This is a genomic window from Microbacterium sp. LWH7-1.2 (assembly GCF_038397755.1).
In the GTDB taxonomy this organism is placed as follows: Bacteria; Actinomycetota; Actinomycetes; order Actinomycetales; family Microbacteriaceae; genus Microbacterium.
The window spans coordinates 2210273-2324673 of sequence record NZ_CP151637.1; the positions used below are offsets into that span (position 1 = coordinate 2210273).

Sequence of the window (114401 nt, forward strand, 5' to 3'; positions counted from 1 at the left end):
ACCTGGACGCGCAGGTGCTGGGCGCCGCGACCTTCAGTTACAACTGGGTGTCGGTCGCAGGCGGCGGCGGGTACTTCGCCGCGGCGACACCCGAGCTGTTCCGCAACTTCTGGTCGCTCGCGGTCGAAGAGCAGTTCTACCTGCTCTGGCCGCTCCTCTTCCCGATGTTCCTGCTGCTGCCGTGGACGTGGGCCCGCACGACGGCCGCCTTCGCCCTCGCGGCCGCATCGGGCGTCTGGATGGGCCTCACCGTCTCGGGCGGCGGCGACGTCACGCGCGCCTACTTCGGCACCGACACCCACGCGTTCGGGCTGCTGCTCGGCGTCGGCCTCGCGTTCCTGCTGACGCCGGTGCTGAGAGCAGGCGGCCCGCGATGGGCGCACTCGAGGGCGGCGCGGAAGCTGACCGGGGCGGCCGGTGTGCTCGCCCTCTCGGGCCTCGTCCTGCTCGCCATAGCGCCGCAGAGCAGCTCGGCCGTCACGTTCCCCGGCGCGCTCCTGGGCGCCAGCGTGCTCAGCGCTGTCGCGATCGTCGCGGGCGTGTGGCCGGGCTCCTGGTTCGGGCCGGCGATCGACGTGCGACCGATGCGCTGGATCGGCGACCGCTCCTACGGCATCTACCTGTGGCACTGGCCGCTGCTCATGCTCGCTGTCGCGGCGTTCGCGCCGGAATCGACCGTCGCCACAGCGCCGATGTGGATCGGCCTGGGCGTGCTCGCGGCGACGGCCGCAGCATCCGCTCTGTCGTTCCGCTTGATCGAGACCCCGGTGCGCCGTCACGGATTCCGCGCCTCCGTGCGCCTGCTCGCCGCACGGCTGCGGGGCGGGCCCCGTGCCCGCCTGCGGGCGCTCGGTGTCGCGCTCAGCGGGGCTCTCGTGCTCGCAGGCGCCGGCGCCGCGATCGCGGTCTCCCCCGACGAGACCAGCGCCGAGGCCGCCGTCGAGGCGGGTCGCGCCGCGCTCGAGAAGGCGCTGCGCGAGGCTCCCGCACCGATCGCCCCGACTCCTTCGGCGACGGATGCTGCATCCCCCGCGCCCGCCGACGTCACCGGCGACCAGATCAGCGCCGTGGGCGACTCCGTCATGCTGGCGTCGGCCGGTGGCCTCGTGGAACGCCTGCCGGGCATCGAGGTCGACGCCGAGGTGTCGCGCTCGATGTGGGCCGGGCCCGAGATCGTCGACGAGCTCGACGCCACGGGCCGCCTGCGCCCCTACGTCGTGGTCGCCCTCGGCACGAACGGCGCGGTCGACCCCTCGACGCTCGAGCACCTCGCCGACACCGTGGGCCCGAAGCGCAACCTCGTGCTGGTGAACGCCTACGCGCCGCGCGACTGGATCCCCGGCGTGAACGCCGAGCTCGCCGCGTTCGCCGAGGACCACCGCAACGTCATCGTCGCCGACTGGTCGGGTGCCATCGCGCCCCACGAGGACCTGCTCGCCGGAGACAAGATCCACCCCGGGGCGGAGGGCGGGCGCATCTTCGCCGACACCGTCGCAGCGGCGGTGGATGAGCTGGCCGAAGAGCGCCGCGAGTACGCCGCCGACCGCGCCGACCGCCTCGCCGAGATCCTCAGCGCCGACCTCACGCCGTAGCGCACGGGCGCCGCACGCCTCGGCGGGCCACATCCGCCACCTCTCCGATCCCCCGCACGCAGCGAGACCCGCCACCCAGTGGGTGGCGGGTCTCGCGGTGCAAGGAGTGCCGGGCTGCTGCGCCCGGCGGGATCCGCGTTACGCGGACTTCTCCTCGGCAGGAGCCTCGACGGCCTCCTCGGCGGCAGCCTCGGCGGCGGCGCCCTCCTCCTGCGACTCGGCGCCGGCCTCGGCGGCCTCGTCGGTGGCGGGGGTCTCCGAGGCGTCGGTCTCCTCGGCGGGAGCCTCCTCGGCGGGAGCAGCCTTCGCGGCAGCAGCCTTCTTGGCCGACGGCTTCTTCGTCACGGGCTCGAGGACGAGCTCGATGACGGCCATGGGCGCGTTGTCGCCCTTGCGGTTGCCGACCTTGGTGATGCGGGTGTAGCCGCCGTCACGGTCCGCGACCAGCGGAGCGATCTCGGTGAACAGGACGTGCACGACTTCCTTGTCACCGATGACCGAGAGCACGCGACGACGCGCGTGCAGGTCGCCGCGCTTCGCGAACGTGATGAGACGCTCGGCGAGCGGACGCAGGCGCTTGGCCTTGGTCTCGGTCGTCTTGATCGACTTGTGGGTGAACAGCGCGGCGGCCAGGTTCGCAAGCAGCAGACGCTCGTGGGCGGGGCCGCCTCCGAGGCGGGGACCCTTGGTGGGCTTGGGCATTCTCAGTTACTCCAGTGTGAAAAGTCGGTCGGGGGGAGGGATGCCGCGATTAGCTCGCATCCGGAACCAATCGGCTCAGACGGTCTCGTCGTCGTAGCCGCCGTAGAAGTGCGCGCCGTCGAACCCGGGGACCGAGTCCTTCAGCGACAGGCCGAGCGAGACGAGCTTGTCGCGCACCTCGTCGACCGACTTCTGACCGAAGTTGCGGATGTTCATGAGCTGCGTCTCCGAGAGGGCGACGAGCTCCGACACGGTGTTGATGCCCTCGCGCTTGAGGCAGTTGTACGAACGCACCGACAGGTCGAGGTCCTCGATCGGCATCGACAGCTCGTTCGAGAGGACGGTCTCGACCGGCGCCGGGCCGATCTCGATGCCCTCGGCCTCGACGTTGAGCTCACGGGCCAGGCCGAAGAGCTCCGTCAGGGTGCGACCGGCCGACGCGACGGCGTCACGCGGGGCGATCGACGACTTGGTCTCGACGTCCAGCACCAGCTTGTCGAAGTCGGTGCGCTCACCGGCACGGGTGGCCTCGACGCGGTACGACACCTTCAGGACCGGCGAGTAGATCGAGTCGATAGGGATCTGACCGGCCTCGGCGTACTCGTTGCGGTTCTGGGTCGCCGACACGTAGCCGCGACCGCGCTCGATCGTGAGCTCGAGCTCGAACTTGGCCGTGTCGTTGAGCGTCGCGATGACGAGCTCGGGGTTGTGCACCTCGACGCCCGCGGGAGCGGAGATGTCAGCGGCGGTGACCTCACCGGCGCCGGTCTTGCGCAGGTACGCGGTGATGGGCTCGTCGCGCTCGCTGGAGACGACCAGCTGCTTGATGTTGAGGATGATCTCGGTGACATCCTCCTTCACACCCGGGATGGTGCTGAACTCGTGGAGGACGCCGTCGATGCGGATCGACGTCACTGCGGCGCCGGGGATCGACGACAGGAGGCTGCGACGCAGCGCGTTGCCGATCGTGTAACCGAAGCCGGGCTCCAGCGGCTCGATGATGAAGCGGCTGCGGAACTCCCCGACCTTCTCCTCGGTCAGAGTGGGACGCTGTGCGATGAGCACTATGTGTTCCTTTCGATCACGTGCCCGCTATATGACACGTGCGGTGGGTGAGGTGTTGAATTTTTCTCGGGGATGCCTCGGGAACGAGGCATCCGTGAAGCGTGCGGTAGCCGGGGCACCCACGAGGGGGTGCCCCGGCTCCGGGATGTCAGACGCGGCGGCGCTTGGGCGGACGGCAGCCGTTGTGGGCCTGCGGCGTCACGTCCTGGATCGAGCCGACCTCGAGGCCGGCGGCCGTCAGCGAGCGGATCGCGGTCTCGCGGCCCGAGCCCGGGCCCTTGACGAAGACGTCGACCTTCTTGACGCCGTGCTCCTGCGCCTGGCGGGCAGCGGACTCCGCGGCCATGCCGGCGGCGTACGGCGTCGACTTGCGCGAGCCCTTGAAGCCCACGCCACCCGACGACGCCCAGCTGATGACGGCGCCCGACGGGTCGGTGATCGAGACGATCGTGTTGTTGAACGTCGACTTGATGTGGGCCTGGCCCAGCGCGATGTTCTTCTTCTCCTTGCGGCGCGGCTTGCGCGCGGCGGACTTGGCCTGTGCCATTGCTCTGCTCTCCTAAACCCTGGGGGCCGCGCCTTAGCGCGCCTTCTTCTTGCCGGCGACGGTGCGCTTCGGACCCTTGCGGGTACGCGCGTTCGTCTTCGTGCGCTGACCGCGCACCGGGAGGCCGCGGCGGTGACGCAGGCCCTCGTACGAGCCGATCTCGACCTTGCGGCGGATGTCGGCGGCGACCTCGCGGCGGAGATCACCCTCGACCTTGTAGTTGCCTTCGATGTGGTCGCGGAGGGCGATGAGCTGGTCGTCGCTGAGGTCCTTGACGCGGATGTTCTCGTCGATCCCCGTCGCCTTGAGGATCTCGTTCGAGCGGGTACGGCCAACGCCGTAGATGTACGTGAGGGCGATCACCACGCGCTTGTCGCGCGGGATGTCAACGCCGGCAAGACGTGCCATGCGGTTCTCCTGAGAGTTGGTGGAGGTGTGGAGCAGTGTCGGTGCCCGGGCCCCCAGCCCGAGGTGTCCCCTCCGGAGAGGTTCTGACGCTGCCTGTAGTCGTATTCAGTTGTGGGATTCCGGATGCCGCGAGCCGCGGCATCCGGCAAGCCTTCTCAGCCCTGGCGCTGCTTGTGACGCGGGTTGCTCTTGCAGATCACCATGACGCGACCGTGGCGACGGATGACCTTGCAGTGGTCGCAGATGGGCTTGACGGAGGGGTTGACCTTCATTATTTCTTCTCTTCGCTGTCTTCACCGGGCACGCCGGAGCGTGGGGTGTTACTTCTCGGCCGGCCTAGCGGTAGCGATAGACGATGCGCCCGCGGGTGAGGTCGTAGGGCGACAGCTCCACGACGACACGGTCCTCGGGAATGATGCGGATGTAGTTCTGCCGCATCTTGCCGGAGATCGTCGCGAGGACCTTGTGGCCGTTGCTGAGCTCAACGCGGAACATCGCGTTGGGCAGCGCCTCGGACACGACGCCCTCGATCTCGATGACACCGTCTTTCTTCGCCATACGCTCGCTAACAGTTGTGCAGACCGGTCGATCTGCGGTGGATGGGATTCGGTGCGATGACACGCCAATACAGGCGCAACGCACCAAAGATCAAGCATACGTGATAGTGGATGCCTCGGCAAATGACTCCGCTCCAGTCACGGCGCGCGCTCAGGAAAGGCGCGCGGCCCCGGTTCCTCGGCGTGCGGATGGGCGAGAAACCACAATCGCATGGGCAAACCGTCCTGCGAGCGGTTTCTCCGACGAATTGCGGTTTCCTCGGGCGGGTCGACGCCGCCGGGGCGCGTCAGGTGCGCAAGAAGCACGTGAAGCGGGGCAGGACGCAAGGAGCGGGGCATGACGGAGGGTTGAGAGCCGGACCGGGGCTGCCGGCCGGCGAGAAACCTCGATCCGTCGCAGAAACCCGCCGCCGAGCGATTTCCGGTCCCGATCCAGGTTTCTCGCACCGCGGGCGCGCGGCGCGCGGCGCTGGACGATCCGCCGTTCACGGGCACGTGAGCCTCCTCCCCCGGATGAGTTGCGCGGGAGCCCTCCACAGATCCCGCACACCTCCGAAGGCGAAGGATGCTGGCGGCACAGCCTGAGGCATGGCATCTCCTCTTCTCGGGCAGGCGCTGGCAGCTGCGCCGGTCGAGCTTCTCCGGGCACGCGACTCAGTGTTCGGCGGGCGCGACGTCAGGGATCGGAGGCGGTATGTGCGAGTCCGCCCGGGCGTCTACACGTTCCGCGACGCCTGGAAAGACCTCGCCCCGTGGGAGAGATATCTCACTCGGGTTCACGCCTACGCCCTGATCTGCCCTCGCGCCGTCTTCGCCTACGAGTCGGCGGCGGTGCTGCTCGGCCTGCCCATCTTCGGCGAGCCCCGTGACATCCACGTGTTCTCCGCCGAGCGCCGCGCCTCTCGGCGGTTCTCCGACGTCTGTGTCCACACGAGCGCCGATGCGCGAGAGACCGTCGAGGTCGGCGGAACCCGGTTGACGTCGGTCGCCGCCACGGCCGTCGATCTCATGCGCATGCTGCCCCCGCTCTACGGGCTCGCGGTCGGCGATGCCGCGGTCTCGCTGGTGCAAGGCGGGACGACCGACGCACTCGAACTCGGAAGGCTCGCGGATTCGCAGCGAACCAGGCGCGGCATCGCGCGACTGAGGCTCCTCCTGCCCGCCATCGACGCGCGCGCCGAGTCGCCCGGAGAGTCGGTGAGCCGGGGCGTGATCTTGTGGGCGGGCTTCGAGACGCCCGAGTTGCAGCGCGTCTTCCGTTCCGAGGGCCGTGAGGACCGCGTGGACTTCGCGTGGCCGAGCGTGCGGGCCATCGGCGAATCCGACGGGTACGGGAAGTACGTCACCGAGACCGCCGAGGAGGCCGTCCGGCGGGTGATCGCTGAGAAGAAGCGCGAAGAGCGACTCCGACGGCAGTGCGCGGCGTTCGACCGCTGGGACATGAAGACGGCCGAGGCCGTCGCCCCGCTGGTCAGGCGCCTCGAAAGGCTCGGAGTGCCGCGCGTCGGCGCGCCCAATCCGATCCTGTTGTCGGTGAAGAACCCGCGCTCGCTCTCGCCGGGATCGAGCATCGCGGGCGACAAACCTCGTTCGCGATGAGAAACCACGCGCCGCGTGGTTTCCCGACGTGAGTCCGGTTTCTCGCGGAGACGAGACCGGGCGCACCGCGTGGCGGGGCGGCGCAGGGCGCGGGCGGCGCGCAGGGCGCGGAAGTGCTGGACGGAACGGATGCCGCGGGGCGCGGCATCCGCTCCCAGAAGGCTTACTCGAAGAGCGTGGCGAGGGAGCCCGCCGGGGGCAACTGCGAGTTCGCGATGACCTGGCCGTTGACCGCGATGGTCGGGGTGCCGATGCCCGAGGACCCGGGCTGGATCGGGGTCGCCTCCGTCTTCTCGGCGACGAAGCCGGCGTACGTGCCGTCGTTGACGCACGAGTCGATGCCGGTGACACCGACGCCGGACGCGATCTCGAGGATCTCGCTGTTCGTGAGGCCGTTCGACTTCTCGGCGGGCTGATTCTCGAACATCGCCTGCAGGAAGGGCAGCGACGCGTCGGGGTCCGCCGCCGCGACGCAGTAGGCGGCATTCGCCGCACGCGTCGAGAACTGGGTGCCGTTCGACTGGCTGTCGAGGATCGAGATCGGGTGGATGCCGAGCGTGATGCTGCCGTCGTTCACCATGCTCTCGATCTCGGCGCCGTAGATCTGCTCGAACTGGTTGCACACGGGGCACATGAAGTCGATGTAGGTGTCGAGGCGGTCGGGACCGTCTCCGACGAGGATGGCGCCGGTCTCCGCGTCGATCCCCGCCGACGTCGGCGTGTTCACCTCGGTCGGCAGCGGCTTGGGCGTCGCCGCGTTGTTCAGGGTGATGACGAGAACGGTGACGAGCACGAGCGCCACTACGACGCCCACGGTCACCCAGATCGCGAACCAGTTGGTCTTGCGTGCCGGCTGTGCCATGTCGAGCCTCCTAGGCGATCTCGCGCGGGGTCACGCCGAAGGGCGCAAGACCCGCGGCACCGCCGTCGGGTGCCGTGAGCACCCAGATTCCGTCTTCGTGAACGGCGACGCTGTGCTCCCAGTGGGAGCCGGCGGTGCCGTCGATCGTGGAGACCGTCCATCCGTCGTCCTCGACGAACGTGGCCTGGTCGCCGATCACGACCATGGGCTCGATGGCGAGCACGAGACCCGGACGCACCTCCGGTCCCGGGTCGGCGACACGGTAGTTGAACACCGACGGCGACTCGTGCATCTTGCGGCCGATGCCGTGACCGACGTACTCGCGAAGGATGCCGTAGGTTCCGGCAGTTCCGTCCGAAGAGCGCGGCGAGTTGGCTTCGATGTACTCCTCGATAGCCGTGCCGACCTCGCCGATGTGCTTCGCGGTCGCGAGCGCGGCGATGCCGGCCCACAGCGACCCCTCGGTCACGTCCGAGAGGTGCTGCCGCGCAGCGACGACCTCGGGGCGGCTGTCGTCCGGCAGGACGAACGTGAACGCTGAGTCCCCGTTCCAGCCCTTGTACTCGGCGCCGGCATCGACCGACAGGATGTCGCCGGGCGCGAGCACCCGGTCGCCGGGGATGCCGTGCACGACCTCCTCGTTGACCGAGGCGCAGATGGTGTGGCGGTACCCGCGCACCATCTGGAAGTTGGACTTCGCGCCCCGGCCGGTGATGAGGGCGGATGCTGCGGCATCCAGCTCCGCCGTCGTCACACCCGGAGCGATCAGGCTGCGAGCCGCGTCGAGCGCCGCGGCCGTGATGAGCCCGGGCTCCACCATCGCACGCAGCTGGGCGGGCGACTTGTAGATCGAACGGCGGAGCGACACGGGATCAGGCGACGGGGACGCGGACGAGCCCGCGAGCCTCGAGCGCGGACACGATCCGCTCGGTGATCTCGTCGAGCGTGCCCACGCCGTCGATGCTCACGACGAGATCGCGCGCCTCGTACACGCCGAGGATCGGCGCGGTCTCGCGCTCGTAGATCGCCAGGCGGTTCGCGATGACCTCTTCGGTGTCATCGGTGCGGCCCTGCTCGGCGGCACGGCCCGCGATGCGCGAGATGCTCTCCTCGCGCGGCACGTCGAGCAGGATCACGGCGTCGAGCTCCTCGTCGCGTCCCTCGAGGAACTCGTCGAGGTGCATGACCTGGGCCACGTTGCGGGGGTAGCCGTCGAGCAGGAACCCTCCCTCGGCGTCCGGCTGCGACAGGCGCTCGCGCACGACGGCACTCGTCAGCTCGTCGGGGACCAGGTCGCCCGCCTCGATGATGGCCTTGACCTGGCTGCCGAGCTCCGATTCGTCCGCGACGGCGGCGCGGAACACGTCGCCCGTCGAGATGGCCGGGACGCCGAACGCCTCGGCGATGCGGATGCCCTGCGTTCCCTTGCCCGAACCCTGGGGGCCGACGATCAGAAGTCGCGTCATCGGAGGAGCCCTTCGTAGTGGCGCTGCTGGAGCTGCGCGTCGATCTGCTTCACCGTCTCGAGACCCACGCCGACGATGATCAGGATCGAGGCGCCGCCGAACGGGAAGTTCTGGTTGGCGCCGACCGTCGCGAGGGCGATGAGCGGCAGGAGCGCGATCAGACCGAGGTAGATCGAGCCCGGGAGGGTGATGCGCGTGAGCACGTAGTCCAGGTACTCCGCCGTCGGACGACCCGCACGGATGCCGGGGATGAACCCGCCGTACTTCTTCATGTTGTCGGCGACCTCGACGGGGTTGAACGTGATCGCGACGTAGAAGTACGTGAAGCCGACGATGAGGAGGAAGTACAGCGCCATGTACAGCGGGTGGTCGCCGCGCACCAGGTAGAGCTGGATCCACGCCACCCAGGCCGGGACATCCTGGCCGGCCTGCGGCTGGTTGAACTGCGCGATGAGCGCCGGGATGTACAACAGCGACGAGGCGAAGATGACGGGCACGACGCCGGCCATATTGACCTTGATCGGGATGTAGGTGTTCGTGCCGCCGTAGGTGCGGCGGCCGACCATGCGCTTGGCGTACTGCACGGGGATGCGGCGCTGCGACTGCTCGACGAAGACGACGAGCGCGACGACGACGATGCCGACCGCGAGCACGAGCAGGAAGACCTCGAAGCCCTTGGACTGCCAGATCGCCCACATCGAGGCGGGGAACGCGGCGGCGATCGAGGTGAAGATCAGCAGCGACATGCCGTTGCCGATGCCCCGCTCGGTGACGAGCTCGGCGAACCACATGATGAGGCCCGTGCCGGCGGTCATCGTGATGATCATGAGCAGCTGCGCCCACCACACGTCGTTCGTGAGGAGGTTCTCGCACTCGGGAACACCGGTGGTCCCGAAGAGCTGGCCGCTGCGCGCAACGGTGACGAGGGTCGTCGACTGCAGGAGCGCGAGCGCGATCGTGAGGTAGCGCGTGTACTGCGTGAGCTTGGCCTGGCCCGCCTGGCCCTCCTTGTAGAGGGTCTCGAAGTGCGGGATGACGACGCGCAGCAGCTGCACGATGATCGTCGCCGTGATGTACGGCATGACGCCGAGGGCGAAGATCGACAGCTGCAGCAGGGCGCCGCCGGAGAAGAGATTCACCAGCGAGAGGAGGCCCTCGGTGCCCGCGGACTGCCGCAGACACGACTGCACGTTCGGGAAGTCGACGAACGGCGCAGGGACGTGCGCGCCGAAGCGGTACAGGGCGATGATCGCCAGGGTGAATGCGATCTTCCGACGAAGGTCGGGAGTGCGGAAGATCCGCGCGATGGCGCTGAACAAGAGGATTCCTCCAGAGGGGGGCGTCGGCACGCAGACGTGCCGACGTCCAGGGTAACCCAGTGGGGGCCGGAGCAAGCTCCGACCCCCACTGTGCGCGTATTACTTGACGGCGCCGCCCGCGGCGACGATCTTCTGCTCGGCGGAAGCCGAGACCTTGTCGACCGACACGTTGAGCTTCACCGAGATGTCGCCGGTGCCGAGCACCTTGACCTTCTCGTTCTTGCGCACTGCACCCTTGGCGACCAGGTCGCCGATGGTGACGTCGCCACCGGCCGGGTACAGCTCCGCGAGCTTGTCCAGGTTCACGACCTGGTACTCCACGCGGAACGGGTTCTTGAAGCCGCGGAGCTTCGGGGTGCGCATGTGCAGCGGCATCTGCCCACCCTCGAAGCCGACCTTGACCTGGTAGCGGGCCTTCGTACCCTTGGTACCGCGACCCGCCGTCTTGCCCTTGGAGCCCTCACCGCGACCCACGCGGGTCTTGGCCTGGTTCGAGCCCGGGACCGGACGCAGGTGGTGCACCTTGAGCACGCCCGGGCGCGAAGCCGGGGCGTCCTTCTTGGCGGCGGCCTTCTTGGCGGGCGCCTTCTCAGCCTTGTCGGCCTTGGCGGCGGCAGCCTTGGCGGGCGCCTTCTTCTCGGCGGCAGCCTTGGGAGCAGCAGCCTTCTTCGGGGCCTTCTCGGCCTCGACGGCGTCGTTCTTCTCAGCCATCAGTCGATCTCCTCAACCTTCACGAGGTGCGCGACGGTCCGGACGTAGCCGCGCGTCTGCGCGTCGTCGGGACGGACGACCGAGTCGCCGATCCGCTTCAGACCGAGCGAACGCAGCGTGTCACGCTGGTTCTGCTTCTCGCTCACCTTGGACTTGACCTGCGTAACCTTCAGGCGCGCAGCCATCAGACACCTGCCTTCGCAGCACGGGCGGCCTCGGCCGCCTCGGCCTCGGCACGGACGAGACGGGCGGGGGCGACCTGGTCGAAGTCGAGACCGCGACGCGCGGCGACCGCGCGGGGCTCCTCGAGCTGCTTCAGGGCCTCCACCGTCGCGTGGACGATGTTGATCGTGTTCGACGAGCCGAGCGACTTCGACAGCACGTCGTGGATGCCGGCGCACTCGAGGACGGCGCGCACCGGGCCACCGGCGATGACACCGGTACCGGCGGCGGCGGGGCGCAGCAGCACCACACCGGCAGCGGCCTCACCCTGCACGGGGTGCGGGATGGTCGAGCCGACGCGCGGCACGCGGAAGAAGTTGCGCTTGGCCTCTTCGACACCCTTCGAGATCGCCAGGGGCACCTCGCGGGCCTTGCCGTAGCCGACGCCGACCACACCGTTGCCGTCGCCGACGACGACGAGCGCGGTGAAGCTGAAGCGACGACCACCCTTGACGACCTTCGACACGCGGTTGATGGTGACGACACGCTCGAGGAACTGGCTCTCGTTGCGATCGCGACCACCGCGGTCACCGCGGGTCTGGTTGCGCTCGCGCCCACCGCGGCGCGGCTCGCGCTCGCGCTCGGCGGGAGCCGTCGCGGCGGCGTCGGCCGGAGCCTCGGCTGCAGCCTGCTCGGTCACGATGTTCTCCTTGTTGTCACTCACAGGTTCAGACCTCCCTCGCGGGCGCCGTCGGCGATCGCCGCGACACGGCCGGCGTAGCGGTTGCCGCCACGGTCGAACACGACGTCCGAGACGCCGGCGGCCTTCGCGCGCTCGGCGAGAAGCTCGCCGACCTTGCGGGCCTTGGCGGTCTTGTCAGCGTCGGACGCACGCAGGTCGGTCTCGAGGGTCGAGGCAGAGGCCACGGTGTGGCCCTTGCTGTCGTCGACGAGCTGCACGAACACGTGACGCGACGAACGCGTGACGACCAGGCGGGGACGCTCGGTGGTGCCGACGACCTTCTTGCGAAGGCGGGCGTGACGACGCGCGCGCGCGTCGGACTTCGACTTCACAGCCATGGTTACTTACCAGCCTTTCCGGCCTTGCGCCGAACGACCTCGCCGGCGTAGCGCACACCCTTGCCCTTGTACGGCTCGGGCTTGCGGATCTTGCGGATGTTGGCCGCGGCCTCGCCGACGGCCTGCTTGTCGATGCCCGAGACCGTGAGCTTGTTGTTGCCCTCGACGGTCAGGGTGATGCCCGCGGGCGCCTCGACGAGGACGGGGTGCGAGAAGCCGAGAGCGAACTCGACCGCCGTGCCCTTCTGCGCGACGCGGTAACCCGTGCCGACGACCTCGAGACCCTTGGTGTAGCCCTGGGTGACACCGATGATGTTGTTGTTGATGAGCGTGCGGGTCAGGCCGTGCAGCGAACGCGAAGCGCGCTCGTCGTCGGGACGGGTCACGACGACCTGGCTGTCCTCGACCTTGACTTCGATGGGACGGGCCACGGTGAGCGTGAGCTCGCCCTTGGGGCCCTTGACGGCGACATCCTGGCCCTCGACCGAAACGGTCACGCCGGCGGGGATGTCGATCGGAAGACGACCGATACGCGACATGTCAGATCACCACACGTAGGCGAGGACTTCCCCACCCACGCCCTTCTGCTCTGCCTGGCGGTCCGTGAGGAGGCCAGAGGAGGTGGACAGGATCGCGACGCCGAGGCCGCCGAGGACGCGAGGGATCTCGGTCGACTTCGCGTACACGCGGAGGCCGGGCTTCGAGACGCGCTTGATGCCGGCGATCGACCGCTCGCGGTTCGGGCCGTACTTCAGCGTCAGGGTGAGGGTCGAGCCGACGCGGGCGTCGCTGACCTCCCACGCGGAGATGTAACCCTCCTGCTTGAGGATCTCGGCGATGTGGGTCTTGAGCTTGGAGCTCGGCAGCGACACGGAGTCGTGGTGCGCCGAATTCGCGTTGCGCAGACGGGTCAGCATGTCTGCGACCGGGTCTGTCATTGTCATTTCTTGATTCCTTTGTTCACGAGGTATCGGCAGGCGTTACACGCCGGACGACCTTCCATGATTGCCATGTTCAGTTGTGGGATCGGATGCTGCGGCCCGGCCTTGTGCGCCGGGCCGCAGCATCCGTTCAGGAATTACGCCTGCGCGTCGTCCGACTTGAACGGGAAGCCCAGGGCGCGCAGGAGCGCGCGGCCCTCGGCGTCCGTCTTCGCCGTCGTCACGATGGTGATGTCGAAGCCGCGGACGCGGTCGATCTTGTCCTGGTTGATCTCGTGGAACACGGACTGCTCCTGGAGACCGAAGGTGTAGTTGCCGTGACCGTCGAACTGGGCGCCCGAGAGGCCGCGGAAGTCGCGGATGCGGGGCAGCGCCAGGTTGACGAGACGGTCGACGAACTCCCACGCGCGGTCGCCGCGGAGGGTGACGTGCGCGCCGATGGCCTGGCCCTCGCGCAGCTTGAACTGCGCGATGGACTTGCGGGCCTTCGTCACGACCGGCTTCTGACCGGTGATCTTGGTGAGGTCGTCGACCGCGCCATCGATCACCTTGCTGTCGCGAGCTGCCTCGCCGACACCGGTGTTCACGACGACCTTGACCAGGCCGGGGATCTGCATGACGTTCTCGTAGCCGAACTCGTCCTGCAGCGCCTTCTTGATCTCGGCGTTGTACTTCTGCTTCAGGCGGGGCTGGACTCGTGCCGAAAGCGAGCCTTCGGCCGCAGGGCCAGCCGCGCTGTCAATAGCGGTGCTCATGTTCAGAGGTCCTTGCCTGACTTCTTCGCGTAGCGCACGCGGACGGTGCGCTTCACGCCGTCCTTGGTCTGCTCCTCGACACGGTGGCCGACGCGGGTCGGCTTCTTGGTCGAGGGGTCGACGACCTGGACGTTGGAGATGTGGATGGGGGCTTCCATCGTCTCGATGCCGCCCGTCTTGGTGCCGCGCTGCGACTGACCGACACGGTTGTGCTTCGTGACGTAGTTCACGCCCTCGACGATGACGCGGTTCTGCTCGGCGAGGATCTCGAGGACCTTGCCCTGCTTGCCGCGGTCGCCGCCCTTGTCCTGCTTCTTGCCCGTGATGACCTGAACCAGGTCACCCTTCTTGATCTTGGCCATGAGGTCAGATCACCTCCGGTGCGAGAGAGACGATCTTCATGAACTTCTTGTCGCGAAGCTCACGACCGACCGGTCCGAAGATGCGGGTGCCGCGGGGCTCCCCGTCGTTCTTCAGGATGACGGCGGCGTTCTCGTCGAACTTGATGTACGAGCCGTCGGGACGACGGGTCGACTTGACGGTGCGGACGACGACGGCCTTGACCACGTCGCCCTTCTTGACGTTGCCGCCCGGGATCGCGTCCTTGACGGTGGCCACGATGATGTCACCCAGGCCCGCGTAACGGCGGTTCGAGCCACCGAGCACGCGGATGGTGAGCAGCTCCTTGGCGCCCGTGTTGTCGGCGACCTTGAGGCGGGACTCGTTCTGAATCACTTGGCCTTCTCCAGGATCTCGACCAGACGCCAGCGCTTGGTGGCGCTGAGCGGGCGGGTCTCGTTGATGAGGACGAGGTCGCCGATGCCGGCGGAGTTCGTCTCGTCGTGCGCCTTCACCTTGGAGGTGCGGCGGATGACCTTGCCGTAGAGCGGGTGCTTCACGCGGTCCTCGACCTCGACGACGATGGTCTTGTCCATCTTGTCGCTGACGACGTAGCCACGGCGGGCCTTGCGGTAACCGCGGGCGTCGGCGTCGCGGACGTCGTGCTCGGACGACTCGTGGCCCTTGGCCTCGACCGCCTCGGCGGTCTGCTTCTTGTCAGCCATCACTCGGCCTCTTCCTTCGCGGCCTCGGAAGCCTCATCCGACTTCTTGGCCTTCGTCTTCTTCGCCTTCGTCGCGGTCTCCAGCGGCGCGGGCGTGGCACGGATGCCGAGCTCGCGCTCACGGATCACGGTGTAGAGCCGCGCGATGTCGCGCTTGACCGCACGGATGCGGCCGTGGCTCTCGAGCTGGCCGGTGGCCGACTGGAAGCGCAGGTTGAACAGCTCTTCCTTGGCCTTGCGCAGCTCCTCGACGAGGCGCTGGTCTTCGAACGTGTCGAGCTCGCTCGGAGCGAGCGTCTTGGTGCCGATCGCCATTACGCGTCGCCCTCCTCGCGCTTGATGATGCGTGCCTTGAGAGGCAGCTTGTGGATGGCACGGGTCAGGGCCTCACGAGCGAGTTCCTCGTTGACGCCGGCGACCTCGAAGAGGACGCGACCCGGCTTGACGTTTGCGACCCACCACTCGGGCGAACCCTTACCGGAACCCATGCGGGTCTCGGCCGGCTTCTTGGTGAGCGGACGGTCGGGGTAGATGTTGATCCACACCTTGCCGCCACGCTTGATGTGACGGGTCATCGCGATACGAGCGGACTCGATCTGACGGTTCGTCACGTAAGCGGGCGTGAGGGCCTGGATGCCGAACTCACCGAACGACACCTTGGTGCCACCGGTGGCCTGGCCCGAGCGGCCGGGGTGGTGCTGCTTGCGGTACTTGACCTTGCGGGGGATGAGCATTACGCCGACGCTCCTTCTGCCACGGGGGCCTCGTTGCGGCGGTCGCCGCCACGCTCGCCGCGGTCGCCACGCGGGCCGCCGCGACGGTCGTCACGACGACGGTCCGACTTCGGCGCGTTGGCCTGCTCGCGAGCGAGCTCCTTGTTGGTGAGGTCGCCCTTGTAGATCCAGACCTTCACGCCGATGCGGCCGAAGGTGGTCTTCGCCTCGTAGAAGCCGTAGTCGATGTTCGCGCGCAGCGTGTGCAGCGGCACACGACCCTCGCGGTAGAACTCCGAGCGGCTCATCTCGGCGCCGCCGAGGCGGCCGGAGACCTGGATGCGGACGCCCTTGGCGCCGGCGCGCTGAGCGCCCTGCAGGCCCTTGCGCATCGCGCGGCGGAACGCCACGCGAGCGGTGAGCTGCTCGGCGATGCCCTGCGCGACGAGCTGGGCGTCGGCCTCGGGGTTCTTGACCTCGAGGATGTTCAGCTGGATCTGCTTGCCGGTGAGCTTCTCGAGGTCGGCGCGGATGCGCTCGGCCTCGGCGCCGCGGCGACCGATCACGATGCCCGGACGGGCGGTGTGGATGTCGACGCGAACGCGGTCACGGGTGCGCTCGATCTCGATGTTGCTCACGCCGGCCCGGTCGAGCTGGGTCTGCAGGAGCTTGCGGATGCGGATGTCCTCGGCGACGTAGTCGGCGTAACGCTGGCCGGGCTTCGTCGAGTCCGAGAACCAACGCGACACGTGGTCGGTCGTGATGCCGAGGCGGAAGCCGTACGGGTGGACCTTCTGTCCCATTACTTGCTCGCCTTCTTGCTCTTGGCAGCCGGCGCCGTCTCCGCGACCTCGGGGGTCGAGAGCACGACGGTGATGTGGCTGGTGCGCTTCTTGATCTGGAAGGCACGACCCTGCGCGCGGGGCTGGAAACGCTTGAGCGTCGTGCCCTCGTCGACGTACGCGTTCTTCACGTACAGGTCCTGCTCGTCCAGGTACTCGCCGTCCTTGTCGGCCTTCACGCGAGCGTTCGCGATCGCGGCGGCGACGAGCTTGTAGATCGGCTCGCTCGCACCCTGCGGTGCGAACTTGAGGATGGCCAGGGCCTCCTCAGCCTGCTTGCCCTTGATGAGCGCAACGACACGACGAGCCTTCTGAGGGGTCACGCGGATGTGTCGCACGCGTGCGATGGACTCCACCATTTCTCTCTCCTCTGCCCCCGCGTCAGCGGCGGCGGCCCTTCTTGTCGTCCTTCACGTGGCCGCGGAAGGTGCGGGTGGGCGCGAACTCGCCCAGCTTGTGGCCGACCATGGTCTCGGACACGAACACGGGGATGTGCTTGCGTCCGTCGTGCACGGCGATGGTGTGACCCAGCATGGCCGGGATGATCATCGAACGGCGCGACCAGGTCTTGATGACGTTCTTGGTGCCGGCTTCGTTCTGGACGACGACCTTGCGAAGCAGGTGCTCGTCGACGAAGGGGCCCTTCTTAAGGCTGCGAGGCATCTTCCTCTACTCCTACTTCCGCTTCTTGCCGGCGTTGCGACGACGGACGATGTACTTGTCGCTTTCCTTGTTCGCGTGACGGGTGCGGCCTTCGGCCTGACCCCACGGCGAAACCGGGTGACGACCACCGGAGGTCTTACCCTCACCACCACCGTGCGGGTGGTCGACCGGGTTCATGGCGACACCGCGGACGGTCGGGCGGATGCCCTTCCAGCGGTTGCGGCCGGCCTTGCCCCAGTTGATGTTCGACTGCTCGGCGTTGCCGACCTCGCCGACGGTCGCGCGGCAGCGCGCATCGACGTTGCGGATCTCGCCCGAGGGCAGACGCAGCTGGGCGTAGGGGCCGTCCTTCGCCACGAGGCGAACCGACGCGCCGGCCGAGCGGGCCAGCTTCGCGCCGCCGCCGGGGCGGAGCTCGATCGCGTGGATCACGGTACCGGTGGGGATGTTCTTCAGCGGCAGGTTGTTGCCCGGCTTGATGTCGGCCGACGGACCCGACTCGACGATGTCGCCCTGCGCCAGCTTGTTCGGCGCGATGATGTAGCGCTTCTCGCCGTCGAAGTAGTGCAGGAGCGCGATGCGCGCGGTGCGGTTGGGGTCGTACTCGATGTGAGCGACCTTGGCGTTGATGCCGTCCTTGTCGTTACGACGGAAGTCGATGACGCGGTACTGACGCTTGTGGCCACCACCGATGTGACGCGTGGTGATGCGGCCCTGGTTGTTGCGGCCACCGGTCTTGCTGAGCGGGCGGAGGAGCGACTTCTCAGGCGTCGATCGGGTGATCTCGGCGAAGTCGGCCACCGACGAGCCGCGGCGACCCGGGGTCGTGGGCTTGTACTTGCGAATAGCCATATCTCTAGTCCTCTATCCCGACCGTCAGCCGACTGCCGTGAAGATGTCGATGGTGCCCGACTTCAGGGTCACGATGGCGCGCTTGGTGTCCTTGCGCTTGCCGGTGCCGAAGCGGGTGCGACGGGCCTTGCCCGTGCGGTTGAGCGTGTTGACCGCCGCGACCTTGACGCCGAAGATCTTCTCGATGGCGAGCTTGATCTCGGTCTTCGAGGCGCGGGGGTCGACGAGGAAGGTGTACTTGCCCTCGTCGATGAGCCCGTAGCTCTTCTCCGAAACGACCGGCTTGAGGATGATGTCGCGCGGGTCCTTGTTGACGGCGGTCATGCCGAGGCCTCCTCGGTGGCGGCGCTCTTGGACGCGACGAAAGCGTCGTAAGCAGCCTTGGTGAAGACGATGTCGTCCGAGACGAGCACGTCGTAGGCGTTGAGCTGGTCAGCCGGCAGCACGTGCGCGAACGCGATGTTGCGGACGCTCAGAACGCTGATGTCGTCCGAGCGGTCGACGACCACGAGCACGTTCTTGGTCGCGCCCAGAGCGGTCAGGACCGCAGCGGCGGCCTTGGTCGACGGGGCACCCTCGATCGCGAACGACTCCACGACGTGGAGGCGCTCACCACGAGCACGGTCGCTGAGCGCGCCCAGGAGGGCGGCCGCGATCATCTTCTTGGGGGTGCGCTGCGAGTAGTCGCGCGGCTTCGGGCCGTGGACGATGCCACCACCGGTCATGTGCGGCGCGCGGATCGAGCCCTGGCGGGCGTTACCCGTGCCCTTCTGCTTGAAGGGCTTGCGGCCGGCGCCCGAGACCTCACCGCGACGCTTGGTCGAGTGGGTGCCCTGGCGGGCCGCCGCGAGCTGCGCGACGACGACCTGGTGGATGAGCGGGATGTTCGTCTTGACGTCGAAGAGCTCGGCAGGCAGCTGGACCGAGCCAGCCTTCTTGCCGTCTGCCTTCACGACGTCTAGCGCGAGAGTCGAGTCAGCCATGAGATCAGGCACCCTTCACTGCGTTGCGGACGTAGACGATGCGGCCGCGAGCACCGGGGACGGCGCCCTTGACGAGCAGCAGACCCTTCTCGGCGTCGATGGCGTGCACCTTGAGGTTGAGGACGGTCACGCGCTCGCCACCCATACGGCCGGCCATGCGCATGCCCTTGAACACGCGGCTCGGGGTCGACGAGGCGCCGATCGAACCGGGCTTGCGGTGGTTGCGGTGCGCACCGTGCGAAGCGGAGACACCCTTGAAGTTGTGGCGCTTCATGACACCCGCGGTGCCCTTGCCCTTGCTGGTGCCGACGACGTCGACCAGCTGGCCGGCCTCGAACGTGCCGTCCACCGTGAGCTCCTGACCGAGTGAGTAGTCAGCGGCGTCCGCGGTGCGGATCTCGGTGAGGTGACGGCGCGGGGTGACACCCGCGGCCTCGAAGTGGGCCGTGAGGGGCTGGTTCACCTTGCGGGGGTCGATCTGCCCGTAGCCGATCTGCACGGCCTTGTAGCCGTCCTTCTCGGGGGTGCGAACCTGGGTGACCACGTTCGGGGCGATCTCGATGACGGTGACGGGAACGAGCTTGCCGTTCTCATCCCAGACCTGGGTCATGCCGAGCTTGGTACCCAGCAGGCCCTTGGAAACCTTGTTGTTGACGTCAGCCATGTCGAACCTCAGAGCTTGATCTCGATGTTGACATCGGCCGGGAGGTCGAGGCGCATGAGCGAGTCGACAGCCTTGGGCGTCGGATCGATGATGTCGATCAGACGCTTGTGGGTGCGCATCTCGAAGTGCTCGCGGCTGTCCTTGTACTTGTGGGGAGAACGGATCACGGCGATCACGTTCTTCTCCGTCGGAAGGGGCACGGGGCCCACGACCGTCGCGCCCGCACGGGTCACGGTGTCGACGATCTTGCGCGCCGACGAGTCGATGACCTCGTGGTCGTACGACTTCAGGCGAATGCGGATCTTCTGTCCCGCCATTGTCTGCTCACTCTCTTTCTCGCGTCATACCCCTGTGGCATTGGACGCACGTGGCGCAAAGCGCCATGGCACTTCTGCACCGCTTACGCAGTGCGTGCTGCACCGCTGTTCTGCTGTCAATCCGGGTGCCGCGCCGAAGCGCCGCGTCCCGGCATCCGTCCTCCCCCGCGCGCGAAGCAAAGCTCCGCCCGAGGTGGATTCGTGATGTGGTGGTTCTGCTGCCCGCGGCCTAGGACCCTGCGCGTTGCGCTGCCTATGCACTGCCCTGGCAGTGATCCGACGCACGCCAAGAGGGGCGTCGGAATGTGGAACCTCACTAGTCTACGTGCAGCCCGGGCGTGTCGCAAACTCGGGCGTGTCGCGGCGCGGGTATGCTCGGGCGTTTCTCAGCAGGGGACGGAAACGGATGCTGCGACCACACGTGGAAGGGGCGGCCGCGCTCCGCGCGACCGCCCCCGATACCTCTTTATGCGGCGTTACTCAGCGCCGGCCTTACGGCGACGGTAGGCCGCGATCGCGACGACCGAGATACCCGCGAAGAGCGCAGCGCCGCCGGCGACAGCGAACATCGGGCTGATGCCGCCACCCGTGGCTGCGAGGGCCCCGGAGTCGGTGGAAGCCGGCGTGCCGGTCGGGTCGTCCCCACCACCGACGGGCGGATTGGCGCAGTCCTCGCTCGCGGCGGGGTACTCGACCTCGGTCTCGTACGACGGGTTGACCTGGAAGCGGACCGTGACGCCGTTGCGGGTCCAGTCGTAGTTGCCGTCCGTCTTGACGTACTCGCCGTTCACGAGCTCCCAGCCCGGCCACATCTTCGGCGTGCCGGTCGAGGCGCCCGGCCACAGGATGGTGCCGCTGAGCGGGTGCGTGCCCGGCACGACGTAGTCCTCGCCCTCCGGGTTCACGAACGTGATGGTGACGGGGTTCTCATCCTCGGTCTCGAAGCCCTCGGGCAGTGTGACCTCGTAGCCGAGGAAGGGCGCGTCGCCGATGCACACCGACTCGATCACACCGGCGATCAGATCGCAGTTCGCGCTGATCTCCTCCGGCGTGAGCTCGCGCTCCTGCGTCTCGGTCGTCGTGACGGTCGGTTCCGCGATCTCGCCGTGGTAGACGGTGGTGTAAACCTCACGGGTCTGAGTCACGCTCGTGTCGCCGCAGTCCCACTCACCGTCGGCCCACTCTCCATAGGTGGTCTTGGTCGTGGTGGGGTTGCAATCCGCCCACTCCTCCTCGGTCAGCGGGCGCGACTCCGACTTCTCGGAGGACTCCGCGTTGGCCGAGTCCAGGACCCACTTCTGCGTGGCGGCGTCCCAGATGTATGGGGTGGTCGTGGTGGTGGTGACGGTGACGACGACATTCTTCACGCAGTCGGTGGTGGACTCCTTGTCCACGGTGACCTTGTCCTTCGGCTGCTCCGGCGTCTTGCCCTTGCAGACGATCCAGTGCGAGACGTTCGCCTGGTTGCCCGCGCTGTTCGGCGGCGACGCGTACGCGACACCCGCCTGCGGGTTCTCGATCACGCTGTTCCAGTCATTGCCCGCCTTGATGACGAGCACCTCCCAGTGGTCGCCCGGCCAGGACGGGCTGTACTCGTTGAGCGTGACGGTCTTGCCGCCGTCGGTGATCCGACCGTGATCGGTGCTCGCCTCGCTCGAGTAGCACGCGATGGCGTCCGGATACTGCTGCTTCCAGTAATCGGTGTGGTTGGTGTCGCTGGTCCACGCCTTGAGCTCGCCCTTCACACCGACCGTGTCAGCCGGCCAGCTGGCGGAGGGCTCCGCAGCCGACGCTCCGGCGGTCACCAGCGGTGCCACTACGAGGGCGACGGCGACCAGCGCCCCAGCCAATGCCTTGAATGTTCGCTTGCGCACTGCAGACACAGTGGTCTCCCCTTTTTCGGCGCACGGCGCCGTCCCAGCGGTGCGCCGAGGCGCACCGTCATCCCAGCGGCGCACCATCGAGGCGCGCCGTACATCCCAGCGACGTGCGGGGGCACGTCGGCACTGCTGCGGCACGGGGGTACCGCGTTCCTTCGATGCGCGGGGGCGCACCACCCACCCGTGGGGGGACGGGTGTCAGACTCCACGCGGTTCGGGCCGAATGGGATCCGGTTCCGCGTCCTTCCCGAAAGATGCGGAACAGGCGGAGAACCGCCGCTCGTGCAGGCTATCGCTACACGCCCGGATGTGCGAAATCGACGCGCGGGACGGATGCTGCGCGCCGCCGCATCCGTCCCGCGCCCGACGCACGAACGAGCCCCTCGTCTTTGGGGTACGAGGGGCTCGTGCGCCCTTTCCGCTCACGCGGCGGGAATCGTGTGGGAGAGAGCGGGGCCTTGGCGCGGCCCCGCTCTCTCTCACGTTCAGAGGGTTGCCTTGGCCTCTCCGCGACGGCGGCGGGCGACGATCAGCATCGTCGTGCCTCCGAGCAGCGCGAGCACGCTGAGAAGGACCAGGAGCGGCGGCACCTGTCCGCCACCGGTCGCCGGCAGCGGCGGCTGCGCCGCGGGGCACACCTCGACCGACTGCGACGCCGAGGCGGGCTCGTCGTCCGACGGGGTGACCGTGGCGGTGTTCGGGTGCTTCGCGCATGCGCCGTCGACGGTCGACAGGTCACGCGAGTACGTGAAGACCATCTCGCCGTCGACCGCGTTGAGCACGACCTCGCCGCCGAACTCGGCCGCGGTGTCCGACACGGCGGCAGTGGCGTCCGTCGTCGCCGGCGTCACCTCCGCGAAGTCCACGTCGGCGGTCGCTTCCGCGGCACCCGAGGTGCCGAGCAGCTCCTCGGCGTCCCACGTGATGTCCACCGTGTTCGTCACGGCCGTCTCGGCGGTCGCGTCGGCCAGGGTGCACTCGTACGGGAACTCGACCGTCGCGCCGGCCGGGATCACGAGGTCGTCGGTCCCGGCGACCTCGCACTCCCCACCCGGCAGAGCGTCCTCGAGGGTGATGGCCACGTCCACGTCGTTCGGGTTGGTGACCGAGATGCTGCCCCATACCGCGAAGTTCGAGTCCACGGCGGCCGTCGGCGTGACCGTCACCGTGTACGTGAATTTCGCCGACGCACCGGCACCCACCGTGGCGGAGGTGTGGTCCACCGTCTTGGTGATCGTCCAGTCGTAGTCGCGGTCGAACGAACCCTCAGCCGTCTTGCTGACGATGAGGTCCTCGTAGTCGCAGACCGTGACGGTCTCGTCCGCCTGCTCGCCCGTCTCCTCGATCCACGCGGTGTTGGTGTAGTCGACGCAGGTGCCCGGTGTGCCGTCCAGCGTCAGCTCGTACTCGAACTCCTGCGGGCCGTCGGCCCAGTTCGCGGTGCCGAGCTCGACCGGGTTCTCCGGGTCGGTCATGTCGTCGAACACCGTGATGGTGTCGTTGACGAGGGTCATGTCCCAGTCGGCCTCGGTGATCGGCGCGGTGTACTCCGCGCTCGAGTCGGGGCTCGACGCCTCGTCGGCGTCCCACGTCACCGTCGCCTTGTTGGACCCCGTGATGAACGGGCCGTCCTTCGAGAAGCTGCAGGTGTACTCGAACGTCTTGGTCGAGTTCGCAGGGATCGTCGCGTCGACGCCATCGGTCACCGTGCACGAGGCACCGTCGAACGACGGCATGTCGGTCACCGTCGCCGTCACGTCCTGGTTGTTCGGGTTCGTGACGTCGATCTCACCCTCCATCGCCCAGTCGGAGTCGGTCGCGGCGCCCGGAGTCACCTCGACGGTGTAGGTGAACGTCGCCTGACCGTTCTCGTCGACCGTCCGGACCGTCTCATCGACGCTCTTCTCGATGTCCCACGCGTATGTGCGCGTCAGGCTCACCACGACGTTCTTCTCGATGGTCAGGTTCTCACCGGTGCAGACCTCGACGGTGGCGCTGTCGGAGAGCTCCGGCTGGGTCCTCGTCGCAGCGATCGATGCCGTGTTGTCGTATTCCTTGCACGCGCCGGCTGCGACATCGTCGCCGAGGTCACGCGAGTACTCGAACACCGTCGGCTTGGTGACGTCGGTGACGGTCTTCGGCCCGTCGAACTCAGCGGCCGTGTCGGACACGGTCACCGAGGCATCCGTCGTCGAGGTGGGCGCGACCCCCGCGAACGTGAAGTCCGCGAACGCCTGCGTCGACCCGGCGGGGATCGCCGACGAGTCCCAGGTCACGGTCGCCGTGTTCGTGCCGGCCGTTCCCGAGGGGAGCGTGCAGCTGTACTCGACCTGCGCGGTGCCGCCGTTCTTCGGCACGGTCGGCAGTTGCAGGGTCGTGATGGTGCACTGTGCCCCGGGGATCGAGTCCGCGACGCCGGTGATCGGCACATCGATCGGGTTGGTGTTGGTGACCGTGATCACGCCCTTGACGGTGTAGCCCGAGTCGATCGGCGCCGAGGGAGTGACCGTGACGGTGTAGTCGAAGGTCGCGTTCTCACCCGGGCGCACCGTGGCGCTCGCGGGGTCGACCGTCTTCTCGATCTGCCAGTCGTAGTCGCGGACGAACGACGGGACCGCGGTCTTGGTGGCCGTCAGCGGCACACACGTCGAGGGCGGTGCGACGGTCAGCGGCTCGATGTAGCCCTTGAGGTTCTTGGACGGGTCGGCGAGCTGTCCCGTGAAGCTGCGCATGTAGGCGGTTGCGGCCGACGGCGCGGGGCAGCCCGGCTTGACGACACCGTTGGTGAGGTCGGTGACATTGATGCCGATCTCGAAGAACTGCCCGGCGGGAAGGACCTCGCCGTACGGGTTGGTGACAGGGGCGTCGTTCACCACGCTGATGAATCCGCTGCCGTCGTACGGGACACACACGCCGGGATAGTCGTCCACCGAGGTGTAGGTGCAGGTCTGGTAGAGGACCGGCGCGCCCCCACCCTGCGTTGTGATGACGAAGAGAACCCCGCCGTTCGTGCGGTTCGGCTGCGGCGTGCCATCCGGCGCCGTCGTCGCCCCTGCGTTGGTCACCTCGATGAGGTAGCCGCCCGTGCCGTTCTCCTGACTCCGCTCCCAGGCGAAGTCGAGGTAGTAGTTGCCGCCGACGGACTGTGCGTAGGAGTACACCCGGGCGAAGTCACCCTTGGGCGGCGTGCTTCCCGACGAGGTCCAGCCCGCCGGGTCGGAGTCGTCCTTGTTCGACGTCTGGTACGTCCCGCCCTGGGTCGCCTCGTCGTGGGCGACGTTCGTCCAGTCGTTGCCGCCACACGTGCCAGGCTCGTAGTCGGCGTCGATCTCGAACGTGCCGTTGAGCGTACAGCTCACCGCGAGGGGCGTGATCACGTCCTCCGCGGGTGCCGCAAGCGCAGCGACGGGAGCCGCCGGCTCCTCAGCCGCCGGCTCTTCCGCGGCCTCGTCGGCGGGAGCCGCGGCCTCTTCGGCGGGAGCCGCGGGCTCTTCGGCTGCGGGCTCTTCCGCTGCCGGCTCCTCAGCCGCGGGTTCTTCCGCGGCTGGCTCTTCCGCAGGCGGCGAGGTCGCGGCATCCGTCGATGTCGTATCGGTCGTCGTCGCCTCTGTGGTGGCGGCGGGGTCTGTGGTCACCTCCTCCGCCGATGCCGGGGACACACCCGAGAACACGAGCGAACTCGCGACGATCGCCGCGAGTCCCCCCACATACCAGCGGTTCTGCAGCGCGATCCTGCGCTCCTGATTCCGCTCCTGACGCATGCGGCTGCGCAGACCCTCAGACTTCGAGGCGCGCACGAAAGTACGACTGAACATTTCCTTCACCCTTGGTCGAAACGACACAGGGTGCCCCAGATGGAGCCCCTCCCAGCACGCAACGGCCAGCGAAGTAGGCGTCCCCAGATGATCCCCAAATGGTTCGGCGTTCTCCCCAAACACGAGCCGAAGCGTGTTCCCGCCGCCAAACGTATTCGCGTCACCGCTGCGCGTCAAGAACCCGAGCGAATACCGCGGGCTCCCGCGCGGATCTCCTGAGGGAACGAAGAAGCGGCCCGGGTCGCCCCGGGCCGCTTCTCGATGGTTCCGCCGCTACTGGTTGCCGACCGCTCCGTCGACGTTCCCGCGGACGTCGTCGACCGTGCCGTGGTGCTCCTCGGGCACGACCTTCTTCGCGAGATCCGAGGCGCCGTCGAGAACCTTGTCGCTGATGTCCTCGGCCTGCTCGGACTTGAGGAACTCGCCGATCTTGTCCTTGTTCTGCTCGTATACGCCCTTGCCCTGGTTGACGAGGTCGTCGAAACCGCCCATGCTCTCTCCTTCGCACGCCGCTCCGGCGGGGCGACACGAGATCCATCTTGGCGGGACGGATGCTGCGGCGGAACCCCTGCGCGCCGTGCAGCGCCTGTCCGCGCGAGGCCTCCCTCGAACGCGGAGAAGCCCCCGGGATCACTCCCGGGGGCTTCTCGCAGCAGTTGCGCCGAAGAGCCTTACTTGATGATCTTCGTGACCGTGCCGGCGCCGACGGTGCGGCCACCCTCACGGATGGCGTAGCCGAGGCCCTCCTCCATGGCGATCGGCTGGATCAGCTCGACCGTCATGTCGGTGGTGTCGCCGGGCATGACCATCTCGGTGCCCTCGGGCAGCGTGATGACGCCGGTGACGTCGGTGGTGCGGAAGTAGAACTGCGGACGGTAGTTCGTGAAGAACGGGTTGTGACGGCCGCCCTCCTCCTTGGACAGGATGTACGCCGTGCCCTCGAAGTTGGTGTGCGGGGTGACCGAACCGGGCTTCACGACGACCTGGCCGCGCTCGACGTCGTCACGCTTGGTGCCGCGCAGGAGCAGACCACAGTTCTCGCCGGCCCAGGCCTCGTCGAGCTGCTTGTGGAACATCTCGATACCGGTGACGATCGTCTTCTGCGTCGGGCGCAGACCCACGATCTCGACCTCGGAGTTGATGGCCAGCGTGCCACGCTCGGCGCGGCCCGTGACGACCGTGCCACGGCCGGTGATGGTGAAGACGTCCTCGATGGGCATGAGGAACGGCTTGTCCTTGTCACGCACCGGGTCGGGGATCGACTCGTCGACCGCCTCCATGAGCTCGAGGATCTTGGCGGTCCACTCGGCGTCGCCCTCGAGAGCCTTGAGGCCCGAGACGCGGACGACCGGAGCGTTGTCACCGTCGAAGTCCTGCGACGAGAGGAGCTCGCGAACCTCGAGCTCGACGAGCTCCAGGATCTCCTCGTCGTCGACCATGTCCGACTTGTTCAGCGCGACGAGCAGGTAGGGCACGCCGACCTGCTTGGCGAGCAGCACGTGCTCACGCGTCTGAGCCATCGGGCCGTCGGTGGCGGCGACCACGAGGATCGCGCCGTCCATCTGAGCGGCACCGGTGATCATGTTCTTGATGTAGTCGGCGTGACCCGGGGCGTCGACGTGGGCGTAGTGACGCTTCGGGGTCTCGTACTCGACGTGCGAGATGTTGATCGTGATACCGCGCTGACGCTCCTCGGGAGCCGAGTCGATCGACGCGAAGTCGCGCTGCACGTTGGTGGCCGACGGGTACGTGTCGGCGAGCACCTTCGAGATTGCGGCGGTGAGCGTGGTCTTGCCGTGGTCGACGTGACCGATCGTTCCGATGTTCACGTGCGGCTTGGTGCGCTCGAACTTGGCCTTAGCCACTGGGTCCTCCTCAGGACGTTCGTGTAGAGGTTCCGGGCGCTGGTGTGCGCCGGTCGTCTACGGGGATATCTCCACCTTAGTAGAGACGGTTCTAGTGATTCTGTGTGAAGTTGTGCCGTCGGGATGCCTCGTCACCGAGGCATCCCGACGGAAAAGGGTTACTCGCCCTTGACCTTCTGGACGATCTCGTCGGCCACGTTGCGAGGAACCTCGGCGTAGCTGTCGAACTCCATCGAGTAGACGGCGCGGCCCGAGGTCTTCGAACGCAGGTCGCCGATGTAGCCGAACATCTCGGACAGCGGGACCAGCGCGCGGACGACCTTGACGCCCTGGGCGTCCTCCATCGACTGGATCTGGCCACGACGCGAGTTCAGGTCGCCGATGACGTCGCCCATGTACTCCTCGGGAGTACGCACCTCGACGGCCATGAGCGGCTCGAGGATGACGGGGTTCGCCTTGCGGACGGCCTCCTTGAAGCCCATGGAGCCGGCGATCTTGAACGCCATCTCGGACGAGTCGACGTCGTGCGACGCACCGTCCATGAGGATGGCCTTCACGCCCACCATGGGGTAGCCGGCGAGCACGCCGACGTTCATGGCGTCCTGGAAGCCCTGGTTGGTCGGCTCGATGTACTCGCGCGGGATGCGGCCACCGGTGACCTTGTTCTCGAACTCGTACGTCTTGTCGGCCGTGACCTCGAGGGGCTCGAGCGCGAACTGGATCTTCGCGAACTGGCCCGAACCACCGGTCTGCTTCTTGTGGGTGTAGTCGTGACGCTCGACGGTCTTCTTGATCGTCTCGCGGTACGCCACCTGCGGCTTGCCGACGTTGGCCTCGACCTTGAACTCGCGCTTCATGCGGTCCACGAGGATGTCGAGGTGCAGCTCGCCCATGCCCTTGATGACCGTCTGGCCGGTCTCGGCGTTCTGCTCGACGCGGAACGTCGGGTCTTCCTCGGCGAGCTTCTGGATCGCGAGACCCAGCTTCTCCTGATCGGCCTTGGTCTTAGGCTCGATGGCGACCTCGATGACCGGCTCCGGGAACGTCATCGACTCGAGGACGACCTGGTTGTTCGAGTCGGCGAGGGTGTCACCGGTCGTGGTGTCCTTCAGGCCGATGACCGCGTAGATGTGACCGGCGGTGACCGAGTCGACCGGCATCTCCTTGTTGGCGTGCATCTGGAAGATCTTCCCGATGCGCTCCTTCTTGCCTTTGGTCGCGTTGACGACCTGGGCGCCCGAGTCGAGGTGACCCGAGTAGACGCGGATGTAGGTCAGGCGACCGAAGAACGGGTGCGTCACGATCTTGAACGCGAGGGCCGCGAACGGCTCGTCACGGTCGGCGTGACGCTCGATGATGATCTCTTCGTCCTTCGGGTCCTTCGCCTCGATGGCGGGGACGTCGAGGGGCGACGGGAGGTAGTCCACGACGGCGTCGAGCATCGGCTGCACGCCGCGGTTCTTGAACGCCGAACCGCAGAGCACGGGGTAGAGCTCCGAGGCGATGGTGAGCTTGCGGATCGCGGCCTTGATCTCGGCGACCGTCAGCTCCTCGCCGCCGAAGTGCTTCTCGAGAAGCTCCTCGTCGGACTCGGCGACCGTCTCGAGAAGGATCTCGCGGTACTCCGCGGCCTTGTCGGCGAGGTCGGCCGGGATCTCCTGGATCTCGTACTTGGCGCCCATGGTCACGTCGCCCTTGGCGTCGCCGGGCCACACCAGCGCGCGCATCTCGACGAGGTCGATGACACCCACGAAGTCGCTCTCCGAGCCGATGGGCAGCTGGAGCACGAGCGGCTTGGCCTTCAGGCGGTTGACGATGGTGTCGACCGTGAAGTAGAAGTCGGCGCCCAGCTTGTCCATCTTGTTGACGAAGCAGATCCGGGGCACGTCGTACTTGTCGGCCTGACGCCACACGGTCTCGGACTGGGGCTCGACGCCCTCCTTGCCGTCGAAGACGGCGACGGCGCCGTCGAGGACGCGGAGGGAGCGCTCGACCTCGACCGTGAAGTCGACGTGGCCGGGCGTGTCGATGATGTTGATCTGGTTCTTGTTCCAGAAGCAGGTGACGGCGGCCGACGTGATCGTGATGCCGCGCTCCTGCTCCTGCTCCATCCAGTCGGTGGTGGCAGCGCCGTCGTGCGTCTCGCCGATCTTGTGGTTGACGCCCGTGTAGAACAGGATGCGCTCGGTCGTCGTCGTCTTGCCGGCATCGATGTGCGCCATGATGCCGATGTTGCGGACCTTGTTGAGGTCGGTGAGCACTTCTTGTGCCACGGGGTGTCCTTAGTTGTTGAAGGTGGTAGCTGGCCCGCCGCTCCCGCTGGTCGCGGGAGCGGCGGGGATGCTGGTTACCAGCGGTAGTGCGCGAAGGCGCGGTTCGACTCGGCCATCTTGTGGGTGTCTTCGCGGCGCTTGACCGCGGCACCGAGGCCGTTCGAGGCGTCCAGGATCTCGTTCTGGAGGCGCTCGGTCATCGTCTTCTCACGACGGCCCTTGGCGTAGCTCACGAGCCAGCGGAGGGCGAGCGTGTTGGCGCGGTGAGGCTTGACCTCGACCGGCACCTGGTAGGTCGAGCCACCGACGCGGCGCGACTTGACCTCGAGGGTCGGGCGCACGTTGTCGAGCGCCTTCTTGAGCGTGGCGACGGCGTCCTGGCCGTTCTTCGCCTCGACGCCCTTGAGGGCGGTGTACACGATCGACTCGGCGAGCGACTTCTTGCCGTCGACGAGGATCTTGTTCACGAGCTGGCTGACGATCGGAGCGCCGTAGACCGGGTCGTTGACGACGGGGCGCTTCGGGGCGGGTCCCTTACGAGGCATCTTTCTCAGCCCTTCTTCGCGCCGTAGCGGCTGCGAGCCTGCTTACGGTTCTTGACTGCCTGGGTGTCGAGCGCACCGCGGACGATCTTGTAGCGGACACCGGGGAGGTCCTTCACACGACCGCCGCGGACGAGCACGAGCGAGTGCTCCTGCAGGTTGTGGCCCTCGCCCGGGATGTACGCGGTGACCTCGGTGCCGTTGCGGAGCTTGACACGGGCGACCTTGCGCATCGCCGAGTTCGGCTTCTTCGGGGTGGTGGTGTACACACGGGTGCAGACACCCGCCTGCTGCGGGTTCGCCTTGAGCGCCGGCGCCTTGGTCTTCGAGACCTTGGGCGAGCGACCCTTGCGAACCAACTGCTGAATGGTTGGCACGTTCTCTCCTTGTTGTGCTGCGCGGTGCCTGTCGGCTCCGCACAGGTGCTGCACGGTGACAGCGTCGTGGTCTCCCCCGCGGCATCCGGATCTTTCGATTCGTGACGCTGCGGGCTCACGCTGACCCACCGACGCGCCAGAATGACTGTCGCGCTTTCGTTGGTGGGTATGCCGTGGGGGTGGCCTGTTCGCAGGCCGTTCCCTGAGATGCGGCGCTCGCACCGGTTCCCGCACCAAGGCACGGTCGACGGCGCGCGTGAGCGCACACCCGATCCATGATACGTGGGTTTCGGGGGTCGGGCAAACGCGGAAGCACGTCGCGGGCCCGACCGACGCACGACACGCCGCAGCACGCCCCAGATCGCCGTCGGGCGTATCCCTCAGCCGGTCGTCAGCAGCGCGACCAGCGCCACCACGGCGACGATGACGAGGACGGATGCTGCGGACACGACCGCGATCGTCTGGCGCCGGCGGCGACGCCTGCGGGCCTGATCGGCGGCCGCCGTGTCGACGTGGTCCTGCGGCGCACGGCGGGCCGGCTCGGCGCGCACCGCGGTGACCGGAGGGACGTCGCGCGCCCGGTAGGCGGCGACTGCCGAGGTGGGTGAAGAGGCGACCCGGCCGAGCGCCGCGGATGTCCGGGCGGCGGGCTCTGGGGTGAGGGGTGCCGGCGACGGAGTGCGCCTCGAGGCTGCGGGGGCGTCCCGCGGCTCGCGTGCCGGCGGATGCGCGGTCCGTCGGGGGCCCGCGGGTGCCGACTCGGTCGCCGCCTGCGTGGCCAGGCCGGAGTCGGACGGGACCGCCGACCCGGCCGAGATCACGGTGTCGTCTGCCGCGTCGGCCTCGGCCGAGGCGCGCCGCGACGGCAGGGTCCGGTCGTCGAGCGGGTCCTCGCGCTCCGGCGTCGACGCCTGACCCCTCCGCAGGGAGAGCGCCGTGCGCTCGTCGTCGGGATCGATCACCCGTCGCTCCGCCGCAGCCGGACCTCGGCGTCGCCCAGCAGGAACCGGTCGCCGGCCTCGACCTCGACGCCCGCAGGAGCCTCGACCTCGGTGCCCATCACGGTGGCGAACAGGACGCCGTTGGTGGAGTCGAGGTCCGTCACGTACCACTTGTCGCCGCGCAGCTCGAGACGTGCATGCGTCTTGGACACCGTGCCGTCCTGGATCGAGACCAGCTGAGCGCTCGGGTGATCCGGGTCGGCGGCGGGGCGGCGGCCCAGGATGACCACCTCCGACGAGAGCGCGACGGGCTCCCCGGTCGGCGGCACGAGCGCCCAGTCCGTCCGCTTGCGACGGGCGATGATCGTCTCTTCGAGGATGTCCTGCTCGTCGGGGATCTCGGGCTTGGTGTGGAACGCCGACACCGACGACCGCGCCGAGCGCGGGGACCCGGCATCGGGCGCGCCGTGGATCGCCGACACCGGGCCGGAGGTCTCGGGAAAGGCTTCGGCCTCGCTCATCGGTGAGCGCGCCGGGGCCCACGGCTCGTGGTCCTCGTCCGACGACGGGGCGGCCGGCACGCGCGTGACCGGCGGTCGGGTGATGCCCTCCTCGCCCGTCGTCGCCGCCTCAGGCGCCGTGAACGGGTCCGCGGCGCTGCGCGAGGGACCGGTGGGCGCGGGCGTCGCTGCCGCGGACGGTATGGACGCGAGCGGGGTCGCGGGCACCGCGGAGATCGGCGCGGGAGCACCGGGCACGGCACCGGTGACCTCGGCGCTCAGGTCGATGCCGTCGAGCGCGAATCCCTGCCACCGGTCCGCGTCGCCGGAACCGTTCCCGCCCACCTCGGCCGGCGTCGCGGAGACGGGGCGACCGGGCAGGGGCGGGGGCGTCCAGCCCGCGGCGGGCGGCGCGACATCCGCCCCGGAAGACACCACGGATGCCGCGGGGGCGGGCGCAGCGGAAGCACCGGGCACGGCAGGCGCTGGCGGCGCGGCAGGCGCGGGCACCGTCGCGTGCAGGGCGGCAGGGCCCGGCGCGGGCGGAGCGTAGGCGGACGGCGCGAACCCTGCGCCCGCACTCGTCGGCGCAGGGACCGCCGGCGGGGCGGGATACGCCGCCGGCGCACCGCTCAGCGCACCCGGTGCGGAGAACGACGGAAGCGGAGGGAGCTCGGCGTCGCCCGCGGTGCGGCGCACGCCGGCGCCGAAGGGGGCGCGGGTGGCGGCATCCGTCTCCCGTCCGACCCAGCGCGCACTCCCCCAGCCGACGATCGACGCCCACACAGGGAACAGCAGGAAGCCGAGGACGGTCATGCCGGCGCCGAAGCCGAAGGCGGCGTTCAACCGGAACAGTGCGATCGCCCAGACGACGAGGAACGCGATGTTGACGAACGGGACGAAGGCGAGGATCACGAGCCACGGCGAGAGCCCGGCGAGGCGGAGCAGCACGATGGTGTTGAGGATCGGCACCCAGGCCTGCCAGGCCTCGACTCCGGACTTGCGGAAGACCGCCGAGAGCGCGAGCGCGGTCCAGATGTAGAGACCGGCGAACAGGAGCAGGCTGATCAGGGTGCCGACGACGGCTGCGGTGGCATCTGTGGCGTTCATGGCATGGGACGCACGGGCTGTGCCCGTCGTCTCCCCCTCTCGGCGAATCGCGTGCGGCCGCCCGGTGGGGGCGGCATCGGACCGAACAACGATCTCAACGATACGGTCGCGAGCGCCCCACGCCAGAACCCTCGTTCGCGTCGCAGGGCGCGCCGCTCCGCGTCCACGGCCTCCCAGTAGCGCTTCGCCTCGTCGGCGGAGAGGTCCGCGTGCGCGAAGACGGCGCGGTCGGCGCCCTGCGCGAGGGCGGCCCCGGCGGGGGTCGCGAAGGCGGTGGCGAGCTCTGAGCGTGTGGAGGTGCGTGATGCGGCACGGCCGCTGTCGAGCGCCGCGTCGACGTACTCGTCCCACCCGCCCGCGATGCGGGTCTCGGGTGTGCCGGTGCGGCGACGGCCGCGGCGGCGTGCGGCCTTCGTGCCGATCACGATGAGGAACGGGCCGAGCGCGAGCACGAGCACCAGGAACGCGACGCCGCCGATCCGCAGCATCGGCCAGAGCCATGCCAGGTCGGCTCCCGCGTCTTCGTCGGCGGGGCGGTCCGCGGCGGTGTCCTCCTGGGCGGGGTCGGGCGGCACGACCTCCTCGACCGACTCGGGGCGCACCTCCGTGACGTTCTCGGGGTCGCGCTGCTCGGTCGTGTCCAGGCTCGGCGACTGCGCGTGCTGTGGCGTCACGTCGATGGCGACCCAGTCGCCGGCTGCCGACTGCACCTCCGTCCACGCGGTGAGGTCCTGTGCGCGGCAGGCGCCCTCGTCGCACGTCGCAAGGTCCGGCTCCGTCGCGCTCAGCCGCGCGCCCAGAACCACCCGGGACGGGAATCCGAGCTCGCGGGCAATGAGGGCCACCGCGACCGCGAACTGCTCGTCGTCGCCGATGGCGGCGACGTAGTTGCCGGAGGCGACGGCCCGGGGGTCCGTCTCGCGTTCGAGCAGGCGCGCGAACATCGTGTCGACGCGGGCGAGCGAGTGGCCCGAGGCGCTGGGCTGGAACGCGTAGTCCGGCAGGGCGGCCGCCCATGCCGGCTCCTGCTCGTCCGCGGCGAGACCGTGGCTGAGGTAGCCGCGCTCGCGGAGCATCGCGACCACGCCTTCGAGGGCGGGGCCGCCTGACCCGACGGCGTGCTCGTCCAGCCACGTGCGGAGGCTGTCGGGCGCGGCGACGCCGCCCGGGCTGCCGGGGGCCTCCAGCTCCGCGAGCACCTGGGCGGCGGGCTCGACGCCGCGTACGACGAATGCGTCGCCCGACGCGAACCCTCCCCCGGCCGTCTGCACCGCCGCCGACGCGGCGGCGTTGTAGTAGAACTTGTCGGCGAGTGATGCGGCACGGTCCCCGTCGAACGCGACCGCCTCGAGGTGGCCGACGGTCGGCATCCAGATCCCGTCCCACGCGTCGATCTCGATGCGCGCCGCGACCGGCGTGCCCTCGCCGGCGTCGAGCGCCGACGGCACGCGGACGAACCGACCGGCGTCGACGGCGCCTTCGCCGCCCGAGCGGAACACCTCTCCGTCGTAGGCGTCGAGGGTCGCGAGCCGCACCCGCTGGGGGAGCGTGTCCACGACGCCGTCGATCACGACGGGCTCGACCGTGAACAGCACGTCGTCGGCGCGGGCGTCGGCGAACAGCGCACGGTACTGCGACAACGGGCTCACCTCGGCCGACAGGTCGATGTCAGGGCCGATGGCCGAGCGCAGCACCTCGCGCTCGGCGCCGCGGGCGGCGAAGGGAACGATCGCCACGGCCAGCACGAGAGCCACCGCCACCATGCCCGCGCCGAGGGCGGTGCGACGGCGGTCGGCCGCGGAAGGGCGGCGCGAGATGCGGACGCCGCTGGATGCCGCGGCCCGCTGCAGCGCGCGGATGCGCTCGTCGTGCGTGCGCCAGGCCAGCCACAGCAAGCACGCCACGAGTCCCGCAACACCGACCGCGGTCTCGACGGGCGCGTAGAGGAACATCGGCCCGAGCTCGAGCGGGGAGCTCACGGTGGTGCGACCGAAGAAGAGCCCGAACGTCACCATGCCGAGCGCCACCGGCACCGCGGCGTAGGCGGCGCGATCCTCCCGCCACGCGAGGAGCAGCACGGCGCAGGTGCCGACGAGGAAGACGACGAGCGCGGGCACGAGGAGGTTGCGGTACGACCCGACCGGCAGCTCGACGGTGACGAGATCCTTCCAGCCGAGCACCAGCCCGCTCGCCAGCTCGCCGAGGCCTCGCACGAGGTCGTCCGGTGAGCCGAGGCGGGAGGGCACCGCGAGGGGCACGCCGACGACGAGGGTCGCGAGGGCCAGCACCCCGGCGACCGCCCACCCGCGCCAGCGCCGCCACCACGCCAGGGCGGCGATCCCGCCACCCACGAGGGTGCCGACGACGACCAGGAGCGCGAAGGTGCCCGAGCGGTAGATGGGCCACGCGGCGACGGCCGCGACGACGGCGATCACGGCCGCGAAAGCCACTCCGACCCACACGCGGGCGACGAGCCGCGGTGCGCGCAGACTCGGAGTCTCGGCCGCGCCCCGGGGCGCAGCATCCATCCGCCCCATCATCGGGATCTGCCCGCTCACGACGCCGCTCCCCGCAGCAGGAGGCCGGAGAGGTCTTCGAGGGTTCCGACGGTGAGCACCGTCATGCCCGACAGCGGCTGCATGCGCGGGTGGGCGCGCTCGTCGCAGATGACGGCGACCACCGCGGTGTCGGACGGGAATGCGAGGGCGGCCTGCTGCAGCCTCGTGAGCGGCACGCGGGAGCCGACCACGACGAACGCGATCGAGAGCCGCTCGCCCGACTCTGCCGCGAGGCGGCACACCTCGCCGACCGGCATCGTGCCCTCGAGCAGATCGACGCCGCTGAAGCCGTCCAGCATGGGGCGCGGCGCCGCGGCGGGGATGTGGCGGATCGCGCGGAGGCGCCCGCGGACGACGCGGGGGATCTCGGATCCGGTCACGATCTGCACGTCCCGCGCGTCGTGGACGGCGCGCAGCCCCAGCGACGCGGCGCACGACACGGCGAGCTCGAACTCGTCGGCGTCTGCGTACTCCGCATCCCAGGCCGCGAGCACCACGGCCATGCGCGAACGCCGGGACTCCTCGTACTGGCGCACCATGAGGCGCCCGGTCTTGGCCGTCGACCGCCAGTGGATCTGGCGACGCGAATCTCCGGGCGCGTACTCGCGGATGGCGTGGAAGGACATGTCGGCGTCGACCAGGCGGCGGGTGGGCGCGCCCTCGAGATCGCGGATGAGCCCCGCGCTCGTCGACGGCAGCGAGACCGTGCGGGGGTGGACGTAGAGGTCGTGCACGTCGGGGAACGAGTGCTCGCGCCGCAGCATCCCGATCGGATCGCTGCGCACCGTGGTCGCGGGGCCGACCGTCACGATGCCGCGCTTGAGGCCGGGGATGTCGAGCGGCTGCTGGGCCGCGTGGCCGGGACGCAGCAGCGGAACGCCGAACTCCACCAGCCCGGCCCCGACCGGGATGTCGATGCGGCCGGGCAGGGCCGTGCGGTGGCCGTCGTTGCGCACGTCGATGCGGCCGGTGACGCCCTCGCCCGCGACGATCCGCTCGTGCGTGAGCGACAGGTCGACGTCGTACGCGCGGGCGCCGAAGAGGAACGGCACGGCGGCGACGAGGAGGACGACGGATGCTGCACCCGCGACCATGAACTCCACCCAGCCGAACACGATCCCGAGCACGAGCCCCACGGTCGCCGCGACGGCCACCAGGGCCCCGGCCGGCCGGATCGCCTCGGCGGCCCACGCGGCCGCGGTGGTGATGCCCGAGCCCGCCGCCCGCCACACACGCGTCCACCACACGGCCACGCGCACGAACGCGCGACCGCTGCGCGACTCGCCGACACTCGTGGCCGTGGCGGTCACGTGCGTGCGGCCGGTCGTGCCGGTGGCCTGGACGGTGCGCGTGATGCGCGGCTCCATCGTGCTGGTGGAACCGCCGCGGCGCTCGGGGCTGCTCATACCGCTTCGCGCCGCGAGGGGGGTGCGACGTCGAGCAGCACCTGCCCGACCACGGTCTCGGGAGTGACGCCGTCGAACTCGGCCTCGGGGTGCAGGATCAGGCGGTGCGACAGCACGGGCACGGCGAGCGTCTTGACGTCGTCGGGGGTCGCGTACGTGCGGCCCTGCGAGGCGGCGCGTGTGCGCGCGGCGCGCGTGAGGGCGAGGGCGCCGCGGATGCTGACGCCCAGACGCACCTCATCGGCCGTGCGCGTGCCGTCGACGAGGCGGGCGATGTAGTCGAGCACGAGCGCGTCGACGTACACGTCGGCGGCGAGATCGGCCATGCCGACGAGCGCCTGGGGCGTGATGATCGGCGTGAGCTCGGCGGTCGCGACGGCCGCCCCGTCCAGGATGCGGACCGTCGCCGCGTGGTCGGGGTAGCCGAGCGAGGTGCGCATCATGAAGCGGTCGAGCTGCGCCTCGGGAAGCCGGTAGGTACCCGCCTGCTCGACCGGGTTCTGCGTCGCGAGCACGAGGAACGGCACCCCGGCTTCGCGCGAGACGCCGTCGATCGTGACGCGCCCCTCCTCCATCACCTCGAGGAGCGCCGACTGCGTCTTCGGGCTCGCGCGGTTGATCTCGTCGGCGAGCACGATGTTCGCGAAGATCGGCCCGGCGTGGAACTCGAAGACGCCCTCCTTCTGGTCGTAGACGCTCAGCCCCGTGATGTCGCTCGGCAGCAGGTCCGGAGTGAACTGGATGCGCGTGTTCGTGCCCTGCACCGACTGCGCCATGGCCCGCGCCAGCGACGTCTTGCCGGTTCCGGGCACGTCCTCGAGGAGCACGTGGCCGTCGCTGAGCATCGCGGTGAGCACGAGCTCGACGACGTGGCGCTTGCCGAGCACGGCGCGCTCGACGTTGTCGGCGATCTGCCCGAACGTCTGCGCGAACCAGTCGGCCTGCTCCTGCGTGATCGTCATGTGGTGTGTCCTTCGTCGTCTGCGGGGATCGTGGGGCGAACGGATGCTGCCGCTCAGGGTGCGGGTGCGGGTGGGGGGTTGCCGTTGTTGGGCTGACACGTGGCCTCGAACGTGGTGCTCACGGGCGACAGGCCCCAGTCCTGCGCGCTCCAGTCGACCGTCACCGCGATGCCCTCCACACGCACCGCGCCGACCGGCACATCCCAGGTGTCCGCGGTGTGCGGGAGCAGACCGTTGTCTTCGTCGTAGTAGCGCAGGCCGGAGTTGCCGAACGTGAACACTGCGGAGGAGCCGTTCGGGGCGTTCGACGACTGGCCGCGGTAGGCGAGCGCGCTGCCGCCGACGCACGAAGTGACCGTCCAGTTCGCCTGCACCTGGTAGGGGGCGCTGCCCGAGCGCGGAGTCACGGTGGACCACGCGGTCGCCGTGCCCCAGAAGTCGTGCACGTACCGCACCTGGATGCCGGGGTCCTGGCCGAACACCGTGCTGCCCGGGCCCCAGCCCTGGAACTCGGCGTGGTTGCGGTTGGGGAGCCGCTCGGTCGAGGTCGGGTTCTCGCGGATCACCCAGTCGGCGCGCTGCGCCTGCACATTCGGCGTGCCGTCGACGGCGAACGTCCAGCCCTGTGGGGCTCTGCCCGACTGATGGGCGCGGACGGTCGCGGTCGCCTCGGTGCGACCGAACGACTCGCCGTCCCACAACGACTCGACGCACATCCGGAACGCGTACTCCTCGCCGTCCTCCAGTCCGGGGAAGGCGGCCGTCTCGCCGCCGTCGATGACCCTGCAGCGATCACCGTCCTGCACGATCCCGTAACGGAGGGTCGATCCGTCGCCGTTGAGCAGAGCCGACCCGCGCGCCGTGACCGTCGCGGTGCCGTCCCCGTTCGACACCGCGCTGAGCGTCAGCTGCGGCGACAGCGGGCTGCCGATGCCGTTGGTCTGCACCGTTGCGGCCGCCCCCGACGCACTGCCTCCGAGTCCGGGGGGCAGTGCGAAGCGCGAGTACGGGGTGATGGTCACGATCGTGCCTGTGTTGCTGCCCACGCGGAACGAGGGCACCTCGAGGCGGGTCTGGTTGCGGCCCACAGGCACGCGCACAGTCTCGCCCGCGGGACTCGCGATCTCGAGGCTGCCGGTCTCGCCGGCCTCGATCCCGTCGATGACCAGCGACACGATGCCGCCCGTCCCGTCACCGGTCACGACGGGAGCCGCGGTCACGCTCGTCGGTGGAAGGGGCGCGTCGTACGCCCACGCGACGGTGCGCACGCCGGCCCGGGACTCGCCTACCGCGTTGACGGCCCACGCGTCGTAGGTCCGCTGCTCACCGTTGGGAGCGGGGATCGGGGGGCACGCGCCGTCCGCAGTGCACCGCGCGACCTCCTGCCCGCCGGCGCGGACGACGAAGCCCGTGAGCCCCGGGTAGGCCAGTCGCGCCTCTCCCGGATCGACCCGAAGAGTCACGGTGCCGTCGGCGTATGCCGTCTGCGTCATACTCGCGGGCGCCTTGGGGTAGCCGAGCAGGTCGAGCAGCACGCGGCCGTCGCGTTCCGCGTTCGTCACGCGGCCCTGGGCGTCGCGCACCGAGAACGTGGCGGTGCACGTCGCGCCCGGGGCATCCGTCGTCCAGCTCGCCGTGATCGACGTCGGCGACGCCACGTGGAAGCTCACCCCGGCGCACGCGCCCGTCGGGCGCGTGGCGACGACCTCGAGCGGCGTGCGGGGCAGCGGATTGACCTCGCCGCCCGGGCCGATCACGGGGATCGTGCACGACGATCCGGCGGCCTGCGAGCACTGCTGCACGACGGAGCCGCCCTGCGGAAGCGTCGAGGGCGCCGCGCCGACGCGGAGGATGAGACGTGCCGGGGTCACCGACGGATGGCTCGTGACGGAGACGAGCACGGCCTCCTCGGAGCCGGGGACCGCGCGGTCCGCGCCCGTCACGGTCACGACGGAGCCCTCCTGGGTGACCTCGAACGCTGTACCGGAGTGCTCGGTGACGTAGACGATGCCGTCCCAGTCGGGGCGCAGCTGCCACGTGGTCATGTTCGCCAGGTCGAAGGTCGCGGTCTCGCCGGGTCCGACGGTGATGGATCCCGGCCGCAGCTCGGGCTGCGGGTCGCGCGGGCGCACCACGATCGGCACCGACAGGTAGGTCCATGCCTCCTGACCTGCCAGCCGCACGGGCACCTGGCAGGCATCGACCCAGGGCGCGCCGGAGCCCGCGTCGTAGCGCACGACGGTGCCCGACTCAACCGTGCAGGATGCCTCGGTGCGCGCGCCCGATGACCGCACGTCATCGCCCAGCTCGACGACCGCGCCGCGCGGGCGCGCGACGAGGCCCGCCATGTCGAAGGTGGTGGACTCGAGCTCGGTGACCTCGGGCGACGCCGCGTTCGCGCGCAGCGTCAGGGCCAGGTCGTCATCGCCCGGCACACGGAGGAAGCCGTAGGACGTGACCTCGCCCGCGGCGCTGTCGCCGGTGACGGCGAACGGGATGAGCTGTGTGGTCTCGGGCAGCGCCCCGCGCAGTCGCGAACCCTGCACCGAGACGCCGTCGGGGTCGCCCCACAGCGACAGCTCGAGGTCGTCCACATCGCCGCCCGACCACGTGACCTTGCCGGCCAGCACGTCGACGCCGCGCGGGAAGTCCTCACGGGTCTCGACCGTGAGGCTGGTGTCGGCGACGACCGGGAAGTCGGGCACGCTCTCGCGCACGACACGGACGACGATGAGGCCCCGGCCGGTGTTGCCCGACGACGATTCGACGTCGTAGAGGAACGACATCGTGCCGGGGTCGTCGCCCGCCGCGATCCGGACCGTCGTGTCGTCCGCCCCGACGATCTGATCGTGCTGCCGCGCGTGCTCGGGGTTGTCGCTGCCGTCGACGAGCGTCGCCGGCACGTCGGGGCGGATGTCGGTGATCCGCAGCTCGCCGAGGGTGGGGTCGACGTCGTTGGAGAGCGGGCTGACCCGGATCGTGTTGCCCTCGCCCGCCTGCACCTGGACGTAGTCGGTGAACGTGACCGGGCTCGGGTTCGCCTGGTTGTCGAGAACCCCGACGCGCACGGTTCCATCCGCCGTCGCACCGAACGCGTCGACCACGCGGTAGCGGAACGACACCTGGCCGCTGTCGCCGGGCACGCTCGTGTACAGGATCGCTCCGCCGTCGGCCGTGATGGTGGCCGCGCCCCGCTCGGGTTGCTCGACGATGCGGTCCAGGGTCACGACATCGCCGTCGGGGTCGGTGCCGAAATCGTCGAACTCGATGAGCGACGACTGCCCGCTGAGCACGCGGCCCTCGAGAGTGTCGGCCGTGGGGGCGCGATTGGCCTCGGCATCGATCACCGTCACGCGCACCGTCGCGGTGTCGGCGAGCGCCGGAGCACCGGTCGTGAACACGGAGTACTCGATCGCGTACTCGCCCGGCTCGCCCGGCGCGAGGTACCGCAGCAGGTCGCCCGACGCGAAGGCCAGCGCGGCCTCCGACGAGGAGCGGACCGACGCCGGGTTCAGCGTCGGGCGGCCGCCGGCCGGCGAGATGTCGTTGTCGAGCACGGGGATGTCGATCTGGGCGCCCGCGCGCACCATCACCGAGTCGTCCACGGCGATCGGGGCGAGTTCGGGCGCGGGCGGCAGCAGGTACACCGTCGCCTCGCCCTCGACGCTCGCGCCGGCGTCCTCGGTGCCGTCGCTCACCACGTACGAGACGGTGCCGAGACGGCCGGCGGCGCCGTCCGCCGTCGTGCCCGACACCCGGAGGTGGTTCTGCCCCACCGCATCGACCGACAGCGTCGCCCCGCCATCCGCCCGCGCGACGACGTCGCTGAGAAGCAGCACGCGGCGCGTCGGGTTCGAGACGGCGTCGAAGATCTCGAGGGTCGCGTCCTGCTGCGGGTGCACGAACGCCACCACCGGCGAGGTCGCCAGCTGGGCCGGCGCGTCGGTCGGCAGCAGCGTGATGCGGGCCGTGCCGGTCGCCTCGCCGACGCCGTCGGTCACCGTGAAGTCGACGCGGAACGTGCCCGGGTTCTCGGCCGCGAAGTCGAAAGAGGTGGAGCGGCTCACGGCCGTCGCGGTGGCGGCCGCGTCGTCGAGCACGCGCACCGATTCCAGCGACAACGTGCCGGCGGTGCCTGTGACGTGGTCCGCGACGTCGACCGTGATGCCGGACGCGATGGTGTCGGTCACGGCGAACGACTGCGCCGCGAGCTGCGGCTGCGGCGACACCTTCACCACGAGCTGCTTCACCGTCGCCTCGCCCTGGGTGTCGGCGACCGTCACCTCGAGCTCGACGAGCTGCTCGCCGCCGCCGCCCGCGTCGTCGTGCTGGTAGACGACGTCGCCGCCGGGGGTCGCCGCGACACTGCCGATGCCGCTCGTGTTCTCGACCGACATGAGGAGGAGGGGGTCGCCCTCGGGATCGACCCAGCCCGGCAGCACCGGCACGGTCACCGTGCCGCCGCGCGCGACCTCGGGCTGCGGCCATTCGACGAGGCACCGCTCGACACCGCACCATTCCGGCGCCGAGTCGGCCGCGGCATCCGCCACCGTGACGGTGACAGTCGTCGACTCGGACGTCAGTCCGTTCGCCACGGTGCCGTCGGTGACCGCGTAGGAGAACGTCGCCGATCCCGCGGCGCCGGGCTGCACGCGGATGGCGAGGCGCTGATCGTCGTCGGTGACCGACACGGTGCCGAACGCGGGGTCGAGGCCGGCGACCGACGCGGGGTCGATCGTGAGCACGTCCTCGTTCGGGTCGTGGTCGTTCATCAGCACGGGCAGCGAGGCGAGTGCGCCGGCCCGCACGCCGAACGCGTCCGGCTCGGCGATCGGCGGCTTCGGGTCGAGCACGACCTGCAGCTGTTCTTCGCTCGGCACCGCGTCGGGGTCGGTGCGGTCGTCGAGGCTCCAGTCCTGGCTCGAGGGGATCAGCGCACCGTCCGGCACCGACCACGCCCACCCGGAACGGGTGTCGTTGAGGATGACCGAGGAGTCGCTCGCGACGAACAGGGGGCGCTGCTGGTCGCCGATCGCCTGGTCGCCGTAGTCGAGCCGCGCGGTGGTGCCGCTCGAGCGCCACAGCAGGCCGCCCGCGTCACCCTGACCGAGCCATGCGGCGTAGGTCTCGCCGTCGTGCGCGATCGGCTGCGCGGGGGTGCCGAGCACCGTGCCGTCACCGCCTACCGGCGTCTGCATCGCCGACCCGTCGACGGGCACCCGCACCAGGCCGGTGTCGTCGGCGAGGTAGAGGTCGGTGCCACTCGCGTCCGGTGCGCCGACGACCGCCGGACCCGTCGTCGGCGCCTGGGCCGCGGCATCCCGCCCTCGCAGCCATACCTCGCCGTCCTCGGTGTCGACCACAGCCCACGTGTCGCCGGCCGCGGTGATGGCCGGCGCCTCGAGCCCGTCGGCATCGAGCGCGTCGCGGCCGCGCACCTCGCCGCCCGGGATGTCGTAGCGCAGCACCGAGTCGTCGGCGGCCGAGTAGGCGAACAGCATTCCGCGGTCGTCGACGGCGATGGCCTCGGCGGTGTACTGCGGGGTGTCGTCGTCGTCAGCACCGAACGGGTCGAGCTGCGACGACGTGCCGCTGGAGAGACGCCCCGCGTACACGGCGCCCGAATCGGTGAGGTACGCGACCCAGTCCCCGGCCGTCACGACCTCCGTGGTGCCTGACGGGGTCTTCTGCGAGGACTTCAGCGCCTCCTCGTCGAGGTCGGCGGGCATCGCGGCGTCGATGCGCGTGAGCGTCGAGTAGCTGTCGCTGAAGAGGTACGCGGCATCCCCCGTCTGCACCACCTGGTCGGGGTTGCTGATGCTGCGGACAGTGTCGAGCTCGCCGACGGACGTGTTCACGCGGGCGTAGCGGCGGCCGTCGCCGGTCTGCAGCGCCCACACCGCAGTGTCGACGTCCGGGGTCTCCTGCGCGTCGAGGCCCGGCCACACGATGCTGACGCCGATGACCGTCGCCGCCACCGCCCCGGCGGCGACGAGGCCGGTGATCGCGCCGCGTCGCATCAGAGCACCCCCGCGGCCATCAGCGCCACGACGACCGCGCCGGCCCCGGCGACGACCCCCGCTCCGATGCCGATGGCCCAGGGCAGCACGGCCCGACCGCGGCGGCGGGCGGGCGCGGAGATGTCGGTGTCCTCGTCACGGGCGAGCTGCGCGACGCCGGTGCCGGCGCGCGCCTTGCGGGTGAGATCGCGCTCCACGTGCGAACGCGCGGGCCCCCGCAGCGCCGAATCCGCGAAATCGACGGGAGCGGATGCGGGAGACCACTCCTCGTCCGGAATCTCGAGCGGCGTCGGCGAGAGACCGAGCCCCGACTGCGCGTCGCGCAGCGCTTCGCCGAAGGCACGGGCGGAGTCGTAGCGGCGACCGGGGTCGCGGCTCATCGCGGTCGCGAGCACGGCCTGCAGCGACGCCGGGACGTCGGCCCGCGGGATCTCGACGTAGGTGGCGCGCGCGATGCGCTTGCGCAGCAGGTCCTTGGTGTTCTGGCCGCGCTCGCGGCGCTCGAACGGGCTGTGGCCGGCCAGCAGCGAGTACACCGTGGCACCGAGGCTCCACACCTCGCTCGTCACCGTGCCGCTCGTCTGCTCGGCGACGACCTCGGGAGCGCTCCACGGGATGGACATGGCCAGCACCTCGCCGCCGCTCTTGCGCTGCAGCGAGGCCGAGATGCCGAAGTCGGCGAGCACCGGGGTGCCGAAGGTGGTGATGAGGATGTTGCTGGGCTTCACGTCGCGGTGGATGAGGCCGGCGCGGTGCGCGGACTCGAGCGCGCTCGCCATGCGCACGCCGATGGCGAGCACCTCCTCGACGGGGATGCGCTCGACTCGGTAGCGCTGCGCCAGAGAGCCGGGGCAGTACTCCATGACGATGTACGGGCGGCCGTCGGCCGAGATGCTCGCCTGGTAGACCGTCACGATCGAGGGGTGTGCCGACAGGTGTGCCAGCACGTCGGCCTCGGCGTTGAACATGCGCCGAAGCTCCGGGTCGCGCACGTCGCTCGGCATGACCTTCACCGCGACGTTGCGACGTGGCATGTCCTGCTCGTAGAGGAAGACGTCGGCGAACCCGCCCGAGCCGAGCGGGCGGATGTAGGCGAGTCCCGGAAGGATCGGGGGCGCCGAGGGAAGCCGCGTGGCCACTTCACCTCCTGCGCCGCGTCGCCGGTGTCGAGCGGCGAATCCAGCAAGCCAGGCCATGCTAACAATACGGCCGGAAACGCCGTGCGACCTGGATGCGGCGTGTGGACAGTTGCGTGCCACCACGCGTGCGGTGCGCCCGCTACACTGACCGCAGCAGCACCGTACCGTCGAGCTGGAGGTCGGCGGCACCGGGGCTCCTTCCGGAAGGGGCCGGTCGGATGGCGTTCGAGATCAGCACGGCCAAGGTGAACATCACGCCGCCGCCGGGGATGAACCCCTACATCGGCGGCTACGGAGTGCAGTCCCATCCGCGCATGGTCACCCGCGATGCACCGCACGACGCGCCGCTGTACGCGCGGTGCGTGATCCTCTGGGACGGCGGCAGCCCCAACGCCATCGTCACCCTCGATGTGCTGGGGATCCCGCGCTCGGTCCACCGCGCGGTCCGGCCGAGGCTGGTGGCGCTGGCGAACTGGGCATCGTCCGACATCGTGCTCACCGCGACGCACACGCACAACGGCCCCGTCATCGGGGAGTCGCTGGACCCGTACATCGCATACGGCCTCACGAACCTCGATCCGATCGAGACGTACACGGAGTGGCTCCAGGACAAGATCGTCGCCGTCGTGACCATGTCACTCGGAGCCGCCAAGACCACCGTCACGCTGGATTACCGCGTGACGGCGGCGACCTTCTCACAGAATCGCGCTGGGCTGCCCTACAACGAGACGGCGGTCCCGATCATCACGGCGCGAGCCGCCAACGGGTCACGCAAGGCCGTGATCTTCAGCTACGGCTGCCACCCCGTAAGCGCGGGCTGGCAGGAGGAGTGGGACGGCGACTGGCCCGGAGGCGCCTGTGCGGCCGTCGAGAGCGCCACCGGAGCGTTCGCCCTCTTCCTGCCGGGCCCGGCGGGCGACCAGGATCCCGTCGGCGCCCGGAGCTGGGCGCTGCGTGACGCGCACTCCGCCCAGCTCGGCTCGGCGGTGGTGACCGCTTCGGCCACGCCGGGGCGTCAGCTGAGCGGCCCGCTGTACACCTCGTTGCGCGATGTGGTCCTGCCGTTGGACATCACTGCCACTCCGGCGAACCTCGCCGTCGTCCGCTCGGTGTTCGTGACGCGTATGAGCAATCCGCAGGGATTCCCCGCGTGGTACCCGCGACATGCCGAATCGATGATCTCGCGCATCGACAGCGGCGACTTCGACACCGCGGTCGTCAATCCCTCGCAGGTCTGGCAGATCGGCGGCAGCCCTGCGCTCCGGATGGCGTTCGTCGGCGGCGAGCTCGTCAGCGGCTACGCCGTCTACTTCCGTGCCCGTTACGGCGGCGCCAACGGCCTCTACATCGGCGGCTACGCGAACGAGGTGACCTGCTACGTGCCCGCCAACAACCTGCTCCCGCCGCTCGCACCGCCGTGGGGCAGCTACGAGGGGGGCTGGGATGCCGACTCCTCCGGCGTGGCGGGGGGCAGCATGACCGTCTACCCGCAGATCGCGCATTTCAGGGCAGGCGCCTCCGGCGTCGAAGCGGCCACCATCTCGGCACTCGTGTCCCAGCTGGCGTGAGCCCGATACCGGAGCGCCCGCTGCGAATACTTCTCAGGGGCTCCCTGTCAGCCACGCCCGGAACAGATCCGCTTGTGGAGCCTCGGGCGCCAGCGCCAACGAGCCGAGCACGACAGGCCGGCCCAGCTGCGCGAGTCGTTCCGCGAGACGCGCCGGGTCCAACCGGGTGCTCGCGGCGAGTGTCAGGAGATACGTCTGCTGCGGGCTCGAGACGTCGCCGCCGGCAGCGCCGACGACATCGACAACGGCCTGCTCCTCAGCCGTGAGCACGAAAGGCCCATCTCCGACATAGGTGACGACGCAGTCGGTGAAGGTCGTGTACCGCGAATTCGCCCAGACCTCCTCGAGGCGGCCGAGCGGCGCGAATTCGGGAACCGGCGTGACGCATTCGAAGCGGAAGCGCGGCGCTGGATCGTCTCCCGCGTTCAGCAGCGAATCGCCCGTCGCGGCCGCGCCGGTAGGCACGGTGAGAAACGAGCCCGGAGCGTGCAGCAGGAGTGCGCTCAGAGAGCCGACGAGAACGACCCCGAGCGCCTCGCGTCGGGTGATCCCGTTCCCTCCCGGTGAATTCATCCTCGACCGCCGGACTGCAGATCCGCGGCCACCAGGTCGGCGTGGGGGGCCTCGGGACACAGCAGGAGCACACCCTCCAGAAGAGATCGCGGCTGTTCCGCGATCCGGTCCGGCGGGATCCGGACGCACGCGGCGAGAACAGCGAGGTATGCGGGCAGCGGATCGGTGTCGCCGTCACCCGCCGCGACGGAGGCGACCGCCTCCTCGTCCGGAGTGAGCTCCACCTCGTCCTCGGCGGTGGCCGCCGTGCAGCTCTCGATCCGGACGTATCCCGGGTCCGACCATGCCTCTTCGAGTCGAGTGAACGTCCGCTCGCCTCCGTCGACGCCCATGCACGAGATCAGGAATCGGCTGCCGTCTCCCTCCGCAGACTCGGAGGGGGCGGCTGACGCCGAAGGCCGCGGGCTCGCCGAGTCCGATCCCGACGGCGCGGGTCCGGCGGGCCCCGCGCATCCGGCCAAAACCGAGAGGAAAGACACGATGATGCCCGCCAGCAGTCCGGTCCGCGCGCGCCCGTTCATCCCAGGACCGCCATTCCGCCCCAACCGGTCCCGACCTGGCGCATGACGCCCCAACCCCCACTGCCGTTGCCGGGGTACAGGAGGAGGTTGCCCGCCGTATCGCGTGCCAGAACGTCGGTCTTTCCGTCGCCGTTCCAGTCACGCGGGCTGAAGACGGCCGTCATGCCGTTCCATCCGCTCCCGACCTGCTTGACCGCCCCCCAGCCGCCGCTTCCGTTGCCCGGGTAGAGCAGGAGCGCGCCGGCCCCGTTGCGCGCGAGCACATCCGACTTGCCGTCGCCGTTCCAGTCACCGGGACTCAGGATGGCGGTCATGACCTGCCACCCCGACCCGACACGGACCGGTCCGCCGATGCCGCCCGCTCCATCTCCAGGGTGAAGGTCAAGGTCGCCGCCCGACGTCCGTGCGAGCAGGTCCGGCTTGCCGTCGCCGTTCCAGTCACCGGGGCTGAGCGCCGCCGTGATCGACGCCCATCCGGTGGCGATGACGATGGGCGCCGCGAAGCCGCCGCTGCCGTCACCCTTGTACAACCGCAGCTCACCGCCAGTGGAGCGCCCGAGCATGTCGGGATAGCCGTCCCCGGACCAGTCTCCCGGCGTCATGATCATGTCGACGTCGGACAGGCCCGTGATCACCCTCGCCCCACTCAGCCACAACCCGGAGCCGTTTCCGCGATACACCCACAGCCCTCCGGACGCGTCGCGAGCAAGGACGTCGTTGAAGCCATCGGCGTTGAAGTCGTGGGGTGCACCCGAGGGCGGCGGCGCCGTTCGGAGCGTGTACGTCTGCGTGGAGACCGCCGACGTGTTGCCGGCCGCATCGACGGCGAAGTACTTCAGGGTCAGATTCGCGGTGAGTGTCAGCGGAGCCGAGTACACCGGGGAGGCGGGCGTGGGGGTACTGCCGTCGCTCGTGAAGTGGATGGTCGCCGGTTCGCTGGCCGTGAGTGAAATCTGCTGACCGGAGGGGAACGCGCCCGCGGCCGGTGACGCGGTCACGGTCGGGGCCGTCGTGTCGGCCACGACGAACTGGAAGGTGCGACTGACGCTGCTCGCATTGCCGACAGCGTCGGACGCTTCCACCGTGAACGTGTGCGCCCCCCCGGCGAGCCCGGTGACGCTCACGGGCGATGTGCACGCCTGGAACGCGACCGCGTCCACGCGGCAGCGGAACGTCGCGGTCGCCCCGCCGGCGTCGAACGCGAACGCAGCAGTGCCGGTGAAAGTACGACCGTCCTCGGACGGCTCGGTGATCCTGGGCGTCGGCGCGGTGAGTTCCACCGTCACGTTCACGCTGGCGGCGCCACTCGTGTTGCCTGCCCGGTCCGTCGCGGTGACCCGGATCGTGTGGGGTCCTTCGGACGCCATGACGAGCGCCTGCCCCGAGGTGCAGACGTCACCCGGGGAGGCAGGCAGGGGATCCACTGCGCAGCGCAGCACCGCGCCGGCTTCCGCCGTGACGGTCAAAGGCACGGTGCGGCCGACGATGGCGTTGTTCGCCGGCGCGATCACGATCGGCTGGGCCGGCGCCACCGTGTCGACGGTGAAGACGCGCTCCACGACGGTGCCCGTGCTGCCGGCGCGCACGCCGAACCGGTGGACTCCGTCGGCCAATGCCCTCGGCGAGGTGACGTCGCCCTTCGCGCAGGCGGCCCAATCCACGTTGTCGAAGGCGCACCGCAGTGCTGCGTCGTTGCTGATGTCGATGCGGAAGGTCGGCGTCGCGTCGTCGGTGAACGCCGGGTCGGCGGATGCTGCACCGCTGGCGGCCGTCGGGCCGGCGGTGATGACGGGAAGGACGTCACCGATCCGGTACGCCGCACCCACCCCCACCTGGGCCGGGTTCTTCACAAGCCCCTCGTCGTCGGCTGCGAGGACGAGGGAGCCACGCGCCGTGATTCCTCCGATGCGGGTGAAGCCGGTCGCCCACTTCGCGATTACTTGTCCGGTCGCCGTGTCCACACGCGAGATCGCATCACCGCCGAGGGCGGTCGCCGACGCGGACCCGGCATACAGCATCCTCGTCGTCTGATCGAAATGGAGGCGCGCCGGTCTGCCGACGGAATACGAGGCGGTCGCTGCGCCGCTGCCGCTACCCGCGGGCGCCGCGAGTTGCGTGAGCGCCGTCGTGTCGGCGACGTAGAGGATCACTCTCCCCGACGAGTCCTTCGGCCCGGCTGCGACCGCCAGCGCCGCCGACGCGGCGGTGAAGCCCACCGTCTCGATCCTCGGCTGCGGGGAAGCCGGGGAGAGGATGCGCACAATGGAACGCGCCCGCGCGAACACGACATAGACGTTCTGATCAGGACCGGTCGACGCTGCGATCGGGCGCACGTCTCGCCCGAACATCGTCAGCCGGTCCGCGTATGCGAAGACGCCGGTCGCCGGGCTCCAGCGCGCACGCACGAGCTTGGCGGACCCCTGGGCGACGTCGGGAATGAGCGCAATCTCGTCACCGCTCGCCGGCGCGCCGTCGGTCGGATCGAGCAATGTGGGGGCACCGGGCAGCGCCGGCCCCTTCCTTCCACTGTCGCCGCCCAAGCAGGTGGTCGGTTCGATCGATCCCGACTCCGTTGCCGACGGCCCGCTGAGACGGCAGAAACCCTTGCGCGCGTCGGAGACCCAGAGCCGGCCGGCGGGGTCGACAAGAATGCCGCCGGTCGCGGTGAGACCTCTATCGGTGACGACACGCGGATCTTCGGCGGATGCGGGGGCGGTGAACCCGAGGACACCCGTGAGCGCCAGACCTGCGAGGGCGATGACCATGAGGGCACGACGGACCATGGGCTGTTGCCGCCCATTCCTCGTCGACGCGCCCGCGAGCGCGGTCGACAATGACCAGTTCCCCACGATGTCCCCAGACAAGTGGCGCCCGCCCCAACGGGACGCCCTTCGACGTGCCCATCGTAGACCTTCGCGCCCCCGCGCGGTGGGTGCGTGGTCAGATCTCGCGCGGATCCTGAGGATCGAACGGTGCGTCGAGCGACTTGGTGAGATCGGCGAGCATCGCCTCGATCTGGGGCTCGACGTACTCGGTCACCGCGGCCTGGATGCGCAGCCGGTGGTGCAGCAGGATCGTGCACACCTCGCGGCCCACCATGTTGGCGTAGTCGTCGGCGAGCCCGACCTCCTGGCGGAGTGCCGCCTTGGCCTCCTCGCTCAGCGGGGGCAGAGCCGGCACGTGCGCGTCGGCCTCCTCGGCGAGCCCCGCGATCGTGAACAGGAAGGGCGCACCCGGCACCGGATCGGGGTCCATGGGCAGCCCCTCGAACTCGGGGTCGAGCCCCTCGCCAGGACGATAGCTGCGCGCGCGGTTGCGGGCGGCCTGCTGGTCGAGCTCGGCCTGCAGCATGGGCAGGTTCAGCGCGGTGTACTCGGCGACGGAGCGGTCGACGATCGTCTTGATCCGGGTCGACAGGCCGTGCTGCACGCCGTGCGGCACATCGGCGCCGAGGCCGGCGGCCGAGAGCACCGGGGACCCGAAGCAGCGGCGGCACGGGGCGGTCCGGCCATGGTGCGTCGCGGGCTCCCATCGGGGCACCCACGCGAGCCAGGCGTCCACCGCCTGGCTGACCTGGGTCTCGAGGGACCGCTCCACGCGTTCCACGCTAGTGCCCGGCATCCGTGCTCGCGCGGATTTCCGGGGAGCCCGGCGCCGCCTGCACCGACGTCACTCGTCGAACTCGTCCTCCCACGGCCACCGCGGGCGGCGGGCGTGGGTGCGCACGAGCGCGATGCCCGACCATGCCGACACGAATGCGGCGGCCGCCACGACGAGCCCGAACCACGTGGTCGCGAGCCGGCCCACCACCGCCGTCGCGACGCCGAGATCGGCGCCGGTGAACACGGCGCCGAACCACACTCCCCCGAGGTACGCGAGGAAGGTGGCGGCGGTCGTCCACGCGGCGCCCCAGTACGACGGATGCTGCGGCCCGGCGCCCGTGATCGGCGCCGCGACCGCCGCAGCCGGGGCGGGGTCTCGCGCGGGAGCGGCAGCATCCGTCCGTCTTCCGGCGCGTGCGATCGCGGCCCACAGGCCGCCGGCGAACGCGAGGGTCGCGCACACGACACCCGCGATCCCGGGGACCTGCCCGAGCCCGCGGGTCGCGATGACGTCCTGCCCCGTCGCCAGGCTGGTCATGCCGAGTCCGAAGATCAGGAGCGCGACGAAGCCCAGCGTCGCGAAGGCCAAGGCGACGGGCGGTCGCACGGGTCCTTGCGACGGCCCATCCGAACCGTCAGCGGCCATGCCGCCAGCCTACGGCGGCCACGGGCGCGAACGGGGGTCACTGCTGGACGAGCTGCGGGCCTGCCTCGAGGGTGCGCTCGTACTCGCGCTGCGCCTCGACGTTGAGCTCGGTGACGCGCTTCGCGCGCGCGGCCGCCCACGCGCCGAACCAGATCGTGAGCTCGCGGCCGATGATGAACGCGGCGATCGCCAGCGGCGCCAGCAGCTCGGCCTCGACGAGCTTCGCGCCCTCGCTGGCGGTGAGGTTCCAGAACGGCGCCTGGAACAGCGCTCCCAGGATGTGTCCGCCGTAGGCGGCGACACCCACGAGGATGCCGAAGATCACCCACGCGCCCCAACGGCCGCGGTTGATGATGGCGCCGAGCAGCCAGAAGCCGATGAAGAACACCACCACAGGCACCCACAGCGACCAGGTCGCGAGAGCCTCGAGGGCGGTCGTCCCGACGTTCTCGCCGGTGACGTCGCCCTTGATCGCGTCGACGCCGAGCCACACCGCCAGGTAGAGCACGGCGAACGCGAGGGCGGCGAGCAGGCCGATCGCTCCGGCGGCGGCGCGGTTGCCCCGCGGACGCGGCGCCTCGGGCGCCTGAACGAAGATCGGCTGCGGGGCGGCCGCGGCGACGACCGCGGGCTCGGCGATGACGGGCTCGCTCGGGGTGACGACCGGTGGCACCACGACGGTGGGCGAGTCGTCAGCGGCGGGGGCCGGGGCCGGGGTCGACGTGTAGTCGAGGGACGCCGCCTCCGGGGAGTCCCACGGGTCGGGCTCGGCGCCGGCCGGCGCCTCGGCGGTGGTCGAGGCGGCGTCGGCGGACGCGTCCGCGCGGGAGGTGTCGGACGTGTCGGCGGCGTCGGCGGAGGTCTCTTCGGGCGGAGTCTCGGTGGCGCCGGCATCACGGCGGGCGGCCTCGGCGTCGGCGAGGCCTTCGTTCGCACGGCCGACCACGTCGTCGACGCCGTGCGGCTCCTCGACGGGCTCGCCATAGGACGACTTGGGGTCACTCATCGCAGGCACTCCTCACGCAGGGCTCATCCCCGCAGAGGCAGAGTAGCCCGCGGTTCCGCGCACACGACGGAGGCGTGCCGGGGAATCCGCGCCCGCCGCACTACCCTGAGCCCATGGCACCACGGGCGTTCCGGCTCGCCGCGGCCGCGGCATCCACCCTCCTCGCACTCGCCGCGCTCACGGCCTGCGCTCCCGACACCCCCTCCGGCGGCGGACTCACCTTCACCCCGACACCGTCGACATCGACGTCTGGCTCCGCGACCCCCACCCCGACGCCGTCGCCGACTGCCCGCGCCGAGATCCCCGACGACTGCCGCGCCATCCTCACCGCCGACGTGCTCGCGCAGCTCGAGGGCGTGCCGCTCAACGACGCCGCCTTCGGCGCCTCCGGACCACTGCCGGACGGCAGCCTGGTGTGCGTGTGGCGCGACCCCGCCGCCGACACGACGGGCCTGGTCACGAAGATCACCTACATGTCGCGGGGGCCCGCGCTCGACATGCTCAACAAGCTCGTGACCGACGAGGGCTACACCTGCTACACCCCCGACGGCGGCACGCGCTGCGAGAAGACGTGGGAGAACGAGACCTACCCGGTCACCGACGGACGCACGCTGTTCTGGCGCGACGACATCCTCATCGACACGCAGTACTCGAACCTCGCGCCCACGGGCTACACCGCTGCCGTCGTGGCGAGCATCTTCGGCTGAGTCAGCCCCAGACCGTGCGGTCGAGCCGCGGGCCGTACTCCTCGGGGTGCCAGTCCGTCTCGACGCTGACGAGCCACAGCCCGTCGCGCAGGGTGTGCTCCTCGCGCACTGCCCCGCGCGTCCGGTCGCACACCGTCGCTCCATCACGGGTCCGGCACGCGAACCCGTCCCCCGCCAATGCGGCCTCGGCGATCGTCGCGGCGTCGGCATCGACCTTCGACAGGGTCGTGACGATGCCGCCCGAGTCGAACCGCCACGTGCAGGTCACGAGCACGTCGGGCGCGGCCGCGTCGGCGAACGCCGTCGCCCCGGTCGCGGGAGCGGCCATCGACTGGTTGAGCAGCGATCCCTCCCGCCACGTCAGCTCGTTCCACAGGTCGTCGGAGTACAGCGTGCGGCAGTCCACCGCGCCGCCCTCCGCCGCGGTCTGCGCGGGCGTCCGCTCGGGCGTCGCCTCGGGGCGCGGCGACGTGGCGCCGCGCAGCGTGTCCCCGACCCACGCGACGGCCACGGGCACCATCGGCAGCGCGAGCCACACGAGCGAGGCGACGACCGCGGCGCACAGCATCCCGGCGGGCACGGCGATCCACGGGTTGCGTCCGCCGATCCGCGCCATGGGGCCCCCACCTCCGTCTCCACGGTAAGCCGGAGGGACGGATGCTGCGCCGCGGCGCGCGCGGGGCGTCCGAGGAAGCCGCGGGGGCCCAGCATCCGCTGCTCGTTCCTCCCGACGCGGCGACAGGGGTCGTGTAGGATACTCCGCCGTCCCACAGAGTGCCACCCTCTCTTCACTTCTGCCTTCATGACCGACGGTATTGGTCACGGCGGATCCCCGAGGACCAGCACATCGCCGGTCCGACGCCGCACGTGAGATGGAGGAGGAGCATGTCGACTTACGACACCGATCCGTATGCGACCCAGAGCACGGGTTCGGGCCAGAGCACGGACTCAGGCGACATGAAGGAGCGCGTCGTCGACGGCGCCGCCGAGGCGCAGGCCGGCGCGCAGTACGTCGCCGGAGTGGCCGGTGAGGAAGCCAAGAGCGTGGCCCACGACGCGAAGGACGCTGCGCGCGGGTTCCTCTACGAGGCCCGGACGGAGCTGTCGGACCAGGCGTCGAGCCAGCAGCGCCGCGCCGCGCAGGCACTGCGGAGCACGAGCGACGAGCTGTCCGGGCTGGCGAACGGCACGGCCACGGGCTCGGGCGGAATGGCCACCGACGCCGTCCGCGCTTTCGGCGATCAGACTCGCCGGGTCGCCGACTGGCTGGAGCAGCGCGAGCCGGCCGACGTCGTCTACGAGGTGCGCTCGTTCGCGCGACGGCACACCGGCGCGTTCCTGGCCCTTGCCGTCGGCGTGGGTCTCCTCGCCGGGCGGGTGACGAAGGCGCTCGTGTCGGACGCCCGCGACAACGACCGGAGCACCGACAGGACGCTCGACTACTCGGGTGGCACGCGGCCGGCCCTGGCCACGTCGTCGCCGACGGTCGGCGGCACGGCCGGCGCGGGTTACGGCGGCACGGCTGCGGGCGCCGCGACCGTGGGAACGACGGGCTACGAGGGCGAGACGCCCATCGGCGACGCGCTCGCGGGCGACCCGCTGACGACCGGCGCCGACACCTCGGTCACCGGCGGAGCAGGAGACGAGTGGTCCGCGACGGGAGAGGTACGACGATGACGGACATGCCCACGCCGTCTCAGCAGAAGGCGGCCGAGACCTCGCTGGGCGAGCTGGTAGGCGAGGTCTCGCGTGACCTGTCAGAGCTCATGCGCAAGGAGCTCGAACTCGCGAAGGCCGAGCTCTCGGAGTCTGCCAAGCGGGCCGGTGCAGGCGCCGGGCTCCTCGGCGGGGCGGGATACGCCGGCCTGATGGCCGTGTTCTTCCTGTCCGTCGCACTCTGGTGGGGTCTGGGCGATCTCATCGACAGCCTGGGCTGGTCGGCCGTCATCGTGGCGGTCCTCTGGGCCATCGTGGCCGCGATCCTCTACGCCGTCGGGCGCAAGCGACTGAAGACCGTGCAAGGGGCGCCGAAGACGGTGGAGACCGTCAAGGAGATCCCCGAGGCGCTCAAGAGAAACCAGGAGAACCGATAATGAGCAACGCAGATCAGATCCGCGCCGACATCGAGGTGACGCGGGACGAACTGGGCCGGGACGTCGACGCACTCGCCGACAAGGTCTCGCCCCCGAAGATCATGGAGCGGCAGAAGACGCGCGTCCGGCAGGTGCTCGGCGACGTCAAGGGCCGCGTGATGGGGGTCGCCGACGACATCGGCGACTCGGCCTCCTCGGCCGGCCACACGGTGGGCGACAAGGTCGGCGCCGCGGGCGAGGCGGTCAAGGACCTGCCGCACAAGGCCAAGCGCCAGGCTCAGGGCACACCGCTCGTGGTGGGCCTCCTCGCCGCCGGCGCGGGCTTCCTCGTCGCGAGCCTGATCCCGACGACCGATGCCGAGAAGCGCTGGAGCACCCAGCTGCGCGACCAGGCTCAGCCGCTCGTCGACAAGGCGGTGGACAAGGCGAAGGATGCTGCGCAGGAAGTCGCGCAGAACCTCAAGGAGCCGGCGAAGGACGCCGTCGAACAGGTCAAGGAGTCGGCCGTCTCGTCGGCGGAGACCGTGAAGGACGAGGCGCAGAGCACCGCCGAGCGGGTCAAGGAGAACGTCGCACCGAGCAGCGGCTCGACGGGAACCACGGGAACCACGGGAACGACCGGCACCACCGGCGGCACCGGGCCGACGACGCAGTACTGAGTCGCAGCATCCGTTCCCGCAACGGCGAAGGGCCCTGGCAGAAGCCAGGGCCCTTCGTGCGTTCAGGGTCTCGAAGACCCCGGACTCAGTTGTAGTCGGTGGTGAAACCGTCCGTGGAGAAGCTGTCGAAGTCGACGTAGCTCAGGTCGGCGTCGGTGTACGCGCCGTCCGAGGCGAAGATGCGGTTGGGGTACCGCTCGCTCTTCGCCTCCTCCGTCGCCTCGACCGTGACGTTGCGGTACTTCGCAAGGCCGGTTCCGGCGGGGATGAGCTTTCCGATGATGACGTTCTCCTTGAGGCCGACGAGCGGGTCGCTCTTGCCCTCCATGGCCGCCTGCGTGAGGACGCGGGTGGTCTCCTGGAACGACGCGGCCGACAGCCACGACTCCGTCGCGAGCGACGCCTTCGTGATACCCATCAGCTCGGGGCGACCCGACGCGGGGCGCTTGCCCTCGCCGACCGCCTCGCGGTTGATCTGCTGGTAGCGCTTGAAGTCCACCAGCTCACCCGGCAGCAGCGTGGTGTCGCCGTGGTCGACCACGGTGACCTTGCGCAGCATCTGACGGACGATGACCTCGATGTGCTTGTCGTGGATCGGCACACCCTGCGAGCGGTACACGCCCTGGACGCCGTTGACGAGGTACTTCTGCACCTCGCGGGCGCCCATGACACGCATGACCTCCTTGGGGTCGAGCGTGCCGACCTGGAGAGGCTGACCGACCGTGACGTGCTGACCGTCCTCGACCAGGAGCGTCGCACGCTTCAGGACCGGGTAGACGTGCGGCTCGTCGCCGTTGTCGGGCGTGAGGATGACCTTCTTCGACTTCTCGGTCTCGTCGATCGTGATGCGGCCGTCGGCCTCCGCGATCGGCGACGCGCCCTTCGGGGTGCGGGCCTCGAACAGCTCCTGCACGCGGGGAAGACCCTGCGTGATGTCGTCGGCCGAGGCCGAACCACCCGTGTGGAACGTACGCATCGTCAGCTGCGTGCCGGGCTCACCGATCGACTGGGCCGCGATGATGCCGACGGCCTCGCCGATGTCGACGATCTTCCCGGTCGCGAGCGAACGGCCGTAGCACTTCGCGCACACGCCGACCGCCGAGTCGCAGGTGAGCACCGAGCGCACCTTGATGGACTCGACACCCGCCTCGACGAGCTTGTCGATGAGCACGTCGCCGACGTCCTCACCGGCCGAGGCGACGACCTCGCCCTTCGGGTCGACCGCGTCGGCCGCGAGCGTGCGGGCGAACACCGAGTTCTCGACGTTCGCGTCGCGCACCAGCGCGCCGTCGGCGCCGGGAGCGGCGATGGTGAACTCGAGGCCCTTGGTGGTGCCGCAGTCCTCTTCGCGGATGATGACATCCTGCGAGACGTCCACCAGGCGACGCGTGAGGTAGCCCGAGTCGGCCGTACGGAGGGCCGTGTCGGCCAGACCCTTGCGGGCACCGTGCGTCGCGATGAAGTACTCCGCCACCGACAGACCCTCGCGGTACGAGGAGATGATCGGGCGCGGGATGATCTCACCCTTCGGGTTGTTCACCAGGCCTCGCATACCCGCGATGTTGCGGATCTGCAGCCAGTTACCACGGGCGCCCGACGAGACCATGCGGTTGATGGTGTTGTCGGCCGGGAAGTGGTCGCGCATCGCCTTCTGGACCTCGTCGGTCGCCTCGGTCCAGATCTTGATGAGCTCCTGACGACGCTCGGCGTCGGTGGTGAGACCCTTCTCGAACTGGCCCTGGACCTTCGCGGCCTGCTTCTCGTAGCCGGCGACGATCTCGGCCTTGTTCGGCGGCGTGAGGATGTCGCTCAGCGCCACCGTGACACCCGAGCGGGTGGCCCAGTAGAAGCCGGCGTCCTTGATGCGGTCGAGCGAAGCCGCGACCTCCACCTTCGGGTACTCCTCGGCGAGCTTGTTGACGATCTGCGACAGCTTGCCCTTGTCGGCCTGCTCGCGCACGAACGGGTAGCCCTTGGGGAGCGTGTCGTTGAAGATCGCCTGGCCGAGCGACGCGTCCACGAGGCCGTGGCGCTCGTAGCCCTCGGGGGCTTCGCCCTCGAGGAACGCGAGACCCGGGATGCGGATGCGGACCTTGGCCTGCAGGTCGAGGGTGCCCTCGTCCTTCGCCAGGATCGCCTCGCCGACCGAGCCGAACACGCGGCCCTCACCGGTCGCACCCTCGATGACCGTGGTCAGGTGGTGCAGACCGATGATCATGTCCTGCGAGGGCAGGGTCACCGGGCGGCCGTCCGAGGGCTTCAGGATGTTGTTCGACGCGAGCATCAGGATGCGGGCCTCGGCCTGGGCCTCGACCGACAGCGGCAGGTGCACGGCCATCTGGTCACCGTCGAAGTCCGCGTTGAAGGCGGCGCAGACGAGCGGGTGCAGCTGGATGGCCTTGCCCTCGACGAGCTGCGGCTCGAAGGCCTGGATGCCGAGGCGGTGCAGCGTAGGCGCACGGTTGAGCAGCACGGGACGCTCGCGGATGATCTCCTCGAGCACGTCCCACACCTCGGGACGCGTGCGCTCGACGGCGCGCTTGGCCGCCTTGATGTTCTGCGAGTGACCGAGGTCGATCAGGCGCTTGATCACGAACGGCTTGAACAGCTCGAGCGCCATCTGCTTGGGCAGACCGCACTGGTGGAGCTTGAGCTGCGGACCCACGATGATGACCGAACGGCCCGAGTAGTCCACGCGCTTGCCGAGCAGGTTCTGGCGGAAGCGACCCTGCTTTCCCTTGAGCATGTCGCTCAGGGACTTGAGGGCGCGGTTGCCGGTACCGGTGACGGGGCGACCGCGGCGGCCGTTGTCGAACAGCGCGTCGACGGCCTCCTGCAGCATGCGCTTCTCGTTGTTGACGATGATCTCGGGGGCACCGAGGTCGATCAGGCGACGGAGGCGGTTGTTGCGGTTGATCACGCGACGGTAAAGGTCGTTGAGGTCGGAGGTCGCGAAGCGGCCACCGTCCAGCTGCACCATCGGGCGCAGCTCCGGCGGGATCACCGGAACGACGTCGAGCACCATCGAGGCCGGGCTCATGCCGGTCTGCAGGAACGAGTTGACGACCTTGAGGCGCTTGATCGCACGGATCTTGCGCTGGCCCTTGCCCTCCGAGATCTGCAGGTGCAGGCTGTCGGCCTCGGCCGCCAGGTCGAACGCCTCGAGGCGGCGCTTGATCGACTCCGCGCCCATGTGGGCCTCGAAGTACTGACCGAAGCGGTCCTGGAGCTCGTGGAAGATCTCGTCCTCCCCCTTGAGCTGCCCGACCTCGAGCGTGCGGAAGTCCTCCCACACCTTCTCGAGACGCGTGATCTGGTCGTCCGTACCCTTGCGGATAGCGGCCATCTCCTTCTCGGCGGCGTCCTTGACCTTCTTCTTCTGGTCGGCCTTGGCACCCTCCTCCTCGAGCGCGGCGAGCTCCTCCTCCAGCTTCTGGAGGCGAGCGGCCACACGCGCGTCGCGGCGGTCGGCGAGCGTCTTCAGCTCGAGGCGGATGTTGTTCTCCTGCGTCGAGAGGTCGCGGTGACGCGCCTCCTCGTCGACGGAGATCACCATGTAGGCCGCGAAGTAGATGACCTTCTCGAGGTCCTTCGGCGCCATGTCGAGCAGGTACCCGAGGCGCGAGGGCACGCCCTTGAAGTACCAGATGTGCGTGACGGGCGCGGCGAGCTCGATGTGGCCCATGCGCTCACGGCGGACAGAGGACTTGGTGACCTCGACGCCGCATCGCTCGCAGACGATGCCCTTGAAGCGGACGCGCTTGTACTTGCCGCACGCGCACTCCCAGTCGCGCGAGGGGCCGAAGATCTGCTCGCCGAACAGACCGTCCTTCTCGGGCTTCAGGGTGCGGTAGTTGATGGTCTCGGGCTTCTTGACCTCGCCGTAAGACCAACGACGGATGTCGTCAGCGGTGGCCAGGCCGATGCGAAGCTGATCGAAAGTGGTTGATTCGAGCACTGGTTCTCCTGTGTCGGAAATTCGTTCGTTACCTGGCGCGCTTAGATCTCGTCGATCGACGAGGACTCGAAGCGGCTGGAGATGTTGATGCCGAGCTCTTCAGCTGCGCGGAAGGCGTCGTCGTCCGTGTCGCGGAGGTTGACCGCCGTGCCGTCGGCCGAGAGGACCTCGACGTTCAGGCAGAGCGACTGCATCTCCTTCATGAGCACCTTGAACGACTCGGGGATGCCGGGCTCCTGGATGTTCTCGCCCTTGACGATCGCCTCGTAGACCTTGACGCGGCCGAGGATGTCGTCGGACTTGATCGTGAGCAGCTCCTGGAGCGCGTACGCGGCGCCGTAGGCCTCGAGGGCCCACACCTCCATCTCACCGAAGCGCTGGCCACCGAACTGCGCCTTACCACCGAGCGGCTGCTGGGTGATCATCGAGTACGGGCCCGTCGAGCGCGCGTGGATCTTGTCGTCCACGAGGTGGTGCAGCTTCAGGATGTACATGTAGCCGACGGAGATCGGAGCCGGGAACGGCTCGCCGGAGCGGCCGTCGAACAACTGCGTCTTGCCGGACGAGTCGATCAGGCGCTCGCCGTCGCGGGTCGGGTTCGTCGAGTCGAGCAGACCCGCGATCTCGGCCTCGAACGCGCCGTCGAACACCGGCGTGGCGACCTTGGTGCCCGCCGGGGCCTCGAACGCCTGCTCGGGCAGCTGAGCGGCCCACTCCGGGGTGCCCTCGACCTTCCAGCCCTGCTTGGCGATCCAGCCGAGGTGGAGCTCGAGGACCTGGCCGAAGTTCATTCGACCGGGGATGCCGAGCGGGTTCAGGATGACCTGGACCGGCGTGCCGTCCGCGAGGAACGGCATGTCCTCCACCGGGAGGATCTTCGCGATGACGCCCTTGTTGCCGTGACGACCGGCGAGCTTGTCGCCCTCGGTGATCTTGCGCTTCTGGGCGATGTAGACCACGACGCGGCGGTTGACGCCCGAGCCGAGCTCGTCGTCGCCGTCCTCGGCGTTGAACTCCTTGACCGCGATGATCGTGCCCTGCTCACCGTGGGGCACCTTCAGCGACGTGTCGCGGACCTCGCGGCTCTTCTCGTTGAAGATCGCGCGGAGCAGGCGCTCCTCGGCCGACAGCTCGGTCTCGCCCTTCGGCGTGACCTTGCCGACGAGGATGTCGCCGGGACGCACCTCGGCGCCGATGCGGATGATGCCGCGCTCGTCGAGGTCCTTGAGGAGGTCCGGGCTGACGTTGGGGAGGTCACGCGTGATCTCCTCCTTGCCCAGCTTCGTGTCGCGGGCGTCGACCTCGTACTCCTCGATGTGGATCGAGGAGAGGGTGTCGTCCTTCACCAGGTCCTGGCTGAGGATGATCGCGTCCTCGAAGTTGTGACCCTCCCACGTCATGAACGCGACGAGGAGGTTCTTGCCGAGGGCGAGCTCGCCGTTCTCGGTGGCGGGACCGTCGGCGATGACCTCGCCGGCCTCGACGCGCTCACCGGCCGAGACGACCACGCGCTGGTTGTACGACGTGCCCTGGTTCGAGCGGTCGAACTTGCGCAGGAAGTAGTCCTGGGTGCCGCCCTCGTCGAGCTGCACGGTCACGACGTCGGCCGAGACCTCGACGACGACACCGGCCTTGTCGGCGGTGACGACGTCACCGGCGTCGATCGCGGCGAAGCCCTCCATACCCGTGCCGACCACCGGCGACTCCGAGCGCAGGAGCGGGACGGCCTGACGCTGCATGTTCGCACCCATGAGGGCGCGGTTGGCGTCGTCGTGCTCGAGGAACGGGATGAGCGAGGTCGCCACCGACACCATCTGGCGCGGCGAGACGTCCATGTAGCCGATCTCCTCCGAGTGGAAGAGGTCCACCTCGCCGCCGTTGCCGCGACGGGCGAGGACGCGGTCCTGCGCGAAGCTGCCGTCGGCCTTGAGCTCGACACCGGCCTGGGCGACGATGTAGTCGCTCTCCTCCGAGGCGGTCAGGTAGTCGATCTGGTCGGTGACCTTGCCCTCGACGACACGACGGTACGGCGTCTCGATGAAGCCGAACGCGTTGATGCGCGCGAACGAGGCGAGCGAGCCGATCAGACCGATGTTCGGGCCTTCCGGCGTCTCGATGGGGCACATGCGGCCGTAGTGCGACGGGTGGACGTCGCGGACCTCGACGCCTGCGCGCTCACGCGACAGACCGCCGGGGCCGAGGGCCGAGAGGCGGCGCTTGTGGGTCAGACCCGCGAGCGGGTTGTTCTGGTCCATGAACTGCGAGAGCTGCGACGTTCCGAAGAACTCCTTGATCGCGGCCACGACGGGGCGGACGTTGATCAGGGTCTGCGGCGTGATCGCCTCGATGTCCTGCGTGGTCATGCGCTCGCGGACGACGCGCTCCATGCGCGACAGACCGGTGCGGACCTGGTTCTGGATGAGCTCACCGACCGCGCGGATGCGGCGGTTGCCGAAGTTGTCGATGTCGTCGACGTCGAGGCGGATCTCGGCCGGCTTGCCGCCGCGCACGCCGTCGAACGTGACGTCGCCGCGGTGGAGGCGGACGAGGTACTTGATCGTCGCGACGATGTCGTCGACCGTCAGCACCGAGTCGGTGAGCGGCTTGTCGACACCGAGCTTGTGGTTGATCTTGTACCGGCCGACCTTGGCGAGGTCGTAGCGCTTCGGGTTGAAGTAGAAGTTGTCCAGCAGCGCGCGCGCGGCCTCGGCAGCGACCTGCTCGCCCGGACGGAGCTTGCGGTAGATGTCGCGGAGCGCGTCCTCCTTGGTGAGGATCGTGTCCTTCGAGAGCGTCTCCTCGATCGAGTCGAAGCCGGCGAACTCGGCGAGGATGTCCTCGCTGGTGAGGCCGAGGGCCTTCAGGAAGACGGTGACCGACTGCTTGCGCTTGCGGTCGATGCGGACACCCACCTGGTCGCGCTTGTCGATCTCGAACTCGAGCCAGGCACCGCGCGACGGGATGACGCGCGCCGACACGATGTCCTTGTCGGACGTCTTGTCGGGCGTCTTGTCGAAGTAGACGCCGGGCGAACGGACGAGCTGCGACACGACGACGCGCTCGGTGCCGTTGATGATGAACGTGCCCTTGTCGGTCTGGAGCGGGAAGTCGCCCATGAAGACCGTCTGGGTCTTGATCTCACCGGTCTGGTGGTTCATGAACTCGGCCTCGACGTAGAGCGGGGCCGCGTACGTCTTCCCGCGCTCCTTGCACTCCTCGATGGAGTACTTCTCGGGCTCGAGGTACGGGTTCGTGAACGAGAGCTGCATCGTCTCGCTCAGGTCCTCGATGGGCGAGATCTCCTCGAAGATCTCCTCGAGGCCGCTGACCTCGGGCACGTCGGTGCGGCCGGCGGCCTTCGCGTCGGCGACGCGAGCCTTCCATGCCTCGTTGCCGACGAGCCAGTCGAACGACTCGGTCTGCAGCGCCAGAAGGTCGGGGACCGTCAGCGTGTCGGAGATCTTGGCGAACGAGAGGCGGGAAGCTCCGCGTCCGTTCTTGGGGGTGGTGGGGTTGGATGCGTTGCTCGCAGCAGCCAAGGGGATTACCTCCGTGGGCCCGTAGGGCTCGTTTCCTTGTCGTCAGGTGGAGTGCTCCTCATCCCCGAAACCCGCGCGGCACTCCTCACGTGAACGTGAGGGGGCGCAGGCACAGCCGACCACCATATGAGGGCAGGGGGAATCCAAGAGCGCAAAGACCCATTATACGTCGCACGACGCGCCGTGTCCAGCCGGATTCTTGAAAAGTTCTGGATGCTGCGGTATAACCCGGTGCGGAACACGACGGCCCTCCCCGGCAGACCGGGGAGGGCCGTCGGCGTGGATCGCCTATTCTTCGAAGCCGCCGTTGGGATTGCAGGCCATCCCAGGGCTCGGGACCACGTCCTTCAGTCCGGCGCTCGCGAACATGCCATAGCTCTGGATGCCCTTGTAGCCGTGCTTCTGGTTGCCCCGCTCCGCAAGAGCATCGTCGTCGAAGCCCGGGGGATTCATCTCGACGGTGTCCTCCGTGTCCTGTCCGGAGAACACGCACGCCGAGTGCGCCTTCCCCGGCGCCGGGATGTCGTCCCCGTTGCCGTTCACTTCTCCTGCCATCGCGGCTCCGCCGCTGCCGAGCACCAGCCCGATCGCCACGACCGCGCACGCCAAGGCCTTCTTCATCGATCTTCCCCTCCTCGAGATGACGCCCGAGGCCCCGGTTCGGACGGACTGCGTCCCCGTCGACGCCGTCACCGCCGCAACATACTCCTGCGCACGCCGACGCGGAAGGGAGGTGTCGGAGCACGTCCGGAACCCGGATGGCGCAGGGCACCCGATACATCGATGCACTGAAACCGTGGCGGAATCGCCCAGATCGCGCCAATATATGCACATGACTGGGGTGGAACACCCCGTGATCCGTACGCCCGACCAGCGGATCCGGGTGTTCGTGAGCTCGACCCTGCGCGAGCTCGCGGAAGAACGCGAAGCAGTGCGGTCGGCGATCGAGCGACTCCGGCTCGCGCCCGTGATGTTCGAACTCGGCGCGCGACCCCACCCGCCCCGCGACCTGTACCGCTCCTACCTCGCCCAATCCGACATCTTCATCGGCATCTACGGCGCCAGCTACGGCTGGGTCGCCCCCGACGAGCACGTCTCCGGCCTCGAAGACGAATACAACCTCGCCCCCGCCGGCATGCCCAAACTCATCTACGTCAAAGACACCGACACCCGCGACGAACGACTCACCGCCCTCATCGCCCGCATCCAAGCCGACGACACCGCCGCCTACCTCCACTTCCACAACGCCCAAGACCTCGAAGACCACGTCGCCGGCGACCTCGCCATGCTCCTCGCCGAACGCTTCGACCAGTCGCGGCGCACCGAGCCGGCGACGGCTGCCGAGATCTCGCTCGCCGCACGCGTGCCCGAGCCGTACACCGAGACGATCGGGCGCGAGGGCGAGCTCGCCGAGATCCGGGCCCTGCTGGCCGGCGGCCTCCACCGGGTCGTCAGCCTCATCGGACCGGGCGGCATCGGCAAGAGCCGGCTCGCGATCGAGGCGGCACACGCCAACACCGACCTGTTCCCCGACGGCGTCTACTTCGTGCCGCTCGAGGGCGTGCTCGAGCCGGGACTGCTCCTGCCCACCATCGCGTACATCCTCGGCGTGCGCGATACCGGCGCGGCCACGCTCGAGGAGCGGATCGCGCAGGCCATCGGCGACCGCCACGTGCTGATCGTCCTCGACAACTTCGAGCAGATCGTCGACGAGGCGCCCGTCCTGGTGCGGCTGTACTCGCTGGCGCCGCGCGCGTGCTTCCTGGTGACGAGCCGCATCGTGCTGCGCATCCGCGGCGAGCGCGTGTTCGAGGTCGAGACCCTCGAGACGCCACCGCCCGAGATGCCCGCCACGCTCGCCCAGGCGCAGGCCTCCTCCGCGTGCGTGCTGTTCGCCGAGCGTGCCGCCTCCGCTCTCCCCGGCTTCCGGCTGACGACCGAGAACGCGGCCGACGTCATCGCGATCTGCCGCCGGCTCGACGGACTGCCGCTCGCCATCGAGCTGGCCGCAGCTAAGATCCGGCTGCTCTCGCCGCGCGACGTCGCGGAGCGGCTCGGGCACAGCCTCCCGCTGCTGTCGACGTCGGTGCGGGATCTTCCGGACCGTCATCGCACCATGCGCGCGACGATCGACTGGAGCGTGGGCCTCCTGGCCGCCGAGCAGCGGGCGATGCTCGAGGACCTCGGCGTCTTCGCCGCCCGGTTCAGCCTCGAGTCCGTCGAGGCGGTGGGCGAGAACCGCTCGTGGGGCACCCAGACGATCGAGACGCTCGCCGCGCTGATCGACGCATCGCTGGTGCAGCGCATCGACTCCGGCGGACGGTCGGTGTTCTCGCTCCTGGCGATCGTGCGCGAGTACGCGCTCGAGACGCTCGAGTCCCGCAGGGCGGCGGACGAGATGCGGATCGCGCATGCCGACTACTACCTCGATCTGGTGCACCGGGTCGCGCCGCGGCTGCGCGGCGCCGAGCAGATCGACGCCGTCGCCGAACTGGGGCTCGAGGTGCCGAACCTGCGCGCCGCGGCCCGCCACCTCGTCTCCATGAACCGACTCGACGACGCCGGCGACTTCGCGTGGACGATGCTCCCCTACTGGTGGATCTGCGGGTACTTCGCCGACGTGCGGCTGTGGATGCTGGAACTGCTCGAGAAGCGGATGCCGCTGACCCCGCGCACGCGCGCGATCGCGACGTTCTTCCCGCTGTGGGCGGAGCTGTGGCAGCGCCCGAACGATCAGGCGGTGGAGCGCCTCGGCGAGGTCGTGCGGCTGTTCACCGAGAGCGGCGACGAGCAGGCCGCCGCGATGGCGCTCGCCGCGAAGGCGTCGACCCGGCTGCAGTCCCCCGACCTCGACGAAGAGGTGTTCCTGGCCGAGATCGGCGAGGCGATCGCGACGCTCCGCGACCTCGGCGACAGCTGGGCGGAGTCCCTCGCCGAGACGGTGCTCGGTCAATTCGGCATGCTGCGTCGCGACATCCCGGCAGCCCTCGAGCACCTGGGCCGGGCGGTCGACATCGCGGACGCCGCCGATGACGCGTTCACCCGCGTCGTCGCGGGCAACAACCGCGCGCGTCTGCGCTTCGTGCTGGGCGAGCGGGACGAGGCAGAGGAGGAGTTCCTCTTGACGCTGCTGCTCTCGATCCAGCTGCACTTCGTCGACGGCGCCACTTACGGACTCGAAGGCATGTGTGCGATCGCCGCCTCTCATGGCGACGCGTGGCGCGCCGGCGCCCTGGCGGCCGTGGCGGCGACGATCCGCGAGACGACGGGCATCTACGACATCGAAGGGTTCGCGGTGCACCTCGCGCCGCTGGAGGCCCTGCGGGCCGTCGACCCGGAGAGCGTCGAGGCCGGGGAGCGCGCCGGCAGGGAGATGGGCCTCGCGGAGGCGATCTCGATCGCGCTGCCCGACGCCGACGCGGGCGTCCGCGAGAAGGTCCCCTCGTGGTGATGGGACACGAACGGCCCCCCGTGATCCGTACGCCCGACCAGCGGATCCGGGTGTTCGTGAGCTCGACCCTGCGCGAGCTCGCGGAAGAACGCGAAGCAGTGCGGTCGGCGATCGAGCGACTCCGGCTCGCGCCCGTGATGTTCGAACTCGGCGCGCGACCCCACCCGCCCCGCGACCTGTACCGCTCCTACCTCGCCCAATCCGACATCTTCATCGGCATCTACGGCGCCAGCTACGGCTGGGTCGCCCCCGACGAGCACGTCTCCGGCCTCGAAGACGAATACAACCTCGCCCCCGCCGGCATGCCCAAACTCATCTACGTCAAAGACACCGACACCCGCGACGAACGACTCACCGCCCTCATCGCCCGCATCCAAGCCGACGACACCGCCGCCTACCTCCACTTCCACAACGCCCAAGACCTCGAAGACCACGTCGCCGGCGACCTCGCCATGCTCCTCGCCGAACGCTTCGACGAATCCCGTGCGCCCGACGTGCCCGAGACCGGCGCCGCACCGGCGAGCCTGGTCGGCCGGGTCCCGGTGCCCTACACCACTACGATCGGCCGCGAGGCCGACATCGACGCGGTGCGCACGCTCCTGGCGCGCGGCACGGATCGCGTCGTCAGCCTCATCGGACCGGGCGGCATCGGCAAGAGCCGGCTCGCGATCGAGTCCGCCCTGGCCTCTGGCGACCTGTTCCCCGATGGCGTGTACTTCGTCCTTCTCGAGGGCGTGCTCGAACCGGGGCTGCTGCTGCCGACGATCGCCTACTATCTCGGCATCCGCGACAACGGCGAAGCCGCGCTCGAGGAGCGCATCGCCCACGCCCTCGCGGATCGCCGCGTGCTGATCGTGCTCGACAACTTCGAGCAGATCGTGGATGCCGCACCCGTCCTGGTGCGGCTCTACACCGTCGCGCCGACGGCCACGTTCCTCGTGACGAGCCGCATCGTGCTGCGCATCCGCGGCGAGCGCGTGTACGACGTGGCGCCGCTCACGACGCCCGCCGGCGACGGCCCCGCGAGCCTGGATCGCACCACGCGCTCGTCAGCGGTGTCGCTGTTCGTCGACCGGGCGCGGGCGATCGATCCCCACTTCGATGTGACGCCCGCCAACGCGCGAGATCTCGCGGACATCTGCCGCAGGCTCGAGGGGCTGCCGCTGGCGATCGAGCTCGCCGCCGCGAAGGTCCGGATCCTGAACCCGGCGCAGATCGCGGCCCGCCTCGAGAAGAGCCTGCCCCTGCTGACGGCCGCCGTGCGCGATCTGCCCGAACGGCACCGCACGATGCGGGCGACCATCGACTGGAGCGTGAGCCTCCTTCCGCCCGAGCAGCGGGACCTCCTCGAGGATCTCGGGGTGTTCGCCACGAGGTTCACGCTCGACGCCGTCGAGGCGCTGGGCCCCGGCCGCCCGTGGGGCGGTCACGCGATCGACGCGCTCGCCGCCCTCGCGGACGGCTCGCTCGTGAAGCAGAGCGAGCTCGGCGGGCGGCGGGTGTTCTCGCTGCTCGCGATCGTGCGCGAGTACGCGCTCGGACGCCTCAAGGAGCGTGGCGACGCGGAGCGCGTGCGGCGCGCCCACGCCGACTACTACCGCGGGCTCGTGCAGCACATCGCCCCCGATCTCGGCGGACGCGGGCAGGCCGACGCCGTGGTGCGGCTCGGCCTCGATCTGCCGAACCTCCGCGCGGCGGTGCGCCACCTCGTCTACACGAACCGGCTCGACGATGCCGGCGACTTCGCGTGGTGCCTGCTGATCTACTGGTGGATCTCCGGCTTCTTCGCGGAGGTGCGGGTGTGGATGCTGGAGCTCCTCGAGAAGCAGCACGAGCAGCCGATCACACCGCACACCCGCGCGATCGCATGGTTCTTCGCGCTGTGGGGCGAGATGTGGCAGCGGCCCAGCGAGCAGGTGGTGGCCGGGCTCGGCGAATGCGTCCGCCTGTTCCGCGAGAGCGGCGACGAGGATGCGGCGGCGATGGCGCTCGCCGCCCGCGCGACGGCGCGCGTGCAGTTCTCCCACCTCGACACCGACAGAGCCGAGGCCGAGCTGCGCGAGGCGGTCGTGACGCTGCGGGAGCTCGGCAACACGTGGGCGGAGGCGATCACCGAGGTCTCGCTCGGCAGGCTCGCGTGGGTGCGGGGGTCCACCGACGACGCGCTCGCGCACTTCGACCGCGCCACCTCGGTCGCCGAGTCCCGCGGCGACCGGTTCACGACCTCGGTCGCCGGCAACCTCCGCTCGCGGCTCAACTTCCAGCTCGGCCACATCGACGAGGCAGAGCGCGAGTTCGTGCACACCCTGCTGATCTCGGTCGGACTGCACTACGACGAGGGCGTCGCGTACGGCCTCGAGGGGGTGTGCGCGGTCGCCGCCGCGCACGGCGACGCATGGCGGGCGGCGGCGCTGGCGGTGGCGGCGGGAGAGATCCGTCGACGCATCGGCATCTTCGACGTGGAGGCCTTCACCGTCCACACCCCGTACCTCGAGATCCTCCGCGGCCGCGATCCCCAGAGCGTCGCGGCCGGGGAGCTCGCGGGGGCCGAACTCACCCTCGCCGAGGCGGTGCAGCTGGCGCTCCCCGAGCACGACTTCGAAACCGTCGCCGAGGCGGTGCGCGCCTGGTAGCGGGACGGATGCCGCGGGCCGCGGCATCCGTGCCTCGGAGGTATCAGGACCCGGCGCGGCGCGCTCTGGTGCGGTGAGGCGTGCGCTCGTATGCTGTGCACCGGACTGCACTCCTCGGATCATCAGGTGGCGGTGCTCGTGGGGAACGGGCAGCGGAGCGAGGGGGTCGGGATGACTCTGGTTCCGGATGGGCGGCGCGTCGACGTCGACGCCGACGCCGATGCCCTCGAGGTGCGTCTGGACCCGGCCCCGCCCGGCACCGGCCCCGATCAGACGGGCATCATGCTCCTGGCCGACGCCGTGCTGGAAGCGCGAGCGGACACTGTGGCCACGGTGCGCGTGCACGGGTCCGACGACTTCCACTACGCCGTGATCGTCTCGCGCGACTCGGGGGCGGTGCTGGTCCACCTCGAGCCCGACGGCCACGGGTACTCGGCTCGGATCGCCGTGCGCGGCGGGGAGAGGGTGCACCTCAGCATCGTCGCGAGCGACCTCGAGACGGGGATGGCCGCGCTCGAGGAGAAGGTCGCGCAGGGCGGCATGGGCGCGACCCCCGCGCCGCCCCTGCCTCAGGCCGTCCCGCCGCCCGACCTCAGCGACATCCTCGGTGGGGGCTTCCCCGTCGGAGGGCGATCCGCCGGACTCGCACCGCCGCCGATGGCGGCTCCGGCACCGGCACCCGCGCCCCTCCCGGCGCCCGGGCCTGCGGCGCGGCCGGCCGCGCCGTCGACGGGTGTGGCCGGCGCGGCACCCGTGCCGGCTTTCGTCGACGCGGCGATCCCGTCACGGCTCGTGCAGGAGGTCGAGTTCGAGGCGGTCGTCCGGGTGTCGCTGCAAGACCTCGTCCCGACGGCGGGCACCGCGCACATCAGGGCTCCGGCGAAGTTCGACCCGACGCGCGAGATCGAGGTGGCGGTGCAGCTGCGCGGACTCTCCTTCGCCGAAGGGCAGCCGGCGTCGGTCACCACCACTCTGCCCACCTCTGCCGACGAGCCCCGGCGCCTCGTCTTCCGGCTCGTCCCGCGGGATCCTGGGCGAGGCCACATCACCGTGAAGTTCACGCAGCCGCCGGTGATGGCGACACTCGCCACCCTTGCGCTGAGCGCCCCGATCCTCCCCGCCGATGCGGACGGCGTCGGCACGGGCGATGCGCAGATGGTCGAGGCATCCGTCGCCGTCCCACCCCGCAGCATCGCCGACCTGCCGACGCTGGCGATCGACGAGACCATCGCCGGCGGTGAGAGCGAGCTGGTCATCACCGCGAAGATCGGCGACACCGTGGCGCGCCACACGGCGCACCTGCCCGACAAGGCGGGCTACGTCGAGCAGATCCACACCGATCTCGCGGGCATCCGCTCCGCGTACGAGGAGGAGGCGAAGGCCGACGTCGAGGCGGCCGCCGCGACCGCCCGACGGGAGGTGCGGTCCCTCGGCGCGCGGATCGCGCGGGAGCTCCTCGGCGACGAGGTCAACGCCCTGCTCTGGAACCGGCGACGGCGGATCTCGCAGCTCGTCCTGCAGACGTCGGGAGAGCTCGACATCCCGTGGGAGATCGTGCACCTGGTGCCGGTGGGCAGCCAGCGTCCCGATGCCGACCGGTTCTTCCTCGGCGACCTCGGGCTCATGCGCTGGATGTACGGGACGCCCAGGCCCACGGTCATTCCGATCGATCCCCGCCGCGTCGTCGCGATCGCGCCGAGCTACGTCAACCGGCGTCTGCGCCTTCCGCGCGCTCGCGAAGAGGTCACGATCCTCAAGAAGCTCCTCAAGCGCACTCCGCAGACGGCGGCCGACTCCGCGCAGCTGCGTGCCGCGATCTCGCAGGGCGAGTTCGACCTCCTCCATTTCGCGGGACACGGCAGATGGCGGGACGTGGCGCCGCTGGGCCAGGAGATCGCGTTCGCCCGCTTCTCGCTGCGTCGGAACGACGGCTCCGCCTCCTACACGGACTCGGATGCCCGGCGGGACCTGCCCGAGGCAGGCGGCGGCGAGGCGAGGCCGTCCACGCCGTTCGTGTTCCTGAGCGCGTGCGACGTGGGACGCCTGCGCTCGGGGGCCACCGGACTCGGCGGGTTCGCCGAGGTGTTCCTCCGCGGCGGCGTCGGAGTGTTCATCGGATGCTCCTGGGCTGTACGCGATGACGTCACCGCCGTGTTCGTCCGCACGTTCTACGAGCACGCGCTGCGCGACGGGGCCACCCTCGGCGAGTCCGTCCTGGCGGCGCGCCGCGCCGCGCGCGACGCCGGCGACCTCACCTCGCTCGCCTTCACCGTCTTCGCCGATCCCCGCGCGAAGTTCGAACCCCGATGACCGTCCGGATCCACGCGCACACCACCGCCCACCGCCATCCATCAGCAGACAGGACGTGACACCATGCCCACCACCACAGCCTCCCGCGGAGCGACCCTGAGCGCGGCGGATCTGGCCGCGCTCCGCAAGCACGTCGTCCACACCGCGGACGGCAAGCTCGCGACGACGCCGGCGGCCAAGCCCCGAACCGTCGAGGAGTTCGCGACCACCGCTGACGACGTGCGCCGGATCGTCGCGACCGACCTCGCCGCGTTCGTCGAGCAGCAGGCGAAGAAGGCGCCGAAGGGGGACGTGCCGCCACCGGTCCCTGTGCTGATCTGGGCGCACGGCGGACTCACCGACAAGGGCGCCGGGCTGCTGACGGCCCACCACCAGGTCGCGTGGTGGAAGAAGAACGGCGTGTACCCCATCCACCTGGTCTGGGAGAGCGGGCTCATGACGACGCTCGCCGACGTCATCTCGGGGAAGGCCACCGGCAAGCGGGGGTTCACCGACATCACGGATCGCGCCGTCGAAGCCGCCGCGCGTGTGCTCGGCGGGCGCAAGTTCTGGGACGACATGAAGCTGGACTCGGCGGCGGCCTGCCTCCCCGCGATGAAGGACGGGAACCGCGGCGGCGCGGACGTCCTCGCCGCCGCGCTGCGCGAGTACATGGCGGCCAATCAGGGGGCGATCGAGATCCACGTCGCCGGGCACAGCGCCGGATCGATCTACCACTCGCACTTCGTCCCCCGCCTGTTCGACGGCGCCGATGCCGTCGATCACGTCGCGAGCGTCACATTCCTCGCGCCGGCCGTGCGGCTCGACACCTTCGAGGCGACGCTGCTGCCCCTGGCCGAGAGCGGGAAGATCCACGACGTCGCGATCTTCACGATGGACGAGACCCACGAGAAGCGGGACAACACCGCCGGGGTCTACCGCAAGTCGCTGCTGTATCTGGTCTCGCGGGCGTTCGAGGCCGAGCGCGGTGCCAAGATCCTCGGCTTGGACGAGCATCTCCGCAGTGCCGGCAGGACGATGGCCTACCTCGGCGACGATCCCGGCCGCCTCGTGAAGGGGCCGATCTCGAAGGGCCGTCTCAGCAGCACGCAGGCGACCTCCCACGGCGATTTCGACAACGACGTCGAGACGATGATGAGCCTCGCGCGCCGCGTCGTCGGCGTCCCCGACAGCGACGAGCCAGACGGTGTCGCGGACTTCCCGAAGCGGGCGCGAGAGGTCGTGCTCGAAAGCGGGAGCTCGCGCACGCCCCGGCCCGAGCCGACGGGGGTGCGCGGTGCCGTGCCGCGCAAGCTCGCGCTGTGCATCGGGATCGACAAGTACCCGAAGGACCCGCTCGGCGGCTGCGTGGCCGACGCCGACGCGTGGGGCGCGGCCCTCGAGGCCGCGGAGTTCGACGTCGAGTACATCCGCGACGGCGATGCGACGCGCGACGAGATCCTGCGGGCGATGCTCGACAAGGTCTCGAGCGCGCGGGACGGGGACGTCGTCGCCATCCAGTTCGCCGGGCACGGCACGTTCGTCCCCGACCTCGACAGCGACGAGACCGACGCGTTCGGCGCGAGCGACGAAGCGCTCTGTCCCGTCGACTTCCGCTCGGGCGAGCTCATCGTCGACGACGACCTCGGCGCGATCTGGGACGCGATCCCCGACGGTGTCGCGGCGACGCTGTTCTTCGACTCGTGCCACTCGGGAACCGTCAACCGCGGCCTCACGCGCTCGGAGTTCGGCGCGATCCAGTATCCCGCCGGCACGACGCCCCGCATGACGGTGCTGGACGGCGAGGAGGAGGAGGCCTTCCGCAGCAAGCGGGCCGCCGCGCTCGGCGACGAGTTCCGCCGCGCCGCGTGGGACCGCGTCGTCGCCGTCGAGACCGACCGCGCCGCCGAAGCCCCGGCGCCCCGCGGCGACCAGCGCGAGGTGCTCGTCAGCGCGTGTCAGCCCGATCAGGTGGCGCTCGAGACGAACGGGCACGGCGTGTTCACGACCGCGGCGCTCGCCGTGCTGGCGAAGAGCCCCGGCCTCACCAACAGCGAGTTCGTCGCCGCCGTCTTCGACATCATCGACGACGACTACGAGCAGCGGCCGCTGCTCTCGGCCGCCGGCTCGCTCGGCTCTAGGGTGCTGCTGACGTCGTTGCACGACACCGTCGAGAAGCAGAAGATCACCGTCGATCCCGACGGTCAGCGTTCGCCGGCCGACGTGCGCACCGCGGCGATCGTCGCAATCCTGCGGGCCACCGCCGACCTGCTGGAGTCCGGCTCCCCGTAGTGCGTCAGCCCGCCGGCCGTGCGTGCCGGAAGCGGATGCGGGTGCCCGGGCGGGCCTGGGCGACGAGGTCGAGGCTCGCATCGGTCACGACCGCGATCACGGGGTAGCCGCCCGTCACCGGGCCGTCGGCGAGCAGGATCGTCGGCCGGCCGCTGGGCGGCACCTGCAGCGCGCCCGGCACCATGCCCTCGCTCGCCAGCTCGCCGGTGCGCACACGCGCGAGCTCCGGCCCGTCGAGGCGTGCGCCCACGCGGTCCGCGTGGTTCGAGACGGTCCACACCGTGTCGTAGAGGGTCGCGAGCGCCGCGGGGGCGAACCAGTCGGCGCGCGGACCCGGCGCGAGCTCGAGTTCGAGCTCATCGTCGTGGGGCGCTCCCCACCCGCCGGGAGGCGCGACGGGGATCGGCGCCGCCGCGTCGTCGCGCACGCCCACGACGTCGCCGGCGCGCAGTGCCGCGGGCCCGAGCCCCGCGAGCAGATCCGTCGCCCGCGAGCCGAGCGCAACCCGTGCGTCGAGTCCGCCGCGGACGGCGACATAGCCGCGCGCGCCGTGCGCGAACCAGTCGAGGTGGAGCTCGGCGCCGCCCGGCCACGCGTGGGCCTCGTACGGATCCACCTCGCGCCCGTCGATGCGCACCGTGCCCCACGCGCCCGTCACCGCGACCCAGAGGTCGGAACCCGCCGCGACGCGCAGCCCGCCCATCGTCACCTCGAGCCCGGCGGCTCCCTCGGGGTTGCCGACGAGACGGTTCGCGGTGCGCAACGCCCCGCGGTCGAGGCCCCCCGACACCGCGACGCCGACGGACGCCGCGCCTTCGCGCCCGAGATCCTGCACGGTCGTCAGGAGGCCCGGTTCGACGACACGGATGCTGCGACCCGCCGCCGCGGGCCGCCCTCCCTGTCCCGCGAGCTCAGGAGATCCGGCGAGATCAGGAGGGTCCGGCGCGTCTTGTCCTGTTCTCGCCAGATCTCCTGATTCCACCGAGGCCCGTCGGGCTCTCGGGCGGAACCGCACGCGCGCGCCCGGTTCGAGCAGCGCAGGGGACGCGGCATCCGGATCGAACAGGCGTGCCGCGGTCGTGCCGATGAGCCGCCAGCCGCCCGGGGTGTCGCGGGGGTACGCGCCGCTGAAGACGCCGGCGAGGCCGACGGAGCCGGCGGGCACGCGGGTGCGGGGCGACTCCCGTCGCGGCACATCGAACGGCCAGTCGTCGCTCACGAGGTAGCCGAAACCCGGGGCGAAACCGGTGAACGCCACCCGCCAGTCCGCCTCGGCATGGCGCCGCACGAGCTCGTCGACCTCGACGCCCAGCAGTCGTGCGGTGTCGGCCAGGTCGACGCCGTCGTACGCGATGTCGAGCTCGACGATCGGGGCCGCAGCATCCGTCTCCTGCACCGCCGTCGTGGCCGCGGCGAGCGCCCACGCGCGGGCGGTGGCCACAGGGAGCACCCGCGGATCGATCCGCACGAGCACCGTGCGCGCCGCCGGCACGAGATCAGTCACCCCCGCGGGCCGCGAGGCGGCGAGCGCGGCGTGCAGCGGCAGCACCTCGTCGAGCGCGCCGACCTCGAGGAGGAACGCGCGCTCCCCCATCGGCCGCACGCGCGGAGTCACCACGGCGCCCGCACCTCCACGCCGGCGGCGTCCAGCGCCGCGCGCACGGCGCGGGCCATGTGGACGGCCGACGGCGAGTCGCCGTGCACGCACAGGGACGCGGCATCCGCTCGCACGAGTGAGCCGTCGACCGCCTCGACCACGCCCTCGCGCGCGAGGCGCACGGCCCGCTCCGCCACCAGCCCGGGGTCGTCGAGCAGGGCACCCGGCTGCGTGCGCGGCACGAGCGAGCCGTCCGGCAGATAGCCCCGATCGAGGAACGCCTCGCGGACGAACGGCAGACCGACGGATGCTGCGGCACGCTCGATCTCGCCGGGCAGGCCCAGCACGGGCAGAGGCCGGCCGACCAGCGCCGAGCCGTCCGCGATCGCCCGGGCGACGGCTCGGGCCTGCACCCGGTCGGCGGTCACCGCGTGGTACAGCGCGCCGTGCGGCTTGACGTAGCGGAGGTCGGCACCGGCACCGGCCAGGGCGGCGAGCTGCCGTGCGACCGTGGCGGTGAGCTCGGCGGGGTCGATCACGACGGCGATGCGCCCGAAGTTCCCGGGATCGGGATAGGAGGGGTGCGCCCCGACGGCGACCCCGAACCGCTCGGCGCGCAGCACCGCCTCGCGCATCGAGGCCGCGTCGCCCGCGTGCCCGCCGCAGGCCACGTTCGCGCTCGAGATGACCGCGAACATCGCCTCGTCGTCGGCCGTGGGCAGCCCGTCGACAGTCTCGCCGAGGTCCGCGTTGAGGTCGATCGCCGCCATTCCTCAACGGTACTGCGGGGCCCCGCGGTCGGCGGTGCGGAACCGGAGGCGGCTAACGTGGAGCGCATGGCACGCGCGAGGGAAGAGGCATCCGTCCCCTCCGTCCGGCTGTCGGACGGCACCCTCGCCCGCGTCGTCCGCTCGCCGTTCGGCGGCGGGTGGGAGCTCGACGTCGACGGCACACCGCAGTCGCATGTCGATCTCGACGATCCGACGCACCTGCACTTCGAGTACGTCGCGCGCATGGGCGCCGTCATCGACCGGCTGCGGATGCCTGGGCAGCCGCTCACCGCGATCCATCTGGGCGCCGGCGCCCTGACGATCCCGCGCTACATCGAGCACACGCGGCCGGGCTCACGGCAGCAGGTCGTCGAGCTCGAGCCGGCGCTGTGGGATCTGGTGCGCGAGAACCTGCCGCTCCCGCGCGGCGCCTCGATCCGCGTGCGGATCGGCGACGCGCGCGAAACGCTCGGGCGCCTGCCCGCGGGCCTGGTGGGGGCGGCCGACCTCGTCGTCTCAGACGTCTACTCCGGCGCGCAGACGCCCGCGCACCTCACCACGGTGGAGTTCTTCACGGAGGCGACGAGATTCCTCGCGCCGGACGGCGTGCTGCTGGTCAACGTCGCCGACGGCGCCGGACTCGCGTTCGCGCGCCGCGAGGTCGCGACGGTGCAGACCGTGCTCGAGCACGTCATCGTGCTGGCGGAGGTACAGACGCTCAAGGGCCGTCGTTTCGGCAACCTCGTGATCGCTGCATCCCGAGCGCCGCTTCCGACCGAGTGGCTCCCGCGCCTCATGGCCGCCGGGCCGCACCCCGCGAAGGTCGCCGAGGGACGGGAGCTCGACGAGTTCGCGCGCGGCGCGCGGGTCGCGACCGACGCCGACGCGACGCCCTCGCCCAAGCCCTCGGCATCCGTCTTCCTGCGCTGACGGATGCCGCGACGCGGCGTGGCACGACCGCCACCGGGGAGGCGGCAAGGCAGACTGGATACGCCACCGGCGCGGCGAAGGGAGTCAGACGTGAGCTACATCAGCGGGTACGATCCCGACACTCTCCGCGAGAAGGTGAACGCGAGCCAGTGCAGGGAGCGGCTGGAGGAGATCGGCGACCAGCGGAGTCTTCCGGCGCTGCTCGAGCGGGTGTGGCTGCTCAAGGTCCTCGACCGCGCCGACGAGGCCCTCGTCATCTCGGAGCAGTCGGTGCGCGTCGCGCGCATGGCCGGCACCCGGAAGGACCTACTGCGAGCCCGCATCCTCCACGCGACCGTGCTGCAGGCGCGCGGCGCGTACGGCGCCGCCGAGCAGGAGCTCACCACGTGCGCCCAGGAGGCCGACGGGCAGGGGTGGGCCGGCATCGGCGCCTTCGCGTACCAGCACCGCGGCAAGGTCAACTACGACGCCGGCGACTTCGAGGCGGCCCGCAAGGACTTCAAGCGCGCCCTGTTCCTGCGCCAGGAGTCCGGCGCCACCGAGGACCAGCTCGAGTCGACCCTCCTCGCCATCGACGCCGCCGACCGGCGCCGGGCCGCGGCATCCGTCGCCAGCTGAGGTGGGCGCCGTCAGCCGGAGTGTCGGAGATACGTTCTAGTCTCGCGCACATGTCGGATCTGCATCGCGTGCGGCACTGGGGCGAGGCCCTCATCGCGCTCCACCTCGACGACTCGTGGAGCTTCGCGTTCGACAACGCGAAGCGCCGGGCGGGGCTGTGCGACTACACGCACAAGCGCATCAGCGTCTCGCGCTACCTCGCCGCGCGGTACGACGACGACACCAACCACCAGACGCTGCTGCACGAGGTCGCCCACGCGCTGGCCGGTCCACGTGCCGGCCATGGTGCGCGATGGAAGGCCGTCGCCCGCGACCTCGGCTACGTCGGCGGTACGACCCACAGCGGCGAGACGGCGACCGAGCTCGCCCCGTGGATCGGCGTGTGTCCCGCGGGCCATGTGGCCTACCGCCATCGCAAGGCGACCAGGCCGACGTCGTGCGCCAAGTGCGCCCCGCACTTCGACGAGCGCCACGCCTTCACCTGGACCCGCCGCGAGATCACCCGCGCGACCCGCCTGGCCGCGATGACGCCGCGCGACTGACCCGCGTCAGTACGCGACGAACGCCCCGTCGCGCAGGATCGGGACGACGGATGCTGCGTCCACCGCGGCCGCGTTCAGCACCTCGTCGCGGGCGTCGCGGGCGAGAAGCTCCTGGCCCGAGCCGGCGGCGGTGAGCAGGTGGCGTACGGCGCCGCGCAGCCCGCGGAACGCCTCGCACGCGGCCGCTGCTTCCGGTGAGGTGTGGTCGACGCCGAGGGTGCCGAGGGCGCCGACGATCGCGCCGGCGCCGAGGTGGTCCTCGACCGCGAACCGCAGCGGAGCACCGGTCGCGCTTCCGGCGAGCTCGCCCGCCGCGATCACGGCGATGCTGGTGCGTGCGGCGCGCTCGTGCTGGATGTCGAGCACCGCCCGGGCGACCGCGGCCGCGTTGCGGAGGCATCCGAGCAGCACCACGGCTCCGCTCTCTCCCGCCGCCTGAGCCACTGCCGCACCGTTGATCGACACCGCGTGCGCACTCCCGTCGAAGGCGACGCTGTCACCCCCGGTCACAGCGTCGGTGACCGCTGTCGAGAACCGCAGCACGTCGACCACCACGACGACGTCGGCGGGCGCAAGGCGCCGCAGCCCCTCGATCCCCCAGTCGTGACGGACCTGGTAGCGGCGCTGGTCGAACGGGCTCTCGGGCATCCGTCCAGCGTAGGGCGGCGGCATCCGTCCTCCCGTCGGACACCGCGGGGGTGAGAGCCGTCTGCGCTCGGCGCAACCCCGGATTCGCTGAGGGCGGCGGGTGCGACACTGGAGCGCATGCGGATCCTGCTGAAGTTCGTGATCGACTGCGATGCCGACGCCGCATGGCGCGCGGTGCACTCGCCCCGCGCGGTGGCCGAGCTCTACGGCCCGCTGATGGACCTCGCGCCGCTGGTTCCGAGCGGACTGCCGACCTCGTGGACGCCGGGCGACGACGTGCCGGTGCAGCTGTCCGCGTTCGGCGCGGTGCCGATGGGGCGGCAGCTCATCCATGTCAGCGACCGCTCGGTCGACGAACCCGACGGCCGTGTCCGGATCTTCCGCGACAGCGGCATCCCGATCACGGGTCCGCTCGCGAGCCTCGACGTGTGGGACCACCAGATGGCGGTGTCGCCGGCGCCCGGTCAGCCCGGCAAGACGCTGTGGCGCGATCGGCTGGTGATCGGCGGCCCCACCGCACCCCTCCTGTGGCCGGTGCTGTGGGGCATGTGGCAGTGGCGGGCAGCGCGCGTGCGCGCCCTCGCGCCCACGTGGGCCCACGACCCCGAAGTCAGCAGCGAAGAGTGACACGGATGCTGCGGCCGCAGCATCCGTCCGGCCTCACTCCTGCGGAATGATCGCGTTCTTGAGCGGCCCCGGGATGGATCGGTTGTACTCGGGCGTCACGAAGAGCACGGCGTCGGCCGAGCGCACGGCCTCCTTGAAGTCGCGCGCGACCTGCGGGTAATCCGCGTCGAGGTCGCAGTTGTACAGGGGAAGGTCGGCGTAGGCGATCTCGAAGAACTCCAGCTCCGCGGGCGCGAGGCGCTGAAGCGCCCCGGCGAGTCGCCGGTTGACGGACTCGCGAGAGAGGCTGCCGACGATCACGCCGACGCGGTACGGCGGTTCGTGCTCAACGATCTCGATCTTCATGGCGCCAGCCTGCACCGGCGCCCCTCGGCCCAGGCACCCCCTTGCGCTCGCGGCGTCGAGGTATCACCCCCGCGCGCCGCCCCTCTTCCAGAGCGGGGAATGTCGCTGCATTGTGGAGCCGTAGACCCTGGGGGTGTGACATGGCGGACGGTGTCGATTTCGCGGAACCGGCCGACGAACCGCGGACGCATGTGACGCTGCGGCTCATCGCGCAGGATCCGTCGGTCAGCGGGGACGACGACCGGATCCTCACCGCCACCGTGAAAGTGCCGTGGTCGCGCATGGAGGACGGGCCCCGCGGTGCACGGCTGCACGTGGTGGACTACGACACCGCGACCGGCCGGTACGTCAAGCACGAGCCGCTGGGCAAGGACGACCTGTTCGCGGAGGCCGGCGACGACGTGCTGCGCACCGACTGGGCCTTCCATGCGCAGCACGTGTACGCCACCGCGGCGCGGACGCTCGCCACGTTCGAGACGGCCCTGGGCCGGCGCCTGCCCTGGGGCTTTCGCAGCCACCAGCTGTTCCTCGTGCCGCACGCGTTCGCCGAGGCGAACGCGTACTACTCGTTCGAGGATCGCGCGCTGCTGTTCGGCTACGTGCCGCCGGCAGACCCGACCGGCGAGGCGATCTACACCTGCCTGAGCCACGACGTCGTGGTGCACGAGACGACGCACGCGGTGCTCGACGGGCTGCGCGGCCGGTTCCTCGAGCCGAGCCTGCCCGACCAGGCCGCGTTCCACGAGGGGTTCGCGGACATCGTCGCGCTGCTGTCGGTGTTCTCGATGCGCCCCGTCATCGAGCAGGCGCTCGGCAAGCCCGACAAGAGCGGACGCATCCCGCGCAGCCATGTGGAGCCCGAGGCGCTGCGCAAGAACATGCTCGCCCGTGTCGCCGAGCAGATCGGCAGCGTGCTGACGCAGGGCCGCGGCGCGCTGCGGGAGTCGGCGCTGAACCCGCCTCCCGCCGACTGGGCGAAGCGGACCGACTTCCTCGAGCCGCACCGGCGCGGCGAGGTGCTCGTGGCGGTCGCGTTCGATCTGCTCATCGAGATCTGGGACAAGCGGCTGCAGGCGCTGTTCTCGCGGCGGAACGGGGAGGCTGTGACGGGCAAGGGCGTCACGGTCGACCGCGCGCGCGCCGCCGAGGAGGGCGCGAAGGCGGCGTCGCAGCTGCTCACGATGCTGATCCGCGGCCTCGACTACCTGCCGCCCGTCGAGTTCGACTTCGGCGACCTGCTCAACGCGGTGCTGCTGGCCGACCACGAGGTCGTGCCCGACGACGACCTCGGCTACCGGAAGCTCCTCGTCGACGGGTTCGCCAAGGCCGGAATCAAGCTCCCGTCCGGTCGCGTGACCGATGTGCTCGAGTCGGAGCTGCCGCCGCGCTACCTCGGTATCAACTTCGCAGGGCTCCGCAGCGACCGCGACGAGGTGTCGCGGTTCCTCTGGCAGAACGCCCGCCGCCTCGACGTGTCGACGGACTACTACACCGTGATCGAGTCGGTGCTGCCGACGCAGCGGATCGGTCCCGACGGGCTGATCGTGCCGGAGTCGGTGGCCACGTACGTGCAGATGGCCGACATGACGGCCCGCGAGTTCACCGACGAGTCGGGGCTCGAGCTCTCCCCCGCGATCGATCCGCACACGCCCGTTCAGCTGTTCGGCGGCGGAACGCTGATCTTCGACCAGTTCGGCCGGCTCAAGCTGCACATCCACAAGCGCCTCGACGACTGGCGCCGTCAGCAGCTGCGGCTCGACCACCTCGCCCGCACCGGCCGCATCGACGCGAAGCGACGTCTCGGCTTCTCGGACGGCGCCGCCCGCGGACAGACGTTCGCCGAGCTGCATCGCACCGAGCAGAGCTCCGGGGAGACATGGTGAGCACTCCGACACGCGTTCGCGTCCGCATGTACCAGGTCGGCTTCGGCGACTGCTTCCTGGTGTCGGTCGAGTACGACGCGCCCCTGGCCGACGGCCGCGCCGAGCGGCACATCCTCATCGACTACGGCACCAGCCGTTCGCCCCGCGAGGGCATGGCCCGCGGCCGCATGGGCGACGTCGCCGCCCTCATCGAGAAGCACACCGGGGGCGAGCTCGACGTGCTCGTGGTGACCCACCGGCACCGCGATCATCTGCGCGGGTTCGAGGTCGACGCCGGCGCGGCGATCATGAAGAAGCTCGCTCCGAAGCTCGTGCTGCGATCGTGGACCGAGGATCCCCGGCTGTCGGCGACCGCGAACGGCCCGGACGGGGCGGGGCTGGATGCCGCCGAGCCGCCCAACGGCCTCAGCAGAGCCTCTGTGCGGTACGCCGCGCTGCTCGCGCAGGCCCAGGAGCACGTGGCGAAGCTGACGCAGCTCGTCGGCCTCGACGACGACGTCAAGGCCGCCGCCGAGGACCAGCTCAAGAACGCCGAGGCGGTGGCGCTCCTGGACGAGCTCTCCGCGGGTGAGCGGGGCCGCTATCTGCACGCCGGGATGGAGTCGGGCATCGACGACGTGGTCCCGGGGATGCGGGCGACCGTGCTCGGCCCGCCCACGGTCGACCAGGATCCGCGCGTCGCCAAGCAGCGCGAGGACGACCCGGAGTACTGGCTCGCCGCCCTCGGCGCCTCGCTGCGCGTGGTCGGCGCGGCCGCCGACGCCGGCGCCGACGCCCCCGCGCCCATCTCGCACGGCCCGGGGCCGGTGCGCTGGCTCATCGACCGCCTCGCGAACCAGCGGTCGCACTCGGCCGCCCGCCTGGTGCGGGACCTCGACGACGCCCTCAACAACACGAGCATCATCCTGCTGCTCGAGGTCGACGGCCTGTCGATGCTGTTCCCGGGCGACGCGCAGATCGAGAACTGGCGGCTGACGCTGGAGCGGCTGAAGGATGAGCCGCAGCTGCGCGAGCGGCTCTCCCGCATCGACCTGTACAAGGTCGGTCATCACGGCAGCCGCAACGCCACGCCCCGCTCTCTGCACGCGCTGTGGAAGGCCCGTGAGGCGAACCGTCCCCGGCTCGCGGCGGTCATGTCGACCCGCCAGGACGTCCACGGCAAGGGCGACGGCGCGGTGCCGCAGGAGCAGCTCCTCACCGCTCTCCGCGAGGTCGCCGACCTCTACTCGACCGACGACCTCACGGCCGGCGAGGAGTGGATCGAGCTCGTGGCCGACGCCGCGCGTGGCCCCTTCCGTCAGGTGCCGTTCGTTCCCCCCGCTCGGTGAGCGAGCTCGCGAGTCGATACGCCCCGGACCATCGCGAATACACGAGGTGCTTCGACTTCGGGCGCTGGAGCGCCCTTCGCTCAGCGAACGAGGGGAACCGCCGGTCTCAGTCCGCGAGCGCCTCGACCGGCGCGACCCGGGTCGCGAGCCGCGTCGGCACCACCGCGGCGACGAGGGTGAGCACCGCCGTCGCGACCACGATGATCGCCACCGGGAGCCATGGCACGGCGGGGGCGACGAGCGTCGGCGCCGAGAACGACGGCGGCATCGGCACGGCGCCCAGGAGCGACTGCGCGCCCGCCCAGCCGTAGGCGATGCCGAGCACGAGCCCCGTGACCGTCGCCGTGATCGTGATGTGCGCGGCCTCGAGCAGCACCATGCGGCGCACCTGCCCGGTCGAGACGCCGAGCGCCCGCAGCAGCCCCAGCTCGCGTCGGCGCTGCACCACGCCGATCGTGAGGAGGTTCACGAGCCCGACCGCGGCGATCACCGCCGACACCGCGACGAGGCCCATCATGATCCCGGCGAACGTGTCGAGAAGCGTGGTCATCTCCTGCGGAGCCTCGCCGCCCGCCGACGTCGTCAGCACGGCCTTCACGGTCTCGAGGGCGACCGCGAACATCGTCACGAGCGTCACTCCCATCACGACGCCGATCGCCATGCGGCTCGAGCGCTCGGGGTATCGGAGGGCGTTCTCTGACGCGAGGCGCGCCGTCGCCGACGACCCGAAGACTCTGCCGAGCAGCCGCAGCACCGGCGGCATCACGAGGGTCGCGCCGAGCGCGAGGCCGGTGAACGAGAAGATCCCGCCGAAGAACGCCACGATGACCCCGAGCGGCGACACGAGGCCGATCGCGATGCCGCCCGCGAGCAGCGCCCCGCCGATCGCGAACAGCGTGATCGCGGCGCCGTTGCGCGCTCCCCTGCGGGCGAACGCGTCGTGGGACGCCTCGACGGACCCGCCCAGCGCCTGCAGCGGCGTCACCGTCAGCACGCGCCGGGAGCCCGCCCACGCCGCGGCCCACGTCGTGAGCGCGACCACGACGGCCGGGATCACGAGCACCGGCTGCACGACGGCGTACGCCACGTCCTCGATGCCGAACGCAACCCCCGCCAACGCGACTCCCGCCCACGACACGAGAGTGCCGCCGACGAGCCCGAGCACGGCGCCGAGGACGCCGACGACGAGCCCCTGGCGGGCGACCTCGGTGCGCTGCGAGCGCGCCGAGGCGCCGATCAGGCGCAGCAGCGCGATGCGCCGCGTCCGGCCGGCGATGACCGTCGCGAACGTGTTGGCGGTGACGATCGCGGCGACGTACACCGCGACGCCGATCAGGAGGAAGCTCATGATCGCGAGCACTGCGGCCAGCATGCCGCTCTCGCCGATGAACGGGTCGGCGCGGAGCACCGCGGCGATGAACCCGGTGGCGCTCAGCAGGATCGCGCCGAACGCGCTCGAGATGGCGGCGACCAGGATGCTCGCCCCCATGCCGCGCTCGCGAAGCCACGCCAGGGGCGCCGCGGCGCTTCGCGGGACGGATGCTGCGGGCCGAGGCATCCGCCTTCCCGTCTCGGCGATCGCGGTCATGACGTCACCGCCACGGCGCCGAGCTCGGAGGCGAGCATGTAGGCCGAGATCTCCTCGGCGCTCTGGCGGGGCTTGTCGGCAACGATCCGTCCATCGCCGAGGAACAGCACGCGGTCGGCGTGCGAAGCCGCGACCGGGTCGTGCGTCACCATCGCGATCGACTGCCGGTGCTCGCGGGTGGCCGCGGCCAGGAGCGCGAGCACCTCGCGCCCCGAGCGCGAGTCGAGGTTGCCGGTGGGCTCGTCGGCGAACACGAGGTCGGGCGAGGTGGCGAGCGCGCGGGCGATCGCGACGCGCTGCTGCTGGCCGCCGGACAGCTGGTGCGGCCGGTGGTTCAGGCGCGAGGCCAGGCCGAGACGCTCGACGAGGCCGTCGATGCGGGCCCGCTCGAGCGTCGTGGGCCGGCGGCCGTCGAGGTCGAACGGCAGCAGGATGTTGCCCAGCGCGTCGAGCGTCGGCACCAGGTTGAACGCCTGGAACACGAACCCGACGCGCCGGCGACGCAGGATCGTGAGTTCGAGGTCCGAGAGGCCCGTGATATCGGTGTCGCCGATCCACGCGCGCCCCGACGACGGCGCGTCGAGCCCCGCCATGATGTGCATGAGCGTCGACTTGCCCGAGCCCGACGGGCCCATGATCGCGGTGAACTCGCCGCGGCGGATGCCGACGCTCACGCCCTCGAGGGCGTGCACCGCGCTCTCGCCGGTTCCGTAGGTCTTGGTGAGCTGCTGCACCCGGGCGGCCAGGCCCAGGTCGGTCGATGAGAGTTCCATGTCCACGACGCTATGGACGACCCCGTGTCGCCCGCGTCGGCCGGCAGAGGCATCCCGGTACATCTTGCGGATGATCTTCCCTGCGTCGACGGGCAGGACTAGCCTCGCGTGCAGCCCGCCACTCGACGACGAGGAGACCCGATGCCCGCCACGCCCTGCCGCCGAGCGGCGATCTGCCCAGCGGTCCGAAGACGTGCGATGCGAGCGGGATGGTCGAGATCCACCGGCTCTTCAGGCGCGGGTTCGGCGAGGGGCCGGATCTGGTTCGCCGGGTCCGCGAGGGCGACGCCGCCCACGCCGCCGCGGTCGCGACGCAGCTCGAGACGCTGTCGCTGGGCCTGCACGCCCACCACGAGGGCGAGGACGAGCGCCTGTGGCCCGCGCTCGACGAGCGGGCACCGTCGTGCGCCACGCACGTCGAGCGCATGAAGGCGCAGCACGCCGAGCTGCTCGTGCACCTCACCGCGCTGGAGCGCGCACTGCCGGCATGGCGAGGGTCCGCGACGGCGTCGGACGCCGAACCGGTGCTCGCCGCCCTCGCGGGCGTGAACGAGGCGATCGCGGTGCACCTCCCCGACGAGGAGACGAACATCGTCCCCGTGATGGAGCACACGATCACCGAGGCCGAGATCGAGTGGTTCTCGGAACACGGCAGGAAGTCGATCCCCAAGGGTCAGACATGGCAGCAGCTGGGCGAGATCCTCGCCGCGCAGCCCGACGGCGGCGACGCCTGGTTGCACAAGCGCATGCCCGCCCCCGGGCGATTGGCGTGGCGATTCATCGGCCGTCGCAAGTACGCCGCCCATCGCGCCGCGCTCGAGGGGCGCTAGCCCGAGACCAGGCCGTGCTCGAAGGCGAAGACCACGAGCTGCACCCGGTCGCGCAGGCCGAGCTTCGTGAGGATGCGGCTGATGTGCGTCTTCACCGTCGCCTCGGAGAGATACTCTCGCGCCGCGATCTCGGCGTTCGAGAGCCCGCGTGCGGCCAGGGCGAAGATCTCGCGCTCGCGCTCGGTGAGCTCGGCGTAGGCGGGCGGGACCGGCCGGGGCGCAGCATCCGTGAATCTCTCGAACAGCTCTCGAGTGGCCGATGCGGCGATCACGGCCGATCCCGAATGCACGGTGCGGATCGCGGCGAGGAGGAACTCGGGGTCGGCGTCCTTGAGGAGGAACCCGCTCGCACCCTGGCGGATGGCGCGGGCGGCGGCCTCGTCGAGGTCGAACGTCGTGAGCATCACGATGCGGGGAGGTTCGGGGTCGGTCAGGAGCTCTGCGGTGGCGGCGAGGCCGTCCATGACGGGCATGCGGATGTCCATGAGCACGACGTCGGGCCGCGACTGACGCACGGCTTCGACCGCCTCGCGGCCGTCGGAGGCCTCGGCCACGACCTCGAGGTCCGGCTGCGAGTCGACCAGCATGCGGATGCCGGCGCGGAACAGCGACTGGTCGTCGACGAGCGCGACGCGGATCATGCCCGGCGTCCTCTCGTGTCCCACTCTTCTTCGTTCATGTCCCGAATTCGTCTGCACCCGGCGGGCTGAGCAGCGGAAAGTGGGACATCGTCGTGTGCCACGGGGGTCATGCGGGTCCTCCTAGGGGGATGGTTGCCCGCACGATGAAGGCACCGCCCTCGTCGGCCGCGTCGAGCCGGCCGCCGGCGAGTTGAGCGCGCTCGCGCATGCCGATGATGCCGTGGCCCGACCGGCCGGGCTGCGATCCCGGCACGACAGGGTTGCGCACGTCGAGCTCCACGCGGTCGGGGAGCCACGAAAGCCGCACGTCGACCGCACTGCCCGGAGCGCCGTGGCGCAGGGCATTGGTGAGCGCCTCCTGCAGGATCCGGTAGACCGTGAGCTGCGCCGCCGCGGTCGGCTCGCCTGGGGGTGCGGGATCGACGTCCACGCGCAGCGGCACGCCGGCCGCGCGCACCTGCGCGTACAACTCCTCGAGGTCGGCGAGCGTGGGCTGCGGGCCATCCCCCTGACGGTGGCGCAGCTGCCCGAGCAGCAGCCGCACGTCGGCGAGCGCCGAGCGGGCGGTGCTCGAGATCGTCGCCAGCGCATCGGTCGCGACTGCGGGGTCGGCGGCGGCCGCGTAGCGCGCACCGTCGGCCTGGGCGATCACGACCGCGAGCGAGTGGGCGACGACGTCATGCATGTCGCGCGCGATGCGCACGCGCTCCTGCTCGGCGGCCGTCTCGGCCTCGGCGCGCTGCTGTGCCTCGCGGTTCTCGCGCGCCCGCACGGCGGTGCGCACGAGGGCGCCGATCGTCCACGACAGCCCGAGTGCGAACCCACCTGCGACGAGCACGACGAGCGCGAGCGGGAGTGTCTGCCACGACAGCCCTCCCCCCGCGAACACCGGCCCCGCGAAGAGGTAGACGGTGATCACGAGCGCTCCGACGAGAGCCGAGGCGAAGCCGGCCCAGTAGACGAGCCGAGACCCGTAGGCGGCGGTCGCGTAGAGGACGCCGAAGATGGCGACATCCGAGAAGCTGGGCGGGCGCCCGAGCCCCATCTGCACGAGAGCTCCGACCCACGCGATGCCGAGGGCGAGCGGCGGCGACAGCCGGCGCAGTGCCAGCGCGCCGCTGAACAGGGCGGCGATGAGCAGGCCGAACAGCGCATGCCCGACCGAACCGAAACCGTACTCGAGGCGGTACGCACCGCTGGCCAGCACCGTCTCGAGCGGCCATGCGATCACGAAGAACACGACCGCGGCGACGACGTCGGTGACGATCTGGGATGTCTTCAGGCGGCGGAACACCGTCTCACGCTACGCGAGGGCCTCGGGCCGAGGCATCCGTCCCGCGCTGTATCCGCCGTGGGCGGGGATCATTCGAGGGATGTACGGACCGGATGCTGCGGCATCCTGTCCCCTCGATTCATAAGGTCTGCCCAGCCGACCATTGCGCCGCACCAGGTGAGGCTTTACTGTCGCGTCACAGGCCGAAACGGACGGGAAACGTCGGATCGCCAGGATCGGGAAGCGGGGCTGCTCCATCGATCGGACCCGCCCGACCCGCCCGAGGGACGGACGAACACGGCACCAGCCGGTTCATGAACGGAGAGACGATGACGACGGTACGCGCGGCGATTTCGCAGACCACCTGGACGGGCGACAAGGAGTCGATGCTCGACAAGCACGAAGGCTTCGCGCGGGATGCCGCCGCCCAGGGTGCGCAGGTGGTGTGCTTCCAGGAGCTGTTCTACGGGCCCTACTTCGGGATCACGCAGGACAAGAAGTACTACCGCTACGCGGAGTCGGCCGAGGGGCCGATCGTGCAGCGTTTCGCGGCCCTGGCCAAGGAGCTCGGCGTCGTGATGGTGCTGCCCATCTACGAAGAGGCCGAGACCGGCGTCTACTACAACACCGCCGTGCTGGTGGACGCCGACGGCACGATCCTCGGCAAGTACCGCAAGCACCACCTCCCGCACCTCGACCGGTTCTGGGAGAAGTTCTACTTCCGCCCCGGCAACCTCGGCTACCCGGTCTTCGAGACCGCCGTCGGCCGGGTCGGTATGTACATCTGCTACGACCGGCACTTCCCCGAGGGCTGGCGCGAGCTCGGCCTCAACGACGCGCACATCGTCTTCAACCCGAACGCCACCAAGCCCGGTCTGTCGAACCGGCTGTGGGAGGTCGAGGGACCGGCCGCCGCCGTCGCCAACGGCTACTTCGTGCTGCAGCCCAACCGGGTCGGTCGCGAAGACAACGAGTACGGCGAGCTGGCCGTCGACTTCTACGGCACGAGCCAGGTGATCGACCCGCGCGGCAACTTCGTCGGCGAGCGCGGCTCGGGCGACAGCGAAGAGCTGCTGGTGCGCGACCTCGACCTGAACATGGTGCTCGAGATGCGGGACGACTGGCAGTTCTATCGCGACCGCCGGCCCGACTCGTACACGAAGATCGCGAAGCCGTGACCCGGGGGGTACCGACATGACGACCACACTGATCAAGGGCGGCACCGTCGTCTCGGCGACGGGACGCGGCGAAGCGGACGTGCTCATCGACGGCGAGACCATCGCGGCCGTGCTCGCGCCCGGCTCGCAGCTTCTCGGGACGGATGTCGCGGCATCCGTCGACACCGTCATCGACGCCACCGGCAAGTACGTGATCCCCGGCGGCATCGACGCGCACACGCACATGGAGCTGCCCTTCGGCGGGACCAACGCGTCGGACACGTTCGAGACGGGCACGCGGGCGGCCGCATGGGGCGGCACGACGTCGATCATCGACTTCGCGGTGCAGCGCTACGGCGAGCGCGTCCAGGACGGCCTGGCCGCCTGGCACGAGAAGGCCGCGGGGAACTGCGCGATCGACTACGGGTTCCATCAGATCGTCGGCGGCGTCGACGACGACTCGCTCGCCGCGATGCGGGGTCTCGTCGACGAGGGCGTCTCGAGCTTCAAGCTCTTCATGGCGTACCCCGGCGTCTTCTACTCCGACGACGCCCAGGTGCTGAAGGCGATGCAGGTCTCACAGGAGACCGGCCTGCTCACGATGATGCACGCCGAGAACGGCCCGGCGATCGATGTGCTGGCGGCGCAGCTGGCCGATGCCGGCAAGAAGGCGCCGTACTACCACGGCATCGCCCGCGCGTGGCAGATGGAGGAGGAGGCGACGCACCGCGCGATCATGCTGGCGAACCTCACCGGCGCCCCGCTGTACGTCGTGCACGTGAGCGCGAAGCAGGCGGTCGATCAGCTGGCGTGGGCGCGCGACCAGGGCTGGAACGTCTTCGGTGAGACGTGTCCGCAGTACCTCTACCTGTCGCTCGAGGAGCAGCTCGGCGCGTTCAGCGAGGAGTGGGGGCAGTTCGAGGGCGCAAAGTGGGTGTGCTCGACGCCGCTGCGCAGCCGCAAGGAGGGGCACCAGCACCACATGTGGCAGGCGCTGCGCACCAACGACATCCAGATGGTGTCGACCGACCACTGCCCGTTCTGCATGAAGGGTCAGAAGGAACTCGGGCTCGACGACTTCCGGGCCATCCCGAACGGCATCGGCTCGGTCGAGCACCGCATGGACCTCATGTACCAGGGCGTCGTCACCGGAAAGATCACCCTGGAGCGGTGGGTCGAGCTCACCTCGACCACGCCCGCGCGCATGTTCGGCCTGTACGGCAGGAAGGGCGTGATCCAGCCCGGCGCCGACGGCGACGTCGTGGTCTACGACCCGAACGGCCACACGTCGATCGGCTATGGCGAGGGCCGTACCCACCACATGAACATGGACCACTCCGCGTGGGAGGGCTACGAGATCGACGGGCACGTCGACACCGTCATCTCTCGCGGCAAGGTCGTGGTCGACGGCGGGCAGTACCTCGGGCGGCCCGGCGATGGGCAGTTCCTCAAGCGCGGTCTCTCGCAGTACTTGATCTAAGGATTCTCATGGACTTCGGTGTCGTCCTCCAGACCAATCCGCCGGCCGCGCGGACCGTCCAGCTCGCCAAGCTGGCCGAGGCGCACGGCTTCACCCACGTGTGGACCTTCGACTCGCACCTGCTCTGGCAGGAGCCGTACGTCATCCACTCGGCGATCCTCGCCGAGACCAAGCGCGTCACGGTGGGGCCGTTCGTGACGAACCCCGCGACGAGGGATTGGACGGTGACGGCATCCGTCTTCGCCACGCTCAACGAGATGTACGGCAACCGCACGATCTGCGGCATCGGCCGCGGCGACTCGGCGGTGCGCGTCACCAACGGCCGGCCCACGACGATGGCCGAGCTGCGCGAGTCGATCCACGTGATCCGCGAGCTCGCCAACTCGCGGCCGGTCGAGTACAAGGGCGCGACCCTGCAGTTCCCGTGGAGCCGGGGATCCGAGCTCGACGTGTGGGTCGCCGCGTACGGGCCCATGGCGCTGAAGCTCACCGGCGAGGTCGGCGACGGCTTCATCCTGCAGCTCGCCGACGTCGACATCGCCGCCTGGATGATCAAGACGGTGAAGGATGCCGCGGCCGCCGCCGGCCGCGACCCCGAGTCGCTGGCCTTCTGCGTGGCGGCGCCGATGTACATCGGCGACGACTGGGAGCATATGCGTGAGCAGTGCCGCTGGTTCGGCGGCATGGTCGGCAACCACGTCGCCGACATCGTGGCGAAGTACGGCCACCACGGCGAGGGTGTCCCTGAAGCGCTCACCGACTACATCGAGCGCCGCCAGGGCTACGACTACAACACGCACGGCAAGGCCGACAACGACCATGTCGACTTCGTACCGGACGACATCGTGGACCGCTTCTGCATCCTCGGCTCCGCGAAGGACCACATCGCGAAGCTCGAGCAGCTGCGCGAACTCGGTGTGACGCAGTTCGCGGGCTACCTGCAGCACGACAACAAGGAGGAGACGCTCCGCGTGTACGGCGAGACGGTGATCCCGGCCCTTTCGGCCCACGTGACGGCGAAGAAGTGACGGCGGCTGCATGAGGCCCCTCGGCTGGTCGGCCCGGCGACAGGGCGAGGTGCGGGGGTGGATCGCCGCGGGCTGGGGCGCTCTCGGAGTGCTCGCCGTCCTCGTGCTGTGGGAGCTGTACAAGTTCGCCGGCCCGAGCGAGGGCTTCGTCGTGGGCGCGGTTCCCGGCGAATCCGGTTCGGGCGTCATGCTCCTGCCCCGCACGCACGATCGCGCCATGCCGCACGTCTGGGACATGGTCGGGCGCCTGTTCGCACCCACCAGCGGCGGCGACACCCCGCCGCTGTGGGTCTCGGTGGCCGGCGCGGCGCTCCTGACGCTCGGCATCGCCGCGGTCGGCTGGCTGATCGGCGTCGCCGTCGGGGCGGTGCTGGGCCTCGTGATGCAGCGCTGGCGTCTGCTCGAGTGGGGGCTGCTCCCCTGGATCGTGGTGAGCCAGATCGTCCCGCTGATCGCCTTCGCCCCGGTCGTCAACGCGATCGGCAATCAGATCGACCGTGGCGGCGGCACGTGGCCGCAGTGGCTGTCGGTCGCCGTCATCGCGTCGTACCTGGCGTTCTTCCCTGTCGCCGTCGGCGTCCTGCGCGGTCTGGCCTCGCCCGACCAGATCCACCTCGACCTCATGAACAGCTACGCCGCGGGCTACTGGGCGACCCTGTTCCACCTGCGCCTGCCCGCCGCGGTCCCCCACCTCCTTCCCGCGCTGCGTCTCGCGGCCGCCAATGCGGTGCTGGGCGCCGTCGTCGCCGAGGTGTCGATCGGCATGCGGGGCGGGATCGGGCGCATGCTCATCCAGCTCGCGGGGCAGGCGTCCTCGGATCCCGCAGCGCCGTGGGGTCCGACGTTCGGCTCCATCGCCCTCGGTCTCATCGCCGCCGGCTCCGTCGCGCTGATCAGCCTCGGACTCGCCAACTACCGCAGAGGAGAAGCGACCGCATGACGCAACTCGCAGTCCGCGCCGCCGGCGTCGGGAAGGTCTTCCCCACCAGGACGGGCGAGGTCGTCGCGCTGACCGACGTCGAACTCGAGGTCTCGGCCGGAGAATTCGTGTCACTCATCGGCCCGTCGGGCTGCGGCAAGTCGACCCTCCTGCGTCTCATCGCCGACCTCGACCAGGCTACGAGCGGAACCCTCGAGATCTTCGGCAAGCCGGCAGGGCGCGCCCGCATCGACCAGGACTACGGCATCGCCTTCCAGCAGGCGGGGCTCCTGCCCTGGCGCACGGTGGGTGCGAACATCGGGCTGCCCCTCGAGCTCCACGGCACCGGCAAGGCCGACCGCTCCGCCCGCGTCGCCGAGCTCGCCGAGCTCGTCGGCCTCTCGGACTTCGTCGACCGCTATCCCGACCAGCTCTCGGGCGGCATGCAGCAGCGCGTCGCGATCGCCCGCGCGCTCGCCGCACGGCCGAAGCTCCTCCTGATGGACGAGCCGTTCGGCGCGCTCGATGAGATGACGCGCGAGCGCCTGCAGTCCGAACTGACCCGCATCGCCGCCGAGACATCCGCCGCCGTCGTGTTCGTCACGCACTCGATCCCCGAAGCGGTCTTCCTCTCCGACCGCGTGGTCGTGATGAGCCCGCGCCCCGGACGCATCACCGACGTCATCGCGACGGGCCTGGGCCACGTGCGCGACGAGGCTCTGCGCGAATCCCCCGAGTTCTTCGACTGCGTGACCGCGGTGCGCGAGGCGCTGCACGGGGCGCCCGTGACGAGGGCGAGTGAATCATGACGGATGCTGCGACCACGATGCTGCCCGCACCGCCGACGCCCTCCGGCAGAGAGCCGCGGACGAGGCCGAGCGAGCGCGAGCCCGCGGGCTGGCTGAAATGGGTCGCGCCCCTCGTCGTGGGCGTCGTCATCCTCGCGGTGTGGATCTTCTGGGTCGACGTGCTGGGAACAGCGCCGCGCATGCTGCCGAGCCCGATCGCGATCGCCGAGGAGTTCGTCCGGCGTTTCCCGATCATCCTCGACGACATGACGATCACCGCCATGAACGCGCTGATCGGCCTCGTGGTCGGCTCGCTCCTCGCACTCCTGTTCGCGGGCCTCGCCGCGGCCGCCAAGCCCGTCGACGGCATGCTCGCCCCACTGGTCTCGGCGCTGGCCGTCATCCCTATCGTCGCTGTCACGCCGATCCTCAACACCATGTTCGGCGCGTCGAGCCAGTTCGGGCGGCAGGCTGTGGCGACCATCGCCGCGTTCATCCCGGTGTTCGTCAACGTCCTGCGGGGGCTGCGGCAGACGCGCCCGGTGCACCGCGATCTGCTGCGCGCGTCCGCGGCGTCCCGATGGCAGACGTTCCGCATGCTCACCCTGCCCACCGCACTGCCGTACGTGATGACGGGCCTGCGCATCGCGAGCTCGCTGGCCGTGATCGCCGCCCTCGTCGCCGAGTATTTCGGCGGCCCCGCCGATGGGATCGGCACCGCGATCGCCACCTACGCCAAGTCCGGCCGTGCCGCATTGGCGTGGGCGTACGTGCTCGGCGGCATCATCATCGGCCTCGTCTTCTTCCTCGTGACCTCGCTCCTGGAGCGGCTGGCGACGAGGCGGCCGCCGGCCTGACCGGTCCACAGCCCGGTCGGTGAGCCTGTCGAACCACCGGGGGGATACGCACCACACGAAAGGAACGCAATGAGACACAGCATGAGGCGCGGCCTGGCCGCAGCATCCGTCCTCACCGTGGCGGCACTCGCGCTCGCCGCCTGTTCCGGGTCCGGGGACTCCGGCGACGGCGGGGGCGGGGACGAGGACTTCGAGCCGCTCACGTCGATCAAGCTGCAGCTGCAGTGGCTGCCGCAGGCACAGTTCGCGGGCTACTACGTCGCCCAGGAGAAGGGCTACTTCGAGGAGGAGGGCTTCGACGGCGTCGAGATCGTCCCGTCGGGCGGCGACATCGTGCCGCAGGACGCCCTCGTCGCCGGTGACGTCGACTTCGCGATCGCGTGGGTTCCCAAGGTGCTGGGCACCCTCGAGGCCACCGGCGTCGAGCTCACCGACATCGCGCAGGTGTTCCAGAAGTCAGGGACGCTGCAGGTGTCGTGGAAGGGCGACGGGATCACCGAGGTCGCCGACTTCGAGGGCAAGCGGATCGGATCGTGGGGCTTCGGCAACGAGTGGGAGATCTTCGCCGCCATGGCCGCCGAGGACCTCGACGCGACCACCGTCTCGATCACGACGCAGGACTTCTCGATGAACGCGTTGCTCGACCGCGACGTCGACGCCGCACAGGCGATGACGTACAACGAGTGGGCGCAGATCCTCGAGGTCGTGAACCCCGACACCGGCGAGCTGTACCAGCCCGAGGACTTCGACGTCATCTCGTACGAGGACACCGAGGGCGCGATGCTGCAGGATGCCATCTGGGCCGACACGCAGCGCCTCGAGGACGACGCCGCCTACGCCGACGCCGCAGTGCGGTTCCTGAAGGCCGTCACCAAGGGCTGGATCTTCGCGCGCGACAATCCCGAGGAGGCCGCGTCGATCGTCTACGACATCGCCTCCAACGCCGAGGCGGCGTTCCCCGTCGGTCCGGTGCACCAGCAGTGGATGATGAACGAGGTCAACAAGCTCATCTGGACGGGAGCGGACTTCGGCCTCGTGGACCAGGCGGCGTGGGACAAGACCGTCGCGGGAGCACTGTCGGCCAAGAACCAGGACGACCTCGAGCTCATCACGACCGAGCCCGCCGACTCCGCGTACTCGAACGAGTACATCGAGAAGGCGCTGGCCGCGCTGAAGGACGAGGGCGTCGAGGTCGCCGGCGAGTACACGCCGATCGACGTCACCCTCACCGAGGGCGGCCAGTAGGCGCCACCACGGGCTGGGGCGTCACGCGAAGGCGTGGCGCCCCGGCACCTCGACGAGGAGGATGAAGCGATGACCGAAGACCTCGACGCCCTCGCGAAAGAGCTCGACCGCGAGCACGTGTTCCACTCCTGGTCCGCGCAGGCGGGTCTGGACCTCCCCGTGATCGCCGGCGGCTCGGGCACCGTGGTGTGGGACCACGCCGGCAACCGCATGCTCGATTTCTCGAGCCAGCTGGTCAACGTCAACATCGGGCATCAGCATCCTGCCGTCGTCGCCGCCATCCGCGAGCAGGCCGAGCGTCTCGCGACCATCGGCCCCGCCACGGCGAATCTCCATCGCGGGCAGGCGGCGCAGAAGATCCTCGAGAAGGCGCCGGACGGGTTCGCGAAGGTGTTCTTCACCAACGGGGGCGCGGACGCGATCGAGAACGCGATCCGCATGGCCCGCCTTCATACCGGCCGTGACACCGTGCTCTCGACGTACCGCTCGTACCACGGCAACACCGGAGCCGCGATCGTCGCGACCGGCGACTGGCGACGGATGCCGAACCAGTACGCCCGCGGCCACGTGCACTTCTTCGGCCCGTTCCTGTATCGCACCGAATTCTGGGCGACGACCCCCGAGGAGGAGTCCGAGCGCGCCCTGCAGCACCTGGAGCGGGTCATCCAGTCCGAGGGGCCCTCGACGATCGCGGCGCTGCTGCTCGAGTCGATCCCCGGCACCGCCGGCATCATGCTTCCCCCGCCGGGCTACCTCGCGGGCGTCAGGGCGCTGGCCGACAAGTACGGGATCGTCCTGATCCTGGACGAGGTCATGGCGGGCTTCGGCCGCACCGGCCGCTGGTTCGCGTTCGAGGGCTACGACGTCGTGCCCGATCTCATCACCTTCGCGAAGGGCGTGAACTCCGGCTACGTTCCGGTGGGCGGCGTGATCATCTCCCCCGAGATCTCGGCGACGTTCGACGACCGCGTCTTTCCGGGCGGACTCACGTACTCCGGTCATCCGCTGGCCGCAGCATCCATCATCGCGGCCATCGGTGCGATGGAGTCGGAGGGCATCGTCGACAACGCCCGCCGCGTGGGCGAGGAGGCGATCGGCCCCGGGCTCGCGGAGCTGGCCGAGAAGCATCCGCTCATCGGCGAGGTGCGGGGCGAAGGCGTGTTCTGGGCGCTCGACCTGGTCTCGGACCGCGAGACCCGCGAGCCGGTCGGCGCCGACGTGATCGGCGGCCTCAAGAAAGAGCTCACCTCCCGGGGCCTGCTGCCCTTCGCCGCGGAGAACCGCATCCACGTCGTGCCGCCCTGCGTGGTCACCGACGGGGAGGTGCAGGAGGCGATGTCGATTTACGATGAAGCTCTGACGAAGGTCGAAGGCGACCTCGCGTGATACGTGCACGCCCTCTCACGAGGAGGGCTTCCGAAGGAGGAACACGATGACTGACACCCTGCCGCGCACCGAGACGGCGGTTCTCGACCACTGGATCAACGGCGCCCCCTGGGCCGGGACATCCGAGCGCACCGGCCAGGTGTTCAATCCCGCACTCGGGAGGGTCCAGAAGGAAGTGCGGTTCGCGTCTCGCGAAGACGTCGGAGAGGCGGTGGATGCCGCGTCCGCGGCGTGGCTGCAGTGGCGCGACGCGTCGATCGCCAAGCGCCAGGGCGTGCTCTTCGCGTTCCGCGAGCTGCTCAACGCCCGCAAGGAGGAGCTCGCCGAGATCCTCACCGCCGAGCACGGCAAGGTGCTCTCGGACGCACGGGGCGAGATCGCCCGCGGCATGGAGGTCGTCGAGTTCGCGTGCGGGCTCGGGCACCTGACGAAGGGCGCGTACTCCGAGAACGTCTCGACCGGCATCGACGTGTACACGCTCCGGCAGCCGCTGGGCGTGGTCGGCATCATCAGCCCGTTCAACTTCCCCGCGATGGTGCCGCTGTGGTTCTTCTCCGTCGCGCTGGCCGCCGGCAACGCCGTGGTGCTGAAGCCGTCCGAGAAGGACCCGACCGCCGCCAACTGGCTCGCGGGCCTGCTCACCGAGGCGGGACTCCCCGACGGCGTGTTCAACGTCGTGCACGGCGACAAGGAGGCTGTCGACGCGCTCCTCGAGCACCCCGACGTGCGGGCGATCTCGTTCGTCGGCTCGACGCCGATCGCCAAGTACGTCTACGAGACCGCCACGTCGCACGGCAAGCGTGTGCAGGCGCTCGGCGGCGCGAAGAACCACATGCTGGTGCTGCCGGATGCCGACCTCGACCTCGCCGCCGACGCCGCCGTCAACGCGGGCTTCGGCTCGGCGGGCGAGCGCTGCATGGCGATCTCGGTGGTGCTGGCTGTCGACACGGTCGCCGACGAGTTCGTGGCCAAGGTCGCCGAGCGGATGGCGGGGCTCAAGGTCGGCGACGGCACCCGCGGCTGCGACATGGGTCCGCTCATCACGGGTCAGCACCGCGACAAGGTGACGTCGTACCTCGACGTCGCGGGCGCGGACGGCGCGTCGGTCGTGGTCGACGGGCGCGACGTCGAGATCGACGGCGACGCGAACGGGTTCTGGCTCGGACCGACGCTCATCGACAACGTGCCGACCACGTCGACCGTGTACACCGACGAGATCTTCGGCCCGGTGCTCTCGGTCGTGCGCGTCGAGGGCTACGAGGAGGGCCTCGGCATCATCAACTCCAGCCGCTACGGCAACGGCACCGCGATCTTCACGAACGACGGCGGCGCCGCGCGGCGCTTCCAGCGCGAGGCGACGGTGGGCATGATCGGCATCAACGTGCCGATCCCCGTGCCGGTGGCCTACCACTCGTTCGGCGGCTGGAAGGCGTCGCTCTTCGGCGATGCGAAGGCCTACGGCCCGCACGGCTTCGAGTTCTTCACGGCCGAGAAGGCGGTCACCTCGCGCTGGCTCGACCCCTCGCACGGCGGCATCAACCTGGGCTTCCCCCAGCATGACTGAGGCCTCATCCGCTCGTTCTTCGCTCGTTGAGCGAGCGAGGAACGCGGTCGTTGAGCGAGCCTGCGAGTCGACACGCAGAGTCGAAACGTCCGCGAACCAGCGCACTGCGCCGGTCCGGGGACGTTTCGACTGCGGGCGCCAGAGCGCCCTCCGCTCAACGACCGTCGGGAGCGGCAGGTGCGAAGACCATCACGGCGTGCGGCACCGCGACGCAGCGCAGGCGGAAACCGGCGGCATCGCGCTCCTCGAGCTCGCCGTCGTGGACGAAGACGGACGGATGCCCCGGCTCGGGCCGCACCCCCAGGTCCAGCTCGCGCAGCACGAGGCGTTCGACATCCTCATCGCGAGGGAACAGCCGCAGCGCGCGCATCACGGCCGCAGTCCGCTTTCCGAAGGCGAGGGATGCGAGGGCGCGGACTTTCGACCCGCGGGCGTGATGGATCCGGACATCCAGCACACCCGTCTCGGCCTCCTGGCGCTGCATCGTCGCGACGCGGTCAGGATCGTTGCGGCCGACACTCACGAAGACCGACCAGACCCGGGCGCGTCGGCCGTCCCGCACGACCGTGAGCGGCTCGGCGCTGCGGAGCGCGGCCGCGGTGGCGACGACGCCGCCGAGCCACTTTCCGAGGCTGTTGCGTCGCTGGCGCTCCTCGATGAGCTCGGGATAGGCGCCGACCGACACCACGTTGAGCACCGTCACCGGGTCATCGGCGTCGGCGGTCGCCTCTGCCACGCCGACCTCGACCGTCGAGCCCGCCTCGTAGGCGTCGAGGGCGGCATCCACGCTGTCGATCCCGAGCGCGCGCACGAAGTGGTTGAAGGTGCCGCCCGGCATGGCCAACAGGGGTCGGTCATACCTGCGGGCCAGATGCGCCATGCGCGACACCGACCCGTCGCCGCCGTAGACCCCGAGCACCGTCGGCGGCACGACGGCGGCCATCGCCGCGGCGACGACGTCCTCGAGGTCTTCGTCCTCGCGGATCTCGCGGATCTGCGCCGCGGGCAGCCGCTCGGCGAACGTCGACCCCGGATCGAGCCTGATGACCGCCGACCCGGCGGATGCGTTGCGCACGATCAGCACTCCCCGACCGCGATCGTCCTCGGGTGAGCTCGGCGCGGACTCCATGGGCCGAGACTACCCACGTCAAGCGGGAAGGATCGGGCGGTTCTCGTAGAACGTCTGCAGTACCACCGTCGTGCGCGTGTTGACCGACGCGGCGGCGCGGATGTCGCGGATGAGCGACTCGAGATGGCGCGGCGACGCGACCCGCACGAGAAGGATGTAGCTCGCGTCGCCCGCGATCGAATGACACGCCTCGATCTCGGAGAGGTGCTCGAGCAGTTCGGGCGCGTTGTCGGGCTGGGCGGGGTCGAGCGGCGTGATCTCGACGAACGCGGCGAGCGGCTTGCCGACCGCCTCGGCGTCGACGAGGGCGCGGTAGCCGGTGATGACGCCGCGGGTCTCGAGTCGGCGCAGGCGCGCTTGAACGGCGGACACCGACAGACCGACGGCTCCCGAAAGATCGGCAAGGGTGGCGCGGGCGTCCTGTGACACCTCGCGCACGATGGCGGCATCGATGGCGTCGTCCAGGGCGGGCATGGCTCGACTCTAGCCGTGCACAGGAAACTTTCCTGCCGAATCACGCACTGAAGGGAAGTTCTCTAGAATCAAGAGCGAAACCGCACTCGAAGATCGGAGGTTCACCATGTCCAGCAGCGCCCTTCACACCTCGAAGGCGATCGTCGGCGAACCCGAGGTCGTCGAGGACGCCGGTGCGGCCGAGACGAGCGACGCCTGGCTGCGGCTCAAGGCGGCCGCGATCGCGATCCAGAGCCTCCAGGCGCAGGACGGATCGATTCCGGATGCCGCCGCGCACGACGAGGCCCGCGCTCTGGTCGCCGACATCATCGCCGGCATCCGCGCGCTGGCGCCCGCGTTCCCGCACGACGCCGAGTATCTCGCCGCGTCCGTACGGGACTTCGAGCGCTGGGCGGACCACGGATTCGCAGTCCCGGACTTCCTCGACTCGCTCGAGGCCTTCCAGCCGCAGCAGCAGCGGGCCGACGGCATCCGTCATCTCGTCGTGTTCCCGATGTACACGCAGAACGGCTCGCGCGACCGGCACGTCGAGGCGGTGCTCGTCGAGGTCATCTGGCCGGAGTTCATCGCGCAGCTCGAGGCCGGGGACTACGGCAACAAGCTGTTCGTGTCGCTGCGGTTCCTCGACTTCACGCCCGGGTACGACACGAACTCTGCGGTGCTGTTCCCCGAGACCGTCGCGATGCGTGAGATCCCGACCTTCACGTGGGGCGCGATCTTCCAGGACCGCGAGGCCGCGCGCTACCGCCGCGTCGTGCGCGCCGCCGCCGAGATCACCAAGCTCGATCTGCCCGAAGACGCCGCGCGCATGCTCGACGACCAGGAGCTGACCGAGAAGACGTTCGTGATGTGGGACATCATCCACGACCGCACCCACATGCGGGGCGACCTGCCGTTCGACCCCTTCATGATCAAGCAGCGGATGCCGTACTTCCTGTACTCGCTCGAAGAGCTGCGGTGCGACCTCACGGCCTTCCGCGAGTGCGTCGCCATCCAGAAGCGTCTCGCCGCGCAGGAGTCGCTGACGCCCGCCGAGGCCGAGATGCTCGAGCACGCGAAGCTGGTGCAGTATGCGGTGATCTTCGACCGCATCTTCCGGTTCTCGATCACGGGCTCGCGGGTGCGCAACTACGACGGGCTCGGCGGCCAGCTGCTGTTCGCCTGGCTGCACCAGCGCGACGTGCTGCACTGGACCGACACCGCGCTCGCCTTCGACTGGGACGACGTGCCGGCCGCGGTCATCGCCCTCGGCGAGGCGATCGACGAGCTCTACTGGCGCTCGATCGACCGGCCGAAGACCGCGCACTGGCTCGCGGCCTACGACCTGGTGCGCTCGACCCTCACGCCGAATCCCGCCTCGCAGTGGGCGCGCGGCCTCCCCGACGAGACTCTCGCCGGCGCTCCCAAGGGCTACACCGACGCGGTCCTGGACGACGAGTTCCCGCTCTCGATGTTCTTCGAAGCGCTCGACAAGAAGATGAAGCCCGTCATCGAATCGACCGCCGGGATCACCGGGCGCGATTCCTGACACCGGCGGTGCGTCCTCGGCGAGACGGCCGGTCTCGCCGAGAACGCGCGCCTGCGACGTGGAAGGGTGGACGCATGAGCGTCTCAGGCAGACTCGTGATCATCGCCGGCGCGACGAGCGCTTCCGGCCGCATCGCCGCACGCGTCCTCCGCGACGCGGGTGCGCGCGTCGTGGCTGTCGGCCGTGACGCCGGCAGACTTCGCGACCTTCTCGATTCACTCGAGACGGATGCTGCGTCCCTGGCCGGCGGCACAGCCGGAAGCGTCCGCACCGAGGTGTGCGACCTGGGTGACGAGACGGCGGTCGCCTCCCTCGCGGAGCGCATCCACGAGACCGACGGGCCCGTCGACGGCGTACTCCACCTCGTGGGCGGCTGGCGGGGTGGAGGGGGCCTAGCGGGCCAGACCGACGACGACTACCGCTTCCTCGAGGGATCGCTGACCGCGCTGCGCCACGTCAGCCGGGCGTTCGACGCCGACCTGAAGGCGTCCGAGGCGGGCCGCCTCGCGGTGGTGTCGTCCACCGCGGTGGCGCGCCCGGTCGCCGGTGCGGCGAACTACGCCGCGGTGAAGGCCGCGACCGAGGCGTGGACGCGCGCCGTGGCGCAGGGGTTCACGAAAGACGCCCGGGATTCCGGCGGACGGCCGGCCGCAGCATCCGTCATCTTCCGCGTGAAGAGCCTCGACGGACTCGAGGAGGCGCTTGCCCAGCGGTTCGCCGATCTGTGGCTCGCCGACGCGACCGAGATCAACGACACCATCGTCGAACTCACCGACCCTTCGCTGTGACCGGGCTCAGCGCCCGGTCTTCCGCGAACTAGATTGGACACCCGTGACCACGATCCATGACCCGAACCTGCGCGGTTTCGCCAGCGACAACTACGCCGGCATCCACCCCGAGGTGCTCGCGGCGATCGCCGCCGCCAACGACGGCCACCAGGTCGCCTACGGCGATGACGTCTACACCGAGCGGCTGCAGCTCGTCATGGCCCGTCACTTCGGCGAGGGCGTCGAGGCGTACCCGGTGTTCAACGGCACCGGCGCGAACGTGGTCGGGCTGCAGTCGATGCTCCCCCGCTGGGGCGCCGTCGTCTCGGCCGGCACCGCGCACATCAACGTCGACGAAGGCGGTGCGCCCGAACGGGTGGCCGGGATCAAGCTGCTCACCGTCCCGACGGACGACGGCAAGCTCACACCCGAGCTCATCGACCGCGAGGCGTGGGGCTGGGGCGACGAGCACCGCGCGCAGCCGCTGGTCGTGTCGATCACCCAGTCCACGGAACTCGGCACGCTGTACACGGTGGACGAGATCACCGCGATCGCCCACCATGCCCACAGCCTGGGCATGCACGTCCACATGGACGGCTCGCGCATCTCCAACGCCGCGGCATCGCTCGACGTGCCCCTCCGCGCCTTCACGCGCGATGCCGGGGTCGACGTGCTGAGCTTCGGCGGCACCAAGAACGGCGCGATGCTCGGCGAGGCCGTCGTGGTGCTGAACCCCGAGGCGTCGACGGGCCTCAAATTCCTCCGCAAGCTCGACATGCAGCTGGCCTCGAAGATGCGCTTCGTGTCGGCACAGCTCCTCGCCCTGCTCGAGGGCGACCTGTGGCTGCGCAACGCGTCGCACTCCAACGCGATGGCCCAGCGCCTGCGCGCGGGGATCGAAGCGGGGCTCGCCGACGGCACGATCTCGGGCGTCGCGTTCACGCAGCCGACGCAGGCGAACGGCGTCTTCGCCACCCTGCCCGACGGGGTCGCCGATCGCCTGCGCACCTCCTTCCGGTTCTACGACTGGGATGCCGCGAAGAACGAGGTCCGCTGGATGTGCAGCTTCGACACCTCCGAGAACGACATCGACGCCTTCCTGGCCGCCATCGCCCGGGAGACCTCGCAGACCTGACCCCTCGCACGCTCGTTGAAGGGAGGGCGCCCTGGCGCCAACCACCGCTCGTTGAGCGGAGGGCGCTCTGGCGCCCGCAGTCGAAACGCCCCGGACTTCGCGGAAAGCCCGGAGCGTTTCGACTCGCTCGTTCCTCGCTCGCTCAACGAGCGGGGACGGGGAGGGCTCAGTCCTCGTGGTGCTCGCTCAACGAGCGGGGGCAAGGGCTCAGCCCTCGGGACGCTCGTTGAAGGGAGGGCGCCCTGGTGCCACCCACCGCTCGTTGAGCGGAGGGCGCTCTGGCGCCCGCAGTCGAAACGCCCCGGACTTCGCGGAAAGCCCGGAGCGTTTCGACTCGCTCGTTCCTCGCTCGCTCAACGAGCGGGGACGGGGAGGGCTCAGTCCTCGTGGCGCTCGCTCAACGAGCGGGGGCAAGGGCTCAGCCCTCGGGACGCTCGTTGAAGGGAGGGCGCCCTGGCGCCACCCACCGCTCGTTGAGCGGAGGGCGCTCTGGCGCCCGCAGTCGAAACGCCCCGGACTTCGCGGAAAGCCCGGAGCGTTTCGACTCGCTCGTTCCTCGCTCGCTCAACGAGCGGGGACGGGGAGGGCTCAGCCCTCGTGATGCTCGTTGAAGGGAGGGCGCCCTGGTGCCAACCACCGCTCGTTGAGCGGAGGGCGCTCTGGCGCCCGCAGTCGAAACGCCCCGGACTTCGCGGAAAGTGCGGGGCGTTTCGACTGCGTCGTTCCTTGCTCGCTCAACGAGCGGGGGGGGAGGGCTCAGCCGTCGTGGTGCTCGTCGTCGGTCTGGTCGCCGTCGTGGTGTTCGGCTTCGGTGTCGACGCTCGCGGCGTCCGCCGCCTCGGGCTCGGCAACCTCGGCCTCGACGTCCACCGGGGCGGCAGCATCCGTCCCGTCCGCTTCCTCGCGCTCAGCGGCGGCTTCGGCCGACGTGAGAGGGGTCTCGGGGCGGATGAGCTCCTTGACCTCGGCCATGAAGCTCATGAGCTGGTGCTGCTGCCAGCGCAGCTGGCGGGTGCGGTCCTCGGCGTCGCGCAGCACGGACTGCGAGTGCGTCGTCACGAGGTCGATGATGCGCTCGGCCTTCACGTGCGCACGGTCGAGGTGCTCGCGGGCGCGCAGCTGGGCGTCGGCCTCGATCTGCTGCGACTGGGCGCGCATGAGGCGCTCGAAGTCCTCGGCCTTCACCGAGACGCGCTGCGCGTGCTCGAGGGAGGCGGCGACCTGCTCGTTGGCGTCCTGCGTGATGCGCTCGGCGTGCGCGACCGCCTGGTTGTGCAGCACGAGGAATTCCTGGTGCGCGTCGTCCTGGCGGCGGGTGAGGGATGCCTCGAACTCGAGTGCGCGCAGGCGCAGCTCGCGCACCGTCTCCTCGGCCTCGGCGCGGTCGCGGGCGGTCTCGCGGGCGACCGTCGAGCGCAGCACCGCCGCGCCCTTCTCGGCCTCGGAGCGGATCGCGGCGGCTTCGCGCTCGGCCTGCGACACCTTCTCGGCCGCGTGGGCGGCCTCGCGCTCTAGGCGCGCCTCGTGCGCGGTGAGCTCGGTATCGATCTTCAGCTGGATCTGCTGCGCGTCGTGCTGGGCCTGCGAGACGATGGCGTCGGCCTCTGCCCGCGCCGACGTGCGGCGGTTCGCGATCTCTTCGCGAGCGGCCTCCAGCAGGCGGTCGCCCTGGATCGTCGCGTTGCGGATGAGCAGGCTCGCCTGGTCCTCGGCGACGCGCAGCACCTCTTCGAACTGCTGACGGTTGGGCGACTCGGTGGTCGCGCCGACGAGCTCGTCGCTGAGGGTCTGCACACGCTGCTCGGCGTCGGCGATCCTCGCGTTCGCGAGCTCCAGCTCGCCCTCGAGGCGCTTGACTGCGTCGCCCTCTTCTTCGCGGGCGGCGGATGCCTCGGCCGCGGCGCGCTCGAGTTCGGACTGTCGCTTCTGCTCGGCGTCGGCGAGAGCCGCCTCGAGCCGCTCGATCTCTTCCTGGCGCGCGACCAGCGTGGCGTCGATCTCGGCCTGACGGGCGGCGATCGCCGCGTCGATCTCGGCCTGGCGGCGCTCGACGGCCGCCTGAAGCTCGGCCTCGAGACGTTCCGCCTTGGCCCGGCTCTGCGCGACGGCCGCACCCGCACGACGCTGGTGCTGCTTCAGCTGCGCGACCTCGTCGGTGGCGGCGCGCATGCGCGCGTCGAGCCCGGCGATGGCGGCATCGACCTCTTCCTTGTCGTACCCGCGGAAGGTCGTCGTGAAGCCCGACCCGAACGCGGTCGTCGCTGTGTCGCCGATGAGGTTGTCGAACGGGGTCGGGTCGTCCTGACCCGTGTTTCCGGCGCTGTGGGCGTGGTCGGACATCGGTTTCTCCGCTTTCTGTGGCGAGGGTGGTGCTCGTCGGCGAGTGCTCGCGGCGGAGGCGTGCGGGACCGCTGCGCTGCGCCGGCGAACGTGTCGCCGCGCGCGCGGGCAGCAGTGGCCGCACCGTCCTCGACGACACCGGGGGGTGTGTCGCGGGTGACTGCGCTTCGGGGGTAGGTGAACCTTACATCGAGCGGCCGGGTGAGCGAAACGTCATTCGCCCGCGAGCCATCCACGGTACGCGTCGAACGACGACGGTCGCCCGAGGAACGCCTCGACGAGGTCCCGCGCGTCCCGCGATCCGCCTCGTTCCAGCACCTCGGTGCGGTAGCGACGAGCGGCTTCCGGGTCCATCAATCCGGCCGCGAAACCGCTCAGCAGGTCGCGCGCGATCACGAGGCTCCATTGGTACGTGTAGTAGCAGGCGCCGTAGCCCGTGAGGTGGCCGAATCCCGCATACGAGTGCAGGCCACCGAGCGGCTGAACGGGACTGGATGCCGCGTACAGCCGCTCCGTCTCGGCCTGCAGGTCGGCAGGCCGGTCGACGTGCAGGTGGTACGACACGTTCGCATGCCCGAGCTGGCGGCGCACCTCGAGGGCGCGGCCGAAGGCGTCCGCGGTGCGCATGCGCTCGACGAGGTCGGCGGGGATCGGCTCGCCGCCGGCGTTCGCGCTGAACGAGGCGAGCACATCCGCATCCCACGCCCACTCCTCGAGGAGCTGGCTGGGCGCTTCGACGAAGTCCCACTCGGTGGCGACCCCGCTGAAGCGGGCGAAGCGCTGCCGGCCGCCGAGGATGTCATGCACGAGGTGCCCGAACTCGTGGAAGAACGTCACGACATCGTCGTGCTCGAGCAAACCGCGCGAGAAGTTGCAGAGCAGCGCCGCTTCGGGGAGCACGCGCCCAGCGACCCCGGGTGCGAGGGGGAAGCATGCGGCGTGGCTGAACTTTCCCTCGCGGGGGTGCAGATCGAGGTGGATGCGCCCGAGGCGATCGCCGCCCCGCACCACATCGAACGACTGCACGTCGGCGTGCCACGCGGGCACGTCGACAGGCACGTACTCGACGTCGAGCAGGCGCCCGGTGACGTCCAGCACGCCGGCGACGACCCGCTCGAACGGGAAGTACGAGCGCACCAGCTGCGCGTCGACGTCGTACTGCTCCCGCTTGATCGCGCCGAGCAGGTACCAGAAGTCGGCGATCGAGACAGCGTCGGCGTCCGGGATGTCGCAGCGCAGGCGTTCGAGCAGGATCGGGTACTCGGCATCCGTCGCCGGCCGGGACGCCTCGTCGAGGCGCGAGAGGAATGTGGGGATCTCGGCGCCCGCGCCGATCATGCGGGTCTCGGTCTCGTAGTCGGCCCAGTCCGGGTAGCCGAGCAGGCGGGCGCGCTCGGCGCGCACCTCGAGCAGCTCGGCGAGGATCGCGTCGTTCTCGGGCCATGCGAGGTCGTTGTAGGCGCTCACGAGGGCGACGCGGGTCGCCCGGTCGTGCGCGTAGTCGCGGATCGGCATGAGATCGGGGTAGTCGGTCGAAAGCGTCACCCGGCCCTCGTCGTCGGCGGGGTGCGCGTCGATGAAGTCCTGCGGCATCCCGGCGAGACCCTCGGCGGGAACGGTGATCTCGCGGCGCCCGTCGCGGATGTTGCGCGAGAACGCGAGCGACAGCTCGGTGTCGCGGTCCGCCAGCTGCCGCGCCCGTTCGCGGTCGGCCTCGTCGAGCTCGACGCCGCCGCGACGGAAGTCGCGCAGCAGATGGGTGAGGAGGCGCGCCTGGTCGTCGTCGAGGCCCTCGGTCGAGGCATCCGCGAAGGAATTCCAGAGATCGCGGTTCAGCAGGCGCCCCGCCGACAGCGACTCGATCGCCTGCACCTGTGATTCCGCGATATCGCGCACCTCGGCGTCGGGGTGCGCCTCGCTCACGACGTAGGCCTCGCTGAGCGCCTCGGCAAGCGCGATGTCGGCGTCGTTCCAGAGCTCCAGGCGCTCCGCGGTGGTCAGCGCGGCCTCGGAGGTCAGGCGCGCGTCGATCTCGTTCACACGGGCGATGCGTTCGGCAGGGCGCTCGGTCGCGAACGCAGCCCAGCCGACGGCATCGGACGGGAAGGGCAGGGGTGCGAGGGTCACCATGCGAGCCTATGGGCGGGCGGGGACACCGCGCGAGTACGAGATTCCGGCGGGCGGAGGGAGATCAGCGCAGGGCGCCGACGCTCGCGAGCGCCATGCGCACGAGGGTCCCGCGCCCGCCCTCCATCTCGGCGGAGAGGGCATCGGATGCCGCCTCCTCCGGTGTCAGCCAGGTCACCTCGAGCGCGTCCTGACGCGGCTCGCAGGTGCCCGTGACCGGGACGACGAACGCGAGCGACACGGCATGCTGGCGGTCGTCGTGGTAGGCGCTGACGCCCGGGAGCGGGAAGTACTCGGCCACCGTGAACGGCGTCGGCTGCGGCGGCAGCAGCGGGAAGGCCATCGGCCCGAGGTCGTTCTCCAGGTGACGGAACAGCGCGTCGCGGACGGTTTCGCCGTAGCGCACGCGGCCCGACACGATGGTGCGCGAGATCTCGCCGATCGGGGTGGCCCGCAGCAGGATGCCGACCTGGGTGACCTGGCCCATCCCATCGGTGCGCACCGGCACGCCCTCGACGTAGAGCATCGGCAGGCGACGGCGGGCTTCTTCCAGCTCGATGTCGCTCAGCCACGCGGGGTTCGAGACGTTGCCGGCCGGCGGGCCGAACGGCTCGTCGCCCGCTGGTTCGGGGTCGGGAGTGCGCACGGACATGCCTCTTGTATACCGTGCCGTCCGCAAAGGTGGACACCTTGTCCTGTCCCTCGACCGGGCGTAGCGTGCCCCGTGCCGGCGAGGCCGGGTCCGGGGCCGCACGACAGTAGGGAGCACACATCATGCACAAGTCCACACGTGCAGCGATCGCGGCGACGGCGATCGCGTTGCTGGCCCTGGGAGGAGGCACCGCCGCCGCGGCGGCGCCGGCGATCCCCCTCAACAACGGCCAGGAGGTCACCGGCGCCGAGGGCGGGGCGCACGGCTTCTTCTCGTACACGATCGACGGGGATCAGTTCTGCTACACGCTCTCGGTCACGAAGCTCACCGCGCCCGCCACGATGGCGCACGTGCACATCGCGCCGCAGGGGATCGCCGGTCCCGTCGTCATCGGGCTCACCGTTCAGAACCTGACGGCCTTCGAGACGAGCGAGTGCAAGACGGTCGATCCTGCGCTGCTCGACGCGATCGCAGAGAACCCGCGCGCCTACTACGTCAACGTCCACACCGCGACGTACCCCGGAGGCGAGGTGCGCGGCCAGCTGAAGTGACCGTGTCGGTGCGAGGGGGCAGGATGGAAGGGTGACCTCCCCCGCCCCTCTTGACGCCGATCCCGTGCGGTGGTCGGCCGAACCCGGCGACCGCGACGGTCGCCCGCTGCTGATCCTGCTGCACGGCTACGGCGCCGACGAGAACGACCTCTTCGGGCTCGTGCCCTACCTCCCGGAGGAGTTCGTGGTCGCGGCGGTGCGAGCGCCGCTCGCACCGCCGTTCCCGGCTCCCGGGTTCTCGTGGTACCCGATCGAGGGCCTCGACGGGCGCGACCCCGACCACGTCACGGCAGCTGCGCACCGGCTGATCGCGTGGACGGAGGCCGCAGCATCCGTCGACGTCCCCGTCGGGCTGCTCGGCTTCTCGCAAGGAGCAGCAGTGGCTCTTCAGGCCATGCGGCTCGACCCGCAGCGGTTCTCGTTCGCGGTCAACCTGTCGGGCTACGTCACCCCTGGCGACCTGCCGCGTGACGCCGAGCTCGCCGAGCGGCGCCCGCCCGTGTTCTGGGGCCGGGGCACGAACGACGACGTCATCCCGGGCTTCCTGGTCCAGCACACCACCCAGTGGCTGCCCGAACGCGTCGACCTCAGCGGCCGCGTGTACCCGGGCCTCACCCACAGCGTCTCGGAGCAGGAGCTCGCCGACGTCCGGGTCTTCCTGGACAAGCAGCTCGAAGAGCTCACGGCCGCCGAGGCCTGACGTCCCCCTGGCCCTGCCCAGGGATGTCGGCTAGGGTGGCTGACGGCCTTGTCCCCTCCGTGAGGAACTCCCTTGAAGCTGATCGACGCGACCGCGCTGTAATCGCGCTGCTCCGTCGACTCTCGACGCACCAGCGCTTGAACAACTTCGCGCTGCCGTCGATCCGCCGCTTCCTCACCTCGCTCCGGCATGCCCGGGCGACGGCTCTGCGGCCCTCGGTGTCAGCGCACGTCTGACCAAGGAGGCCTCATGCCCGCTCACTCTGCTCTTCCCAACACCCGGCTCACTCCGGCGATCGTCCTCGACCGGGTCACGTTCACCTGGGCCGACGGCACCACCGCGCTCTCGGATGTCTCCGGCTCGTTCGGCACCGGCCGCACGGGCCTCGTCGGCCGCAACGGCTCCGGCAAGTCCACGCTCATGCGGCTCATCGCCGGCGAGCTCGCGCCGTCGGGCGGTCACATCTCACGGACGACGGATGCCGCATACCTTCCGCAGCGGCTGACGCTCGACGTCGACCGGCCCGTCGCCGACCTGCTCGGCGTGGGCGAGACGCTCCGGGCGCTGCGCGCCATCGAGTCCGGCGACGCCGACCCCCGTCACTTCGACGCGGTCGGCTCCGGCTGGGACATCGAGGCGCGTGCGCAGGCGGCGCTCGGCGAAGCCGGGCTCGCTCCCGACATGCTGGACCGCAACGTCGGGCAGCTGTCGGGCGGTGAGGCGGTGCTGACCGCGATCGCCGGCATCCGTCTGCGCGGCGCGTCCATCGCGCTGCTCGACGAGCCCACCAACAACCTCGATCGCGAGGCGCGTGCGCGCTTGCACGACATGGTGCGAACGTGGCGCGGAGCGCTCGTCGTCGTCAGCCACGACACCTCGCTGCTCGAGCCGATGGATGACACCGCCGAGCTGTACGCGAACGAGCTGTCGGTGTTCGGCGGCCCGTATTCCGAATGGCGCGCGTGGCTGGATGCCGAGCAGGGCGCCGCTCGCGACGCGGAGCGCGCCGCGCGCCAGGCCGTCAAGCGCGAGAAGCGCCAGCGCATCGAGGCCGAGACCACCATCTCGCGCCGCGCTGCGATGGGACGCAAGGCGTTCGAGGAGAAGCGCGTGCCGAAGATCGTCGCCAACGGCCGCAAGATGGCCGCCGAGGTGTCGGCCGGCAAGCTGCGCGGCGAGAAGGCCGACCGCGAGGCATCCGCTCGCGAAGCGCTCGATGCCGCCGAGCGCCGCGTGCGCGACGACGACATCGTGAAGATCGACCTGCCGGACCCGGGCGTGCCCGCGGGCCGCCGCATCGCCACCCTGGGCGACGGCGAGCGCTCGTGGATCATCCAGGGGCCCGAACGGGTCGCGCTGATCGGCCCGAACGGCGCCGGAAAGACGACGCTCCTCGAGAAGCTGGTTGCTCCCGTCGTCGGCTTCGAACCGTTTGCAGGATCCGATCCGGATGCGGCCGGCCAGGACCCTGAGAATCCGGGAATCCCGGCCGGCAGCGCACCATCGGTCCTGCAAACGGCACGCACCGAGCTGCACACCGACCGGGTCGGGTACCTGCCGCAACGCGTGGACGGACTCGATGATGCGGCATCCGTGCTCGAGAACGTCGCGCCGTCGGCGCCCAGCGTGACGATCGTCGAGCTGCGCAACCGGCTCGCGCGGTTCCTCATCCGAGGTGCCGCGGTCGAGAGGCCCGTCGGGACGCTGTCGGGCGGCGAGCGGTTCCGGGTCGCGCTCGCGCGGCTCATGCTCGCCGACCCGCCGCCGCAGCTGCTCGTGTTCGACGAGCCGACGAACAACCTCGACCTCGACACGGTCGACCGGTTCGTCGACGCGATCGCGGCCTACCGCGGCGCGGTGCTCGTCGTGAGCCACGACGACGCGTTCCTCGAGCGCATCGGCGTGAGCCTCGTGCTCGAGCTCGACCGCGACGGCACGCTCACCGAGCGCTGACGCCGGGTCGCAGCATCCGTCATCTCCGGAAGGGGGACGGATGCTGCGGCCCGCCCCCGCGCGGATCGGGGGCCAGCACCCGTGCGGTGACGCGCCGACGCGAGCAGGATGGACGCATGAACGCACTCGTGAGACCTCAGCAGGGCCGATGGATCGCCGGCGTCTGCGCCGCCATCGCCAACCGCTTCGGGTGGAACGTCACCCTCGTGCGCATCCTCACCCTGATCGCGGTGGTCTTCCTCGGCCTCTCGCTGTGGATCTACATCCTGCTGTGGATCCTGGTGCCCTCCGAGCGCTGACCCCTGGCGCGGCAGGGTTCCCCACGCCATGATGAACGCATGCATCGCCTGGTCCGCCCCGTAAAAGGGCGCATGATCGCGGGAGTCTGCCAGGGCATCGCCGACCGCTTCGGCTGCAGCGTCGTGCCGGTGCGCGTGCTCACGGTCGGTGCGACCGTGTTCTTCGGCGTCTCGATCCTGCTGTACCTGGTGCTCTGGATCCTGATGCCCGACGAGCGGTGAGTCGCGCTCAGGGCTGCTTCTTCTGGCGGCCCGGAGCGCTGTCGCTGTTGCCGGGGCCGTTGGTCGTCTCGGTCTCGTCCGCGGGCGGCTGGGTCTCGGTGGGCGCCGGCTCCGGGGCGGGAACGGCGACGACTTCCTCATCGGTGGTGCCGTCCGGCTCCATGGCAGCGTCCGTCTGCTCCACGGGGTCCGTCGTCGGCGTGCGAGCCGGCGACGGACGGATGGTGGGGACGGACGCCGGTGGGCGAGGCTCGGAGACCGGCGCGGGCACGAGCGGGGACGGGTCCTGTGAGGCACCGAGGATCGTGGTGACGAGGACAAGGAGCGAGAGCCCCAGCGCACCGCACAGCGCGCCGAGCCCGAACGTCTGCACGCGTCGCGAGCGCAGCCACGAACGATCGGCGAGGGCCGGGTTCGTACGGCGGGTGAGCGGAGCGGGGGCCGTGGGCTCGCTCGAGGGCATCGGTTCCATCACGGTCCTCGGCAGTGAGCGCGTGCCGGGGGTGCACGCACGCAGGGAGCTTACGCGACCGTCCTGGACGGAACCTGGCCCGATGTCGGTGATCGCGACCAAGATGGAGTGATGGGCGACGTCCTCGAGCGGTTCGGTCCTGCCACGCAGGACTGGTTCCGCGGCGCATTCCACGCGCCCACCGACGCCCAGAAGGGCGCGTGGCAGGCGATCTCCGCGGGCAAGCACGCGCTCGTGGTCGCGCCGACGGGCTCCGGCAAGACGCTGTCGGCCTTCCTCTGGGCGATCGACCGCGTGTTCCACGACAAGGCCACGACGCCGCCGGCCCCTGAAGGCAGGAAGCGGCGGACGGATGCTGCGGCCCCCGCCACCCGGATCCTCTACATCTCGCCCCTCAAGGCCCTCGGCGTCGACGTCGAGCGCAACCTCCGCTCGCCCCTGGTGGGG

At 70.2% G+C, this 114401-nt stretch carries 103 protein-coding genes and 1 pseudogene (2 of these 104 running past the window's edge); 36 read left to right on the plus strand and 68 right to left on the minus strand.

The genetic code is table 11. The features are described 5' to 3' along the window. Positions 1 to 1592, plus strand: partial view of an acyltransferase family protein gene (locus MRBLWH7_RS10350; RefSeq protein ID WP_342001821.1) — the 3' portion only. It extends 325 nt beyond the left edge of the window; 1592 of the gene's 1917 nt are visible here — the last part of the coding sequence; its start codon lies off the left edge, out of view; the stop codon is at positions 1590 to 1592. A gap of 138 nt (positions 1593 to 1730) precedes the next feature. Here the strand turns inward: MRBLWH7_RS10350 and rplQ are convergent, their stop codons facing one another. From rplQ to infA, 6 genes are all read right to left on the minus strand, one after another. Next, positions 1731 to 2294 carry a 50S ribosomal protein L17 gene (gene rplQ / locus MRBLWH7_RS10355; RefSeq protein ID WP_342001823.1) on the minus strand — a complete coding sequence of 188 codons (564 nt, stop codon included), beginning with the start codon at positions 2292 to 2294 and terminating at the stop codon, positions 1731 to 1733. Positions 2295 to 2369: 75 nt separating this feature from the next. Then, entirely contained in the window at positions 2370 to 3359 is a 990-nt protein-coding gene (locus MRBLWH7_RS10360; protein WP_342001825.1) for a DNA-directed RNA polymerase subunit alpha, read from the minus strand. Between the two features lie 148 nt (positions 3360 to 3507). Further along, on the minus strand, positions 3508 to 3906 hold the full coding sequence (gene rpsK, locus MRBLWH7_RS10365) for a 30S ribosomal protein S11 (protein ID WP_018171470.1): 399 nt from the start codon (positions 3904 to 3906) through the stop codon (positions 3508 to 3510). 33 nt (positions 3907 to 3939) lie between these two features. Continuing rightward, positions 3940 to 4314, minus strand: a complete 375-nt coding sequence (rpsM, locus tag MRBLWH7_RS10370; RefSeq protein ID WP_342001828.1) for a 30S ribosomal protein S13 — start codon at positions 4312 to 4314, stop codon at positions 3940 to 3942. 155 nt (positions 4315 to 4469) lie between these two features. Further along, on the minus strand, positions 4470 to 4586 hold the full coding sequence (gene rpmJ / locus MRBLWH7_RS10375) for a 50S ribosomal protein L36 (protein WP_005050492.1): 117 nt from the start codon (positions 4584 to 4586) through the stop codon (positions 4470 to 4472). A gap of 64 nt (positions 4587 to 4650) precedes the next feature. Then, the gene (gene infA / locus MRBLWH7_RS10380) at positions 4651 to 4872 is read right to left on the minus strand and encodes a translation initiation factor IF-1 (protein WP_018171468.1); all 222 of its coding nucleotides are present in this window, start codon (positions 4870 to 4872) and stop codon (positions 4651 to 4653) included. Between the two features lie 695 nt (positions 4873 to 5567). Between infA and MRBLWH7_RS10385 the strand changes: the two genes are divergently transcribed. Further along, positions 5568 to 6470: a hypothetical protein gene (locus tag MRBLWH7_RS10385; protein WP_342001833.1), complete on the plus strand. Its 903-nt coding sequence runs from the start codon at positions 5568 to 5570 to the stop codon at positions 6468 to 6470. Between the two features lie 163 nt (positions 6471 to 6633). On the opposite strand, the gene MRBLWH7_RS10390 is transcribed toward MRBLWH7_RS10385, so the two are convergent. The 38 genes from MRBLWH7_RS10390 to MRBLWH7_RS10575 form a co-directional block, all read right to left on the minus strand. Continuing rightward, positions 6634 to 7332: a thioredoxin domain-containing protein gene (locus MRBLWH7_RS10390; protein ID WP_342001835.1), complete on the minus strand. Its 699-nt coding sequence runs from the start codon at positions 7330 to 7332 to the stop codon at positions 6634 to 6636. Between the two features lie 10 nt (positions 7333 to 7342). Then, the gene (gene map, locus MRBLWH7_RS10395) at positions 7343 to 8200 is read right to left on the minus strand and encodes a type I methionyl aminopeptidase (protein ID WP_342001837.1); all 858 of its coding nucleotides are present in this window, start codon (positions 8198 to 8200) and stop codon (positions 7343 to 7345) included. A gap of 4 nt (positions 8201 to 8204) precedes the next feature. Then, complete coding sequence (locus MRBLWH7_RS10400; protein ID WP_342001839.1) at positions 8205 to 8798, minus strand: adenylate kinase; 594 nt, start codon at positions 8796 to 8798, stop codon at positions 8205 to 8207. Continuing rightward, positions 8795 to 10117 (minus strand): preprotein translocase subunit SecY, encoded by a 1323-nt coding sequence (secY, locus tag MRBLWH7_RS10405; protein WP_342001841.1) that lies wholly within the window; start codon positions 10115 to 10117, stop codon positions 8795 to 8797. The genes MRBLWH7_RS10400 and secY overlap by 4 nt, the downstream gene beginning before the upstream one ends. Positions 10118 to 10216: 99 nt before the next feature. Beyond that, positions 10217 to 10828, minus strand: a complete 612-nt coding sequence (gene rplO / locus MRBLWH7_RS10410) for a 50S ribosomal protein L15 (protein WP_342001843.1) — start codon at positions 10826 to 10828, stop codon at positions 10217 to 10219. Beyond that, on the minus strand, positions 10828 to 11013 hold the full coding sequence (rpmD, locus tag MRBLWH7_RS10415) for a 50S ribosomal protein L30 (RefSeq protein WP_018171461.1): 186 nt from the start codon (positions 11011 to 11013) through the stop codon (positions 10828 to 10830). Before rpmD ends, rplO begins: the two co-directional genes overlap by 1 nt. Next, positions 11013 to 11714, minus strand: a complete 702-nt coding sequence (rpsE, locus tag MRBLWH7_RS10420) for a 30S ribosomal protein S5 (RefSeq protein WP_342001846.1) — start codon at positions 11712 to 11714, stop codon at positions 11013 to 11015. The genes rpmD and rpsE overlap by 1 nt, the downstream gene beginning before the upstream one ends. Continuing rightward, positions 11711 to 12070 carry a 50S ribosomal protein L18 gene (gene rplR, locus MRBLWH7_RS10425; RefSeq protein ID WP_045301506.1) on the minus strand — a complete coding sequence of 120 codons (360 nt, stop codon included), beginning with the start codon at positions 12068 to 12070 and terminating at the stop codon, positions 11711 to 11713. The genes rpsE and rplR overlap by 4 nt, the downstream gene beginning before the upstream one ends. A 2-nt stretch (positions 12071 to 12072) precedes the next feature. Beyond that, positions 12073 to 12609 carry a 50S ribosomal protein L6 gene (rplF, locus tag MRBLWH7_RS10430; protein ID WP_342001850.1) on the minus strand — a complete coding sequence of 179 codons (537 nt, stop codon included), beginning with the start codon at positions 12607 to 12609 and terminating at the stop codon, positions 12073 to 12075. Positions 12610 to 12615: 6 nt separating this feature from the next. Beyond that, a complete protein-coding gene (gene rpsH, locus MRBLWH7_RS10435) occupies positions 12616 to 13014 on the minus strand; it encodes a 30S ribosomal protein S8 (protein ID WP_045301501.1) in 399 nt (132 codons plus the stop codon). Between the two features lie 134 nt (positions 13015 to 13148). Beyond that, positions 13149 to 13766, minus strand: coding sequence for a 50S ribosomal protein L5 (rplE, locus tag MRBLWH7_RS10440; protein ID WP_341994181.1), 618 nt, complete (start codon positions 13764 to 13766; stop codon positions 13149 to 13151). A 2-nt stretch (positions 13767 to 13768) separates the two neighbouring features. Continuing rightward, positions 13769 to 14128 carry a 50S ribosomal protein L24 gene (rplX, locus tag MRBLWH7_RS10445; protein ID WP_056371387.1) on the minus strand — a complete coding sequence of 120 codons (360 nt, stop codon included), beginning with the start codon at positions 14126 to 14128 and terminating at the stop codon, positions 13769 to 13771. A gap of 4 nt (positions 14129 to 14132) precedes the next feature. Next, positions 14133 to 14501, minus strand: a complete 369-nt coding sequence (rplN, locus tag MRBLWH7_RS10450; RefSeq protein ID WP_127818513.1) for a 50S ribosomal protein L14 — start codon at positions 14499 to 14501, stop codon at positions 14133 to 14135. Beyond that, the gene (gene rpsQ, locus MRBLWH7_RS10455) at positions 14498 to 14830 is read right to left on the minus strand and encodes a 30S ribosomal protein S17 (RefSeq protein WP_341994190.1); all 333 of its coding nucleotides are present in this window, start codon (positions 14828 to 14830) and stop codon (positions 14498 to 14500) included. The genes rplN and rpsQ overlap by 4 nt, the downstream gene beginning before the upstream one ends. Continuing rightward, on the minus strand, positions 14830 to 15144 hold the full coding sequence (gene rpmC / locus MRBLWH7_RS10460) for a 50S ribosomal protein L29 (RefSeq protein WP_109210485.1): 315 nt from the start codon (positions 15142 to 15144) through the stop codon (positions 14830 to 14832). The genes rpsQ and rpmC overlap by 1 nt, the downstream gene beginning before the upstream one ends. Continuing rightward, complete coding sequence (gene rplP / locus MRBLWH7_RS10465; RefSeq protein WP_018171451.1) at positions 15144 to 15563, minus strand: 50S ribosomal protein L16; 420 nt, start codon at positions 15561 to 15563, stop codon at positions 15144 to 15146. Before rplP ends, rpmC begins: the two co-directional genes overlap by 1 nt. Further along, the gene (gene rpsC, locus MRBLWH7_RS10470) at positions 15563 to 16345 is read right to left on the minus strand and encodes a 30S ribosomal protein S3 (protein WP_045301490.1); all 783 of its coding nucleotides are present in this window, start codon (positions 16343 to 16345) and stop codon (positions 15563 to 15565) included. Before rpsC ends, rplP begins: the two co-directional genes overlap by 1 nt. Beyond that, a complete protein-coding gene (rplV, locus tag MRBLWH7_RS10475) occupies positions 16345 to 16743 on the minus strand; it encodes a 50S ribosomal protein L22 (protein WP_045301488.1) in 399 nt (132 codons plus the stop codon). Before rplV ends, rpsC begins: the two co-directional genes overlap by 1 nt. Positions 16744 to 16765: 22 nt before the next feature. Beyond that, positions 16766 to 17047: a 30S ribosomal protein S19 gene (gene rpsS, locus MRBLWH7_RS10480; RefSeq protein WP_045275479.1), complete on the minus strand. Its 282-nt coding sequence runs from the start codon at positions 17045 to 17047 to the stop codon at positions 16766 to 16768. A gap of 12 nt (positions 17048 to 17059) precedes the next feature. After that, a complete protein-coding gene (rplB, locus tag MRBLWH7_RS10485) occupies positions 17060 to 17899 on the minus strand; it encodes a 50S ribosomal protein L2 (protein WP_116194494.1) in 840 nt (279 codons plus the stop codon). Between the two features lie 24 nt (positions 17900 to 17923). Then, positions 17924 to 18223 (minus strand): 50S ribosomal protein L23, encoded by a 300-nt coding sequence (gene rplW / locus MRBLWH7_RS10490; protein ID WP_045301485.1) that lies wholly within the window; start codon positions 18221 to 18223, stop codon positions 17924 to 17926. Continuing rightward, entirely contained in the window at positions 18220 to 18882 is a 663-nt protein-coding gene (gene rplD / locus MRBLWH7_RS10495) for a 50S ribosomal protein L4 (RefSeq protein WP_341994205.1), read from the minus strand. The genes rplW and rplD overlap by 4 nt, the downstream gene beginning before the upstream one ends. Positions 18883 to 18886: 4 nt before the next feature. Then, positions 18887 to 19546, minus strand: a complete 660-nt coding sequence (gene rplC / locus MRBLWH7_RS10500; RefSeq protein WP_341994207.1) for a 50S ribosomal protein L3 — start codon at positions 19544 to 19546, stop codon at positions 18887 to 18889. Positions 19547 to 19554: 8 nt separating this feature from the next. Then, positions 19555 to 19863, minus strand: a complete 309-nt coding sequence (rpsJ, locus tag MRBLWH7_RS10505; protein WP_018171443.1) for a 30S ribosomal protein S10 — start codon at positions 19861 to 19863, stop codon at positions 19555 to 19557. Between the two features lie 476 nt (positions 19864 to 20339). After that, positions 20340 to 21737, minus strand: coding sequence for a hypothetical protein (locus MRBLWH7_RS10510; protein ID WP_341994213.1), 1398 nt, complete (start codon positions 21735 to 21737; stop codon positions 20340 to 20342). Between the two features lie 491 nt (positions 21738 to 22228). Then, positions 22229 to 25558 (minus strand): hypothetical protein, encoded by a 3330-nt coding sequence (locus MRBLWH7_RS10515; protein ID WP_341994217.1) that lies wholly within the window; start codon positions 25556 to 25558, stop codon positions 22229 to 22231. 273 nt (positions 25559 to 25831) lie between these two features. Then, complete coding sequence (locus tag MRBLWH7_RS10520; RefSeq protein WP_341994219.1) at positions 25832 to 26050, minus strand: Rv0909 family putative TA system antitoxin; 219 nt, start codon at positions 26048 to 26050, stop codon at positions 25832 to 25834. 179 nt (positions 26051 to 26229) lie between these two features. Then, a complete protein-coding gene (gene tuf, locus MRBLWH7_RS10525) occupies positions 26230 to 27423 on the minus strand; it encodes an elongation factor Tu (RefSeq protein WP_308867838.1) in 1194 nt (397 codons plus the stop codon). Between the two features lie 158 nt (positions 27424 to 27581). After that, the gene (gene fusA, locus MRBLWH7_RS10530; RefSeq protein ID WP_341994221.1) at positions 27582 to 29696 is read right to left on the minus strand and encodes an elongation factor G; all 2115 of its coding nucleotides are present in this window, start codon (positions 29694 to 29696) and stop codon (positions 27582 to 27584) included. A gap of 74 nt (positions 29697 to 29770) precedes the next feature. Then, positions 29771 to 30241: a 30S ribosomal protein S7 gene (rpsG, locus tag MRBLWH7_RS10535; protein ID WP_056117669.1), complete on the minus strand. Its 471-nt coding sequence runs from the start codon at positions 30239 to 30241 to the stop codon at positions 29771 to 29773. 5 nt (positions 30242 to 30246) lie between these two features. After that, on the minus strand, positions 30247 to 30615 hold the full coding sequence (gene rpsL / locus MRBLWH7_RS10540) for a 30S ribosomal protein S12 (RefSeq protein WP_018171438.1): 369 nt from the start codon (positions 30613 to 30615) through the stop codon (positions 30247 to 30249). Positions 30616 to 30995: 380 nt separating this feature from the next. Continuing rightward, positions 30996 to 31577, minus strand: a complete 582-nt coding sequence (locus tag MRBLWH7_RS10545; RefSeq protein WP_341994227.1) for a hypothetical protein — start codon at positions 31575 to 31577, stop codon at positions 30996 to 30998. Further along, positions 31574 to 33166, minus strand: coding sequence for a DUF5684 domain-containing protein (locus tag MRBLWH7_RS10550; protein WP_341994228.1), 1593 nt, complete (start codon positions 33164 to 33166; stop codon positions 31574 to 31576). The genes MRBLWH7_RS10545 and MRBLWH7_RS10550 overlap by 4 nt, the downstream gene beginning before the upstream one ends. Then, a complete protein-coding gene (locus MRBLWH7_RS10555) occupies positions 33163 to 35724 on the minus strand; it encodes a transglutaminaseTgpA domain-containing protein (protein WP_341994229.1) in 2562 nt (853 codons plus the stop codon). Before MRBLWH7_RS10555 ends, MRBLWH7_RS10550 begins: the two co-directional genes overlap by 4 nt. Beyond that, complete coding sequence (locus tag MRBLWH7_RS10560; protein WP_341994230.1) at positions 35721 to 37130, minus strand: DUF58 domain-containing protein; 1410 nt, start codon at positions 37128 to 37130, stop codon at positions 35721 to 35723. The genes MRBLWH7_RS10555 and MRBLWH7_RS10560 overlap by 4 nt, the downstream gene beginning before the upstream one ends. Continuing rightward, the gene (locus tag MRBLWH7_RS10565) at positions 37127 to 38092 is read right to left on the minus strand and encodes a MoxR family ATPase (RefSeq protein ID WP_341994231.1); all 966 of its coding nucleotides are present in this window, start codon (positions 38090 to 38092) and stop codon (positions 37127 to 37129) included. Before MRBLWH7_RS10565 ends, MRBLWH7_RS10560 begins: the two co-directional genes overlap by 4 nt. A 53-nt stretch (positions 38093 to 38145) precedes the next feature. Then, positions 38146 to 44112, minus strand: a complete 5967-nt coding sequence (locus MRBLWH7_RS10570; protein WP_341994232.1) for an Ig-like domain-containing protein — start codon at positions 44110 to 44112, stop codon at positions 38146 to 38148. Then, on the minus strand, positions 44112 to 45251 hold the full coding sequence (locus MRBLWH7_RS10575) for a serine/threonine-protein kinase (RefSeq protein ID WP_341994233.1): 1140 nt from the start codon (positions 45249 to 45251) through the stop codon (positions 44112 to 44114). The genes MRBLWH7_RS10570 and MRBLWH7_RS10575 overlap by 1 nt, the downstream gene beginning before the upstream one ends. A gap of 218 nt (positions 45252 to 45469) precedes the next feature. Here MRBLWH7_RS10575 and MRBLWH7_RS10580 point away from each other — a divergent pair, with 218 nt between their 5' ends. Next, positions 45470 to 46819: a hypothetical protein gene (locus MRBLWH7_RS10580; protein ID WP_341994234.1), complete on the plus strand. Its 1350-nt coding sequence runs from the start codon at positions 45470 to 45472 to the stop codon at positions 46817 to 46819. Between the two features lie 33 nt (positions 46820 to 46852). Here MRBLWH7_RS10580 and MRBLWH7_RS10585 read toward each other — a convergent pair whose 3' ends face one another. The 6 genes from MRBLWH7_RS10585 to MRBLWH7_RS10610 all read right to left on the minus strand — a co-directional run bounded on the left by MRBLWH7_RS10585 (position 46853) and on the right by MRBLWH7_RS10610 (position 53167). Then, entirely contained in the window at positions 46853 to 47392 is a 540-nt protein-coding gene (locus MRBLWH7_RS10585; RefSeq protein ID WP_341994235.1) for a hypothetical protein, read from the minus strand. Continuing rightward, positions 47389 to 47724, minus strand: a complete 336-nt coding sequence (locus MRBLWH7_RS10590) for a hypothetical protein (RefSeq protein ID WP_341994236.1) — start codon at positions 47722 to 47724, stop codon at positions 47389 to 47391. Before MRBLWH7_RS10590 ends, MRBLWH7_RS10585 begins: the two co-directional genes overlap by 4 nt. A 185-nt stretch (positions 47725 to 47909) precedes the next feature. Continuing rightward, positions 47910 to 50696 (minus strand): FG-GAP-like repeat-containing protein, encoded by a 2787-nt coding sequence (locus MRBLWH7_RS10595; protein WP_341994237.1) that lies wholly within the window; start codon positions 50694 to 50696, stop codon positions 47910 to 47912. Positions 50697 to 50853: 157 nt separating this feature from the next. Next, on the minus strand, positions 50854 to 51510 hold the full coding sequence (locus MRBLWH7_RS10600; protein ID WP_341994238.1) for a spermidine/putrescine ABC transporter substrate-binding protein: 657 nt from the start codon (positions 51508 to 51510) through the stop codon (positions 50854 to 50856). 72 nt (positions 51511 to 51582) lie between these two features. Further along, the gene (locus tag MRBLWH7_RS10605; protein WP_341994239.1) at positions 51583 to 52161 is read right to left on the minus strand and encodes a hypothetical protein; all 579 of its coding nucleotides are present in this window, start codon (positions 52159 to 52161) and stop codon (positions 51583 to 51585) included. Positions 52162 to 52198: 37 nt separating this feature from the next. Beyond that, positions 52199 to 53167: an ABC transporter gene (locus MRBLWH7_RS10610; protein WP_341994240.1), complete on the minus strand. Its 969-nt coding sequence runs from the start codon at positions 53165 to 53167 to the stop codon at positions 52199 to 52201. A gap of 113 nt (positions 53168 to 53280) precedes the next feature. On the opposite strand from MRBLWH7_RS10610, the gene MRBLWH7_RS10615 reads away from it, so the two are divergent. Further along, positions 53281 to 53874: a hypothetical protein gene (locus tag MRBLWH7_RS10615; protein ID WP_341994241.1), complete on the plus strand. Its 594-nt coding sequence runs from the start codon at positions 53281 to 53283 to the stop codon at positions 53872 to 53874. A 1-nt stretch (position 53875) separates the two neighbouring features. On the opposite strand, the gene MRBLWH7_RS10620 is transcribed toward MRBLWH7_RS10615, so the two are convergent. Then, positions 53876 to 54490: a hypothetical protein gene (locus MRBLWH7_RS10620; RefSeq protein WP_341994242.1), complete on the minus strand. Its 615-nt coding sequence runs from the start codon at positions 54488 to 54490 to the stop codon at positions 53876 to 53878. A 269-nt stretch (positions 54491 to 54759) separates the two neighbouring features. Between MRBLWH7_RS10620 and MRBLWH7_RS10625 the strand changes: the two genes are divergently transcribed. From MRBLWH7_RS10625 to MRBLWH7_RS10635, 3 genes are read left to right on the plus strand one after another with little or no spacing between them, the layout of a single operon-like run. Continuing rightward, positions 54760 to 55551 (plus strand): hypothetical protein, encoded by a 792-nt coding sequence (locus MRBLWH7_RS10625; protein WP_341994243.1) that lies wholly within the window; start codon positions 54760 to 54762, stop codon positions 55549 to 55551. Beyond that, complete coding sequence (locus MRBLWH7_RS10630; protein WP_341994244.1) at positions 55548 to 55967, plus strand: phage holin family protein; 420 nt, start codon at positions 55548 to 55550, stop codon at positions 55965 to 55967. The genes MRBLWH7_RS10625 and MRBLWH7_RS10630 overlap by 4 nt, the downstream gene beginning before the upstream one ends. Beyond that, positions 55967 to 56626 carry a DUF3618 domain-containing protein gene (locus MRBLWH7_RS10635; RefSeq protein WP_341994246.1) on the plus strand — a complete coding sequence of 220 codons (660 nt, stop codon included), beginning with the start codon at positions 55967 to 55969 and terminating at the stop codon, positions 56624 to 56626. Before MRBLWH7_RS10630 ends, MRBLWH7_RS10635 begins: the two co-directional genes overlap by 1 nt. 85 nt (positions 56627 to 56711) lie before the next feature. Here the strand turns inward: MRBLWH7_RS10635 and rpoC are convergent, their stop codons facing one another. The 3 genes from rpoC to MRBLWH7_RS10650 form a co-directional block, all read right to left on the minus strand. After that, a complete protein-coding gene (gene rpoC / locus MRBLWH7_RS10640) occupies positions 56712 to 60584 on the minus strand; it encodes a DNA-directed RNA polymerase subunit beta' (RefSeq protein WP_341994248.1) in 3873 nt (1290 codons plus the stop codon). Between the two features lie 41 nt (positions 60585 to 60625). Continuing rightward, positions 60626 to 64123, minus strand: coding sequence for a DNA-directed RNA polymerase subunit beta (locus MRBLWH7_RS10645; protein ID WP_341994249.1), 3498 nt, complete (start codon positions 64121 to 64123; stop codon positions 60626 to 60628). A gap of 288 nt (positions 64124 to 64411) precedes the next feature. Further along, positions 64412 to 64816: a hypothetical protein gene (locus MRBLWH7_RS10650; RefSeq protein WP_341994250.1), complete on the minus strand. Its 405-nt coding sequence runs from the start codon at positions 64814 to 64816 to the stop codon at positions 64412 to 64414. Between the two features lie 139 nt (positions 64817 to 64955). On the opposite strand from MRBLWH7_RS10650, the gene MRBLWH7_RS10655 reads away from it, so the two are divergent. The 4 genes from MRBLWH7_RS10655 (at position 64956) to MRBLWH7_RS10670 (ending at position 74788) form a co-directional block, all read left to right on the plus strand. Further along, entirely contained in the window at positions 64956 to 67574 is a 2619-nt protein-coding gene (locus tag MRBLWH7_RS10655) for a DUF4062 domain-containing protein (RefSeq protein ID WP_341994252.1), read from the plus strand. Between the two features lie 20 nt (positions 67575 to 67594). Beyond that, on the plus strand, positions 67595 to 70207 hold the full coding sequence (locus MRBLWH7_RS10660) for a DUF4062 domain-containing protein (RefSeq protein ID WP_341994254.1): 2613 nt from the start codon (positions 67595 to 67597) through the stop codon (positions 70205 to 70207). Between the two features lie 171 nt (positions 70208 to 70378). Continuing rightward, on the plus strand, positions 70379 to 72517 hold the full coding sequence (locus MRBLWH7_RS10665; RefSeq protein WP_341994256.1) for a CHAT domain-containing protein: 2139 nt from the start codon (positions 70379 to 70381) through the stop codon (positions 72515 to 72517). Positions 72518 to 72580: 63 nt separating this feature from the next. After that, the gene (locus MRBLWH7_RS10670) at positions 72581 to 74788 is read left to right on the plus strand and encodes a caspase family protein (RefSeq protein ID WP_341994258.1); all 2208 of its coding nucleotides are present in this window, start codon (positions 72581 to 72583) and stop codon (positions 74786 to 74788) included. 4 nt (positions 74789 to 74792) lie between these two features. Here the strand turns inward: MRBLWH7_RS10670 and MRBLWH7_RS10675 are convergent, their stop codons facing one another. Then, positions 74793 to 76406, minus strand: coding sequence for an urea amidolyase family protein (locus MRBLWH7_RS10675; protein WP_341994260.1), 1614 nt, complete (start codon positions 76404 to 76406; stop codon positions 74793 to 74795). Then, positions 76400 to 77155: a 5-oxoprolinase subunit PxpA gene (locus MRBLWH7_RS10680; protein ID WP_341994262.1), complete on the minus strand. Its 756-nt coding sequence runs from the start codon at positions 77153 to 77155 to the stop codon at positions 76400 to 76402. The genes MRBLWH7_RS10675 and MRBLWH7_RS10680 overlap by 7 nt, the downstream gene beginning before the upstream one ends. A 66-nt stretch (positions 77156 to 77221) precedes the next feature. On the opposite strand from MRBLWH7_RS10680, the gene MRBLWH7_RS10685 reads away from it, so the two are divergent. The 3 genes from MRBLWH7_RS10685 (at position 77222) to MRBLWH7_RS10695 (ending at position 79245) form a co-directional block, all read left to right on the plus strand. Continuing rightward, positions 77222 to 78085, plus strand: a complete 864-nt coding sequence (locus tag MRBLWH7_RS10685; protein WP_341994264.1) for a fused MFS/spermidine synthase — start codon at positions 77222 to 77224, stop codon at positions 78083 to 78085. A 90-nt stretch (positions 78086 to 78175) separates the two neighbouring features. Beyond that, complete coding sequence (locus tag MRBLWH7_RS10690; protein ID WP_341994266.1) at positions 78176 to 78703, plus strand: hypothetical protein; 528 nt, start codon at positions 78176 to 78178, stop codon at positions 78701 to 78703. Positions 78704 to 78753: 50 nt separating this feature from the next. Continuing rightward, a complete protein-coding gene (locus tag MRBLWH7_RS10695; RefSeq protein ID WP_341994267.1) occupies positions 78754 to 79245 on the plus strand; it encodes a SprT-like domain-containing protein in 492 nt (163 codons plus the stop codon). 6 nt (positions 79246 to 79251) lie between these two features. Here the strand turns inward: MRBLWH7_RS10695 and MRBLWH7_RS10700 are convergent, their stop codons facing one another. Next, entirely contained in the window at positions 79252 to 79893 is a 642-nt protein-coding gene (locus tag MRBLWH7_RS10700) for a 2-phosphosulfolactate phosphatase (RefSeq protein ID WP_341994269.1), read from the minus strand. Between the two features lie 117 nt (positions 79894 to 80010). Here MRBLWH7_RS10700 and MRBLWH7_RS10705 point away from each other — a divergent pair, with 117 nt between their 5' ends. After that, complete coding sequence (locus MRBLWH7_RS10705; RefSeq protein ID WP_341994271.1) at positions 80011 to 80520, plus strand: hypothetical protein; 510 nt, start codon at positions 80011 to 80013, stop codon at positions 80518 to 80520. 48 nt (positions 80521 to 80568) lie between these two features. On the opposite strand, the pseudogene MRBLWH7_RS10710 reads toward MRBLWH7_RS10705, so the two are convergent. After that, positions 80569 to 80865: pseudogene (locus tag MRBLWH7_RS10710) on the minus strand (NADPH-dependent FMN reductase); the annotation flags it as partial. Between the two features lie 140 nt (positions 80866 to 81005). Here MRBLWH7_RS10710 and MRBLWH7_RS10715 point away from each other — a divergent pair. Together MRBLWH7_RS10715 and MRBLWH7_RS10720 are read left to right on the plus strand one after the other, a co-directional pair. Then, positions 81006 to 82748, plus strand: a complete 1743-nt coding sequence (locus MRBLWH7_RS10715; RefSeq protein WP_341994273.1) for a hypothetical protein — start codon at positions 81006 to 81008, stop codon at positions 82746 to 82748. Continuing rightward, entirely contained in the window at positions 82745 to 84076 is a 1332-nt protein-coding gene (locus MRBLWH7_RS10720) for a hypothetical protein (protein WP_341994275.1), read from the plus strand. The genes MRBLWH7_RS10715 and MRBLWH7_RS10720 overlap by 4 nt, the downstream gene beginning before the upstream one ends. A gap of 106 nt (positions 84077 to 84182) precedes the next feature. On the opposite strand, the gene MRBLWH7_RS10725 is transcribed toward MRBLWH7_RS10720, so the two are convergent. Together MRBLWH7_RS10725 and MRBLWH7_RS10730 are read right to left on the minus strand one after the other, a co-directional pair. After that, positions 84183 to 85664 carry an ABC transporter permease gene (locus MRBLWH7_RS10725; RefSeq protein WP_341994277.1) on the minus strand — a complete coding sequence of 494 codons (1482 nt, stop codon included), beginning with the start codon at positions 85662 to 85664 and terminating at the stop codon, positions 84183 to 84185. After that, positions 85661 to 86437, minus strand: coding sequence for an ABC transporter ATP-binding protein (locus MRBLWH7_RS10730; protein ID WP_341994279.1), 777 nt, complete (start codon positions 86435 to 86437; stop codon positions 85661 to 85663). Before MRBLWH7_RS10730 ends, MRBLWH7_RS10725 begins: the two co-directional genes overlap by 4 nt. A gap of 209 nt (positions 86438 to 86646) precedes the next feature. On the opposite strand from MRBLWH7_RS10730, the gene MRBLWH7_RS10735 reads away from it, so the two are divergent. Then, positions 86647 to 87267, plus strand: a complete 621-nt coding sequence (locus MRBLWH7_RS10735; protein ID WP_341994281.1) for a hemerythrin domain-containing protein — start codon at positions 86647 to 86649, stop codon at positions 87265 to 87267. On the opposite strand, the gene MRBLWH7_RS10740 is transcribed toward MRBLWH7_RS10735, so the two are convergent. Further along, complete coding sequence (locus MRBLWH7_RS10740) at positions 87264 to 87908, minus strand: response regulator transcription factor (protein ID WP_341994282.1); 645 nt, start codon at positions 87906 to 87908, stop codon at positions 87264 to 87266. The two genes, MRBLWH7_RS10735 and MRBLWH7_RS10740, sit on opposite strands and share 4 nt — an antisense overlap. A 106-nt stretch (positions 87909 to 88014) precedes the next feature. After that, positions 88015 to 89202, minus strand: coding sequence for a histidine kinase (locus MRBLWH7_RS10745; RefSeq protein WP_341994284.1), 1188 nt, complete (start codon positions 89200 to 89202; stop codon positions 88015 to 88017). A 308-nt stretch (positions 89203 to 89510) separates the two neighbouring features. Between MRBLWH7_RS10745 and MRBLWH7_RS10750 the strand changes: the two genes are divergently transcribed. The 9 genes from MRBLWH7_RS10750 (at position 89511) to MRBLWH7_RS10790 (ending at position 99605) form a co-directional block, all read left to right on the plus strand. After that, entirely contained in the window at positions 89511 to 90359 is an 849-nt protein-coding gene (locus tag MRBLWH7_RS10750) for a nitrilase-related carbon-nitrogen hydrolase (protein ID WP_341994285.1), read from the plus strand. Between the two features lie 16 nt (positions 90360 to 90375). Next, positions 90376 to 91818, plus strand: a complete 1443-nt coding sequence (gene hydA, locus MRBLWH7_RS10755) for a dihydropyrimidinase (protein WP_341994287.1) — start codon at positions 90376 to 90378, stop codon at positions 91816 to 91818. Positions 91819 to 91826: 8 nt separating this feature from the next. Then, the gene (locus MRBLWH7_RS10760) at positions 91827 to 92846 is read left to right on the plus strand and encodes a TIGR03842 family LLM class F420-dependent oxidoreductase (protein WP_341994290.1); all 1020 of its coding nucleotides are present in this window, start codon (positions 91827 to 91829) and stop codon (positions 92844 to 92846) included. A 10-nt stretch (positions 92847 to 92856) separates the two neighbouring features. Beyond that, entirely contained in the window at positions 92857 to 93786 is a 930-nt protein-coding gene (locus MRBLWH7_RS10765; protein WP_341994292.1) for an ABC transporter permease subunit, read from the plus strand. Beyond that, positions 93783 to 94574 carry an ABC transporter ATP-binding protein gene (locus tag MRBLWH7_RS10770; protein ID WP_341994294.1) on the plus strand — a complete coding sequence of 264 codons (792 nt, stop codon included), beginning with the start codon at positions 93783 to 93785 and terminating at the stop codon, positions 94572 to 94574. The genes MRBLWH7_RS10765 and MRBLWH7_RS10770 overlap by 4 nt, the downstream gene beginning before the upstream one ends. Beyond that, a complete protein-coding gene (locus tag MRBLWH7_RS10775) occupies positions 94571 to 95410 on the plus strand; it encodes an ABC transporter permease subunit (RefSeq protein ID WP_341994296.1) in 840 nt (279 codons plus the stop codon). Before MRBLWH7_RS10770 ends, MRBLWH7_RS10775 begins: the two co-directional genes overlap by 4 nt. Positions 95411 to 95479: 69 nt before the next feature. Next, positions 95480 to 96655 (plus strand): ABC transporter substrate-binding protein, encoded by a 1176-nt coding sequence (locus tag MRBLWH7_RS10780; protein WP_341994299.1) that lies wholly within the window; start codon positions 95480 to 95482, stop codon positions 96653 to 96655. Between the two features lie 69 nt (positions 96656 to 96724). Beyond that, positions 96725 to 98041 carry an aspartate aminotransferase family protein gene (locus MRBLWH7_RS10785; protein ID WP_341994301.1) on the plus strand — a complete coding sequence of 439 codons (1317 nt, stop codon included), beginning with the start codon at positions 96725 to 96727 and terminating at the stop codon, positions 98039 to 98041. Between the two features lie 46 nt (positions 98042 to 98087). Then, a complete protein-coding gene (locus tag MRBLWH7_RS10790) occupies positions 98088 to 99605 on the plus strand; it encodes a CoA-acylating methylmalonate-semialdehyde dehydrogenase (protein ID WP_341994303.1) in 1518 nt (505 codons plus the stop codon). Between the two features lie 154 nt (positions 99606 to 99759). On the opposite strand, the gene MRBLWH7_RS10795 is transcribed toward MRBLWH7_RS10790, so the two are convergent. Beyond that, positions 99760 to 100734, minus strand: a complete 975-nt coding sequence (locus MRBLWH7_RS10795; protein ID WP_341994305.1) for a diacylglycerol kinase family protein — start codon at positions 100732 to 100734, stop codon at positions 99760 to 99762. 18 nt (positions 100735 to 100752) lie between these two features. Then, positions 100753 to 101199, minus strand: a complete 447-nt coding sequence (locus MRBLWH7_RS10800; RefSeq protein ID WP_342002015.1) for an Lrp/AsnC family transcriptional regulator — start codon at positions 101197 to 101199, stop codon at positions 100753 to 100755. 115 nt (positions 101200 to 101314) lie between these two features. Between MRBLWH7_RS10800 and MRBLWH7_RS10805 the strand changes: the two genes are divergently transcribed. From MRBLWH7_RS10805 to MRBLWH7_RS10815, 3 genes are all read left to right on the plus strand, one after another. Then, entirely contained in the window at positions 101315 to 102736 is a 1422-nt protein-coding gene (locus MRBLWH7_RS10805) for a DUF6421 family protein (RefSeq protein ID WP_341994307.1), read from the plus strand. A 74-nt stretch (positions 102737 to 102810) separates the two neighbouring features. Further along, positions 102811 to 103524, plus strand: a complete 714-nt coding sequence (locus tag MRBLWH7_RS10810) for an SDR family NAD(P)-dependent oxidoreductase (RefSeq protein WP_341994309.1) — start codon at positions 102811 to 102813, stop codon at positions 103522 to 103524. A 43-nt stretch (positions 103525 to 103567) separates the two neighbouring features. Beyond that, positions 103568 to 104638 carry a low specificity L-threonine aldolase gene (locus MRBLWH7_RS10815; protein WP_341994311.1) on the plus strand — a complete coding sequence of 357 codons (1071 nt, stop codon included), beginning with the start codon at positions 103568 to 103570 and terminating at the stop codon, positions 104636 to 104638. 756 nt (positions 104639 to 105394) lie between these two features. Here MRBLWH7_RS10815 and MRBLWH7_RS10820 read toward each other — a convergent pair. The 3 genes from MRBLWH7_RS10820 to MRBLWH7_RS10830 form a co-directional block, all read right to left on the minus strand. Then, positions 105395 to 106978, minus strand: a complete 1584-nt coding sequence (locus MRBLWH7_RS10820; protein ID WP_341994313.1) for a hypothetical protein — start codon at positions 106976 to 106978, stop codon at positions 105395 to 105397. A gap of 213 nt (positions 106979 to 107191) precedes the next feature. Then, entirely contained in the window at positions 107192 to 109108 is a 1917-nt protein-coding gene (locus MRBLWH7_RS10825; RefSeq protein ID WP_341994315.1) for a M3 family metallopeptidase, read from the minus strand. A 61-nt stretch (positions 109109 to 109169) separates the two neighbouring features. After that, positions 109170 to 109757, minus strand: coding sequence for an NUDIX hydrolase family protein (locus MRBLWH7_RS10830; protein WP_310288214.1), 588 nt, complete (start codon positions 109755 to 109757; stop codon positions 109170 to 109172). A 122-nt stretch (positions 109758 to 109879) separates the two neighbouring features. Here MRBLWH7_RS10830 and MRBLWH7_RS10835 point away from each other — a divergent pair, with 122 nt between their 5' ends. From MRBLWH7_RS10835 to MRBLWH7_RS10855, 5 genes are all read left to right on the plus strand, one after another. Beyond that, a complete protein-coding gene (locus MRBLWH7_RS10835) occupies positions 109880 to 110308 on the plus strand; it encodes a CHRD domain-containing protein (RefSeq protein ID WP_341994320.1) in 429 nt (142 codons plus the stop codon). A 31-nt stretch (positions 110309 to 110339) separates the two neighbouring features. Next, on the plus strand, positions 110340 to 111008 hold the full coding sequence (locus MRBLWH7_RS10840; protein ID WP_341994322.1) for an alpha/beta hydrolase-fold protein: 669 nt from the start codon (positions 110340 to 110342) through the stop codon (positions 111006 to 111008). A gap of 249 nt (positions 111009 to 111257) precedes the next feature. Continuing rightward, positions 111258 to 112961, plus strand: a complete 1704-nt coding sequence (locus tag MRBLWH7_RS10845; protein WP_341994324.1) for an ABC-F family ATP-binding cassette domain-containing protein — start codon at positions 111258 to 111260, stop codon at positions 112959 to 112961. A 116-nt stretch (positions 112962 to 113077) separates the two neighbouring features. Continuing rightward, on the plus strand, positions 113078 to 113260 hold the full coding sequence (locus MRBLWH7_RS10850; RefSeq protein ID WP_341994326.1) for a PspC domain-containing protein: 183 nt from the start codon (positions 113078 to 113080) through the stop codon (positions 113258 to 113260). A 39-nt stretch (positions 113261 to 113299) separates the two neighbouring features. Further along, positions 113300 to 113482 carry a PspC domain-containing protein gene (locus MRBLWH7_RS10855; RefSeq protein WP_341994327.1) on the plus strand — a complete coding sequence of 61 codons (183 nt, stop codon included), beginning with the start codon at positions 113300 to 113302 and terminating at the stop codon, positions 113480 to 113482. A gap of 7 nt (positions 113483 to 113489) precedes the next feature. On the opposite strand, the gene MRBLWH7_RS10860 is transcribed toward MRBLWH7_RS10855, so the two are convergent. Further along, positions 113490 to 113954, minus strand: coding sequence for a hypothetical protein (locus MRBLWH7_RS10860; protein WP_341994329.1), 465 nt, complete (start codon positions 113952 to 113954; stop codon positions 113490 to 113492). A 111-nt stretch (positions 113955 to 114065) separates the two neighbouring features. Here MRBLWH7_RS10860 and MRBLWH7_RS10865 point away from each other — a divergent pair, with 111 nt between their 5' ends. Continuing rightward, positions 114066 to 114401, plus strand: the start of a protein-coding gene (locus MRBLWH7_RS10865; protein ID WP_341994331.1) for a DEAD/DEAH box helicase. The gene runs 4539 nt beyond the window's last position; 336 of the gene's 4875 nt are visible here — the first part of the coding sequence; it begins with the start codon at positions 114066 to 114068; its stop codon lies off the right edge, out of view.

Excerpts from the sequence above, each read along its gene's own strand:
- rplQ (WP_342001823.1), bottom strand. The coding sequence starts at position 2,294 with ATGCCCAAGCCCACCAAGGGTCCCCGCCTCGGAGGCGGCCCCGCCCAC.
- rpsK (WP_018171470.1), bottom strand. The coding sequence starts at position 3,906 with ATGGCACAGGCCAAGTCCGCCGCGCGCAAGCCGCGCCGCAAGGAGAAG.
- rpsM (WP_342001828.1), bottom strand. The coding sequence starts at position 4,314 with ATGGCACGTCTTGCCGGCGTTGACATCCCGCGCGACAAGCGCGTGGTG.
- rpmJ (WP_005050492.1), bottom strand. The coding sequence starts at position 4,586 with ATGAAGGTCAACCCCTCCGTCAAGCCCATCTGCGACCACTGCAAGGTC.
- infA (WP_018171468.1), bottom strand. The coding sequence starts at position 4,872 with ATGGCGAAGAAAGACGGTGTCATCGAGATCGAGGGCGTCGTGTCCGAG.
- MRBLWH7_RS10390 (WP_342001835.1), bottom strand. The coding sequence starts at position 7,332 with ATGGCACAGCCGGCACGCAAGACCAACTGGTTCGCGATCTGGGTGACC.
- MRBLWH7_RS10400 (WP_342001839.1), bottom strand. The coding sequence starts at position 8,798 with ATGACGCGACTTCTGATCGTCGGCCCCCAGGGTTCGGGCAAGGGAACG.
- rplO (WP_342001843.1), bottom strand. The coding sequence starts at position 10,828 with ATGGCTGAGAAGAACGACGCCGTCGAGGCCGAGAAGGCCCCGAAGAAG.
- rpmD (WP_018171461.1), bottom strand. The coding sequence starts at position 11,013 with ATGGCTGCGCGCCTGAAGGTTACGCAGGTCAAGTCCAAGGTGAGCGAG.
- rplR (WP_045301506.1), bottom strand. The coding sequence starts at position 12,070 with ATGGCTGTGAAGTCGAAGTCCGACGCGCGCGCGCGTCGTCACGCCCGC.
- rplF (WP_342001850.1), bottom strand. The coding sequence starts at position 12,609 with ATGTCGCGTATCGGTCGTCTTCCGATCGACATCCCCGCCGGCGTGACC.
- rpsH (WP_045301501.1), bottom strand. The coding sequence starts at position 13,014 with ATGACAATGACAGACCCGGTCGCAGACATGCTGACCCGTCTGCGCAAC.
- rplE (WP_341994181.1), bottom strand. The coding sequence starts at position 13,766 with ATGAGCACCGCTATTGACAGCGCGGCTGGCCCTGCGGCCGAAGGCTCG.
- rplX (WP_056371387.1), bottom strand. The coding sequence starts at position 14,128 with ATGGCCAAGATCAAGAAGGGTGACCTGGTTCAGGTCATCACGGGCAAG.
- rpsQ (WP_341994190.1), bottom strand. The coding sequence starts at position 14,830 with ATGGCTGACAAGAAGCAGACCGCCGAGGCGGTCGAGGCCAAGGGCCAC.
- rpmC (WP_109210485.1), bottom strand. The coding sequence starts at position 15,144 with ATGGCGATCGGCACCAAGACGCTCGCTCCGAGCGAGCTCGACACGTTC.
- rplP (WP_018171451.1), bottom strand. The coding sequence starts at position 15,563 with ATGCTCATCCCCCGCAAGGTCAAGTACCGCAAGCAGCACCACCCCGGC.
- rpsC (WP_045301490.1), bottom strand. The coding sequence starts at position 16,345 with ATGGGACAGAAGGTCCACCCGTACGGCTTCCGCCTCGGCATCACGACC.
- rplV (WP_045301488.1), bottom strand. The coding sequence starts at position 16,743 with ATGGTGGAGTCCATCGCACGCGTGCGACACATCCGCGTGACCCCTCAG.
- rpsS (WP_045275479.1), bottom strand. The coding sequence starts at position 17,047 with ATGCCTCGCAGCCTTAAGAAGGGCCCCTTCGTCGACGAGCACCTGCTT.
- rplB (WP_116194494.1), bottom strand. The coding sequence starts at position 17,899 with ATGGCTATTCGCAAGTACAAGCCCACGACCCCGGGTCGCCGCGGCTCG.
- rplW (WP_045301485.1), bottom strand. The coding sequence starts at position 18,223 with ATGACCGCCGTCAACAAGGACCCGCGCGACATCATCCTCAAGCCGGTC.
- rplD (WP_341994205.1), bottom strand. The coding sequence starts at position 18,882 with ATGGCTGACTCGACTCTCGCGCTAGACGTCGTGAAGGCAGACGGCAAG.
- rplC (WP_341994207.1), bottom strand. The coding sequence starts at position 19,546 with ATGGCTGACGTCAACAACAAGGTTTCCAAGGGCCTGCTGGGTACCAAG.
- rpsJ (WP_018171443.1), bottom strand. The coding sequence starts at position 19,863 with ATGGCGGGACAGAAGATCCGCATTCGCCTGAAGTCGTACGACCACGAG.
- MRBLWH7_RS10515 (WP_341994217.1), bottom strand. The coding sequence starts at position 25,558 with ATGTTCAGTCGTACTTTCGTGCGCGCCTCGAAGTCTGAGGGTCTGCGC.
- MRBLWH7_RS10520 (WP_341994219.1), bottom strand. The coding sequence starts at position 26,050 with ATGGGCGGTTTCGACGACCTCGTCAACCAGGGCAAGGGCGTATACGAG.
- rpsG (WP_056117669.1), bottom strand. The coding sequence starts at position 30,241 with ATGCCTCGTAAGGGACCCGCCCCGAAGCGCCCCGTCGTCAACGACCCG.
- MRBLWH7_RS10550 (WP_341994228.1), bottom strand. The coding sequence starts at position 33,166 with ATGAACGCCACAGATGCCACCGCAGCCGTCGTCGGCACCCTGATCAGC.
- MRBLWH7_RS10560 (WP_341994230.1), bottom strand. The coding sequence starts at position 37,130 with ATGAGCAGCCCCGAGCGCCGCGGCGGTTCCACCAGCACGATGGAGCCG.
- MRBLWH7_RS10565 (WP_341994231.1), bottom strand. The coding sequence starts at position 38,092 with ATGACGATCACGCAGGAGCAGGCCGACTGGTTCGCGCAGACGTTCGGG.
- MRBLWH7_RS10570 (WP_341994232.1), bottom strand. The coding sequence starts at position 44,112 with ATGCGACGCGGCGCGATCACCGGCCTCGTCGCCGCCGGGGCGGTGGCG.
- MRBLWH7_RS10580 (WP_341994234.1), top strand. The coding sequence starts at position 45,470 with ATGGCGTTCGAGATCAGCACGGCCAAGGTGAACATCACGCCGCCGCCG.
- MRBLWH7_RS10585 (WP_341994235.1), bottom strand. The coding sequence starts at position 47,392 with ATGAATTCACCGGGAGGGAACGGGATCACCCGACGCGAGGCGCTCGGG.
- MRBLWH7_RS10590 (WP_341994236.1), bottom strand. The coding sequence starts at position 47,724 with ATGGGCGTCGACGGAGGCGAGCGGACGTTCACTCGACTCGAAGAGGCA.
- MRBLWH7_RS10595 (WP_341994237.1), bottom strand. The coding sequence starts at position 50,696 with ATGGTCCGTCGTGCCCTCATGGTCATCGCCCTCGCAGGTCTGGCGCTC.
- MRBLWH7_RS10605 (WP_341994239.1), bottom strand. The coding sequence starts at position 52,161 with ATGGCCGCTGACGGTTCGGATGGGCCGTCGCAAGGACCCGTGCGACCG.
- MRBLWH7_RS10610 (WP_341994240.1), bottom strand. The coding sequence starts at position 53,167 with ATGAGTGACCCCAAGTCGTCCTATGGCGAGCCCGTCGAGGAGCCGCAC.
- MRBLWH7_RS10615 (WP_341994241.1), top strand. The coding sequence starts at position 53,281 with ATGGCACCACGGGCGTTCCGGCTCGCCGCGGCCGCGGCATCCACCCTC.
- MRBLWH7_RS10620 (WP_341994242.1), bottom strand. The coding sequence starts at position 54,490 with ATGGCGCGGATCGGCGGACGCAACCCGTGGATCGCCGTGCCCGCCGGG.
- MRBLWH7_RS10625 (WP_341994243.1), top strand. The coding sequence starts at position 54,760 with ATGTCGACTTACGACACCGATCCGTATGCGACCCAGAGCACGGGTTCG.
- MRBLWH7_RS10630 (WP_341994244.1), top strand. The coding sequence starts at position 55,548 with ATGACGGACATGCCCACGCCGTCTCAGCAGAAGGCGGCCGAGACCTCG.
- MRBLWH7_RS10635 (WP_341994246.1), top strand. The coding sequence starts at position 55,967 with ATGAGCAACGCAGATCAGATCCGCGCCGACATCGAGGTGACGCGGGAC.
- MRBLWH7_RS10655 (WP_341994252.1), top strand. The coding sequence starts at position 64,956 with ATGACTGGGGTGGAACACCCCGTGATCCGTACGCCCGACCAGCGGATC.
- MRBLWH7_RS10665 (WP_341994256.1), top strand. The coding sequence starts at position 70,379 with ATGACTCTGGTTCCGGATGGGCGGCGCGTCGACGTCGACGCCGACGCC.
- MRBLWH7_RS10670 (WP_341994258.1), top strand. The coding sequence starts at position 72,581 with ATGCCCACCACCACAGCCTCCCGCGGAGCGACCCTGAGCGCGGCGGAT.
- MRBLWH7_RS10680 (WP_341994262.1), bottom strand. The coding sequence starts at position 77,155 with ATGGCGGCGATCGACCTCAACGCGGACCTCGGCGAGACTGTCGACGGG.
- MRBLWH7_RS10685 (WP_341994264.1), top strand. The coding sequence starts at position 77,222 with ATGGCACGCGCGAGGGAAGAGGCATCCGTCCCCTCCGTCCGGCTGTCG.
- MRBLWH7_RS10695 (WP_341994267.1), top strand. The coding sequence starts at position 78,754 with ATGTCGGATCTGCATCGCGTGCGGCACTGGGGCGAGGCCCTCATCGCG.
- MRBLWH7_RS10700 (WP_341994269.1), bottom strand. The coding sequence starts at position 79,893 with ATGCCCGAGAGCCCGTTCGACCAGCGCCGCTACCAGGTCCGTCACGAC.
- MRBLWH7_RS10705 (WP_341994271.1), top strand. The coding sequence starts at position 80,011 with ATGCGGATCCTGCTGAAGTTCGTGATCGACTGCGATGCCGACGCCGCA.
- MRBLWH7_RS10715 (WP_341994273.1), top strand. The coding sequence starts at position 81,006 with ATGGCGGACGGTGTCGATTTCGCGGAACCGGCCGACGAACCGCGGACG.
- MRBLWH7_RS10725 (WP_341994277.1), bottom strand. The coding sequence starts at position 85,664 with ATGACCGCGATCGCCGAGACGGGAAGGCGGATGCCTCGGCCCGCAGCA.
- MRBLWH7_RS10730 (WP_341994279.1), bottom strand. The coding sequence starts at position 86,437 with ATGGAACTCTCATCGACCGACCTGGGCCTGGCCGCCCGGGTGCAGCAG.
- MRBLWH7_RS10735 (WP_341994281.1), top strand. The coding sequence starts at position 86,647 with ATGGTCGAGATCCACCGGCTCTTCAGGCGCGGGTTCGGCGAGGGGCCG.
- MRBLWH7_RS10740 (WP_341994282.1), bottom strand. The coding sequence starts at position 87,908 with ATGATCCGCGTCGCGCTCGTCGACGACCAGTCGCTGTTCCGCGCCGGC.
- MRBLWH7_RS10750 (WP_341994285.1), top strand. The coding sequence starts at position 89,511 with ATGACGACGGTACGCGCGGCGATTTCGCAGACCACCTGGACGGGCGAC.
- hydA (WP_341994287.1), top strand. The coding sequence starts at position 90,376 with ATGACGACCACACTGATCAAGGGCGGCACCGTCGTCTCGGCGACGGGA.
- MRBLWH7_RS10760 (WP_341994290.1), top strand. The coding sequence starts at position 91,827 with ATGGACTTCGGTGTCGTCCTCCAGACCAATCCGCCGGCCGCGCGGACC.
- MRBLWH7_RS10765 (WP_341994292.1), top strand. The coding sequence starts at position 92,857 with ATGAGGCCCCTCGGCTGGTCGGCCCGGCGACAGGGCGAGGTGCGGGGG.
- MRBLWH7_RS10770 (WP_341994294.1), top strand. The coding sequence starts at position 93,783 with ATGACGCAACTCGCAGTCCGCGCCGCCGGCGTCGGGAAGGTCTTCCCC.
- MRBLWH7_RS10775 (WP_341994296.1), top strand. The coding sequence starts at position 94,571 with ATGACGGATGCTGCGACCACGATGCTGCCCGCACCGCCGACGCCCTCC.
- MRBLWH7_RS10780 (WP_341994299.1), top strand. The coding sequence starts at position 95,480 with ATGAGACACAGCATGAGGCGCGGCCTGGCCGCAGCATCCGTCCTCACC.
- MRBLWH7_RS10785 (WP_341994301.1), top strand. The coding sequence starts at position 96,725 with ATGACCGAAGACCTCGACGCCCTCGCGAAAGAGCTCGACCGCGAGCAC.
- MRBLWH7_RS10790 (WP_341994303.1), top strand. The coding sequence starts at position 98,088 with ATGACTGACACCCTGCCGCGCACCGAGACGGCGGTTCTCGACCACTGG.
- MRBLWH7_RS10795 (WP_341994305.1), bottom strand. The coding sequence starts at position 100,734 with ATGGAGTCCGCGCCGAGCTCACCCGAGGACGATCGCGGTCGGGGAGTG.
- MRBLWH7_RS10805 (WP_341994307.1), top strand. The coding sequence starts at position 101,315 with ATGTCCAGCAGCGCCCTTCACACCTCGAAGGCGATCGTCGGCGAACCC.
- MRBLWH7_RS10810 (WP_341994309.1), top strand. The coding sequence starts at position 102,811 with ATGAGCGTCTCAGGCAGACTCGTGATCATCGCCGGCGCGACGAGCGCT.
- MRBLWH7_RS10820 (WP_341994313.1), bottom strand. The coding sequence starts at position 106,978 with ATGTCCGACCACGCCCACAGCGCCGGAAACACGGGTCAGGACGACCCG.
- MRBLWH7_RS10825 (WP_341994315.1), bottom strand. The coding sequence starts at position 109,108 with ATGGTGACCCTCGCACCCCTGCCCTTCCCGTCCGATGCCGTCGGCTGG.
- MRBLWH7_RS10830 (WP_310288214.1), bottom strand. The coding sequence starts at position 109,757 with ATGTCCGTGCGCACTCCCGACCCCGAACCAGCGGGCGACGAGCCGTTC.
- MRBLWH7_RS10835 (WP_341994320.1), top strand. The coding sequence starts at position 109,880 with ATGCACAAGTCCACACGTGCAGCGATCGCGGCGACGGCGATCGCGTTG.
- MRBLWH7_RS10845 (WP_341994324.1), top strand. The coding sequence starts at position 111,258 with ATGCCCGCTCACTCTGCTCTTCCCAACACCCGGCTCACTCCGGCGATC.
- MRBLWH7_RS10850 (WP_341994326.1), top strand. The coding sequence starts at position 113,078 with ATGAACGCACTCGTGAGACCTCAGCAGGGCCGATGGATCGCCGGCGTC.
- MRBLWH7_RS10855 (WP_341994327.1), top strand. The coding sequence starts at position 113,300 with ATGCATCGCCTGGTCCGCCCCGTAAAAGGGCGCATGATCGCGGGAGTC.
- MRBLWH7_RS10860 (WP_341994329.1), bottom strand. The coding sequence starts at position 113,954 with ATGGAACCGATGCCCTCGAGCGAGCCCACGGCCCCCGCTCCGCTCACC.